This is a genomic window from Mesorhizobium sp. LMG17149 (assembly GCF_024518695.1).
GTDB lineage: Bacteria > Pseudomonadota > Alphaproteobacteria > Rhizobiales > Rhizobiaceae > Mesorhizobium.
This window is the reverse complement of sequence record NZ_JANIFL010000002.1, coordinates 391,303-505,272: the sequence shown is the minus strand read 5'-3', so window position 1 is coordinate 505,272 and position 113,970 is coordinate 391,303. Positions and strand designations below refer to the sequence as shown.

The 113,970-nt window shown below is 61.4% G+C and carries 107 protein-coding genes, 1 tRNA gene, 2 pseudogenes and 1 riboswitch (2 of these 111 cut by a window edge); of the genes and pseudogenes, 68 read left to right on the top strand and 42 right to left on the bottom strand.

What is annotated here, in order from left to right; translation table 11 throughout:
• Positions 1-44, top strand: partial view of an enoyl-ACP reductase FabI gene (fabI, locus tag NP945_RS05705; protein WP_128288839.1) — the 3' portion only. The gene continues 775 nt to the left of window position 1, outside the view; the window shows 44 of its 819 coding nt (coding positions 776-819); its start codon lies off the left edge, out of view; its stop codon occupies positions 42-44.
• A 46-nt stretch (positions 45-90) separates the two neighbouring features.
• Positions 91-678, top strand: a complete 588-nt coding sequence (locus NP945_RS05700) for a histidine phosphatase family protein (RefSeq protein WP_127268176.1) — start codon at positions 91-93, stop codon at positions 676-678.
• A gap of 167 nt (positions 679-845) precedes the next feature.
• On the opposite strand, the gene NP945_RS05695 is transcribed toward NP945_RS05700, so the two are convergent.
• Positions 846-1,106 (bottom strand): DUF1344 domain-containing protein, encoded by a 261-nt coding sequence (locus NP945_RS05695; protein WP_027035965.1) that lies wholly within the window; start codon positions 1,104-1,106, stop codon positions 846-848.
• Between the two features lie 178 nt (positions 1,107-1,284).
• Here NP945_RS05695 and aroC point away from each other — a divergent pair, with 178 nt between their 5' ends.
• Complete coding sequence (gene aroC, locus NP945_RS05690) at positions 1,285-2,391, top strand: chorismate synthase (RefSeq protein ID WP_256745788.1); 1,107 nt, start codon at positions 1,285-1,287, stop codon at positions 2,389-2,391.
• 133 nt (positions 2,392-2,524) lie between these two features.
• Positions 2,525-3,625 carry a 3,4-dihydroxy-2-butanone-4-phosphate synthase gene (gene ribB / locus NP945_RS05685; protein WP_127268178.1) on the top strand — a complete coding sequence of 367 codons (1,101 nt, stop codon included), beginning with the start codon at positions 2,525-2,527 and terminating at the stop codon, positions 3,623-3,625.
• A 148-nt stretch (positions 3,626-3,773) separates the two neighbouring features.
• Here ribB and NP945_RS05680 read toward each other — a convergent pair whose 3' ends face one another.
• A complete protein-coding gene (locus NP945_RS05680; protein ID WP_256745787.1) occupies positions 3,774-4,997 on the bottom strand; it encodes an MFS transporter in 1,224 nt (407 codons plus the stop codon).
• Positions 4,998-5,118: 121 nt separating this feature from the next.
• Here NP945_RS05680 and NP945_RS05675 point away from each other — a divergent pair, with 121 nt between their 5' ends.
• Both NP945_RS05675 and NP945_RS05670 read left to right on the top strand, forming a co-directional pair.
• The gene (locus tag NP945_RS05675; protein ID WP_127268181.1) at positions 5,119-5,727 is read left to right on the top strand and encodes a TetR/AcrR family transcriptional regulator; all 609 of its coding nucleotides are present in this window, start codon (positions 5,119-5,121) and stop codon (positions 5,725-5,727) included.
• 287 nt (positions 5,728-6,014) lie between these two features.
• Positions 6,015-6,998, top strand: coding sequence for a hypothetical protein (locus tag NP945_RS05670; RefSeq protein WP_256745786.1), 984 nt, complete (start codon positions 6,015-6,017; stop codon positions 6,996-6,998).
• Positions 6,999-7,120: 122 nt separating this feature from the next.
• Here the strand turns inward: NP945_RS05670 and bluB are convergent.
• Positions 7,121-7,738 (bottom strand): annotated as a pseudogene (gene bluB, locus NP945_RS05665) (5,6-dimethylbenzimidazole synthase); the annotation flags it as partial.
• A gap of 59 nt (positions 7,739-7,797) precedes the next feature.
• Positions 7,798-7,978: riboswitch (cobalamin riboswitch) on the bottom strand.
• A gap of 121 nt (positions 7,979-8,099) precedes the next feature.
• Between bluB and NP945_RS05660 the strand changes: the two are divergent.
• The 6 genes from NP945_RS05660 to NP945_RS05635 all read left to right on the top strand — a co-directional run bounded on the left by NP945_RS05660 (position 8,100) and on the right by NP945_RS05635 (position 13,119).
• Positions 8,100-9,026: a histone deacetylase family protein gene (locus NP945_RS05660; RefSeq protein WP_127270331.1), complete on the top strand. Its 927-nt coding sequence runs from the start codon at positions 8,100-8,102 to the stop codon at positions 9,024-9,026.
• 3 nt (positions 9,027-9,029) lie between these two features.
• A complete protein-coding gene (locus tag NP945_RS05655) occupies positions 9,030-9,281 on the top strand; it encodes an exodeoxyribonuclease VII small subunit (RefSeq protein ID WP_027046614.1) in 252 nt (83 codons plus the stop codon).
• Positions 9,282-9,391: 110 nt separating this feature from the next.
• Positions 9,392-9,658 carry a DUF2277 domain-containing protein gene (locus NP945_RS05650; RefSeq protein ID WP_127268719.1) on the top strand — a complete coding sequence of 89 codons (267 nt, stop codon included), beginning with the start codon at positions 9,392-9,394 and terminating at the stop codon, positions 9,656-9,658.
• A 39-nt stretch (positions 9,659-9,697) separates the two neighbouring features.
• Positions 9,698-10,618 carry a pirin family protein gene (locus NP945_RS05645; protein ID WP_256745785.1) on the top strand — a complete coding sequence of 307 codons (921 nt, stop codon included), beginning with the start codon at positions 9,698-9,700 and terminating at the stop codon, positions 10,616-10,618.
• 129 nt (positions 10,619-10,747) lie between these two features.
• Complete coding sequence (gene dxs, locus NP945_RS05640) at positions 10,748-12,661, top strand: 1-deoxy-D-xylulose-5-phosphate synthase (RefSeq protein ID WP_256745784.1); 1,914 nt, start codon at positions 10,748-10,750, stop codon at positions 12,659-12,661.
• A gap of 164 nt (positions 12,662-12,825) precedes the next feature.
• Positions 12,826-13,119, top strand: a complete 294-nt coding sequence (locus tag NP945_RS05635; protein ID WP_127811006.1) for a hypothetical protein — start codon at positions 12,826-12,828, stop codon at positions 13,117-13,119.
• A gap of 88 nt (positions 13,120-13,207) precedes the next feature.
• On the opposite strand, the gene NP945_RS05630 is transcribed toward NP945_RS05635, so the two are convergent.
• On the bottom strand, positions 13,208-14,359 hold the full coding sequence (locus NP945_RS05630; RefSeq protein ID WP_127268716.1) for a GNAT family N-acetyltransferase: 1,152 nt from the start codon (positions 14,357-14,359) through the stop codon (positions 13,208-13,210).
• Positions 14,356-15,351 carry a sterol desaturase family protein gene (locus NP945_RS05625; protein WP_164748752.1) on the bottom strand — a complete coding sequence of 332 codons (996 nt, stop codon included), beginning with the start codon at positions 15,349-15,351 and terminating at the stop codon, positions 14,356-14,358. The genes NP945_RS05630 and NP945_RS05625 overlap by 4 nt, the downstream gene beginning before the upstream one ends.
• A gap of 324 nt (positions 15,352-15,675) precedes the next feature.
• Here NP945_RS05625 and NP945_RS05620 point away from each other — a divergent pair, with 324 nt between their 5' ends.
• The 4 genes from NP945_RS05620 (at position 15,676) to NP945_RS05605 (ending at position 18,625) form a co-directional block, all read left to right on the top strand.
• Positions 15,676-16,440, top strand: coding sequence for a TlyA family RNA methyltransferase (locus NP945_RS05620; protein ID WP_256745783.1), 765 nt, complete (start codon positions 15,676-15,678; stop codon positions 16,438-16,440).
• Positions 16,437-17,678, top strand: a complete 1,242-nt coding sequence (locus NP945_RS05615; protein ID WP_128362897.1) for a class I SAM-dependent RNA methyltransferase — start codon at positions 16,437-16,439, stop codon at positions 17,676-17,678. The genes NP945_RS05620 and NP945_RS05615 overlap by 4 nt, the downstream gene beginning before the upstream one ends.
• 76 nt (positions 17,679-17,754) lie before the next feature.
• Positions 17,755-18,126, top strand: a complete 372-nt coding sequence (locus NP945_RS05610) for an antitoxin Xre/MbcA/ParS toxin-binding domain-containing protein (protein ID WP_128362898.1) — start codon at positions 17,755-17,757, stop codon at positions 18,124-18,126.
• Positions 18,119-18,625 carry an RES family NAD+ phosphorylase gene (locus NP945_RS05605; RefSeq protein WP_127270325.1) on the top strand — a complete coding sequence of 169 codons (507 nt, stop codon included), beginning with the start codon at positions 18,119-18,121 and terminating at the stop codon, positions 18,623-18,625. Before NP945_RS05610 ends, NP945_RS05605 begins: the two co-directional genes overlap by 8 nt.
• Before the next feature lie 40 nt (positions 18,626-18,665).
• Here NP945_RS05605 and tldD read toward each other — a convergent pair whose 3' ends face one another.
• Together tldD and NP945_RS05595 are read right to left on the bottom strand one after the other, a co-directional pair.
• Positions 18,666-20,078: a metalloprotease TldD gene (gene tldD, locus NP945_RS05600; RefSeq protein WP_127380621.1), complete on the bottom strand. Its 1,413-nt coding sequence runs from the start codon at positions 20,076-20,078 to the stop codon at positions 18,666-18,668.
• Between the two features lie 154 nt (positions 20,079-20,232).
• Positions 20,233-20,790 (bottom strand): invasion associated locus B family protein, encoded by a 558-nt coding sequence (locus NP945_RS05595; RefSeq protein ID WP_127380620.1) that lies wholly within the window; start codon positions 20,788-20,790, stop codon positions 20,233-20,235.
• Positions 20,791-21,166: 376 nt separating this feature from the next.
• Here NP945_RS05595 and coxB point away from each other — a divergent pair, with 376 nt between their 5' ends.
• The 12 genes from coxB to rnhA all read left to right on the top strand — a co-directional run bounded on the left by coxB (position 21,167) and on the right by rnhA (position 30,860).
• Complete coding sequence (gene coxB, locus NP945_RS05590) at positions 21,167-22,066, top strand: cytochrome c oxidase subunit II (protein WP_127327253.1); 900 nt, start codon at positions 21,167-21,169, stop codon at positions 22,064-22,066.
• Between the two features lie 38 nt (positions 22,067-22,104).
• The gene (gene ctaD / locus NP945_RS05585) at positions 22,105-23,757 is read left to right on the top strand and encodes a cytochrome c oxidase subunit I (protein ID WP_023808611.1); all 1,653 of its coding nucleotides are present in this window, start codon (positions 22,105-22,107) and stop codon (positions 23,755-23,757) included.
• Positions 23,758-23,832: 75 nt separating this feature from the next.
• Positions 23,833-24,777: a heme o synthase gene (locus NP945_RS05580; protein WP_256745782.1), complete on the top strand. Its 945-nt coding sequence runs from the start codon at positions 23,833-23,835 to the stop codon at positions 24,775-24,777.
• A gap of 2 nt (positions 24,778-24,779) precedes the next feature.
• Complete coding sequence (locus NP945_RS05575) at positions 24,780-24,938, top strand: hypothetical protein (RefSeq protein WP_013532777.1); 159 nt, start codon at positions 24,780-24,782, stop codon at positions 24,936-24,938.
• Entirely contained in the window at positions 24,938-25,570 is a 633-nt protein-coding gene (locus tag NP945_RS05570) for a cytochrome c oxidase assembly protein (protein WP_127395869.1), read from the top strand. The genes NP945_RS05575 and NP945_RS05570 overlap by 1 nt, the downstream gene beginning before the upstream one ends.
• A gap of 1 nt (position 25,571) precedes the next feature.
• On the top strand, positions 25,572-26,453 hold the full coding sequence (locus tag NP945_RS05565) for a cytochrome c oxidase subunit 3 (protein ID WP_127270321.1): 882 nt from the start codon (positions 25,572-25,574) through the stop codon (positions 26,451-26,453).
• A gap of 93 nt (positions 26,454-26,546) precedes the next feature.
• Positions 26,547-27,038 carry a murein L,D-transpeptidase family protein gene (locus NP945_RS05560; RefSeq protein WP_127320373.1) on the top strand — a complete coding sequence of 164 codons (492 nt, stop codon included), beginning with the start codon at positions 26,547-26,549 and terminating at the stop codon, positions 27,036-27,038.
• Positions 27,039-27,094: 56 nt separating this feature from the next.
• Positions 27,095-27,499 (top strand): DUF983 domain-containing protein, encoded by a 405-nt coding sequence (locus NP945_RS05555; RefSeq protein WP_127395867.1) that lies wholly within the window; start codon positions 27,095-27,097, stop codon positions 27,497-27,499.
• Positions 27,496-28,251 carry an SURF1 family protein gene (locus NP945_RS05550; protein ID WP_256745781.1) on the top strand — a complete coding sequence of 252 codons (756 nt, stop codon included), beginning with the start codon at positions 27,496-27,498 and terminating at the stop codon, positions 28,249-28,251. The genes NP945_RS05555 and NP945_RS05550 overlap by 4 nt, the downstream gene beginning before the upstream one ends.
• An 88-nt stretch (positions 28,252-28,339) precedes the next feature.
• Positions 28,340-29,350, top strand: a complete 1,011-nt coding sequence (gene ispH, locus NP945_RS05545) for a 4-hydroxy-3-methylbut-2-enyl diphosphate reductase (RefSeq protein ID WP_128308332.1) — start codon at positions 28,340-28,342, stop codon at positions 29,348-29,350.
• A 5-nt stretch (positions 29,351-29,355) separates the two neighbouring features.
• Positions 29,356-30,318, top strand: coding sequence for a homoserine kinase (locus tag NP945_RS05540; RefSeq protein ID WP_127270022.1), 963 nt, complete (start codon positions 29,356-29,358; stop codon positions 30,316-30,318).
• Positions 30,319-30,329: 11 nt separating this feature from the next.
• Positions 30,330-30,860: a ribonuclease HI gene (rnhA, locus tag NP945_RS05535; RefSeq protein WP_127270020.1), complete on the top strand. Its 531-nt coding sequence runs from the start codon at positions 30,330-30,332 to the stop codon at positions 30,858-30,860.
• 134 nt (positions 30,861-30,994) lie between these two features.
• Here the strand turns inward: rnhA and NP945_RS05530 are convergent, their stop codons facing one another.
• The 3 genes from NP945_RS05530 to NP945_RS05520 form a co-directional block, all read right to left on the bottom strand.
• Entirely contained in the window at positions 30,995-31,471 is a 477-nt protein-coding gene (locus tag NP945_RS05530; RefSeq protein WP_127270018.1) for a DUF2938 domain-containing protein, read from the bottom strand.
• 75 nt (positions 31,472-31,546) lie between these two features.
• The gene (locus NP945_RS05525) at positions 31,547-32,029 is read right to left on the bottom strand and encodes a peroxiredoxin (RefSeq protein ID WP_127327099.1); all 483 of its coding nucleotides are present in this window, start codon (positions 32,027-32,029) and stop codon (positions 31,547-31,549) included.
• An 85-nt stretch (positions 32,030-32,114) separates the two neighbouring features.
• On the bottom strand, positions 32,115-32,921 hold the full coding sequence (locus NP945_RS05520) for a protein-disulfide reductase DsbD domain-containing protein (protein ID WP_256745780.1): 807 nt from the start codon (positions 32,919-32,921) through the stop codon (positions 32,115-32,117).
• Between the two features lie 170 nt (positions 32,922-33,091).
• Between NP945_RS05520 and NP945_RS05515 the strand changes: the two genes are divergently transcribed.
• Entirely contained in the window at positions 33,092-33,700 is a 609-nt protein-coding gene (locus NP945_RS05515; protein ID WP_023808594.1) for a YqgE/AlgH family protein, read from the top strand.
• Between the two features lie 163 nt (positions 33,701-33,863).
• On the opposite strand, the gene NP945_RS05510 is transcribed toward NP945_RS05515, so the two are convergent.
• From NP945_RS05510 to thrC, 4 genes are read right to left on the bottom strand one after another with little or no spacing between them, the layout of a single operon-like run.
• On the bottom strand, positions 33,864-36,752 hold the full coding sequence (locus tag NP945_RS05510; protein ID WP_127270311.1) for an EAL domain-containing protein: 2,889 nt from the start codon (positions 36,750-36,752) through the stop codon (positions 33,864-33,866).
• Positions 36,753-36,755: 3 nt separating this feature from the next.
• A complete protein-coding gene (locus NP945_RS05505; RefSeq protein WP_127268573.1) occupies positions 36,756-37,352 on the bottom strand; it encodes a GNAT family N-acetyltransferase in 597 nt (198 codons plus the stop codon).
• A 15-nt stretch (positions 37,353-37,367) separates the two neighbouring features.
• Positions 37,368-38,660, bottom strand: a complete 1,293-nt coding sequence (locus NP945_RS05500) for a pitrilysin family protein (protein ID WP_127290840.1) — start codon at positions 38,658-38,660, stop codon at positions 37,368-37,370.
• A 14-nt stretch (positions 38,661-38,674) separates the two neighbouring features.
• Entirely contained in the window at positions 38,675-40,072 is a 1,398-nt protein-coding gene (gene thrC / locus NP945_RS05495) for a threonine synthase (protein WP_256745779.1), read from the bottom strand.
• 127 nt (positions 40,073-40,199) lie between these two features.
• Here thrC and NP945_RS05490 point away from each other — a divergent pair, with 127 nt between their 5' ends.
• Entirely contained in the window at positions 40,200-40,931 is a 732-nt protein-coding gene (locus NP945_RS05490; RefSeq protein ID WP_256745778.1) for a hypothetical protein, read from the top strand.
• Between the two features lie 42 nt (positions 40,932-40,973).
• Here NP945_RS05490 and NP945_RS05485 read toward each other — a convergent pair whose 3' ends face one another.
• Positions 40,974-41,660 (bottom strand): HAD family phosphatase, encoded by a 687-nt coding sequence (locus NP945_RS05485; protein ID WP_127268823.1) that lies wholly within the window; start codon positions 41,658-41,660, stop codon positions 40,974-40,976.
• 176 nt (positions 41,661-41,836) lie between these two features.
• Here NP945_RS05485 and NP945_RS05480 point away from each other — a divergent pair, with 176 nt between their 5' ends.
• Positions 41,837-42,970: a site-specific DNA-methyltransferase gene (locus tag NP945_RS05480; protein ID WP_256745777.1), complete on the top strand. Its 1,134-nt coding sequence runs from the start codon at positions 41,837-41,839 to the stop codon at positions 42,968-42,970.
• Between the two features lie 66 nt (positions 42,971-43,036).
• Here the strand turns inward: NP945_RS05480 and NP945_RS05475 are convergent, their stop codons facing one another.
• Together NP945_RS05475 and mutY are read right to left on the bottom strand one after the other, a co-directional pair.
• On the bottom strand, positions 43,037-43,648 hold the full coding sequence (locus tag NP945_RS05475) for an HAD family phosphatase (RefSeq protein WP_256745776.1): 612 nt from the start codon (positions 43,646-43,648) through the stop codon (positions 43,037-43,039).
• Positions 43,641-44,813, bottom strand: coding sequence for an A/G-specific adenine glycosylase (mutY, locus tag NP945_RS05470; protein ID WP_256745775.1), 1,173 nt, complete (start codon positions 44,811-44,813; stop codon positions 43,641-43,643). The genes NP945_RS05475 and mutY overlap by 8 nt, the downstream gene beginning before the upstream one ends.
• 53 nt (positions 44,814-44,866) lie before the next feature.
• Here mutY and NP945_RS05465 point away from each other — a divergent pair, with 53 nt between their 5' ends.
• The 3 genes from NP945_RS05465 to smc all read left to right on the top strand — a co-directional run bounded on the left by NP945_RS05465 (position 44,867) and on the right by smc (position 49,841).
• Positions 44,867-45,367, top strand: coding sequence for a DUF721 domain-containing protein (locus NP945_RS05465; RefSeq protein ID WP_127268827.1), 501 nt, complete (start codon positions 44,867-44,869; stop codon positions 45,365-45,367).
• Between the two features lie 163 nt (positions 45,368-45,530).
• Entirely contained in the window at positions 45,531-46,274 is a 744-nt protein-coding gene (locus tag NP945_RS05460; protein ID WP_127268828.1) for a DsbA family protein, read from the top strand.
• A 105-nt stretch (positions 46,275-46,379) separates the two neighbouring features.
• The gene (gene smc, locus NP945_RS05455) at positions 46,380-49,841 is read left to right on the top strand and encodes a chromosome segregation protein SMC (RefSeq protein ID WP_256745774.1); all 3,462 of its coding nucleotides are present in this window, start codon (positions 46,380-46,382) and stop codon (positions 49,839-49,841) included.
• Positions 49,842-50,103: 262 nt separating this feature from the next.
• Here smc and NP945_RS05450 read toward each other — a convergent pair whose 3' ends face one another.
• The 3 genes from NP945_RS05450 to NP945_RS05440 form a co-directional block, all read right to left on the bottom strand.
• Positions 50,104-50,319 (bottom strand): hypothetical protein, encoded by a 216-nt coding sequence (locus NP945_RS05450; RefSeq protein WP_127268451.1) that lies wholly within the window; start codon positions 50,317-50,319, stop codon positions 50,104-50,106.
• Between the two features lie 184 nt (positions 50,320-50,503).
• Positions 50,504-50,872, bottom strand: a complete 369-nt coding sequence (locus NP945_RS05445; protein ID WP_127810991.1) for a hypothetical protein — start codon at positions 50,870-50,872, stop codon at positions 50,504-50,506.
• A 575-nt stretch (positions 50,873-51,447) separates the two neighbouring features.
• Complete coding sequence (locus tag NP945_RS05440; protein WP_256745773.1) at positions 51,448-53,085, bottom strand: ABC transporter substrate-binding protein; 1,638 nt, start codon at positions 53,083-53,085, stop codon at positions 51,448-51,450.
• A 128-nt stretch (positions 53,086-53,213) separates the two neighbouring features.
• On the opposite strand from NP945_RS05440, the gene NP945_RS05435 reads away from it, so the two are divergent.
• On the top strand, positions 53,214-54,113 hold the full coding sequence (locus NP945_RS05435; RefSeq protein ID WP_127810990.1) for a LysR family transcriptional regulator: 900 nt from the start codon (positions 53,214-53,216) through the stop codon (positions 54,111-54,113).
• Between the two features lie 89 nt (positions 54,114-54,202).
• Here NP945_RS05435 and NP945_RS05430 read toward each other — a convergent pair whose 3' ends face one another.
• On the bottom strand, positions 54,203-55,075 hold the full coding sequence (locus tag NP945_RS05430) for a phytanoyl-CoA dioxygenase family protein (protein WP_256745772.1): 873 nt from the start codon (positions 55,073-55,075) through the stop codon (positions 54,203-54,205).
• A 168-nt stretch (positions 55,076-55,243) separates the two neighbouring features.
• Positions 55,244-57,334 (bottom strand): O-antigen ligase family protein, encoded by a 2,091-nt coding sequence (locus NP945_RS05425; protein ID WP_256745771.1) that lies wholly within the window; start codon positions 57,332-57,334, stop codon positions 55,244-55,246.
• Positions 57,335-57,625: 291 nt separating this feature from the next.
• On the opposite strand from NP945_RS05425, the gene NP945_RS05420 reads away from it, so the two are divergent.
• The 6 genes from NP945_RS05420 (at position 57,626) to NP945_RS05395 (ending at position 65,319) form a co-directional block, all read left to right on the top strand.
• Positions 57,626-60,061 (top strand): ATP-binding protein, encoded by a 2,436-nt coding sequence (locus tag NP945_RS05420; protein ID WP_256745770.1) that lies wholly within the window; start codon positions 57,626-57,628, stop codon positions 60,059-60,061.
• A 5-nt stretch (positions 60,062-60,066) separates the two neighbouring features.
• A complete protein-coding gene (locus tag NP945_RS05415; RefSeq protein ID WP_256745769.1) occupies positions 60,067-60,444 on the top strand; it encodes a response regulator in 378 nt (125 codons plus the stop codon).
• Positions 60,445-60,720: 276 nt separating this feature from the next.
• Positions 60,721-61,113 (top strand): response regulator transcription factor, encoded by a 393-nt coding sequence (locus tag NP945_RS05410; protein ID WP_127270163.1) that lies wholly within the window; start codon positions 60,721-60,723, stop codon positions 61,111-61,113.
• The gene (locus NP945_RS05405; protein WP_256745768.1) at positions 61,113-62,855 is read left to right on the top strand and encodes a YaiO family outer membrane beta-barrel protein; all 1,743 of its coding nucleotides are present in this window, start codon (positions 61,113-61,115) and stop codon (positions 62,853-62,855) included. The genes NP945_RS05410 and NP945_RS05405 overlap by 1 nt, the downstream gene beginning before the upstream one ends.
• A 2-nt stretch (positions 62,856-62,857) precedes the next feature.
• Positions 62,858-63,895 (top strand): HEAT repeat domain-containing protein, encoded by a 1,038-nt coding sequence (locus tag NP945_RS05400; RefSeq protein ID WP_256745767.1) that lies wholly within the window; start codon positions 62,858-62,860, stop codon positions 63,893-63,895.
• Entirely contained in the window at positions 63,895-65,319 is a 1,425-nt protein-coding gene (locus tag NP945_RS05395) for a glycosyltransferase family 2 protein (protein ID WP_256745766.1), read from the top strand. Before NP945_RS05400 ends, NP945_RS05395 begins: the two co-directional genes overlap by 1 nt.
• Positions 65,320-65,335: 16 nt before the next feature.
• On the opposite strand, the gene NP945_RS05390 is transcribed toward NP945_RS05395, so the two are convergent.
• The 3 genes from NP945_RS05390 to NP945_RS05380 all read right to left on the bottom strand — a co-directional run bounded on the left by NP945_RS05390 (position 65,336) and on the right by NP945_RS05380 (position 66,353).
• Positions 65,336-65,758: an Hpt domain-containing protein gene (locus NP945_RS05390; RefSeq protein WP_256745765.1), complete on the bottom strand. Its 423-nt coding sequence runs from the start codon at positions 65,756-65,758 to the stop codon at positions 65,336-65,338.
• Between the two features lie 47 nt (positions 65,759-65,805).
• Positions 65,806-65,880 (bottom strand) — tRNA-Gln (locus NP945_RS05385).
• A 128-nt stretch (positions 65,881-66,008) separates the two neighbouring features.
• Positions 66,009-66,353 (bottom strand): VOC family protein, encoded by a 345-nt coding sequence (locus tag NP945_RS05380; protein WP_127290804.1) that lies wholly within the window; start codon positions 66,351-66,353, stop codon positions 66,009-66,011.
• Positions 66,354-66,574: 221 nt separating this feature from the next.
• Between NP945_RS05380 and ppdK the strand changes: the two genes are divergently transcribed.
• From ppdK to NP945_RS05365, 3 genes are all read left to right on the top strand, one after another.
• Entirely contained in the window at positions 66,575-69,253 is a 2,679-nt protein-coding gene (gene ppdK / locus NP945_RS05375; protein WP_127270462.1) for a pyruvate, phosphate dikinase, read from the top strand.
• Positions 69,254-69,371: 118 nt separating this feature from the next.
• Entirely contained in the window at positions 69,372-70,475 is a 1,104-nt protein-coding gene (locus NP945_RS05370; protein WP_256745764.1) for a glycosyltransferase family 9 protein, read from the top strand.
• 168 nt (positions 70,476-70,643) lie between these two features.
• Entirely contained in the window at positions 70,644-71,384 is a 741-nt protein-coding gene (locus NP945_RS05365) for a polysaccharide deacetylase family protein (RefSeq protein ID WP_127327117.1), read from the top strand.
• A gap of 39 nt (positions 71,385-71,423) precedes the next feature.
• Here NP945_RS05365 and NP945_RS05360 read toward each other — a convergent pair whose 3' ends face one another.
• Both NP945_RS05360 and NP945_RS05355 read right to left on the bottom strand, forming a co-directional pair.
• Complete coding sequence (locus NP945_RS05360) at positions 71,424-71,813, bottom strand: DUF427 domain-containing protein (protein ID WP_127270456.1); 390 nt, start codon at positions 71,811-71,813, stop codon at positions 71,424-71,426.
• 140 nt (positions 71,814-71,953) lie between these two features.
• Positions 71,954-72,310, bottom strand: a complete 357-nt coding sequence (locus tag NP945_RS05355) for a hypothetical protein (protein WP_027035902.1) — start codon at positions 72,308-72,310, stop codon at positions 71,954-71,956.
• A gap of 183 nt (positions 72,311-72,493) precedes the next feature.
• Here NP945_RS05355 and NP945_RS05350 point away from each other — a divergent pair, with 183 nt between their 5' ends.
• Together NP945_RS05350 and NP945_RS05345 are read left to right on the top strand one after the other, a co-directional pair.
• Positions 72,494-74,122 (top strand): fatty-acid--CoA ligase, encoded by a 1,629-nt coding sequence (locus NP945_RS05350; RefSeq protein ID WP_256745763.1) that lies wholly within the window; start codon positions 72,494-72,496, stop codon positions 74,120-74,122.
• A gap of 80 nt (positions 74,123-74,202) precedes the next feature.
• Complete coding sequence (locus tag NP945_RS05345; protein WP_027035904.1) at positions 74,203-74,988, top strand: DUF1499 domain-containing protein; 786 nt, start codon at positions 74,203-74,205, stop codon at positions 74,986-74,988.
• 32 nt (positions 74,989-75,020) lie between these two features.
• Here NP945_RS05345 and NP945_RS05340 read toward each other — a convergent pair whose 3' ends face one another.
• Positions 75,021-75,929 carry an MBL fold metallo-hydrolase gene (locus tag NP945_RS05340; RefSeq protein WP_256745762.1) on the bottom strand — a complete coding sequence of 303 codons (909 nt, stop codon included), beginning with the start codon at positions 75,927-75,929 and terminating at the stop codon, positions 75,021-75,023.
• Between the two features lie 117 nt (positions 75,930-76,046).
• Here NP945_RS05340 and NP945_RS05335 point away from each other — a divergent pair, with 117 nt between their 5' ends.
• From NP945_RS05335 to NP945_RS05320, 4 genes are all read left to right on the top strand, one after another.
• Positions 76,047-76,637: a biotin transporter BioY gene (locus NP945_RS05335; RefSeq protein ID WP_256745761.1), complete on the top strand. Its 591-nt coding sequence runs from the start codon at positions 76,047-76,049 to the stop codon at positions 76,635-76,637.
• A 364-nt stretch (positions 76,638-77,001) separates the two neighbouring features.
• A complete protein-coding gene (locus NP945_RS05330; protein WP_256745760.1) occupies positions 77,002-78,192 on the top strand; it encodes a sugar transferase in 1,191 nt (396 codons plus the stop codon).
• A 129-nt stretch (positions 78,193-78,321) separates the two neighbouring features.
• Complete coding sequence (locus NP945_RS05325) at positions 78,322-79,596, top strand: nucleotide sugar dehydrogenase (protein ID WP_256745759.1); 1,275 nt, start codon at positions 78,322-78,324, stop codon at positions 79,594-79,596.
• Entirely contained in the window at positions 79,596-80,621 is a 1,026-nt protein-coding gene (locus NP945_RS05320) for an NAD-dependent epimerase (RefSeq protein WP_256745758.1), read from the top strand. The genes NP945_RS05325 and NP945_RS05320 overlap by 1 nt, the downstream gene beginning before the upstream one ends.
• Positions 80,622-80,928: 307 nt before the next feature.
• On the opposite strand, the gene NP945_RS05315 is transcribed toward NP945_RS05320, so the two are convergent.
• The gene (locus tag NP945_RS05315; RefSeq protein WP_256745757.1) at positions 80,929-81,171 is read right to left on the bottom strand and encodes a hypothetical protein; all 243 of its coding nucleotides are present in this window, start codon (positions 81,169-81,171) and stop codon (positions 80,929-80,931) included.
• Between the two features lie 2 nt (positions 81,172-81,173).
• A complete protein-coding gene (locus NP945_RS05310) occupies positions 81,174-81,359 on the bottom strand; it encodes a hypothetical protein (protein ID WP_256745756.1) in 186 nt (61 codons plus the stop codon).
• A 208-nt stretch (positions 81,360-81,567) separates the two neighbouring features.
• Between NP945_RS05310 and NP945_RS05305 the strand changes: the two genes are divergently transcribed.
• The 3 genes from NP945_RS05305 (at position 81,568) to NP945_RS05295 (ending at position 83,055) form a co-directional block, all read left to right on the top strand.
• Positions 81,568-81,867, top strand: coding sequence for a hypothetical protein (locus NP945_RS05305; RefSeq protein ID WP_256745755.1), 300 nt, complete (start codon positions 81,568-81,570; stop codon positions 81,865-81,867).
• Between the two features lie 2 nt (positions 81,868-81,869).
• A complete protein-coding gene (locus NP945_RS05300) occupies positions 81,870-82,562 on the top strand; it encodes an SOS response-associated peptidase (protein ID WP_256745854.1) in 693 nt (230 codons plus the stop codon).
• Positions 82,563-82,761: 199 nt separating this feature from the next.
• Complete coding sequence (locus tag NP945_RS05295) at positions 82,762-83,055, top strand: hypothetical protein (RefSeq protein ID WP_256745754.1); 294 nt, start codon at positions 82,762-82,764, stop codon at positions 83,053-83,055.
• A 234-nt stretch (positions 83,056-83,289) separates the two neighbouring features.
• Here the strand turns inward: NP945_RS05295 and NP945_RS05290 are convergent, their stop codons facing one another.
• The 3 genes and pseudogenes from NP945_RS05290 to NP945_RS05280 form a co-directional block, all read right to left on the bottom strand.
• Positions 83,290-84,153 (bottom strand): ATP-dependent DNA ligase, encoded by an 864-nt coding sequence (locus tag NP945_RS05290; protein WP_256745753.1) that lies wholly within the window; start codon positions 84,151-84,153, stop codon positions 83,290-83,292.
• Positions 84,154-84,245: 92 nt separating this feature from the next.
• On the bottom strand, positions 84,246-84,458 hold the full coding sequence (locus NP945_RS05285; protein ID WP_256745859.1) for a hypothetical protein: 213 nt from the start codon (positions 84,456-84,458) through the stop codon (positions 84,246-84,248).
• A gap of 37 nt (positions 84,459-84,495) precedes the next feature.
• A pseudogene (locus NP945_RS05280) lies at positions 84,496-84,615 on the bottom strand (KTSC domain-containing protein); the annotation flags it as partial.
• 352 nt (positions 84,616-84,967) lie between these two features.
• Between NP945_RS05280 and NP945_RS05275 the strand changes: the two are divergent.
• From NP945_RS05275 to NP945_RS05225, 11 genes are all read left to right on the top strand, one after another.
• Positions 84,968-86,083 carry a Fic family protein gene (locus tag NP945_RS05275; RefSeq protein WP_256745752.1) on the top strand — a complete coding sequence of 372 codons (1,116 nt, stop codon included), beginning with the start codon at positions 84,968-84,970 and terminating at the stop codon, positions 86,081-86,083.
• 122 nt (positions 86,084-86,205) lie between these two features.
• A complete protein-coding gene (locus NP945_RS05270; protein WP_256745751.1) occupies positions 86,206-87,054 on the top strand; it encodes a hypothetical protein in 849 nt (282 codons plus the stop codon).
• The gene (locus tag NP945_RS05265) at positions 87,051-88,382 is read left to right on the top strand and encodes an O-antigen ligase (protein WP_256745750.1); all 1,332 of its coding nucleotides are present in this window, start codon (positions 87,051-87,053) and stop codon (positions 88,380-88,382) included. Before NP945_RS05270 ends, NP945_RS05265 begins: the two co-directional genes overlap by 4 nt.
• A 144-nt stretch (positions 88,383-88,526) precedes the next feature.
• A complete protein-coding gene (rfbA, locus tag NP945_RS05260) occupies positions 88,527-89,408 on the top strand; it encodes a glucose-1-phosphate thymidylyltransferase RfbA (protein WP_127272412.1) in 882 nt (293 codons plus the stop codon).
• Entirely contained in the window at positions 89,409-89,963 is a 555-nt protein-coding gene (rfbC, locus tag NP945_RS05255; protein WP_127272014.1) for a dTDP-4-dehydrorhamnose 3,5-epimerase, read from the top strand.
• Positions 89,964-89,985: 22 nt separating this feature from the next.
• Entirely contained in the window at positions 89,986-91,056 is a 1,071-nt protein-coding gene (gene rfbB / locus NP945_RS05250; protein WP_127295707.1) for a dTDP-glucose 4,6-dehydratase, read from the top strand.
• Complete coding sequence (gene rfbD, locus NP945_RS05245; protein ID WP_256745749.1) at positions 91,053-91,955, top strand: dTDP-4-dehydrorhamnose reductase; 903 nt, start codon at positions 91,053-91,055, stop codon at positions 91,953-91,955. The genes rfbB and rfbD overlap by 4 nt, the downstream gene beginning before the upstream one ends.
• Positions 91,952-97,474, top strand: coding sequence for a glycoside hydrolase family 99-like domain-containing protein (locus NP945_RS05240; protein ID WP_256745748.1), 5,523 nt, complete (start codon positions 91,952-91,954; stop codon positions 97,472-97,474). Before rfbD ends, NP945_RS05240 begins: the two co-directional genes overlap by 4 nt.
• Before the next feature lie 54 nt (positions 97,475-97,528).
• Positions 97,529-98,641 carry a polysaccharide pyruvyl transferase family protein gene (locus NP945_RS05235; protein ID WP_164748974.1) on the top strand — a complete coding sequence of 371 codons (1,113 nt, stop codon included), beginning with the start codon at positions 97,529-97,531 and terminating at the stop codon, positions 98,639-98,641.
• A gap of 73 nt (positions 98,642-98,714) precedes the next feature.
• Entirely contained in the window at positions 98,715-99,446 is a 732-nt protein-coding gene (locus NP945_RS05230) for a class I SAM-dependent methyltransferase (protein WP_127271277.1), read from the top strand.
• 34 nt (positions 99,447-99,480) lie between these two features.
• Positions 99,481-100,239, top strand: coding sequence for a trans-aconitate 2-methyltransferase (locus NP945_RS05225; protein ID WP_127271275.1), 759 nt, complete (start codon positions 99,481-99,483; stop codon positions 100,237-100,239).
• A 170-nt stretch (positions 100,240-100,409) separates the two neighbouring features.
• Here NP945_RS05225 and NP945_RS05220 read toward each other — a convergent pair whose 3' ends face one another.
• The 7 genes from NP945_RS05220 to NP945_RS05190 all read right to left on the bottom strand — a co-directional run bounded on the left by NP945_RS05220 (position 100,410) and on the right by NP945_RS05190 (position 107,060).
• Positions 100,410-101,939 carry a glucosyltransferase domain-containing protein gene (locus NP945_RS05220; RefSeq protein WP_256745747.1) on the bottom strand — a complete coding sequence of 510 codons (1,530 nt, stop codon included), beginning with the start codon at positions 101,937-101,939 and terminating at the stop codon, positions 100,410-100,412.
• On the bottom strand, positions 101,915-102,295 hold the full coding sequence (locus tag NP945_RS05215; RefSeq protein ID WP_164748973.1) for a GtrA family protein: 381 nt from the start codon (positions 102,293-102,295) through the stop codon (positions 101,915-101,917). Before NP945_RS05215 ends, NP945_RS05220 begins: the two co-directional genes overlap by 25 nt.
• Positions 102,285-103,235, bottom strand: a complete 951-nt coding sequence (locus NP945_RS05210) for a WxcM-like domain-containing protein (protein WP_127270265.1) — start codon at positions 103,233-103,235, stop codon at positions 102,285-102,287. Before NP945_RS05210 ends, NP945_RS05215 begins: the two co-directional genes overlap by 11 nt.
• Positions 103,232-104,170, bottom strand: coding sequence for a glycosyltransferase family 2 protein (locus tag NP945_RS05205; RefSeq protein WP_206517162.1), 939 nt, complete (start codon positions 104,168-104,170; stop codon positions 103,232-103,234). Before NP945_RS05205 ends, NP945_RS05210 begins: the two co-directional genes overlap by 4 nt.
• The gene (locus NP945_RS05200) at positions 104,167-105,267 is read right to left on the bottom strand and encodes a DegT/DnrJ/EryC1/StrS aminotransferase family protein (protein ID WP_256745746.1); all 1,101 of its coding nucleotides are present in this window, start codon (positions 105,265-105,267) and stop codon (positions 104,167-104,169) included. The genes NP945_RS05205 and NP945_RS05200 overlap by 4 nt, the downstream gene beginning before the upstream one ends.
• 157 nt (positions 105,268-105,424) lie before the next feature.
• Complete coding sequence (locus NP945_RS05195; RefSeq protein ID WP_256745745.1) at positions 105,425-106,165, bottom strand: ABC transporter ATP-binding protein; 741 nt, start codon at positions 106,163-106,165, stop codon at positions 105,425-105,427.
• Between the two features lie 7 nt (positions 106,166-106,172).
• A complete protein-coding gene (locus tag NP945_RS05190; RefSeq protein ID WP_236382859.1) occupies positions 106,173-107,060 on the bottom strand; it encodes an ABC transporter permease in 888 nt (295 codons plus the stop codon).
• Between the two features lie 319 nt (positions 107,061-107,379).
• Between NP945_RS05190 and NP945_RS05185 the strand changes: the two genes are divergently transcribed.
• The 3 genes from NP945_RS05185 (at position 107,380) to NP945_RS05175 (ending at position 110,990) form a co-directional block, all read left to right on the top strand.
• Positions 107,380-109,356 carry a nucleoside-diphosphate sugar epimerase/dehydratase gene (locus NP945_RS05185; protein WP_256745744.1) on the top strand — a complete coding sequence of 659 codons (1,977 nt, stop codon included), beginning with the start codon at positions 107,380-107,382 and terminating at the stop codon, positions 109,354-109,356.
• Between the two features lie 33 nt (positions 109,357-109,389).
• Positions 109,390-110,325: a glycosyltransferase family 2 protein gene (locus NP945_RS05180; RefSeq protein WP_256745743.1), complete on the top strand. Its 936-nt coding sequence runs from the start codon at positions 109,390-109,392 to the stop codon at positions 110,323-110,325.
• A 122-nt stretch (positions 110,326-110,447) separates the two neighbouring features.
• The gene (locus tag NP945_RS05175; RefSeq protein ID WP_256745742.1) at positions 110,448-110,990 is read left to right on the top strand and encodes a sugar transferase; all 543 of its coding nucleotides are present in this window, start codon (positions 110,448-110,450) and stop codon (positions 110,988-110,990) included.
• Between the two features lie 51 nt (positions 110,991-111,041).
• Here NP945_RS05175 and NP945_RS05170 read toward each other — a convergent pair whose 3' ends face one another.
• A complete protein-coding gene (locus NP945_RS05170; protein ID WP_256745741.1) occupies positions 111,042-111,977 on the bottom strand; it encodes an NAD-dependent epimerase/dehydratase family protein in 936 nt (311 codons plus the stop codon).
• Positions 111,974-113,299, bottom strand: coding sequence for an O-antigen ligase (locus NP945_RS05165; RefSeq protein ID WP_256745853.1), 1,326 nt, complete (start codon positions 113,297-113,299; stop codon positions 111,974-111,976). Before NP945_RS05165 ends, NP945_RS05170 begins: the two co-directional genes overlap by 4 nt.
• Positions 113,300-113,788: 489 nt before the next feature.
• On the opposite strand from NP945_RS05165, the gene cysD reads away from it, so the two are divergent.
• Positions 113,789-113,970, top strand: the 5' portion of a protein-coding gene (gene cysD, locus NP945_RS05160; protein ID WP_027035869.1) for a sulfate adenylyltransferase subunit CysD. The gene runs 724 nt beyond the window's last position; only the first 182 of its 906 coding nucleotides appear in the window; it begins with the start codon at positions 113,789-113,791; its stop codon lies beyond the right edge, outside the window.

Sequence of the window (113,970 nt, the reverse complement as noted above, 5' to 3'; positions counted from 1 at the left end):
TGAAGGCGGTCGACGCGCCTGATATTTCGACGGTCAAGGACTAACGCCCGGCCAACCGTCGTCCGTCCCGATCCCGCACCGGAAGACCTGATGTACCCGCTGGTTTATATCGCGCGCCACGGCCAGACCGCGTGGAACGCCGAAATGCGACTTCAGGGGCAGGCCGATACCGATCTCAACGCTCTTGGCCGCGAACAGGCGACCGGCAACGGGCTTCGGCTAGCCGCGTTGGTCCCAAATCCCTGGGAATTCGATTTCCTCGCCAGTCCGATGAAACGGACGCGCGAAACGATGCAGCGTATTCGCGCCGCGATGAAGCTCGATCCGGATGCCTATCGAACCGATCCGCGCCTCGTCGAAGTCAATTTCGGCGATTGGCAGGGATTTACCTTTCCCGAGCTCGAGACAGGATATCCCGGAGCGAGCATGACGCGTGCTCTGGACAAGTGGAACTTTCAGCCGCCCGGCGAAGGTGCGGAGAGCTATCAGATGCTGCTCGAACGGGTGAGGCCATGCTTCGACGCGATCGAACGCCAGACGATATGCGTGACCCATGGCGGCGTCATGCGCACCTTGTTTCGCTTCGTTCTGGGGCTGGCCGAGGACGAGGCCGCGAACCTGGAAATACCGCAGGATCGCCTGCTCAAGCTCGAAGGCAAGAGTCTGGAGTGGCTTTAATGCATGTCGCCCAAAAGTGGCCCCGGTTTTGGGAGAACGACATGCATAAAACAAAGACCTAAAGCGGGTCGCCTGAATCCGTTCAGACGCGACACGCTTTAGGCCATTGGCAGGCGGCTCGGCGAAAGCTGAACCGCAAACACAGCATTCAATTGAGGTTGGAAGCTCTAGTTGGCAGAGCTGTCCGGCAGTTCCATGTCGGTGACGATGTTTTCGCCATTGGTCACATCGTAGGCGATGACGATGTCCATGCCCGGCTTCAGCGCGTCGAGATCGGTCTCGGCGTTCAGCTTGTAGGACTTGCCGTCATCCAGCGTCAGCGTCGCCGTATCCTTGTCGATCTTCTTGATCAGGCCTTCGGTCTGGCCGGCGAAAGCGGCGGTGGAAAGCAGCAGCGTGGCGGCAATGGCGCCAATCAGGGTACGCATGATCGTTCCTCTTTATCATTGCGCCGGCATGGCGGCGGGCGTTCAACGGCGGATGGAGCAGAGCAGAAACCAACCGAATGTGTCAAAACTAAATCCGCCAGATCACAGTTTGACCCCTGTGAAAAACGCCAATAGAACGCAATCTTCAGCCGGCTCCGATGCCGGGCAGGGTCATTTCATGTCTCACAACACGTTCGGCCACCTTTTCCGCGTCACCACCTGGGGCGAAAGCCATGGCCCGTCGCTCGGTTGCGTGGTCGACGGCTGTCCGCCCGGCATCCGCTTCACTCGAGCAGACATCCAGGCCGAACTCGACAAGCGCCGGCCGGGGCAATCACGTTTCGTGACGCAGCGTCGCGAACCAGACGAGGTCAAGATCCTGTCCGGCTTCATCTTCGACGAGGACGGCGAGACGATGATCACCACCGGCACGCCGGTGTCGATGCTGATCGAGAATGTCGACCAGCGTTCAAAGGATTATGGAGAGATCGCCCGCCAATACCGACCGGGCCATGCCGACTACACCTATGACGTCAAATACGGCGTGCGCGATTATCGCGGCGGCGGCCGCTCCTCGGCCCGCGAGACGGCAGCCAGGGTGGCGGCCGGTGCCTTGGCGCGCAAGGTGGTTCCGGGCGTGGTGGTGCGCGGCGCGCTGGTGTCGATGGGCGAAAAATCCATCGATCGCGCCAACTGGAACTGGAATTTCGTCGGCGATGCCGAAAATCCGTTCTTCACCCCCGATCCGGCCTCCGTACCCGTCTTCACCCAGTATCTCGACGGCATCCGCAAGGCGGGCTCCTCGGTCGGGGCGGTGATCGAAATCGTCGCCGACGGCGTTCCGCCAGGCCTCGGCGCGCCGATCTACGCCAAGCTCGATCAGGACATCGCCTCCGGCCTGATGTCGATCAACGCGGTCAAGGGCGTCGAGATCGGCAACGGCTTCGAGGCCGCCCGTATCACCGGCGAGCAGAATGCCGACGAGATGCGCATCGGCAATGACGGCAAGCCGGTGTTCCTGTCCAACAATGCGGGCGGCATCCTCGGCGGCATCTCGACCGGCCAGGCGATCGTCGCCCGTTTCGCCGTCAAGCCGACCTCGTCGATCCTGACGCCGCGAAAGTCGATCGACAAGGACGGCAGGGACGTCGAGATCATGACCAAGGGCCGCCACGATCCATGCGTCGGCATCCGCGCCGTGCCGATCGGCGAAGCAATGGTTGCCTGTGCTATCGCCGATCATTATCTGCGGCATCGGGGACAGACGGGAAAGGGAGGGGAATAGGGCAGTAAGGCAGTAGGGCAGTAAGGCAGTAGGGCAGTATGTTAAGTAGCTCGCCGAAACAGCCAAATTTTTCCTTTTCCCTACTGCCGTACTGCCCTATTCCCCTACTGCCCTGCGAACGAAGCGAGTACCCATGCCTTACGACCAGAAAAAAATCGTCGAAGCCCTGCGTGCTTTCGAACGCGGCGAGATCGTCGTCGTCATGGATGATGACGGGCGCGAGAACGAGGGCGACCTGATCGTTGCCGCCGTCCACTGCACGCCCGAAAAGATGGCGTTCATCGTGCGCCACACCTCCGGCATCGTCTGCACGCCGATGCCGCGCGAGGAAGCCAAACGGCTGAACCTTGCGCCCATGGTCGCCGACAACGATTCCGCCCACACCACCGCTTTCACCGTCAGCGTCGATTTCAAGCATGGCACCACGACGGGCATCTCGGCCGAAGATCGCACTTTGACCGTTCGCAATCTTGCCAACGGCAATGTCGGCGGCTCGGATTTCGTCCGCCCCGGCCACATCTTCCCACTGATCGCGCGCGAAGGCGGCGTGCTGATGCGCTCCGGCCATACCGAAGCAGCGGTCGATCTGTGCAAGCTCGCCGGCCTGCCGCCGGTCGGCGTCATTTCCGAGCTGGTCAATGATGACGGCACCGTCAAGCGCGGCCCGCAGGTGCAGGCTTTCGCCGAGGAGCATGGGCTGAAGCAGGTTTCGGTTGCCGACCTCATCGCCTACCGGCAACGTAAGGAAACTCTGGTCGAACGCGTCGCTTGCTCGGAAATCGACACGCTCGGCGGCAAGGCCCAGGTCTTCACCTACACGCTGCCGTGGGACTCCATGCACCACGTCGCCATCGTCTTCGGCGACATTCGTGACGGCGAGGAGGTCCCGGTGCGCCTGCATTCGGAGGATGTGGTGACCGATGTGTTCGGCACCAGCCACCGGCTCGACGCCATCATGAAGGCAATGGGCGAGCGCAGGCGCGGTGTCATCGTCTATCTCAGAGAAGGCTCCGTCGGCGTTGCGCATCAGGAGCGCAAACGACCGGCAAGCGGCGACCGCGAGGATCACGAAGAGGCCCGCCGCCGCGAAAACGAGTGGCGCGAGATCGGGCTCGGCGCGCAGATCCTCAAGGATCTCGGCATCTCCTCGATCAACCTGATCGCCTCGCGCGAACGCCACTATGTCGGCCTCGAAGGTTTTGGCATCCACATCGCCAAGACCGAGATCCTCTAGGATATATCGATATTCAGGTGAGGCCGGCCTGCAAATGACGGCTTTCTGCGCTTCCGGTGCTCACGGACCGGAAAGTCCGCTGCGCTCCGGTTCTCGAAATCCATCATTTTCGACTCGGCCTGACCTGAATCTCAACATATCCTGGCGGTCACTCGGCCGGAACGGCGGCTGCTTCGCATCCGTCCATCTCGCACTCAGTCGTGGCAAGGCTGCGTTGGCCGAGCAGCACCGTGGCCAGTGCGATCGTGCCTGAAGCCACCGACACCCAGAACCCGCTCTGGGCGCCGAACGCATCCACCATCGCGCCGGCCGCGAACGAGCCCAGCGCCATGCCGATGCCGATGCCGGTCATGACCCAGGTGATGCCTTCGGTCAGCATCGCTTCCGGCACATGCCGCTCGATCAGGCCGAACGCGGTGATGAAGGTCGGCGAGATCGCCACACCGCTGATGAACACGGTCAGCGCCAGCAGTGGCACGGTGTCGGCGGTGAGCGGCAACAGCGTGCCGAGCGCGACGAGGGCGACTGCGATGGCCAGCTGGCGTTGCAGCGGCGCCTTCAGGCTGAGCGCGCCGACGACGATGCCGAGTACGAACGATCCCAGCGCATAAACGCCGATGACGAGGCTGGCGGCGCCCGGCTGGCCAAGCTCCTTGGTGATCGCCACGGTGGTCACTTCCGTCGTCGCGAAGGTTGCACCGATGAAGATCAGGGCGAGGGTGATGATCTGAACCGGCCGCAGGCGGATCGCCGAGCCGCTTGAGTTATGGTCGACCGGCCGCACCCGGGGCTCGGTCGAGCGTTGCAGGATGAAGGCCGCTGATCCGAATGCGAGAAATAATGTGCTCACCAGAACGCCGGCTTCCGGGAATAGGGCGGCACTCAGGCCGACCGATAGCGATGCCCCGGCGATATAGACCAGTTCATCGGCCACGGACTCGAAGGCGAATGCGGTGTTCATCTGCGGCCGCCCCCGGAAAATCTCCGTCCAGCGCGCGCGCACCATCGCAGGTATGCTTGGCATGGCGGCGGCCAGCAGTGCCGATACGAACAGCGTCCAAACCGGCCAGTCCTGGTTGGCCGCCGCTATCAGGACCGCGAAAGCCAGCACCGCGATGATGGTGGTGGGCACGACGATTCGTGTCTGGCCCAGGCGGTCCACCAGTCTCGATATCTGCGGCGCGACGAAGGCGTTGGCCAGCGCGTATGTCGCCGAGACGGCTCCGGCCAGCCAGTATTCGCCACGCGTCTGCGACAGCATCGCCACGATGCCGATGGGCGCCATGGCGATCGGCAGGCGCGCCATGAAGCCGGCGGCCGCAAAGCCCTTGGCTCCGGGGGCACGAAAGATTTCCGCGTAGGGATTTTGCATCGGTTGGTTCCTCGACAAAGGACGATTGGACAATTACATACGGAGCGTATGATCATTAAATAGACCATACGTCGCGTATGTCAATTGGCATACGTTGCGTATGTGAATAGGGCCAGAAGCCATGCACAGACCCCGCAAGGAGATGATCGCCGAGACGCGCGCCAAGCTGATCGCGGCGGCCCGTCATGCCTTCGGCACAACAGGCTATGCGGAAGCCTCGATGGATGATTTCACCGCTTCGGCCGGGCTGACGCGCGGCGCGCTCTATCATCATTTCGGCGACAAGAAGGGGCTGCTGCAGGCGGTCATAGCCCAGATTGACGGCGAGATGGCGGCGCGCATCAATGAGGTCGCGTCGAGAGCGCCGACCCGCTGGCAACATTTCGTCGACGAGTGCTCGACCTATATCGAGATGGCGCTGGAGCCGGAAATCCAGCGCATCATGTTCCGGGATGGCCCGGCCGTGCTGGGGGATCCAGCGCAATGGCCGAATTGCAGTGCGTGCATCGCTTCAATGACCGACCATCTGACCGCGCTGCAGGAGGAGGGGGTCGTTGTCTCCAGCCTCGACCCCGAGACGGCCTCGCGACTGATCAACGGAGCGAGCAGCCAGGCAGCGCAACGGATCGCCAATTCGAGCGACCCCGAAGCGACGTCGAAGAAGGTGGTGACGGCGTTCAAGCAACTGCTCGAAGGCCTGCTCAAGAAGCCGGACCCGCAGTCGAATTGAAGTTCCCACCGGAGCTTTCGTGCCGGCAGCTGTTCCCGATAGGAATTTTTTCTTGACTCGGTGACCTCAGCTAAGGTACATATTCGTCCATGGTGCTGATTTGCGCCAGTGACCCGCCGCACAGGCGGGTTTTTCGTTTGATGCTCCGTCAGCCTACGCGCCGGCGAAGGCTCCGAAGAAACCCGTTAGCCCGAATTCGTTGCCCTTTGGCGTCAGGGCCGGCAATTGACAATCGCCGGGTTGAGTCCATCCTCTTCCACCATCTCTGAGGCGGAGATTCGGGGCACATGTGGGATTTTGAGATCGGCCGGTCGGTGTCCATCATGATGCGGACCTGGCCGTTCATCGTCTTTCGCATGCTCGTCTATTTCGGCATCACGCTGGCCTACATTATGGCGACGGGCACCGGCGCCTCGGTCGGCTATGGCGTCGGCCATATCTCCACTGATCCCGACGGGCCCATGTCCTTTGCCCTGTGGGGCGGCGTGGTCGGGTTTGGCCTCGTCTCGATCGCTGTGTATTGGATCCGCGAATACATCCTCTATGTCGTCAAGGCCGGCCACATCGCCGTCATGGTTCATCTGATCGACGGCCGCGACATTCCCGGCGGTCAGGACCAGATCGCCTATGCCAGGGATATCGTGACCCAGCGTTTCGCCGAGGCCAACATCCTTTTCGTCGTCGACCAACTCGTCAAGGGCGCCATCCGCGCCATCACCGGCCTGCTCGGCGGCATCGCCGCCTTCCTGCCGATACCGGGCCTGAGCGGCCTGGTCTCCTTCATCAACACGGTGATCCGCCTGTCGCTGACCTATGTCGACGAGATCATCCTCGGCTACAACATCCGCATCAATTCAGCCTCGCCCTTCGAGACGGCGCGCCAGGGCGTCGTGCTCTATGCCCAGAACGGCAAGGTCATGGTCAAGAACGCCGTCTGGCTGGCGGTCATCATGTGGGGCGTGTCGTTCATCATCTTTCTAATGATGCTGGCGCCTGCCGGCGCGATTCTGTTCCTGATGCCTGGCCAGCTCGCCGGCTGGGCTTTTGTGCTCGCCATCGTCTTCGCCTGGGCATTCAAGGCGGCGTTCATTGAACCCTTCGCCATCGCCTGCCTGATGCAGGTCTATTTCAAGACCATCGCGGGCCAGGTGCCGGATCCGGCCTGGGACGCCCGGCTGGCCGAGGCGTCGTCGAAGTTCAGGGAGCTCAAGGACAAGGCGCTCGCCTCCTTCGGCGGTTCGCGCTGGGCTACGGCCGGCGCCACACCCTGATCGGCCGGGCGGGTGATGTCTGGTGAGGCAGAAACGGTGTTGAGGCGCGCCACGGTGGATTTGAGCTGTGTCTCGCCTTGCCCGGAAAAGGTCTCGCTCATGATCAGCTCCGGCAGCGGCAGCCGCCGTCCCCAGCCATGCGTTTCAAGGTCCGGTTTGGGAGCGAACTCGGAAACACGGCCCACGCAGAGATAGGCGATCGGCGTTACGTGGTCCGGAATGGCCAACAGCCGCTTTAGCGCCTGCGCTTCGATGATGCTCACCCAGCCTACACCGACGCCCTCGGCACGCGCGGCCAGCCAGAAATTCTGCACCGCGCAGACGGTGCTGTAGAGATCCATCTCCGGATTGTGCCAGCGTCCCAGCGGCGAACCCTTCGAGCGCTGCCTATCGCAGGTGATGCAGATGTTGAGCGCGCTTTCGCAGATGCCTTCCAGCTTGAGCTTGCGGTACAGCGCCTGTTTTTCCGCCTCGATCGCCGGCAGTTCTTGTTCGCGCGCGGCCAGGAACAGGTCGCGCACCTCCGCCCGTCGCTCGATGTCACGAATGACAATGAAATTCCATGGCTGCATGAAGCCGACCGATGGCGCGTGATGGGCAGCAAGCAGCAGCCGCGCCAGCACGTCGTCATCGATCGCGGTGGGCAGGAAATGGCTGCGCACGTCGCGCCGCGTGAACATGGCGCGATAGACCGCATCGCGCGCATCCTGGTCAAATCCATCGTCAATGGCAGCGGTCATGTGTTCCGGCATCGCTTGTCCCCTTGCGATTGCAATTGATATCATCCGCCTGACCATGCGGATGACGATGCCTGCCAGGCCGGTCTTCTGGCTTGGGATCAACCCGCGTCCGGTGCCTTCCCGTCATCGACAGTGGCATTTACCGGCGCGGTCCTCCTCACAGCGTTGGGCACGCCACGGAATTCAACCGTGTTCCCGATTCTCCCGCTTGCGGCGGGCACCAGGCAGTACCAAAAACCTTACGCCGAAGTGCTGAGGACGCCAATGCCTGCGGCGACGCGAATGGACGCAGTCGCGATTTTCCCCAGTCATCGGCCGCCCGTGCATGGCCTTTGTCGATCCGGGTCACTAGATTAGGACGATGACCACCCGTCTCTACACCCATCCGATCTTCCTCGAGCATCTCACGCCGCCCGGACATCCCGAGCGGCCCGACCGCTTGCGTGCCATCGAGCGCGTGCTCGATGAGGAAGCCTTTGCCGGGCTCGATCGTATCCAGGCGCCGGAAGGCGACGAGGCCACCATCCTCTACGCGCATCCCGCCGATTTCGTCGCCCGCGTGCGCGCCGCCATTCCCGACGAGGGGATTGCCCGCATCGATGCCGACACCACTGCCAGTCCGAAGAGCTGGCAAGCGGCGATCACCGCGATCGGCGCCGCCAACGCCGCCGTCGATGACGTCTTTTCGGGCCGCGCCGACAACGTCTTCGTCGCCGCCCGGCCGCCCGGCCATCATGCCGAAAAGACCACCGCCATGGGCTTCTGCCTGTTCAACACGGCGGCGATCGCGGCGCGCTATGCGCAGAAGAAACACGGTGTCGAGCGCGTTGCCATCGTCGACTGGGACGTGCATCACGGCAATGGCACGCAGGATATTTTCTGGGACGATCCGTCGGTGCTCTATTGCTCGACACACCAGATGCCGCTTTATCCCGGCACCGGAGCGAAGAACGAAACGGGCGCCGGCAACATCGTCAACGCGCCGCTGGCGCCGCAGACTGGCAGCGAGGTGTTTCGCGATGCCTTCCTGTCGCGCGTCCTGCCCGCGCTCGACAATTTCGCGCCCGACCTGATTATCATTTCGGCGGGGTTCGACGCGCACCACCGCGATCCGCTGGCCGAGATCAATCTGACCGAGGATGATTTCGATTGGGCGACCGGCCAGCTGATGCAGCGCGCGGCACGCCACAGCGGCAACCGGCTCGTCAGCCTGCTCGAGGGCGGCTACGATCTGCAGGGATTGGCATTTTCGGTCGCCGCCCATGTCGGGCGACTGATGAAAGGATGAATGATGGCTGGTGAGACCAACGAAGACGTCAAGGCGATGAGCTTCGAGCAGGCACTCGATGCGCTGGAGAAGATCGTCGATGATCTGGAGCGTGGCGACGTGCCGCTCGACCAGTCGATCAAGATCTATGAACGTGGCGAGGCGCTGAAGGCGCATTGCGACCGGCTGCTGAAGGCCGCCGAGGACAAGGTCGAGAAGATCAGGCTGTCGCGCGACGGCAAGCCGGTCGGAACGGAGCCGCTCGACGCGGATTGAGGCCCGGTCCGAACATAGGCTCGCCTCACCGGTTTTTGGACATGATCATGATCGAGGATATAACTCGTCCCGATTGAAACAGCTCAAGGACAAGAGGAGATACGGAAGCGATGTGCAGAAACATCAAGACCCTGTTCAATTTTGATCCGCCGGCAACCCCTGACGAGGTGCGCGACGCGGCTCTTCAGTTCGTCCGCAAGCTGAGCGGAACGACGCGGCCCTCGAAGCAGAACCAGCACGCCTTCGACCATGCCGTCGAAGCCATCGCGGCCTCGGCGCGCGAACTGCTCGATTCCCTGGAAACCCATCAGCATCCGCGTAATCGCGAAGAGGTGGCGGCCAAGCTGCGGGCAAAGGCGGCCATTCGCTTTGCCTGACGCGGCCAGGCGGCCTTCGACGGCCGACAAGGAGAGTCCATGAGCTTCTTCCCCGGGAAAGACCCTGAGGCAGGCGACGCCTTTGCCAGCGACCAGATCGAATTGATGGTCATTCCGAACGCCAAGGACATCGGTGGTTTTCAGGTGCGCCGTGCCCTGCCGACGGCAAAAAGGCGGCTGGTCGGGCCGTTCATCTTCTTCGACCGCATGGGTCCTGCCATCCTGCGGGCCGGCCAGGCGCTCGACGTCCGTCCGCATCCGCATATCGGCCTGTCGACGGTCACCTATCTGTTCGACGGCAAGATCCGGCATCGCGATTCACTCGGCACCGAAATGGTCATTCAGCCCGGCGACGTGAATTTGATGACCGCCGGCCGCGGCATCGTCCATTCGGAGCGTACGCCGGAGGAACTGCGTGGCGCGCCGATGTCGGTATCCGGCCTGCAGACATGGCTGGCGCTGCCGGACGACAAGGAAGAGGTGGCTCCTGTGTTCGAGAACACAGGAGCGCTCAGGCTTCCCGAGATCGATGCCGAAGGCGTCAACGGGCGCCTCATCATCGGCGATTTCCAGGGGTTGCGGTCGCCGGTCAGGGCCGACTCGGAGACGCTCTACGCCGACCTGCGCCTGGCGCCCGGCGCCAGCGTGAAAATCCCTGCCGACGCGGAAGAGCGCGCCATTTACACGCTGGAAGGCGAGGTCTCGATTTCGGGCGATGTGTTCCCAGCCGAACGGCTGCTGGTGTTCCGTCCCGGTGACGAGATCGTCGTGTCGTCGCTGACCGGCGCGCATTTCATGCTGTTCGGCGGCGCCTCTCTTGGTTCGAAGCGTTATATCTGGTGGAATTTCGTCTCCTCATCGAAGGAGCGCATCGAACAGGCCAAGCAAGAATGGAAGACGGGCCGCTTCGACATCGTTCCAGGAGACGAGGAAGAATTCATCCCGCTGCCGGAAAGCTGATGCCTGTCGCCCGAAAGTGGCAGAACGAAATGCATAGACAAAAGACTAGGGCCTGATCCGCGTCACTGACACGCATTTACTTTCGCCGGCCGGCGGCCTATTCGCCCATCAACCGAAAGCCCGAGCACAGTGAACGCAACGCCGCATACGCCGCTTCTCGACAAGGTCCGCATCCCGGCCGACCTGCGCACGCTTGCCGAAAGTGAACTGCCGCAATTGGCGTCCGAGCTTCGCGCCGAGCTGGTCGACGCTGTGTCCCGCACGGGTGGTCATCTGGGCGCCGGGCTTGGCGTGGTCGAGCTGACAGTGGCGCTGCACTATGTCTTCAACACCCCCGATGACAGGCTGATCTGGGATGTCGGCCACCAGGCCTATCCGCACAAGATCCTGACCGGCCGCCGCGACCGTATCCGCACGCTGCGCCAGGAAGGCGGTCTGTCCGGCTTCACCCGCCGCGCCGAGAGCGAGTACGATCCCTTCGGCGCCGCCCACTCCTCGACATCGATATCGGCCGGCCTCGGCATGGCCGCCGCCCGCGATCTCTCCGGCGGCCGCAACAACGTCATTGCCGTCATCGGCGACGGCGCCATGTCTGCCGGCATGGCCTATGAGGCGATGAACAATGCCGGTGCGCTCGATGCACGGCTGATCGTCATTCTCAACGACAACGACATGTCGATCGCGCCGCCGACCGGCGCGATGAGCGCCTATCTGGCGCGGCTGGCCTCCGGCAAGGCCTATATCGGCCTGCGCGATTTCGGCAAGAAACTGACGTCCTATCTCGGCAAGCGCGCGGATCGTGCGATCACAAGGGCGGTCGAGCATGCACGCGGCTATGTCACCGGCGGCACGCTGTTCGAGGAACTCGGCTTCTATCACATCGGCCCGATAGACGGCCACAATCTGGAGCACCTGATCCCGGTCCTGAAAAATGTCCGCGACAATGGCGAAGGCCCGGTGCTCATCCATGTCGTCACCCAGAAGGGCAAGGGCTATGCGCCGGCCGAAGCCGCCGCCGACAAATATCACGGCGTCAACAAGTTCGACGTCATCACCGGCGCGCAGGCCAAGGCGCCAGCCAACGCACCGGCCTACACCAAGGTGTTCGCCGAAAGCCTGGTCCAGGAGGGCCGCGAGGACGACCGCATCGTCGCCGTCACGGCCGCCATGCCGAGCGGCACCGGTCTCGACCTGTTCGGCGAAGCGTTCCCATCGCGCACCTTCGATGTCGGCATCGCCGAACAGCACGCGGTGACCTTCGCCGCCGGCCTTGCCACCGAAGGCTACAAGCCGTTCGCGGCCATCTATTCCACCTTCCTGCAGCGCGCCTACGACCAGGTCGTCCACGACGTCGCCATCCAGAAACTGCCGGTGCGGTTTCCCATCGACCGCGCCGGTTTCGTCGGCGCCGATGGCGCGACCCATTGCGGCGCCTTCGACACCACCTTCCTGGCGACACTGCCGGGTTTCGTCGTCATGGCGGCCGCCGACGAGGCGGAGCTGCGCCACATGGTGCGCACCGCGGCGAGCTATGATGAGGGTCCGATCGCCTTCCGCTATCCGCGCGGCAATGGCGTCGGCGTCGACATGCCGGAGCGCGGCTCGGTTCTCGAAATCGGCAAGGGCCGCATCGTCAAGGAGGGTACCAAGGTTGCATTGCTGTCTTTCGGCACGCGGTTGCAGGATTGCCTGATCGCCGCGGAGGAGCTAGGGGCTGCCGGGCTGTCCACCACGGTCGCCGACGCCCGTTTCGCCAAGCCGCTCGACCAGGATCTGATCCGGCGGCTGGCCCGCTCGCATGAGGTGCTGGTGACGGTGGAGGAGGGCGCCGTCGGCGGCTTCGCCAGCCACGTGCTGCAGTTCCTTGCCCATGAGGGCTTGCTGGAAAGCGGCCTGAAGGTGCGTCCGCTGGTGCTGCCCGACGCGTTCACCGACCACGCCAAGCCGGAAAAGATGTATGCCGATGCCGGGCTCGATGCCGCCGGCATCGTGCGCACCGTGTTCGTGGCACTCGGGCACACAGTCCACGCCCAGCGCGCCTGAATCCCAGCGCGCCTGAATCAAAGTCTCAAAGACTTGAATCAGTTTGCCGGCAAGCGATCTTAAGGCATTGTTTACGCTGCCGTTTGGCGCTTTGCTTACCGTGTCTCTTGGCCGTTTTTCAATGGCGCCCTGCTAGATCGTGATCAGGCAGGGAGACAACAACAATGAAAACGCTTCTGTGCGGCGCAGCACTTTGCGCCGTTATCATCGCGCCGGCCACAGCCGAAACGCGCTATGACCGCAGCCTCGAAAAGGCGGCGATGGGCATCATCGCCGGCAAGATGGGCGACATCCGCGGCGGCTTTTCCTTCAAGCAGGTGCCGCAATTGGTGGTTCTGCCGGCCCCTGTTCCCGCGCCTGCGGTTGCCATCGAGCCTGCACGCGAGCAAGCTTCGGGCGGCCGTGAGGATGGCTTGTCTCCAGCCGTCGAGCGCCCGGTTTCGCGAACCGTATTCTGAGCTGAAGACCAACAAGCCTTGATCGGGATTGCCCGATCGTTTCATCGCGCTTGCCGCTGTGCAGGCGATCTAAAAAGCGTCGGCGATGCTACTCCGCCGCAACCAGCTCCGCTTGCTGCGCCGATTTCTCGGGGCGCCAGGATTGCGCCGCGTGGCGAGCGCGGTCTGCCAGGGCGGCTAGGCGTCCGCGCAGGTTTCGTCCACCCACCACCGACGACAAGATCACCGAATGCGTCGCAAAGCGGCGCTTGAAATCCTCGCCGCCGCAGAGAAAATCGATCGTGGTCAAGCCCCGGTCAAACGACCACTGGATGTAATCCATCATCAAGACCATGCCCGGCGAGGCCCGTTCGAAGGCCGGATCATAGGTGGTGACGAAAGCCATCATCGTTCCATGCTGCTCGAAATTGATCGAGATGGCGATGATCTCGTCTTCGCGTTCGAGCACGAAGATGCGCAGCAATCCGAGCTTGGCCAGAACGGAGATCAGTGCCGCCAGCGCGGGGGAGCCTTCGTCGAAGAGGTCCGAAACGCGGCCGTGTTTTGCAAGCCACAACCGCTTCAGCGCGGCGACGCGCTCCAGCACCGGCTCGCGGGCTTCGTGTGCATCCATCAGGCGGAAACGCAGCGCGCCGCCTTCCTCCATGAATTTGTAGCCACGGCGATAGTTTTGCCGAGTTTTCTTCGACTGGCTTTCAAACCATTGTGCGCCGCGTTGCCCGGCGCCGGAAACTCGATAGCTGACCTCGCTGCGGTGGCTTGGCTGCAAGATATTGCTCTGGCCTGGGGCGGCGGGACCAAGCAGGGTCCGGAATCGGGCATCAGGCAACAGACGATTGAGGTAGGCAAGATCGAAGCCGCCATCGTCGAGGATATGTTGCCAGAGTTGCGGCAGGATCTGTGGCTCGGCATCGGGAGCAACCAGGACATCGCCATAGTCGCAGTGATCTTTCGCCGCCCATTCCAGCATACGGATGCCCGAGCGCCAGAAGGTCGCGAGCGCAATGACGGCCTCGAGACGCTCGCCGCTCCAGACCAGGCCGATCCTGAGACCGCGACGGTCCTGATGCGGTGTGGTGTGCCACCAGGCCGAGATCCAGTCGGGATGCTGGAAAACGAGGCCGCCGGCGCGTTGCCAGAGCGCTGCCCAGGCGGGCGCGATTTCTGCCAGTCGCGCTGGCGAGGTCGCAATTTCGATCCGGTGCGTTCGCGGCATCCGGAACACGGCGGGTCCGTTCATGGCTTCCCCCTTTGCGGCGATTGCTGTGGCTCGGGCTTGTCGGTGCGGAAATGTCTGGCGATCTGCCGCCACATCCGCTTCAGCGGCAGGACATAGAGGCCTGCGAGCGACTGGTAGTCGCGCACGTTGCGTTCGATCAAACCGAACTTGAAGTCCTCGTCGGGTCTCGGAACGCACAGGGTTCCGAAGAGCCGATCCCAGAACGAGAAGAGCAGCCCGAAGTTCTTGTCGTAGTGGCGCGGGTCGGTGCTGTGGTGCAGCTGATGCCAGTGCGGGCACAGGATCAGATTGTTCAACGGTCCAAACGAGATCTTGAAATGCGTGTGCCTGACGAAATCCATCATCAGGATGTTGCGTATGATGTAGACGTTGACGCCGAAGACCGTCAGCTCGACGAGGTTCAGCGACACCAGCGACCAGATGCCGAAGCAGATGCCGGGAATGACGCCGTCCCAGGCCCGGTTCATCAATTCGTCGAGCGGGTGGACGCGATCCTTGGTGATGCCGACCATCACCTCGGCCGAATGGTGAACCTTGTGCAGTTCCCACAGCACCGGGTAGCGGTGCTGGGCGACGTGATAGAGATAGTATGAAATGTCGTAGGCAAGCAGCATGGTGATGGTGAAGATCGTCACCGTCACCGGCCCTGCCGGTCCTTCGATCAGGGGCGGCTGGATCGCCAGCAGCGTGGAGAGCAACCAGTTCGTCGCATAGCCGACGGCGCTGACGAAGACGACGCCGGCGGGCAGCATGAGGAATGGCATCAGCGCCTTCCGCGTCACCCAGAACAAAAGGTCGGCTTTCGCCGAAGGGTGCGTGATGACCTCATGCGGGACTGCGAACTCGAAAAACTCTTTCCAGCTCTTTTTCTCGACCGTGCGCCAGTAGGCGACCAGGGCGCTGACCAAAGCAGTCAGCAACAGAAGTCCGGTCGCCAGCAGGCCGGCGCCGGAAATCCGGTCAAGAACCTTGTAGACGATATCGCTGGCCATTTCCAAGGTTGCCGCCTCTTCATCCGGCTTTTCCGGTCGTCGCGGTCATAACATTGAAGTCCTCAAGCAAATGCGATGAAAATTGGTTAAGAAATCATGAGGCTTTCTAGATTTTAGGCACTTATCGGCAGGCGACGAGACCTCATGCTTCGGCGGTCATCCGTCTCAACCGGCGCAACGATAGATATTCATAGGGTGGTCGGCGTGACGGAACGCCTCACCATCGCCGCAGTCCAATGTGCTGGGCGTGATGATGGGAACGTGAGACGAGATGCTTCCGGCCGGTGCTCTTGCCATCGTCATCGGCTTTCGCCATGAAGGCCAATGAATTCCCCTCTGCCAGCCAGCGCACGCCAGCGGCTCGACGACCTGCTCGTCCAGCGCGGGCTGTTTGCCAGCCGCTCACGTGCCCGCGACGCGGTCGACCGTGGCACGGTGACCGTCGACGGCGTCATTGCGCGCAAGCCCGGCCAGAGCGTTTTGCCGCAATGCCTTGTTGCCATCGATGATCCGGCGCAAGGCTATGTGTCGCGCGCGGCACTCAAGCTGATCGGTGGGCTCGATCATTTCGGCCTCGACCCTGCCGGCTCTGAAGCGCTCGACATCGGCGCCTCGACCGGCGGCTTCACCCAGGTGTTGCTCGAGCGCGGCGTGGCCCATGTCACCGCGGTCGATGTCGGTCATGGCCAGATGCATCCTGATATCGGCGGCGACCCGCGTGTGACGGTGATCGAAGGACTGAACGCCCGCGACCTCGCCGTTGCCGATCTCAGCGGGCGTATTCCGGATTTCATCGTGTCCGACGTCAGCTTCATCTCTCTGAAACTGGCGCTGCCGCCGGCGCTTGGTCTGGCGAAGGCTGGCGCCAAGGCCATGTTTCTGGTCAAGCCGCAATTCGAGGCGGGCCGTGATGCGATCGGCAAGGGTGGTCTGTTGAAAGACCCCTACGACGCCTCCCGTGTCGCCGGCCTGCTGCAGGATTGGCTGGACTCCGTTCCCGGTTGGCGCTCGCTGGGGCTGCATTTGTCGCCGATCGAGGGCGGCGACGGCAATCGCGAATTCCTGCTCGGTGGGATCAAGGACCGATGAGCGCGCGCTTCAGCATCAGGAAACTTGGCGCTCAGGGCGACGGTGTCGCCGAGACCGAGACAGGAGATCTGTTCATTCCCTTCACACTGCCCGGTGAAACGGTTACCGCCGCGCGCGAAAGGGATCGCGCCATGCTGATGGCGGTGCTGGAATCATCGCCGCTGCGCATTGATCCCGCCTGCCGCCATTTCACCGAATGCGGCGGTTGCGCGCTCCAGCATTTCGAAGCCGAAGCCTATCGCCAGTGGAAACGCGAAAAGGTGGCGCACATCCTGAAGGGCAAAGGCATCGATTACGAGATCGGTGACCTGGTCGCTTGCGCGCCGCAGACGCGCCGCCGTGTCGTGCTTGCCGCCCGGCGTACCGATACAGGCATGCTGCTCGGCTTCCATCGCCATCTGTCGCCGGAGATCATCGCCATATCGGAATGCCCGATCTCGCTGCCTGAGATCGTCGCTTCGCTCGATCGGTTGAAGGCGCTCGCCGAATTGGTCTGCGCAACAACCAAATCGTTCCGGCTGGCGGTCACCGTGACCGGTTCGGGTCTCGATGTCGCGGTTCACGAATCCGGCAAGCTGGGGGAGCATCAGCGCCGCATCGCTGCCAATTTCGTCATGGCGCAGGGCTTTGCCAGGCTGTCCATCGATGACGAAATCATCATCGAGCCGAAAAAGCCGGTGGTCATGTTCGGCAGCGTCGCTGTCGCCTTGCCCCCCGGCGCGTTCCTGCAGGCAACCGAGGCCGCCGAACAGGCGATGGCCGATATCGTCGGTGGGCATCTGAAGCGTGCCAAGAAGGTGGCGGATCTTTTCGCCGGCTGCGGCAGCTTTGCTCTGCGTCTGGCCGCGAAGTCGGAAGTCCATGCGGTGGAAGGCGATGCGGCAGCCCTTTCGGCCCTCGACCGTGGATCGCGTTTCGCCACTGGCTTGAAGCGGGTGACGGGTGAACGCCGCGACCTGTTCCGGCGGCCGCTGACATTCAAGGAATTGAATGCCTTCGATGGTGTGGTGTTCGACCCGCCGCGCGCCGGTGCCGAGGATCAGTCGAAGCAGATCGCCCGTTCGGATGTGCCGTACGTCGCCGCGGTGTCCTGCAATCCGGTGACGCTCGCGCGAGATTTGCGCATCCTGATCGACGGCGGCTACATCCTGAAAGGCGTGACGCCGATCGACCAGTTCCTGTGGTCGCCGCATGTCGAAGCGGTGGCGTTGCTGGAGAAGCCGAAGCGGAGGCGGTAGGTCGCTTGTGCTTGAGTTGCGCGTGAATTGGGCCTATTTTGATACCGTACGCATCAAAATATGCTAGGTAATCGTCATGAACTCCGCAGCCCTCGAAATTCCGGCGTCACGCTTTGGCGATGAACGGTCGCCTTACCTTTCGGCAAGGCGTGTCGCGGAACAGCTTGGTGTCAACCTGACCGAATTGGCCGGCCTGATCGGGGTCGCGCGCAACACGCTTGCCGCCAAGGCCGGCGCGCGCAAGGTCGACGCCGCCCTCAGCCCGATCGTCCGCATCCTGTCGATGGCCGGTGAAATGGCCGGCGGCGAGCAACGTGCGGCGATCTGGTTTAAGCACCAGCCGATCCCCGGCTGGGCGGGAAAGACCGCCTACGACCTGGTTCGCGAGGGCAAGACGGACAAGGTGCTGGCCTATCTGGAGGCCGTCCGCTCCGGCGTGTATGCCTGAGATCAGCCTGACCTTGTGGCGGGCCTTCGTACCGCGTTGGGCGCATCTGCCGCTTTCGGGCGAGGGCGCTGCCCACTTCGGCGGTCGCTGGAATCCAATTGGCGCTTCAACGATCTATGCGGCGCGCGAATTGTCCACCGCCTGGGCGGAGTACAATCAGGGCTTTGTCCAGCATCCGGCGTTAATTGCCCAACTAGAGCTCTCGGGCGCGCGCTTGGCCGATCTGACCGATGCCGCAATGCTGAGCGAATTGGCCATGACGGCGGGTATTCACCAATGCGAATGGCGAGACATGCTGGATCAGGGCCTTGTGCCCGAGACCCACAAGCTGCGGGATCGCCTGCTTGCCGATGGGGTGAACGGCGTGATCTATCCGTCCTTCATGTCGCCCGGCGGCACCTGCGTTGCGCTCTGGCGCTGGAACGAGGATGGCGCGCCGCGCCTGGAGGTCGTCGACCCCGACCGTCGTCTGCCGAAATCGCCGGCATCCTGGCTTTAGGGCAATTCAGATGGGCGAGTAAGCTCGTCTACTGTTCTTATCAAACCCGCGTGCCGCCCACCGTCATCTGGTTCATGCGCAGATGCGGCTGGCCGACGCCGACGGGCACGCCCTGTCCGGCCTTGCCGCACATGCCGATGCCGGTGTCGAGCTTCATGTCGTTGCCGATCATCGAGACGCGGTGCATGGCGTCCGGACCGTTGCCGATCAGCATCGCGCCCTTGATCGGCTGCGTCACCTTGCCGTTCTCGATCATGTAGGCCTCGGTGCAGCCGAACACGAATTTGCCCGAGGTGATATCGACCTGACCGCCGCCGAAGGAGACGGCATAGATGCCGTTCTTGACCGAGGCGATGATTTCGTCCGGCTCCATGTCGCCAGATGTCATATAGGTGTTGGTCATGCGCGGCATCGGCTGGTGGGCATAGCCTTCGCGGCGGCCGTTGCCGGTCGCCTTCATGCCCATCAGCCGGGCATTCTGGCGATCCTGCATGTAGCCGACCAGCTTGCCATCCTCGATCAGCACATTGCGGGCCGAAGGTGTGCCTTCATCGTCGACGGTCAGCGAGCCGCGCCGTTCGGGCATCGTGCCGTCGTCGACGACGGTGACCCCCTTGGCGGCGACCTGCTGGCCGAGCAGGCCGGCGAAGGCCGAGGTCTTCTTGCGGTTGAAATCGCCTTCCAGCCCATGGCCGACGGCCTCGTGCAGCATGACGCCCGGCCAGCCGCTGGACAAGACGATGTCGAAAGTGCCGGCCGGGGCCGGTATGGCCTCGAGATTGACCAGGGCTTGCCTGAGCGCCTCCTTGGCGGCGTGCTTCCAGCTGTCCTCGACCAGGAATTCGCCAAACGCCTTGCGGCCACCCATGCCGTAGGAGCCGCTCTCCTGGCGGTCGCCATCGCCGACCACAACGGAGACGTTGATGCGGACCAGCGGGCGGATGTCGCGCACCATTTGGCCATCGGCGCGCACGATCTCGACATGCTGCCAGGATGCGGCGAGCGATGCCGAAACCTGACGCACGCGCGGATCCTCGGCGCGCAGCCAGGCGTCGATTTCCTGCAAGAGCTTTGCCTTGGCCTCGAAGGAAGGCGAGGGGATCGGGTTCTCTTCGCCATAGAGATGGCGGTTGGTGCGGGCAGGTGCCGCGGCAAGCGTGCCGGAATAACCGCCCTTGACGGTTGACACCGCGTCGGCCGCGCGCAGCAGCGAGGCCTCGGACAGATCGCTGGAATGGGCATAGCCGCTGGCTTCGCCGGCAACCGCGCGCAGACCAAACCCTTGGTCGGTGTTGAAGTTGGCGGTCTTCAGGCGGCCATTGTCGAACATCAGCGCTTCGCTCTCGCTGTATTCGAGGAACAGCTCGCCGTCATCGGCGCCGTTGATGGTATCGGCGACGATCTGCTTGATGCGATCGTCTGAAATGTCGAATTGGCCGATCAGGCTGTTCATGGCGCGTCCGTTCACAGGAGGAATGGGTCTTTGCCACGATGTAGGCGCGAAGGCACGCCGAGACAATCGCTCTGCCGCATTGTAACGACAAAAGCGGTTTGCCAGCAGCCCGTCGAAGTCACTTCTGGTTGAAGCCGGTGATGTCGCCGGGCTTTCAGGGGAGGGCGGCGAAGCCGTCGGCAAAACCCTTGAGGTCGACCGGGATGCCGATACCTTCTTCCGGGGTCTGGAAAACGATGAAGGTGGCCGACGTGCCGGTCTTCAGCGTGTCGAGAAGCGGCTTTTCGAGGATCACCTCGGCATAGCAGCCGTCCTGGAAGCAGCGCACGAAATAGGCGCGGCCGATGTCCTTGCCGTCGACATTGAGGCCGAGCCCGTTGGGCAAAAGCACGCCGAGCGGCGCCAGCACGCGCAGGATCTCCGCCTTGTTGTCGGCGGTGCGCAGCACCACGACCGACAGTCCCATCTCCGGACGGTCCTCGGCGACGACGTTCTGCATCATCACGCATTGTTCCGAGGTGGCACCGGCCGGCGTGTCGCAGATGATCGACCATGCGCCATGCGTCGAACGCACGGTGCCGCTCGGCTGCGCGGCGTTGGCCGTGCCGGACAGCACGATCGCGGACAGGCCAATGCCAGACAGGGCGGCGAGAAAGATGACCTTCGCCCAGTTTCTCGAAAACCGAGAGTTTCTCGAAAGCCAGTAATTCATGACGGCTCCATTGCGAATCACGGCACTTTAAGCCGCGCCAAAGCCAAGTAAAGGACGAGACCGCACCAGGTCTGCCCCGAAAAAGCCAATTGGGCGCTTTTCCCTGCCAATTTCGCCCGAATTGCGACGTTCGGCACCTGCGGCCCGCGGGAATGCTGCTGCGGGCTCACTGTAGGCGATTGGGTGCTGCCGCGGCTGCCTCCAAAGGCACATCCGGGCTTGCGCGCAAAAATGCCGCACGGTTTCGTCCGCTCCTTTCTTGCGGAGGGAAAAAGAGTATGGTTTGAACCACCTTGAAACTGTCGGGATTCCCGTCCCGGCATTGTTCGTTATTCTCGTGGGTACCGCAGCGAGGAACTGGGAGACGATGAGGGCGATGAGAAATTTCCTGGCAAACGCCAAGGTTCCAGCAAGTGCCAAGTTTCTAAGTGCTTGTGCCGCTGTCACGTTTTTCGCCGGCGCATCCGCCCATGCCGACCAGCCCAAGAACTGGGAGACAACCTTCCAGGCGCCGGCGACCGACATGATGCGGCAGATCGAGTGGTTCGGGAACTACACGATGTGGTTCATCGTCCCGATCACCATCCTGGTGCTGCTGCTCCTCGCCTATTGCATCGTCAGATTCCGTGCGAGCGCGAACCCGGTTCCGTCCAAGACCAGCCACAACACGCTGATCGAGGTGATCTGGACTGTCGGTCCGGTCGTGATCCTGCTTTGCCTGGCAATTCCCTCGTTCCAGCTGCTGACCGCGCAATACACGCCGCCGGAAGAAGCGAAGCTGACCGTCAAGGCGACCGGTAACCAGTGGAACTGGGACTACGAGTACCAGACCGAAAACACGCTCTCCTTCAACTCCGCGATCCTCCAGGACACCGACCGCGCCGCCGCCGGCAAGGAGGACCGCAAGGTTTATCCACGCCTGCTCGCGGTCGACAATGAGCTGGTGGTGCCGGTCAACACCATGACCCGCGTGCTCGTCACCGCGACCGACGTGATCCACTCCTTTGCCATGCCGTCGTTCGGCATCAAGATCGATGCCATTCCGGGCCGCACCAATGAGACCTGGTTCAAGGCGGAGAAGGAAGGTATTTTTTACGGCCAGTGCTCGCAGCTCTGCGGCAAGGACCATGCCTTCATGCCGATCGCCATCCGCGTCGTCTCCGATGCGCAGTTCAAGACCTGGCTGGCGGCAGCCAAGACCGATCTGCCCGGCGCCAACAAGACGCTGATGGCCGAGGTCGACGGCCAGAACAAGGTAGCGGCCGCCGGCAACTGATGCCGCGGGTTAGCAAGATTTAGGGAACGGAGCGGAACATGGCAGACGCTGCAGCTCACGACGGGCACGACCACAAGCCTTATCACGGCTGGGTCCGCTGGGTTTATTCGACCAATCACAAGGACATCGGAACGCTCTACCTGATCTTCGCGATCATGGCCGGCATCATCGGCGGTGCCTTGTCGGTCGCCATCCGCATGGAGTTGCAGGAGCCTGGCATCCAGATATTCAGCGGCCTGGCGCAGATGGTCTATGGCATGAACGGTGACGCCGCGATCGACGGCGGCAAGAGCATGTACAATGCCTTCGCCACCGCGCACGCCCTGATCATGATCTTCTTCATGGTCATGCCGGCGCTGATCGGCGGTTTCGCCAACTGGATGGTTCCGATCATGATCGGCGCGCCCGACATGGCGTTCCCGCGCATGAACAACATCTCCTTCTGGCTGCTGCCGCCGGCCTTCATCCTGCTGCTCACCTCGATGTTCGTGCCGAGCGCGCCGGGCGCCTTTGGCGTCGGTGGCGGCTGGACGCTCTATCCGCCGCTTTCGACCTCGGGCCAGCCCGGGCCGGCCATGGATCTGGCGATCCTGTCGATCCACATTGCCGGTGCGTCGTCGATCCTCGGCGCCATCAACTTCATCACCACCATCTTCAACATGCGCGCGCCTGGCATGACGCTGCACAAGATGCCGCTGTTTGCCTGGTCGGTGCTGATCACCGCCTTCCTGCTCCTGCTGTCGTTGCCGGTCCTGGCCGGCGGCATCACCATGCTGCTCACCGACCGCAATTTCGGTACCACCTTCTTTGCGCCCGACGGCGGCGGCGACCCGATCCTGTTCCAGCACCTGTTCTGGTTCTTCGGTCACCCTGAAGTGTACATCCTGATCCTGCCGGGCTTCGGCATCATCAGTCACGTCATCTCGACCTTCTCGAGGAAGCCGGTGTTCGGCTATCTCGGCATGGCCTATGCCATGGTGGCGATCGGCGCCGTCGGCTTCATCGTGTGGGCGCACCACATGTACACGACCGGCCTGTCGCTCGACACGCAGCGCTATTTCGTCTTCGCCACCATGGTCATCGCGGTGCCGACAGGCGTGAAGATCTTCTCCTGGATCGCGACGATGTGGGGCGGGTCGATTTCGTTCAAGACGCCGATGCTGTGGGCGCTGGGCTTCATCTTCCTGTTCACCATCGGCGGCGTCACCGGCGTCCAGCTGGCCAATGCCGGCCTCGACCGCTCGTTGCATGACACCTATTTCGTCATTGCCCACTTCCACTACGTGCTGTCACTGGGCGCGGTGTTCGCCATCTTCGCCGGCTGGTACTACTGGTTCCCGAAGATGACCGGCTACATGTATTCGCCCGTCATCGCCAACACCCATTTCTGGGTCACCTTCGTCGGCGTGAACCTGATCTTCTTCCCGCAGCACTTCCTCGGTCTCGCCGGCATGCCGCGCCGCACCATCGACTACCCCGATGCGTTCGCCGGCTGGAATTATGTGTCGTCCATCGGCTCGTATATCTCGGCCATCGGCGTCCTGATCTTCCTCTATGGTGTGTTCGAGGCCTTCCAGAAGAAGCGGATCGCCGGCGCCAACCCATGGGGCGAGGGCGCAACGACGCTCGAATGGCAGCTGCCTTCGCCGCCGCCCTTCCACCAGTGGGAACAGCTGCCGAAAATCAAGTAAGGCGGCTGCCCGCTCGAATACGAAACCGCCGGTCCGCCGGCGGTTTTGGCCAACGGATGATGGACTTAAGTACGCATGGCCCTTGTCGACGACCCATTGATTGACGAAGCGGGCTTTCGCATGTCGGAAGCGACGGCGGGCGATTTCTTCGCGCTGCTGAAGCCGCGCGTCATGTCGCTGGTGGTGTTCACCGCCTTTGTTGGCCTTGTCGCCGCACCCGTGACCATCAACCCTCTGCTGGCGGTGATCGCCATCCTGGCTATTGCAATAGGTGCTGGTGCCTCCGGCGCGCTCAACATGTGGTACGATGCCGACATCGATGCCGTGATGACCAGGACCGCCAACCGCCCGGTCCCGGCCGGTCGCATCCAGCCGCACGAAGCGCTGACCTTCGGGCTGGTGCTGTCGGTGCTGTCGGTGATGACGCTCGGCGTGCTGGTCAACTGGCTGGCGGCGACGCTGCTCGCCTTCACCATCTTTTTCTACGCCGTCGTCTACACGATGTGGCTGAAGCGCTGGACGCCGCAGAACATCGTCATCGGCGGGGCCGCCGGTGCCATTCCGCCTGTGATCGGCTGGGCCGCGGTGACCGGGACAGTCAGCCTCGAAAGCATTGTCCTGTTCCTGATCATCTTCCTGTGGACGCCGCCGCATTTCTGGGCGCTGGCGCTGTTCAAGTCCGAGGACTATGCCAAGGCCGGCATTCCGATGATGCCCAACGTCGCCGGCCACGCTTCGACCCGCCGCCAGATCTTCGCCTATGCGCTGGTGCTGGCCCCGGTCGGCGTGCTGCCGTGGCTGCTTGGCTACACCACGCCGTTCTATGGCGTGGCCGCCCTGCTTCTGGGAGTCGGTTTTGTCTGTTACGCGTGGAAAGTGCTTGGCATGGCCGACGATGACCGCGTCATGAAACCGGCCAAGGCCCTGTTCGCCTATTCGCTGCTTTATCTCTTCGCCATCTTCGCTGCCTATCTGGCCGACAGCGTTGTCGAACGCGCGCTTGCCATGGGTGGAGCATGACCATGATCGAGGAAAAGCTCGAGACCGTCACGTTGACCGAGCGTCAGAAGAAGGCGCAGCGCAGCCGTTCTATCGCCATCGGTGTGGCGCTGGCGCTGCTGGTGGTCATTTTCTACATCGCGACGATCGTGAAGTTCGGCCACAATCTGGGCACGATGTGATGAGCGTCGAGACCTCCAAAAAAGCGGCTGGCAAGAACGGCAACGTCATCGTCGCGGCTGTCTGCCTCGCCTTTTTCACCGGCATGATCGGCATGGCCTATGCCGCGGTCCCGCTCTACAAGATGTTTTGCCAGGCGACCGGCTATGGCGGCACGACGCAACGTGCCGAGAAGCAGTATGCCGGCCGCGTGCTCGACCGCGAGATCACCGTCCGCTTCGATGCCAACATCGCTGGCGTGCCGTGGGAGTTCCAGCCGGTCCAGCGCTCGATGACGATGAAGATCGGCGAGACCGTGCAGGCGCACTATCAGGCGACCAACAAGTTCGATCGTCCCGTGACCGGCCGCGCCACCTTCAACGTGCAGCCTGAACTGGCGGGTCCCTATTTCAACAAGGTCGAGTGCTTCTGCTTCACCGACACGACGCTGAAGCCCGGCGAGACACTGGACATGCCGGTCCTGTTCTACGTGGACCCCGACATCGTCAATGTGCCGGAACTGAAGGACGTGAAGACGATCACGCTGTCCTATACGATGTTCCCGGTCGAGAAGGCCAAGCCGGTCGCCTCCTCGGAGCCGGCCAAGGGCAATAGCAAGACAATTTCGAATACCGAAGCAAATCTCGGGGGTTGATATGGCAGACGCGCACGCAAAACCACAGCATGACTATCATCTCGTTGACCCGAGCCCGTGGCCTTTCCTGGGATCGGTAGGCGCACTTGTCGCCGCCTTTGGCGGCGTCTGCCTGATGGAATACCTGAAGGGCGGCTCGTTCCCGATCTTCGGCTTCAACATCGCCAATCCATGGCTGTTCTTCATCGGTCTCGTGATCATCCTCTACACCATGTTCGCCTGGTGGTCGGACACGATCAAGGAGGCGCATGAGGGCCATCACACGCGTGTCGTGTCGCTGCATCTGCGCTACGGCATGATCATGTTCATCGCCTCGGAGGTGATGTTCTTCGTTGCCTGGTTCTGGGCCTATTTCGATGCCAGCCTGTTTCCGAGCGAAGTCCAGCAATATGCCCGCACCGCGTTTACCGGCGGTGTCTGGCCGCCGAAGGGCATGGAGGTTCTCGATCCCTTCCATTTGCCGCTCTACAACACCGTCATCCTGCTGCTGTCCGGCACCACGGTGACCTGGGCGCACCATTCGCTCATCCATGGCGATCGCAAGGGGCTGATCAACGGCCTGGTGCTGACTGTTGGCCTCGGCATGCTGTTCACCATGGTGCAGGCCTACGAGTACATGCATGCTCCGTTCGCCTTCAAGGATTCCATCTATGGCGCCACGTTCTTCATGGCGACCGGCTTCCACGGTTTCCACGTCATCATCGGCACCATCTTCCTGTTGGTCTGCCTGATCCGGGCGATGAAGGGTGATTTCACCCCCAAGCAACATTTCGGCTTCGAGGCGGCCGCCTGGTACTGGCACTTCGTCGACGTGGTCTGGCTGTTCCTGTTCGCCTCGATCTACGTCTGGGGATCGGTCGGCGCGGTGATCGAGGGCCACTGATCCTGGCCTGAGGAATTTCCGTTTGGGGAGGGGCGGCCGCGGCAATGTGGCCGCCTTCTTCTTTTTGGCGCAATGATCGCTGATCGATAGCCAATGCGGCTGACAATTTTCCGGGCCATTTGCGCATTGATGATCGCGGCACTCCCGGCCTTTGCCGGCGAGAAGGTGGATCTGGTGCGTGTCCACAAAGCCGAACGCCGGCTGGAACTCATCGGCGACGGCAAGATCCTGCGCAGCTACGGCATCGCACTCGGCGGCGATCCTGTCGGGCATAAGCACCAGGAGGGCGATCAACGCACGCCCGAGGGGAACTATGTCCTCGACTGGCGCAACCCGAACAGCATCGCGCACAGATCGATCCATATTTCGTACCCCAACACCGACGATCTGGCGGCCGCCAGGGCGCGCAATGTCGACGCGGGCGGCATGATCATGATCCACGGCCAGCCAAACGGTTATGGCTGGTGGGGCTGGCTGCTTCAATTGGTCGACTGGACCGACGGCTGCATTGCGGTTACGGACTCCGATATGGACGAAATCTGGGCGATGGTGGCCGATGGCACACCGATCGAGATCGAGCGGTAGGCAATGAGTGGCAAGATGAACTGGTTGCCGGTCGATCTGAAATCGAGCGGTAAGCAATGAGCGACGACTCTTCCAAGAGTGAAGATAGGGCGATCTGGCCGCCGATCGATCCGATCTCGGCCGGCCTGCATGGCCGTTGCCCGCGCTGCGGCGAGGGGCGGCTATTTTCCGGCTTCCTCACCGTCGGCAAGCGATGCGTCAATTGCGGCCTCGATTATTCCTACGCTGATGCCGGCGACGGGCCGGCGGTGTTCGTGATCCTGATCATCGGCTTTATCATCGTCGGCCTGGCGCTCTGGGTAGAAGTCACGCTCAGCCCGCCGCTCTGGCTGCATCTGCTGGTCTGGATTCCGCTGGCTGTTGTGCTGTGCTTGACGGCGCTGCGGCTGATCAAGGGCGTGCTGCTGACGCTGCAATACCGCAACCAAGCGGCCGAGGGCCGGCTGGATCGCGGCGAATGAGCGAGGCTTCCCTTAGAACTGACGGTCGTTCGCGGCCGCGTTCGGCATTGCTGCTCGGCCTTGGCCTTGTGCTGTTCCTGGCCCTGCTGGTGCTCGGCACTTGGCAGGTGCAGCGCCTGTATTGGAAGGAAGGCCTTCTGCAGACCATCGACCAGCGCACCCATTCGGCGCCCTTGCCGTTGGTTGCGGTCGAGAAAGAGTTCGCCGCCACCGGGGATGTCGATTATACGCCTGTCACCGTCACCGGCACGTTCCTGCATCAAGGCGAACGCCATTTTTACGCGACCTGGGAAGGTGATGCCGGCTTCAATGTCTACACGCCGCTGGCGCTCGACGACGGCCGCTTCGTCCTGATCAATCGCGGCTTCGTGCCTTACGATCTGAAGGATGCCGCCAAGCGCGCCAAGGGACAGGTGGCTGGCAGAGTGACGGTCACCGGGCTGGCCCGCAACCCGCTGCCGGGCAAGCCGTCGATGATGCTTCCCGACAACGACGTGGCGAAGAACATCTTCTACTGGAAGGACCGCGACGTGATGGCTGCAAGCGCCGGTCTGCCGGCGGGCGCCGCGCTGGTGCCGATCTTCATCGACGCAGACAAGACGCCAAACCCAGGCGGCTTGCCGGTTGGCGGCGTCACCATCATCGATCTCCCGAACAGCCATCTCCAATATGCGATGACTTGGTACGGGCTTGCCGCGGCGCTCGCAGCCGTGCTCATCCTGCGGCTTCGCCGTCCCGCGAAAGACGAATGAACGCGGCTGATGCCCCCTTTCAACCGATGCCCTTGACAGGGCAGGGGTGCGCACTTCATTTCGGCTTTGATCAACCGGCCCGGATTTAATGCTTCAGACAACCACCAAACCACCTCTGACGATCCGGCTCTGCCAGCCGCGCGGTTTCTGCGCCGGTGTCGACCGTGCCATTCAGATCGTCGTACTGGCGCTGAAGAAATATGGCGCGCCGGTCTATGTCCGCCATGAGATCGTGCACAACCGCTACGTCGTCGAGGGGCTGCAAAGCCTTGGCGCCGTCTTCATTGAGGAACTCTCCGAGATACCGGCCGAACATCGGCAGTCGCCCGTCGTGTTTTCGGCGCATGGCGTGCCGAAATCGGTGCCGGCGGATGCGAAGGCGCGCAATCTCTTCTATCTCGATGCCACCTGCCCGCTGGTGTCGAAGGTCCACAAGCAGGCGATGCGCCATCAGCGGCTCGGCCGCCATGTGCTGTTGATTGGTCACGCCGGTCATCCCGAAGTGATCGGCACCATGGGCCAACTGCCGGACGGAGCGGTGACGCTGATCGAAACCGAAACCGATGCCGCAAAGCTCTCGCCCGCCGATCCGCAGGCGCTCGGCTTCGTTACCCAGACCACATTGTCTGTCGAGGACACCGCCGGCATCATCCGCGCCTTGCAGGATCGCTTTCCGGCGCTGCAGGCACCAGCGGCGGAATCGATCTGCTATGCCACCACCAACCGCCAGGAAGCCGTCAAGGACACCGCGCCGGGCGCCGATCTCTATCTGATCGTCGGCGCGCCGAATTCCTCCAATTCGCGACGACTTGTCGAAGTCGCGGAGCGTGCAGGCGCCACCATGTCGCTTCTCGTGCAGCGCGCCGCCGAGATTCCGTGGAATGACATCGGCAACATCTCGACGCTTGGCCTGTCGGCCGGCGCGTCGGCGCCCGAAATCATCGTCGACGAGATCATCGACGCGTTCCGGCAACGCTTCGATGTCACGATCGATCTTGCCATCACGGCCACGGAAACCGAGGATTTTCCAGTCATGCGGGTCCTGCGCGATGTCGAACTGACGCGGGCCGACATGGCCTTCGTCAATGGAGCCGCGTAAGGCACATGGCGGTCTACACCGACGTTGCGGAAGGCGAACTCGGCGCATTCCTGAAGCACTATCCGGTCGGCGATCTCCTGTCCTACAAGGGCATCGCCGAAGGCACCGAGAACTCGAACTTTCTGCTGCACACCTCCAGCGGCTCCTACATCCTGACGCTCTATGAGAAGCGCGTCGAGAAGGCGGATTTGCCGTTTTTTCTGGGGCTGATGGGCCATCTCGCCAACAAGGGCGTGTCCTGCCCGCTGCCGGTGACCGCGCATGACGGCAGCGTCATCGGCACGCTCGCCGGCCGGCCGGCGGTCATCATCACCTTCCTGGAAGGGCTTTCGTTGCGGCGGCCCACAGCAACGCATTGTGCCGAGGTCGGCAAGGCATTGGCGCAGTTGCATCTGGCCGGTGCCGATTTTTCGATGACGCGTCCGAATGCCCTGGCCATCGACGGCTGGCGCAAGCTCTGGGATGCAGCGCGCGATCGCGCCGACGAGGTCGAGCCGGGCCTGGCGGCCGAGGTCGATGCCGACTTTGCCGATTTCGAGCGCAACTGGCCGAAGGACCTTCCCAAAGGCATCATCCACGCCGATCTTTTCCCGGACAACGTTTTCTTCCTCGGCGAAAAACTGTCCGGCCTGATCGATTTCTATTTCGCCTGCGACGACCTCTACGCCTATGATGTCGCCACCTGTCTCAACGCCTGGTGCTTCGAGAAGGATTTTTCCTTCAACCTCACCAAGGGCAAGGCGCTGCTCGCCGGCTACCAGAGCGTCCGGCCCCTGAGCGACCAGGAACAAGCTGCGCTGCCGGTGCTGGCGCGCGGTTCGGCGTTGCGCTTCATGCTGACCCGGCTGTACGACTGGCTGACCGTCCCCGATGGCGGGCTGGTGATGAAGCGCGATCCGACCGAATACATCAGAAGGATGCGGTTCCACCGGGCGATCAAATCTCCTTCGGAATATGGATTGGCCTGATATGGGGTATCATGAGCAAACTGGTTGAGATCTTCACCGACGGCGCCTGTTCGGGCAATCCCGGCCCTGGCGGCTGGGGCGCGATCCTGCGCTTCAACGGCACCACCAAGGAGCTTTCCGGCGGCGAAGCCGAGACGACCAACAACCGCATGGAACTGTTGGCCGCCATTTCGGCGCTGAACGCGCTGAAGGAGCCGTGCACGGTCGACCTTCACACCGACAGCAAGTATGTCATGGACGGTATTTCCAAGTGGATCCACGGCTGGAAGAAGAACGGCTGGAAGACCGCCGACAAGAAGCCTGTGAAGAACGGTGAACTTTGGCAGGCGCTCGACGAGGCCAACAAGCGCCACAAGGTCACCTGGAACTGGGTCAAGGGCCATGACGGTCATGTCGAGAACGAGCGCGCCGACGAGCTTGCGCGCGAAGGCATGGCGCCGTTCAAGAAAGGTCCGTTCAAGCCTGCAGCAGCGGCAAAGCCTGCTGCGCCGGCCAAACAACCGGCAATCGCGAAAGTGCGGCGCTCTACCCAGAGCTATTGAATTTCCGGAGCGGCGCGGCTCTCAGGTACGAAGAAGCGGATCAGCCGGCGGGGGTGGCAACTACTACGATATCGGCGCGCACCGCGTTATCTACTGCTGGCTGCCGATCGACTGGCCAGCGCAGTTGTAGACCCTTATCGGATCAGCAGCGCCGTGCCCCAAAGCCCAAGTGCGAACACGGTGTGCGACACCAGATTCAGCGCCCGGATCAGCATCGGGTTGGGCCGCTTCGAGGCCGCCCAGCCGGCGCCCATGCCGGGTGCCAGCAGGAACCAGCCGGCGCCGACGGTGACGATGCCGAGGATGAAGGCCGGCAGGAATGTCGGCGCGGCAAGCCAGCCCGCTCCGGCCAGCACCACCAGGATGATGCCGTAGACGATGCCGACAAAATAGTGAAAGGCCCAACCCAGCGCCTTTTCATGCACGTACGGTGCGGCACCGCCGATATCGTCGTGGAAGACCTTGTCACGGAGATGCCAGACCCAGCGACCGACCGGCCCCCAGTTCGGCCGTGGCTGGCCGAACGCCTTGTGCAGGAAGATGGCCCAGAGATCCATCAGGACGGTGGCGCCGATGCCGATCGCGATAGCGCGCCAGAACATGTCAAACATCGCTAGAATCCCCCCAAACGCAAGCCCTGGGCTACAAGCGCGATCGTCGTTCCACACCCGACGCCGCGCTGAACTTCAGAGCTGTCCCAGAATATGAGCCGCGCCGGACTCGTCGACACCAGGCTTGGTCTCGACATTGAGCGCGGTGACCTTGCCGTCGTCGACGATCATCGAAAACCGCTTCGAACGCAGCCCCATGCCGCTGGCGGAAAGGTCATTGTCGAGGCCTACCGCCTTGGCGAAATCGCCACTGCCATCGGCGAGGAACATGATCTTGCCCTCACCGCCGGTGAAGTGCGCCCAGGCGCCCATGACATGGACGTCGTTGACCGAAACGACGGCGATGGTGTCGACGCCGCGCGCCAGGATGGCATCGTGGTTCTCGAGATAACCCGGCAAATGGTTGTTGCTGCAGGTCGGTGTGAAGGCGCCGGGAACCCCAAACAGCACGACCTTCTTGCCCGGGAAGATCTCGGCCCCGGTGATCGGCTTGGCGCCATCGGCGGTCATCGTCTTGAAGGTCACGTCAGGCAGCTTGTCGCCAACGGAAATGGTCATGGATTCCTCGCTTGGGAAAATGGGGAAGGACGTGTCTTTGCCTAGCGAACCCGACGGCTTCCTGCAACCGTTGGGGTGGGCTGGATCAAGGGAAAGGCAGAACCCCTTCGACCGCGCCCGCCGAACTCGTCAGCGTATAGTGAAGCCCGCCATCGGTCGGCGTCGTCGAGGGGCGATCGAGGATCGGCACGGTGAAGATCAGCTTGCCGTCCTTTTCGTCGCGGGCAGGGGTGCCGAACATGTAGTCCCGCTCGCCGGCGACGAAGAAATCCGCCGCCTCCGGATCGCCGGGAAAGCTCGCCTCGACAATCAGCGTCTCGTGGTCGCCCGGCAGCACAGCGATGCCGAAATCAGACCTCGCGGGCGCTGGTAGCGCCGCGAAACTCGCCTTCACCAGCGCTGCGTCCTCGGCATTGTCCGGATCGGAGGCCGGGTCGACGGTCAGCCGCGTCTGCACCGGGATGCAGATCGTTTCGCAGATGCCGAGAAAGATGTCGGCATCGATCAACGCCGGCTGGTTCGGCGCCGCCAGCGTGAATGTCACCGGCAGAGAAACCGGATAGTTGTAGCCTGCCCATTTGCCATAGCCGTCGTCATGGCGCTGCGGCGCCGGAAACGATAGCGCTGCGTCGGCGATGTTGGTGCTGGCTGAAATGTCGAGTTGCGGTGGCACGCCCGCGTCGCCCGGATCGCGCCAATATGTCTTCCAGCCGGGCTTGAGCGCTATGTCGAGAACGCCCTGGATGCGGCCGGTGTCGTCGGCTTTGCCTGAGGTCACCAGCCGGACCTTGCCGCCTTCGCTGTTGTACCACGCCGATGAGGAGGCGGCGGCGGGAAGAGCGGTTGCCGATCCGATGGCGGCGCCGAGCAGCAGGATTTTCAAGCTTCGCATGGCGGTGATTTGATCGTCCGTTCGTGGCCGCGCAATGATTTCATGGCCTTGCCGGTATCATATTTGCGTGACTTCGAGGGAGAAGAATGTTCGAGCCGCCGCCACAGGCTTTGGTCGAATCCAGCACGGCGCATCTTTTCGGCGCTTTGGAAACGCGTTACGCTCCCTTCATGGACTTGTTGCGCCACAAGAAGACGGTCGCCAGTCGCGGCTTTCTCGACGATCAGTTCCTGATTGCCATGCCCGGCATGAAGGACGACCGTTTCACGCGCTCGGTCATCTATGTCTGCGCACATTCCGATGAAGGCGCCATGGGCCTGATCATCAACCAGACGCAGCAGATGCTGTTTCCGGACTTGCTCGTGCAACTGGGCATCATGAACGAGCAGGAGGCGATCCGATTGCCGGCTCAGGCCCGCGATTTCGTCGTGCGCAATGGCGGCCCCGTGGACCGCAGCCGGGGCTTCGTCCTGCATTCGGGAGACTATCGGGTGGAATCGTCGCTGACCGTTTCCGACGACATCTGCCTGACCGCGACCGTCGACATATTGCGCGCCATATCGTCCGGCCGCGGGCCTCGTCATGCGCTGATGGCGCTCGGCTATTCCGGCTGGGGCGCCGGCCAGCTGGAGACCGAGATCGCCGAAAATGGCTGGCTGACCTGTCCGGCCAATGCCGAGCTTCTGTTCGACACTGATATCGAGCGCAAATACGACCGGATCCTCGCCTCGATCGGTATCGACCTTGCGCATCTCAGCCTGGCGGCCGGACACGCCTAAACCCCATCAGCCTCATCGCGGAGCCCGTTTCGAAACTCGCTCTGGAGAGTCATATGGTGGTGTTTTCGAGAACCGGAGCGCAGCGGACATTCGGGTCCGTGAGCACCGGAAGCGCAGAAAACGCCGTCAGATGGCCGCCAGAGTAGAGTTTCCAAACGGGCTCTCACGCTTGCGTCAGCGGATACTGCTCTTTCAGCGTCTTCAGCACCTGGTCGCCCGGCATCGGGGCGCCGAACATGAAGCTCTGCACATATTCGCAGCCCATCTGACGCAATTCCAGCGCATCGCTCTCGTCCGAAATGCCTTCGGCGACGACGGACAGACCGAGCTCGTGCGCCATGTTGACCATTGATTTCAGCAGCACCGCGCGCTTGGGCGTGTTGTCGTCGACGAAGCTCTTGTCGATCTTGATGGTGTCGAAGGGGAAACGCGTCAGGTAGGCCAGTGAGGAGTAGCCGGTGCCGAAATCGTCCAGCGACAGGCCGATGCCGAGCTGCTTCAGCTTGGTCAGCACATGGGCGGTCTGCTCGGGATTGTCCATGACGAGCGATTCGGTGAGCTCCAGCCGGAAGCAGCGCGGCTTCAGATTGGCCCGCGCGATGACCGAGCGGACGTCGCTGACCAGGTCGCGGCGGATCAACTGGCGGCTGGACAAATTGACCGAGACCGACAGCGGCGCGTCACCGATCTGTTTTTGCCAGCTGGCGAGATCTTCCGCCGCCTGCTGCATGGCAAACAGGCCGAGCTGCACGATAAGACCGCAGCTTTCGGCGACCGGGATGAAATCCGCCGGCGGGATCATGCCGCGGCGCGGGTGGTCCCAGCGCAGCAGCGCCTCGAAGCCGGCGACACTGCCGTCCTCGAGCCGCACGATCGGCTGGTAGGCAAGCGTGAATTCGCGCCGCTCGATGGCGCGGCGCAGGTCGGATTCGAACTGCAGCCTGTCGGTGCCGACAGTGCGGAAAGCCGGACGGAACGGCTCGATCCTGTCGCCGCCGAAGCGCTTGGCCTGATGCATGGCAAGCTCGGCGTCCTTGACCATGTCCTCGGCCGACATCTGCGGCGAATTCCAGGTGATCAGTCCGATCGACGCGGTCAGCACGATCTCGCGCTTGGCGAAGGTGATGGGGTTGTTGATGGCATGCTTGATGGCGTCCGCGACGGCGGCGATGCGGGCCGGGTCCTGTTCGGACAGCAGCATCAGCGCGAACTGATCGCCGGCAAAACGCGACAGCGAATCCTTCGGCTTGAGCAGCCGGTGCAGGCGCCGCGCGATGGTCAAAAGGATGGTGTCGCCGGCAGAGATGCCGAGCCCGTCATTGACCTGCTTGAAACGGTCGATGTCGATGACGAAGACGGTTGGCCGCACCTTCTCTTCGGTGCGGGCGATCGAGATGATCGCTTCGAGCCGGTTCATCAACAGTTCGCGGTTCGGCAGGCCGGTCAGATTGTCGTGAACGGCGTCGTGCAGCAGCCGCTCTTCGGACTTCTTCTGCTCGGTGACGTCGACCATGGTGCCGACGCAGCGGATGACTTCGCCGTCCGAGCCGATGACCGGGCGTGCGCGCAGTGAAAACCAGTGATAGTGGCCGTCGGCGCCGCGCAGGCGGAAATTCTGCGACACCCGGCCGCGCCGGTGTTCGAGCACCACGTCGAGCGTCGTGCGGAACGTGTCGCGGTCGTCGGCATGCAGCACCGGCAGCCAGTTGCGGGCCGCGCCGCCAAGGCTGTTCGGTGCCAGGCCGAGCTGGATGCTGACATCGGGCTTGGTGACGACGCGGTCGCGCAGCACATCCCAGTCCCAGACCGTGTCGCCCGATCCGGCCACCGCCAGCGCCTGCCGCTCGAGGTCGGAGAACAGGCCCTGGTGCAGGGCGCCGCCGGCAAAGGCGTGCTGCATCACTGTGAAGCCGATCAGAAGGATGATCAGGATCAGCCCGCCGCCCAGGGCCGGCTGGGCAATGTCGTTGTCGAGCATGCCGGTGATCGCCATCCACGATCCGCATAGCCACAACAGCACCATGACCCAACTGGGCACCAGCATGATGGCACGGTCGTAGCCGCGTATGCCGAGGAAGATGATCAGGCCAAGCCCGGTCAGTGCGGTTGCGGCGAAGGACAGCCTGGCGATGCCGGCGGCAACCGCCGGATCGACGATCGCGACCCCGGCGATCAGCACCAGCCCGAGAATCCAGACCAGTGCGCCGTAGCTGAAATGGCCGTGCCATCGGTTGAGGTTGAGATAGGCGAACAGGAACACCACGAAGGTTCCAGCCAGCGCCACCTCCGTTCCCGCCCGCCACATCTGCTCATTGCCGGGCGAGATCTCGATGACCTTGTTGAGGAAGCCGAAATCGACACAGATATAGGCCAGTACCGCCCAGGCAAGTGCGGCGGTCGCGGGGAACATCGAGGTTCCCTTGACCACGAAAAGAATGGTGAGGAACAGCGCCAGCAAGCCTGCGATACCGATGACGATGCCGCGAAACAGCGTGTAGGAATTGACCGAGTCCTTGTAGGATTCCGGATCCCAGAGGTAGACCTGCGGCAGCTTCGGCGAGGCCAGTTCGGCGATGAAGGTGATCACCGTGCCGGGGTTCAGCGTCACCCGGAAAACGTCGGCATCGGGGCTGGTCTGGCGGTCGAGCGCGAAGCCTTCGCTGGGCGTGATGGCGGCGATGCGGGTCGAGCCGAGATCCGGCCAGAAGATGCCGGAATTCACCAGGCGGAAATGCGGTGCGACGATCAGCCGGTCGAGTTGCTGGTCGGTGGTGTTGGCGAGCGCGAAAACAGCCCAGTCGCCGGTCGAACGTGCATCATTGGCCTCGACCTCGATGCGCCGCACGATACCGTCCGGACCCGGCGCGGTCGACACCTGGAAATTCTCACCCTGGTTCCGGTAGATCTCGACGGCGCCGGAAAGGTCGAGCGCGACGTCGTCGCGGGCGATCTTGATCGGCTCCACGGCGAAGGCCGACGATGCCGCCCACAGCGTCAGGAGTGTCGCGAGGACAAAGGCGAACAGCGACCCGTTTCGCAGGAAATTCGTCAAAAATCAGTCCTTCGTTCCAACGCCCGGCGGATCGTCCGCGATCCGGGCGTAGAGGTAGTGGTCCTGCCAGATGCCGTTGATCCTGAGATAGGATCGCAGCAGTCCTTCGCGCCGAAATCCGGCTTTTTCAAGCACGCGGATCGACCTGATATTGTCGGGAATACAGGCCGCTTCGATCCGGTGCAACCTCAGCGTATCGAAGGCGAAGCGGGCCACCACCTTGACCGCGTCGGTCATCAGGCCGCGGCCGCCGAAGCGCTCGCCGATCCAGTAGCCGACATGGCCGCTTTGCGAGACGCCATGGCGTATGTTGCCGAGCGTGATGCCGCCAGCAAGCTTGCCGCTGCTCTTCTCGAAGATGAAGAAGGCGATCGCGGTTCCTTGCGCATAATCTTCGCGGTAGCGGCTGATGCGCAGCCGCCATGCGTTGCGGTCGAGTTCATCGGGAGTCCAGCGTGGCTCCCAGGGTTCGAGGAAGGCGCGGCTTTCGCCGCGCACCACCGCCCACTCACGGTAGTCGTTGGTGAACGGCACGCGCAGCGTGACGCGGTCGCCTTTCAGCGCCGGCAGGTCGCGGCGAAAGAAAGGGAGCGCGAACACGACGCTTCGAGGGGCTTAGACGGCGAGCTTACGGGCCGTGGTCTGCGTGCCTGCGAGCGATTCGAGGATCGCCTCGTATGGCGCCAGCGTACCCACAGGCCCGACAGCGGTAAGCGTCGGCTTGGTCGAGAACAATCGCGACGACAGGTCGGTCAGCCGCTCGACCGTCAGCGCCGACAGCCGTTCCATCAGTTCCTCCTTGGCGATCGGCCGGCCGAACAGAAGCAGCTGCCGTGCGATCTGCGAAGCGCGGCTGGCCGGGCTTTCGGCTGACATGATCAGTCCGGCGCGATATTGGGCGCGCGCCCGGTCGAGTTCTTCCTGCAGGATTTTCTCGCCGGCCTTCTGCAGTTCGTCGATGATGACAGGCACCAGTTCGGCGATGTCGCTTTGGCCGGTCGCGGCATGGACGCCGAAGACGCCGGTGTCGGAAAAGCCCCAATGGAAGGCATAGACCGAATAACACAGGCCGCGCTTCTCGCGGACCTCCTGGAACAGGCGCGACGACATGCCGCCGCCGAGGATCATCGACAGCACCTGCGAGGCATAGAAGTCGCGCACATGATAGGCCCGGCCTTCGAACCCCAGCACGATCTGCGCGTCCATCAGGTCGCGGTCCTCGCGAAAATCGCCGCCGACATATTGCGCATATTGCGGGATGGTGCTGTCGGCCTTGCTGCGGAAGCCGCCGAGTTGCTTTTCGACCTCGCGCACGAAATTGTCATGCTTGATGTCGCCGGCGGCGACAATCACCATGCGCTCGGCGCCATATTGCCGCTCGATGAAGTCGTGGAGTTGCTTGGAGGTGAAGGATTTGACCGTTTCGGGCGTGCCGAGAATGGAGCGTCCAATCGTCTGATGGCGATAGGCGGTTTCCGTGAAGCGGTCGAAGACGATATCGTCGGGGGTGTCGTGCGCGGCGCCGATCTCCTGCAGGATCACATGCTGTTCGCGCTCGAGTTCCTGCGGGTCGAATTCGGACTCCTGCAGGATGTCGGCAAGAATGTCGACGGCCAGCGGCACGTCGTCGGAGAGCACCCTGGCATAGTAGGAAGTGGTTTCGACGCTGGTGGCGGCGTTGATCTCGCCGCCAACGTCCTCGATCTCCGAGGCGATTTCGAAGGCGCTCCGCCTTTTCGTGCCCTTGAACGCCATGTGCTCGAGCAGATGGGCCATGCCATGCTCGTCCTCACGTTCATTGCGGGCACCCGACTTGACCCAGGCACCAAGGGCAACCGATTCGATGCTTTGAAGGGTTTCGGTGGCGACTGTCAGGCCGTTCGACAGACGGCTTACCTCAACACCCATATGGCTAGTACTCCTTAACGCGCCGCCCGCGCGCGGCGGCCGACATAATCTTCCACCATTTTCAGGTCGGAGGGAAGTACCGTGTATTTTTCCTCCGATGTCATCAACCCACCTAGCCACGCGGGCAGTGCGGGCGACACGCCGCTGGCGGCTTCGACGGCGGCCGGGAATTTTGCCGGGTGCGCGGTACCCAGAACCACCATCGGCACGGCGCCTGACGCCTTGCCCGCAGCGACATGCACAGCTGCCGCGGTGTGCGGATCGAGCAGATAGTTGCTGGCCGCGAGCGTCGAGCGGATGGTGGCGGCGACCTCGTCCATATCAGCCCGGCCGGCGTCGAATTCCGACCGCATCCCGGCGATTTGCTGGGGTTCGATGGTGAAAGCGCCGGACTGCTTCAGACCGTCCATGTAGCGCCGCACGGTCGCCGCGTCACGGCCGGAGGCCTCGAACAGCAGGCGTTCGAAATTGGACGACACCTGGATATCCATCGACGGCGACGTGGTCGCAAAGACGCCCTTGGTGCGGTATTCGCCGGTCGAAAAGGTGCGCGCCAGAATGTCGTTGTCGTTGGTGGCGATGACCAGCCGCTCGATCGGCAAGCCCATCTTCTTGGCGGCGTAGCCGGCGAAGATATCGCCGAAATTGCCGGTCGGCACGGTGAAGGAGACCGGCCTGTCCGGCGCGCCGAGCGACAGCGCCGAGGAGAAATAATAGACGATCTGGGCCATGATCCGGGCCCAGTTGATCGAATTGACGCCCGAAAGCGCAACCCGGTCGCGGAAGCCGTGATCGTTGAACATGTCCTTGAGCAGTCCCTGGCAATCGTCGAAATTGCCTTCGATCGCCAGCGCATGGACGTTTGCAGCCGTCGACGTCGTCATCTGCCGCTGCTGCACCGGCGAGACGCGGCCGTGCGGGAAAAGGATGAAGATGTCGGTCCGGCTGCGACCGGCAAAGGCATCGATGGCCGCCCCGCCGGTATCGCCCGAGGTGGCGCCGACGATGGTCGCGTGCTGGTCGCGTTCGGCAAGCACATGGTCCATCAGCCGGGCCAGAAGCTGCATTGCCACGTCCTTGAAGGCGAGCGTCGGCCCGTGGAAGAGTTCCAGGATGAAGGTGTTGGGGCCGGTCTGCACCAGCGGGCAGACGGCCTCGTGGCGGAAAGTGGCATAGGCTTCGCGCACCAGCCGCTCGAAAACGGAGGCCGGGATCTCGTCGCCAAGGAACGGCGACAGCACGCGGATGGCAAGGTCGGGATAGGCAAGGCCGCGCATGGCGCGGATCTCGGCGGCGGAAAACTGTGGCCACTCGCGCGGCACGTAGAGCCCGCCGTCGCGCGCCAGCCCGGCCAGCACGGCGTCGGAAAATCCGAGAACGGGGGCTTCCCCGCGGGTACTCACATAGTGCATGTCACAATTCCGTTACTGCTTGGCTTTCCGTCCACCGCAAGGTGGTTAATTTCTGCGCTGGCTCAGTCGCATTTTTGCCGCGCGGTTGATATACGTCACCAGCTTTGCGAGAGGGAAGTGCAGTTTCATGGCGTTTCGTACATTCAGTGGTCGCTTTTTGGCGGGTCTTGCGCTCACCGGCTTTATGCTTGCCGCCGCCGGCTGCCAATCGGGCGACAATGGCATCCTGAACCTCGGCATAGGCAAGAAGGAGGACCCGACGGCGCCACCGCCGCCCCAGGATCCCAAGATACTGGCCAGCCAGTTGCAGGCCTATTGCCCCCGGGTGACGGTGCGCGACGGTACGGCCTTCTTCAACACCTATTCCAGGGAAGCTCAGAAGCCCAAGCCCAGGATCAAGAAGACCGGCGACGCCGCGCAGGATGCCGCGGCCCAGGCCGACGCTGACGCCGCTGCTGCAACTCCGCCCGACGAATCGGCCAACATCATCTACCAGGCATCGGTCAGCGACGTGACGCGCGACTGCAGCCGTGCCAACGGCCAGTTGACGATGAAGATCGCGGTCGCCGGCAAGATTGTCCCCGGACCGAAGTTTTCTCCAGGCACGATCACCATGCCCATCCGCACGGCTGTGATGCATGGCACCGAGGTCCTCTACTCGCAGCTCCACCAGTATCAGGTCCAGGTCACCGATCCTTCGGTTGCCACGCAGTTCGTCTTCACCGATTCCAATGTCGTCGTGCCCGAGCCGACGGCGCAGGATTATCAGGCCTTTGCCGGCTATGACGAAACCGCGCATCAGGCAACGGCCGACAAGCCGAAGAAGACCCGCCGCAAGAGGGCTGCCGCGACGAACTAGGTCTCGGCAGTTGCATGAGGCGTGCGTCGCGGCGCACGCTTCTCAGGCGTCCGACCACTCCGACAGCGCCGCGATCACGCTTTTCAGCTCCGCCCAGCGGCGGATCACCGTCTCGGCGCCGGCCTCGGTGAGCGCGTCGGCATGGCCGGGATAGCTGTGGGCGGCTCCGGTGAAGCCGATCACCCGCATGCCCGCCGCCCTTGCGCCGTGGACGCCGTGCACGGAATCCTCGATGACGAAAGTGTTCGCCGGGTTGGCGTTGAGTTTCTCCGCCGCGAACAGGAACACGTCCGGCGCCGGTTTCGTTTTCCCGGTCGGTGTTTCCATCGCCGAAAAAATCCGGTCGGCGAAAAACGGCAAAAGATGCACCTTCTCCAGCATGAATTCGATCCGCTCGGAGCGTGAATTCGAGCAGACGCAGCGCGGCACGGTTACCGCGGCAACGGCCTCGCGCGCGCCATCGATGGCGCGGACGTCGCTGCGCAGTTTGCGGTCGACCAATTGTTCCTCCCTGTCGATCAGAGAGGCCTGGAAGGGAATGCGGGACTTTTCCTCGACCCGCAGCATGATGTCCTTGAAGGTCAGGCCGGCATAGCTCTCCGAAATCTCCTCAGCCGATATCTCGTATCCTGCCAAGGTCAAAAGCTCGGCGTCGACACGGGCGGCGATGATCTCGGAATCGACGAGCACGCCGTCGCAATCGAAGATGACAAGGTCTGGCTGGGGCATGGTGATCCGGACAATGGGAGGGCGAAGTGGCCTCGGAAGGCTCAGGCGGCGCGGCATACACCAACAGGGCCGCCTTCGCAAATTCGCCCCACCCGTCCCTTGGCCTTCACGGAATATTTACGCTGATCGGTAACCATAACCAGGAGTAAACAGTAACGCGTGCCCTGGGTGTCAGAATGTCTGCCGTGCGTCTTCTCGACGAGCTATCCCACGCCCCCCAGCAATCCGAATGGCTGGACACGATCCTCAAGGGCGACTGCGTCGCCGCGCTCGACCGGCTGCCCGAAAAATCGATCGACGTCATCTTCGCCGATCCGCCCTACAATCTGCAGCTCGATGGCGACCTGCACCGCCCCGACCAGTCGAAGGTCGACGCCGTCGACGACGAATGGGACCAGTTCGAGAGTTTCGAGGCCTATGACGCTTTCACGCGGGCCTGGCTGCTGGCGGCGCGCCGGGTGCTGAAACCCAACGGCACCATCTGGGTCATCGGCTCCTATCACAACATCTTCCGTGTCGGCGCCAAGATGCAGGATCTCGGCTTCTGGATCCTCAACGACGTGGTCTGGCGCAAGACCAACCCGATGCCGAATTTCCGTGGCCGCCGCTTCCAGAACGCGCATGAGACGATGATCTGGGCTACCCGCGACCAGAAGGGCAAGGGCTATACTTTCAACTACGAAGCCATGAAGGCGTCCAACGACGATATCCAGATGCGCTCCGACTGGCTGTTTCCGATCTGCACCGGCGGCGAGCGGCTGAAGAACGACAATGGCGACAAGCTGCACCCGACGCAGAAGCCGGAAGCGCTGCTTGCCCGCATCATGATGGCCTCGACCAAACCGGGCGACATCGTGCTCGATCCCTTTTTCGGCTCCGGCACCACGGGCGCGGTGGCCAAGCGTCTCGGCCGCCATTTCGTCGGCATCGAACGCGAGCAGGCCTATATCGACGCCGCCAACGAGCGCATCGACGCGGTGCGGCCGCTGGATGGTGCCGATCTCACCGTGCTCACCGGCAAGCGTGCCGAGCCGCGCGTTGCCTTCGTCAGCCTGATCGATAACGGGCTGATGATGCCGGGTGCGACGCTCTACGACGCCAAAAAGCGCTGGGCGGCCAGGGTGCGCGCCGACGGCACGGTGGCGATCGGCGACAGCGCCGGCTCGATCCACAAGATCGGCGCCGAAGTGCAGGGGCTGGACGCCTGCAACGGCTGGACCTTCTGGCATTATGAGCGCAGCGGCGGCCTGACCCCGATCGACGAGCTTCGCCGCATCGCGCGGCTCGGCATGGAGCGGGCAGGGGCCTGAACCCCTGCCAATTGCTTCGAATGCCGTTGATTCAAAGGCTCAACGGATCGCGCGAAGTGATTCAAATCAAGCCTTGATTCCGAGACGTTCGAGGTCTGCTTGAAGCGTCTCTGCATCGGTGAACAGCACCGATTGCCAGCCTGCCGCTTTGGCGCCGTCGACATTCTTCTGGCTGTCATCGATGAACAGCGTGGCCGCCGGTTCGAGGCCGAAGGCGGCGACGTGATGATCGTAGATGCCGCGATCCGGCTTGATCAGGCCGATTTCCCCCGAGATGGTGACGCCGCGCGGACGATTGAGAAAATCGAAGCGTTCGCGGGCCTCGGCCAGCGTGTCGCTGGCAAAATTGGTCAGCATGGTCACGTCGTGGCCGCTCTCGATCAGGCCGACCATGATGGCGACGCTATCGTCATAGGCATGCGGCACCATCTCGTGCCAGTGGCGGCGGAAACCGCGGATGTTTTCCGCGTGATCGGGGTGGTCCGCGATCAGCAGCGCCTCGGCCTCTTCCCAGGTCCGGCCGCGATCCTGCTCGATGTTCCAGTCATGCGTGCAGACATTGTCGAAAAACCACTTTCTCTCTTCGGCATCCGGAATGAGGCGGCTGAACGGAATGTTGGGATCGTAGTGGATCAGCACGCGGCCGATGTCGAAAACGATGTGGCGTATTTCAGTCATGGGGCCTCTTTGCACTGTGTGGCGACGGCTTTTTCGTCGCGCCGGGTATCGCAGCCTCGATTGCCTTTTTCATGACAGTCGGCAGCGCCTCGCCGGAAATCTCGTGGGCGAGCGACCAGAAATGCCCGTCTGGCGCATCACCTTTGATGTGAGCGTGAAAGACTTCAAGTTGGAGAGCGAAATGCGTGAAGACATGCGCAATGCGGCCCGCATGCCGCCAGTCGGCGGGAAACGGCGCGGCCGCTTCCGTGGTTGCCCCATCGATCCGCGCGGTCCAACCCGTCGTCGGCACCTCGGTCATGCCGCCGAGCAAACCCTTCTCCGCCCGTTTGCGCAGAAGGATGGCGCCGTCGGCCCGCACGGCGACAAAGGCCGCGCCGTGCCGCTGCGGCTTGTCGGCCTTGGGCAGGCGCACCGGGAAGTGCTCGGGATCGCCTGAAACGACCGCGCTGCAGTCTTCGCGCAGCGGGCACAGCATGCAGCGCGGCCGGCGTGGCGTGCAGATGGTGGCGCCGAGATCCATCATCGCCTGGGCGAAGTCGCCAGGCCTTGTCCCGGGCACCATGCGCTCGACATGGGCACGGATTTCGGGCTTGGCTTCGCTCAGCGGGGTTGCGATCGAAAACAGCCGGGAGATGACGCGTTCGACATTGCCGTCGACAACGGCGGCGGGACGGTCGAAGGCAATCGCCGTGATGGCCGCCGACGTATAGGCGCCGATGCCTGGCAGTTCTCTCAAAGCCGTTTCCGTGTCGGGAAACCGGCCGCCACGCGCGGCCACAAGATCGGCACACGCCTTGAGATTGCGGGCGCGGGAGTAGTAGCCGAGCCCGGCCCAGGCCTTCATCACGTCCTCCGCAGGCGCCGCGGCCAGCGCCTCGACATCGGGCCATTTCTCGACGAAAATCCGGAAATAGGCCTTCACCGCTTCGACGGTGGTCTGCTGCAGCATGACCTCGGAGAGCCAGATACGGTAGGGATCAGGCCGCACGCCGCGCGCATGCTCACGAGGCGTGATGCGCCACGGCAATTCACGGTGATGTACGTCGTACCAGCCTAGCAGGCGGGACGCGATATGCCCGGATGCAGCTCTGCTGCTATCCCCGGATGTGGCTTTGCCACTATCCCAGGATACGGTCTTGCGGGTCTGGTCTGCTGGTGCCATTGATCTGTATCGGCCTGGCCGGTATCTGCTGGGGTCTTGGCTGGAGGACGTACATGGCAGGCAGAACGCCCTACGGCAATCCCGTCCCGGTCAGCGATCTCGCGACCAGGATCCTCGATCCGGTGCTCCGCAAACGGGCTGGCATTTCGATCGGCCTCGTCCAGTCATGGGACGAGATCGCCGGCCCGCGGCTGGCCAGCCATTCGCGCCCCGAAAAAATCCAGTGGCCGCGCCGTATGCATGAGGACGATCCGTTCGAGCCGGCCGTGCTGGTCATTGCCTGCGAAGGCATGGCGGCACTTCATCTGCAGCACGAGACGGGCGAGATCATCAACCGGGTCAACGCCTTCCTCGGCTTCACCGCCATCAATCGCATCAGGATCCTGCAGAAGCCGGTGACAACCGACAAAGGAAGGCGCAAACCGGCCCTGAGGCCGCTGACGGCGGCTGAGAAGACTAAATTGTCGGGAACTGTCGGCCTGGTCGATAATGATGAACTGCGCGCCTCGTTGGAGAAACTTGGCGCGACCATTATTGGGGAGAGAAAGTCATAGGCGTCTTGAAGAAAGTCATGGATTCGTCGTCAATATCTCGCATTCGTGATCGCCCTTGTCAGGTTTCGCGATTGGATTGGGGATCGAGATGCCTTAATTCGCGCCAACTCTCGCCTTTTCGTGTCTTTGCATTGCAAAATCCAACCCTTGTCAGGTGATTCGTATGAACCGTCCCCCGTTTGGCCAAAGCTTGTCTCGCAGAAACGTCCTGTCTTCGCTGGCCGCCATTCCGGCGGTGGCCCTGCTCGCCGCCTGCAGCGACTCTGGCGAGGAGGCGAAGGCCGCGGATGTGAAGCCTGCGGCCCCGGCCGCCCCCGCGACGCCGGCCACGCCGGCCGCCGCCACCGCGCCGGAAGCCCAGGGCACCGTGGACATGGCGGAACTGATGAAGCCGGGTGCGCTGCCCGACAAACAGCTTGGCAAGGACGACGCCAAGGTCACCATCGTCGAATACGCCTCGATGACCTGCCCGCACTGCGCGCATTTCGCCGAGACCACCTTTCCGGACCTGAAGACCAAGTACATCGACACCGGCAAGGCGCGCTACATCCTGCGCGAATTCCCGTTCGATCCGAGTGCCGAAGCCGGTTTTATGCTGGCGCGCTGCGCCAAGGACAACTACTACCCTATGGTCGACGTCCTGTTTAGGCAGCAGGCGAACTGGGCTGGCGTTCAGAACACCAAGGATGCACTGCTGCAAATCTCGAAGCTCGCCGGTTTTACACAGGAGTCCTTCGAGGCCTGCTTGACGGACCAGAAACTTCTGGACGATGTGAGATCGGTCCAGAAGCGTGGCGCCAATGAATTCAAGGTCGACTCGACACCGACCTTCTTCATCAACGGTAAGACCTACAAGGGGGCGATGTCGATTGAGGAAATGTCGGCCATCATCGACCCTCTGCTCTGACGTCCAGTCAGCCCTGAGGCGGCGGCGCTTCGGCGTGCGCGGCTTCCGGTCGTGCCGCGAATTCTCATCGCAAAACCACGGTAATCCGCTTAGTGGGCGGCGCGAATGAAGTTTTCGCGCCTTCGCCTCCTCGGTTTCAAGTCCTTCGTCGAGCCCGGCGAGTTCGTCATCGAACGCGGACTGACCGGCATTGTCGGGCCGAATGGCTGCGGCAAGTCGAACCTTGTCGAGGCGCTGCGCTGGGTGATGGGCGAAAGCTCCTACAAGAACATGCGCGCGTCCGGCATGGACGACGTCATCTTTTCCGGCTCGGGCACGCGCCCGGCACGCAACACCGCCGAAGTCACGCTTTTCCTCGACAACAGTGACCGCTCGGCGCCCGCTGCGTTCAACGATGCCGACGAACTGCAGGTGTCGCGCCGCATCGAGCGCGAGGCCGGCTCGCTTTACCGTATCAACGGCAAGGAGGCGCGCGCCAAGGACGTGCAGCTTCTGTTCGCCGACCAGTCGACCGGCGCGCGTTCGCCGTCGATGGTCGGTCAGGGCCGCATCGGCGAACTGATCCAGGCCAAGCCGCAGGCACGCCGCGCGCTGCTCGAAGAGGCAGCAGGCATTTCCGGCCTGCACACCCGCCGCCACGAGGCAGAACTGCGGCTGAAGGCGGCCGAGCAGAACCTCGAACGACTGGACGACGTCGTCGGCGAGCTGGAAAGCCAGATCGAAAGCCTGAAGCGCCAGGCGCGCCAGGCCTCCCGCTTCAAGAACCTGTCGGCCGATATCCGCAAGGCCGAAGCGACGCTCCTGCATCTGCGCTGGACGCTGGCCAAGACCCAGGAAGGCGAGGCGCGTTCGGCGCTGGCGGTTGCGACAGCCCTTGTCGGCGACCGCGCCACGGCCCAGATGGCTGCCGCCAGGGAGCAAGGTATCGGCGCTCACCGGTTGCCGGATTTGCGCGACGCGGAAGCCGCCGCCGCCGCTGCCTTCCAGCGCTTGTCGATCGCCAAGTCGCAGATCGAGGAGGAAGCCGGCCGTATCCGCGCCCGCCAGAGCGAACTCGAGCGCCGGCTACAGCAGCTCGAAGGCGATATCGCACGTGAAGAGCGCATGGTCCGCGACAATGCGGACATTCTCGAGCGCCTTCGCACCGAAGAGGCAGCACTCAATTCGGAAAATGCCGGCGCCGCCGAACGCGAAGCCACCACCCGTGCGGCGTTCGAACAGGCGGCGTCGACGCTTTCACAAAGCGAAGCCAAGCTCGCCGCGCTGACAGCCGAACGGGCCGAAGCAGCCGCCTCGCGCAACCAGATCGAACGGACGCTGCGCGACACCGCCGAGCGCCGCGACCGTTTCGCGCGCCAGCTTGCCGATGTCGACCGAGAATTGTCGGAGATACTCTCCAAGGTCGCTGGCCTGCCCGATCCGGCCGAGAAGCGGGTGCTGGTCGAACAGGCCATGGCGCTGCTGGAGGAGGCCGAGGCTGCCGTGTCCGAGGCAGAGCAGTCGGTCATCGATGCCCGCGCTACCGAAAGCGCTGCCCGGCCACCGCTTCAGGATGCCAGGGCCGAGCTGGCGCGGATCGAAACCGAAGCGCGCACGCTGGCCAAAATCCTGAATGCAGCCAGCGGCGATCTCTTCCCGGCCGTGCTGGAGCAGATCAGCGTCGATCGCGGTTTCGAAACGGCGCTGGGTGCGGCCCTTGGCGAAGACCTCGACGTGCCGCTTGACCGCAGCGCGCCGGTGCATTGGGGCGAAAGCGCGATCCAGCCCGGCGACGCGGCTCTGCCGGAAGGCGTCAAAAGCCTGGCCAGCGTGGTCCACGCGCCGGCACAGCTCGCCCGCCGCCTGGCGCAGATCGGTATCGTCGATGCCGCCGGTGACGGCCGCCGGTTGCAGTCGCTGCTTGCTCCCGGCCAGCGGCTGGTCAGCCGTGAAGGCGCGCTCTGGCGTTGGGATGGCTTCACCGCCAGCGCCGATGCGCCGACCGCCGCAGCACAACGGCTGGCGCAGAAGAACCGGCTGGCTGAGCTCGATGCCGAGGCGATACAGGCGACGCTCGTCCTGCGCCAGGCCGAGGAGGCGCTGGGAGAGGCTGAACAGGCGCTCCGCCTGGCGAGCGAGGCCGAGCGCAACACGCGCCAGGCCGGTCGTGACGCTCAGCATCGGCTGGACGCTGCCCGCAATGCGTTGGCCGAGGCCGAGAGGGCCGGCGGCGAATTGCAGAGCCGGCGCGCCGCACTCGATGAAGCGCGCGCCCGCATCGTCGACAGCCATGAGGAGATTTCGGCCGCCTTCGCTGAGGCGGAAATGCTGCTGCAGGACGCGCCCGATCTTGGCGATCTGCAATTGCAGTTCGAACAGTCCTCGGCCAATGTCGCCCGCGACCGCGCCGCGCTTGCCGATGCGCGCGCGGTGCATGAGGGGCTGCGGCGCGAAGCCGAGGCGCGCGCGCGCCGGCTCGATGCCATTGGCGCCGAGCGCAGCAATTGGCTGGAGCGGGCCGAAAACGCCTCGACGCAGATCGCTTCGCTCGGCGAACGCAAGGCCGAGGCCGAGGCCGAACGCGAGCGGCTGGCCGATGCTCCCGATGAAATCGACGCCAAGCGGCGTGCCTTGCTGTCGCAGCTCACCGAGGCCGAGAGCTTGCGCAAGGCGGCGGCCGACCGTCTGCAGGAAGCGGAGAACCGGCAATCCGAACTGGACAAGGCCGCCACCGGCGCCATCCAGTTCCTGGCCGAGGCGCGCGAGACCCGCGTTCGCGCCGAGGAGCGGCTGACGGCGGCCGACGAGCGCCGGCTGGAGGTCGAGGCGCGCATACAGGAAACGCTGAACACGCCGCCGCATCTGGTCATCCGCCACACCGGTCTGGAGGCCGACAGCCCGATGCCTGAGATGGCCGAGATCGAGCGTCAACTCGACAGGCTGAAGATCGAGCGCGAACGGCTCGGCGCCGTCAATCTGCGCGCCGAGGAGGAGCAGAAGGAGCTATCCGACCGGCTGGAGGCGATCGTCTCCGAGCGCGAGGACATCATCGAGGCGATCCGCAAGCTCAGGCAGGCGATCCAGAGCCTCAACCGCGAGGGCCGTGAGCGGTTGCTGGCCGCCTTCGAGGTCGTCAACGGCCATTTCCAGCGGCTGTTCTCGCATCTGTTCGGCGGCGGCACGGCGGAATTGCAGCTGATCGAATCCGACGATCCGCTCGAGGCTGGCCTCGAAATTCTGGCCCGCCCGCCCGGCAAGAAGCCGCAGACCATGACGCTGCTGTCCGGCGGCGAGCAGGCGTTGACGGCGATGTCGCTGATCTTCGCGGTGTTCCTGACCAACCCGGCGCCGATCTGCGTGCTCGACGAAGTCGACGCGCCGCTCGACGACCACAATGTCGAACGCTTCTGCAATCTCATGGACGAGATGGCGGCCACCACCGAGACGCGTTTCGTCATCATCACCCACAATCCCATCACCATGGCGCGCATGAACCGGCTGTTCGGCGTGACCATGGCCGAGCAGGGCGTCAGCCAACTGGTGTCGGTGGACCTGCAGGCGGCCGAGGCGATGCGCGAGGCAAGCTGATCCAGATTGCGCTGCCTGCGAAGGGGCCGCTCCGGAGCAATTCAGGAAAAGTGTGCAAGCGGTTTTCGCCCGGCAAAAAATGTCAGGGCCGCGGACTGTGCCTGTGCGAATGATGCTTGGCCGAGGACCAGACGAAATAGAGCGATCCCAGTTTTAGCACAGGCACCCTGCGATCCCGCTCGCGATCACGCAGTTCGCGGTAGGTCTTCACCTTCAGTGTGCCCCCCGGCAATCTGATTCGCAAAGCCATGATGCATAGAGCTTACGTGCTTTCTCCAGTCGATGGAATGTTCATTTCAAGTTCATCGTCAGTATTCGAGCTCTTGGAGGGTCGATCGGGAATTGTACTGGGCCACCAGATGACGAAATATTTGCCAAACTGCCAGACCGGGACTTCGCCCTTGTGCTCCCGTCGCCGCAACTCATGACGTTGCTTGACCTTCAACACGCCACCCGGAAGCCTGATCTTGATCGTCATCGTCCCTCAATACTGATGGCGCGCTTCCTGGGTGCCGCGCCCGAAGCTTCATCTGTCCGGCCAAGGTAGAAAAAACCGCCCACTCTCGGATCGGACCGTTGCAATCCGATTTCGCCGAGTCAATGGAGCCGGGGGCGAACTCCTCTGGCTATCGGCCCCGTGCACAAAGGGCTTGAGAACAGGCTCAACCTCTGCGCCGCAAGATCCAGTTCACACAGATCACGGCCACGAGGCCACACGCGATGCCGACGCAATCGGCAACCCAGTCGGACACGTCCAGATCACGTCGTATCAGCGCCGTGCCCTGGAGGACCTCGATCGCCGCTCCAACAACTGCAAGGAAGACGATCAGCCTGACCTTGCGATCAGGCCAGCCGAGCCCTCCAAGGAAAGTCATGACGGCAAAGGCGCTGGCGTGATTCAGCTTGTCGTAATGGAAACCGATATCGATCCCGTACTCCTCGAGTCCGGGTATAGGCACCAGTGCAAGGACAAGAACAGCGACAAGCGTGCTGAAAAAAGCAATCCGTTCGGCGGCTGGATGAAGTCTCATTCTGCTCCAATCTGTGCCTGCCCGCCGCGAAGGTCGAATCCGGCTCGGGATCTGCGCCGGGCTCCTGCAGGGGCGCCCGGTGCATGGGGCAGGACGGTGCCGCCGCGCCACGATCGCATCGGATGTTTCGAAAAGCAACGGAACCATCCCTGACCATTATCGGGGGAGGATATTTCACCTGGCCCGATCTAGCCGTCGCAAGCCACACCTTGCGTGTTGCCAACCAAGAGCGCGAATTCTCCCGGTTTTCGGGAAGGTCGTTGCCCGGGAAAGCGGGTTTCACTTCCATCATTCAAAAGTAAGCTCCAGCCATGAACCGGAGCTTGATGATGACAGAGGCGGAAACCAGAATGTTTCACACGCTTGATGTGCCAGCCGGTCCGGTGCGCTGGCCCGGGATTCCGGCCGACCTGCCAAGGTATGGCGCGTGTGGCCGCACCTGCGCATCATGCCCGATGCGAAGCCCGCACTGCTCCTCGAACGCCCTTGATGCCGACGCTTCGGCGCAACTTTCCCGGTGAGCAGGCGATGGGCGGCGCCGGAAAATGCGCCGCCTGTCGGAGGATTGCCCGCGATCAGGCCGCGAGCCAGGCCCGGGTGAAGTCCTGCTCATAGGCCTGATGCATCTGGTAACCCATCAAGGCAGGTTTCATATGGCAGAACAGCTTTCGCCAGTAGGGCTGAACGATGATGCCGGAATCCTGCAGCATGACCTGCAGTTCCTTCATCACCGCACGGCGCTGCTCCGGATCGGCGATGGCGTTGGCCTTGTGGACCTTGGCATCGAAGTCGGGATCGGCGAACCCTGTCTCGTTCCATGCCGAACCGGTCTGGTAGGCAAGCGCATAGGTCTGGATGCCGAGGGGTCGGGCGTTCCAATTGGTGGTCGCGAAGGGATACTTCGTCCAGTCGTTCCAGAATGCCGATTCCGGGATGACAGTGCGTTTCACCTTGAAGCCCGCGTCGCGCATCTGCTGGGCGACGGCATCGGAGCTTTCCTTGCGGTAATCGGCTTCGACCGAGATCAGATCAAACTCGAAATCGAGCTGGCCGGCTTCCTCGAGCAATGCCCTGGCCCGGACCGGATCACGTTTGATCGGCGGCAAGTCGGCGTGTTCGGGATGCATCGGTCCGACATGATCGTTCTGCGCGACGATACCCATGCCGTCGGCGCCCAGTTGCAGCACCGCTTCGTTGTCGACAGCAAGCTGTATGGCGTTGCGCACGCGCTTGTCGTCATAGGGTTTGGCGTTGACGTTGCAGCGCGAGACCAGGGTGGCGGCAGTGACGATCTCGCTTTTCTTCAGGCCCAGCCTGTCGAGCATGGCGACGTCATAGGACTGCGTCTGCCCATTCAGGTCGATCTCACCGGATTCGAAGGCGGAGACGGTGGCGGCCGAGTCGGTGCCGTAGTCAGTCCAGTCGATGCCGTCGAGGAACACCTCGCCGCCCCACCACGACCCGTCCGGCCGCTTGCGCACCGAGGCAGCAACGCCGACATCGAGTTTTTTAAGTTCGAACGGGCCCGTGCAAACGGGATTGGCCGACAGTGGCGCCGCCTTCGGATTGAAGGTGTGGTGGACGATCAATGCCGGATAGTCGGTCATCGCCGGGATGATGGTGATGTCGGGCTGAGACAGTTTCAGGACCACGGTGTGGCCGTCGCGAACCTCGATGGCACCAGTGCGCGCCACCTTGGTATCGGGATCGATAAGCGCGGTCATGCGCCCGGCCATCGAGTTGCCGGCGGCATCCTTCTCGCACCAGCGCGTGATGTTGAAGGCAACATCGGTGGCGGTGAAATCGTCGCCGTTCGACCATTTCACGCCCGGACGCACCTTGAGCACATATTCCGTCGCGTCCGCATTGATCTCCCAGCTCTGCAGCAGCACCGGCTCGAAGGTGAAATCCGGCTTCCAGCGCACCAGCGGTTCGAGAAACTGCATGGCGATGTTGCCCATCTGCGAAACCTTGAACTTGCGCGGGTCTTCCAACTCCATCACCTGCATGGCAACACGCACCACGCCGCCCTTCCTGGGTTGGACGGCTTCCTCGGCCCGCGCCGGGACCGGCTGACCGATGAGCCCATAGGCAATCGCCGTGCTGGCGCCGAAGGCGCTGGCCAGCGCCAGAAACTCGCGGCGGCCAAGCGCGCCGCTCTTCGCGCCTTTCGCAAATGTGCCGATCGCGGGATGAAGAGGTCTGGATGTCATATCGGTTCTCCCATTGTTGATTTTACGCCCAAATTCGGTGGAATGCCCTTGCCGCGTCGTTGCTGGGCGCTGTTTTCTACAGGACGCGGCCGATGGCGGCGGGGCCGCGACGGCGAGGGGAAAGCAAGATGAATCTTCTGACGGCGATGCGGGTGTTCGATCGGGTCTGCCTGCTGGGCAGCCTGTCGGCGGCGGCGCGCGATCTCAACATGTCGACGACGGCCGTCAGCCGTACCATCAAGGAACTGGAAGACGACCTCGGCGTCCGGCTCATCAATCGCACCACAAGGCGTCTCAGCCTCACCGAGGCGGGCCGCGACTATGCTCCGCGTGCGCGCAGCCTGCTCGACGACATTTCCGAACTGCAGGATTCGACGCGCGGCCTGCACAAGGAGACGCGCGGCCTGATCCGGGTTTCCTGCTCCAATGTTCTGGGCCACACGCGCATAACCAAGCTGGTGCCGAAATTCCTCGAAGAAAACCCGCTCACCACGATCGAGTTCGACCTCACCGCGCGTTATGTCGTCGGCATTGTCGAGGAAGGCTACGATGTGGCCATCCGCTTCGGCGGTCAGGCGGATTCCGCCCTGATTGCGCGCCGGCTTGGTGAAGTCCGCAACTATGTCTGCGCCACGCCCGATTATTGGGATGCAAACGGCCGTCCGGTCCACCCGGATGAGCTGGCAAGCCATTCCTGCGTGCTGAGCAATTTCGCCAAGCGCCTTGGCACGTGGCCATTCATCGGACCCGACGGCCCTTTCGATGCGGCTATCGGGGGGCGTATCTCGACCAACAGCGTCGAGGCCGCCTACCAGATGACCACCGCCGGTTTCGGCATCGGCAACCTGCCCAGCCTGCTGGTCGACGCTGCGATCAGGGACGGCCGGCTGGAAGTGCAACTGGATGAGTTTCGCCCCGGCTCCAGCCCGATCTACGCGCTCTATCCGCACCGCACCTATATTGCGGCCAAGGTGCGCGCGTTCGTCGATTTCCTGATCCGCGAACTGTCGGCCGACTTCACCGCCTGAAATGCTGCCCGATTGTCCATGGCCAACGCCGCCAGGGGCCTGGCGCGAACGCCAGGCCCCCTCTGCCCCCGTCGCCCGACGCGGCAGCGTCATTTCCACCAGGCGGTGGTGTCGTACATCGGTCCCGGCTCCTCGAAGAGCTTTTCGTATTTGCACAGTGCCGGCGTCTTGCCGAGCGGCACCGAAACGCCGTCCCTGAACGCCCATTCGCCACGTTGCGTCGTATCGGCCCGCACATAGCTGGACAGCGCAAAGGCCCGGTCGTGCCGCGATTTGTTGGGCGAGGAGCCGTGCACGGTAAGCAGCCCCCACAAAGCAAGGTCGCCCGGCTCCAGCACCAGCGGAACGATGGTCGCCGGGTCGATGCCGACCTTGCGCAACTCTTCTTCGGCGGTCAGGCCCTTCATCAGCTCGCCGGTTCCCTCGTCCGACAGGCCGAGATAGCCGAGCTTGTGGCTGCTGGGCACGACCTGAAGGCAGCCATTGTCCAGCGTCGCCCGATCGACCGCGAGGCCTGTTGTCACGGTGGCGTCGGCGACATTGTCGAAGGCGGCCTGGTTACGGAAGCGCAGATCCTGGTGGAAGCGATAACCCGTGACATTGGCGCCGGGCGGCTTCCAGTGCAGCTGTTGGGCGATCTGCCTTATGTCACGGCCGATCAGGCCCTCGAGCAGCTTCAGATAGTCGGGATTGCGGCGGAATTCTTCAAAATAGGAATTGATCCAGGAAAACCAGTAAGCCTGCAGCACATAGCGTTGGCCAAAGTCCGATTCAGGCAGGATCTGGAAATTCAGGTTGCCGTGCCGGAAGGTGGCGTGATGCTTGAGGCCTTCGGCATAGACCGCATCGGTTTCCTTCTTCAGCCGGATCATCTCGTCGCCGTCGACGAATTGTCGAACGACCGCGTATCCTTCCTCGCGGTACTGCTCCACCGCCTCGCGTGCCTGCCTGTCCGTCAGCATGTCCGTGACAACCCCTGTCTGTGATCCGTGTCGATCGTAACGAAGGGGTTGCCGGCGATAAGCCATGGATTTTGGCATCGACTTTCCCGATTATCGGGAAATTGAGCGGGGCGTCAAAGGTGCATCGGTCGCAACCGGCTGGTCAGATACGTGCTGTGCCGGCAGGCCCTAAAAATAGGTCCGCGGCGCGACAAGGTTCTTCTGCTGGCGAACATAAAAACAGTAGAAGCCGAACGCCGCGGCAAACCACATGAAGGCCTCACCCATGGCCAGCCGGTTGTTGGAATTGGTAAGGATGGTTAGGGCGAAGAAGACCAGTGTGGAGATGTAGCAGGACCATGCGGCCGGAGCGACAAGCTTGGCTCGCATGGCCAGCAGAACCTGCCTGGCCGACCAGGTGTAGAGAAAGGCAAAGAACGCCAGTCCGACCACACCATAGCGCACGGCAATCTCAAGATAACCATTGTGGAAGACGTTGAAGATCATGGGATGATAGGTTCGGTTCTGCCATTCGGTCAGCCAGCTGGAACTGGCTCCGAAGATCGGGTGGCGCTTCCAGATATTGATCGCATCCGCCCACAGCATCAGCCTCTCCTTGGCTGCAAGCGGAACCGCGTCGCTCGCGATGGCGCGGTCGAAGGCGGGGAGGACCCCATGCCTGAACACATCCGGAACCAAGGTTTTGACGAATGCCATGGTATCGTCGGCGGTGGACGAGAAGATGTTGTGTGCCGCGACAATGCCGGCCGCCACGATCACCAGCACGCCACCCGAAACCAACAGTTCGCGGCGATGGCCTCTCGCCAGGGTCATGACCGCCAACAAGAGCAGAGCGAGCGCAAGCGCAAGCCACACTCCCTTTGAGCGCATCTCGATGATGTTGACGAGGGCAAGCAGCAGGACGGCTGTCGACAGGGCCCAATGCAGGTTCTTGGTTGCTTTCCCGAGGTCCGTTCTCTGGGCCGAGTAGGCCATGAATTGCAGCGTGCAGAGGAAGATGAAACCGGCCGCCACCGACGCGTGGATGGGATTGTTGAAAAGCCACGGGGCCGGTTGGATGCCTTGAAACATGTCCGAATAGAAGGTGTCCGCCGCCAGGAAGACGAGACTGAGGATCATGAACCAGAGCACGAGCCGTGCGGGTTGCCTGACAAACAGCAGAAACGCGAAGCCGGTCGTCGCGTAAAACAGCGGAAACATGTAAATGCCTTCGGCGCCACCCAACTGGTGGGTGCCGAAATAGACGATCGCCAGTCGGATGAAGACGTAGAGCGACCAGCCCAGACACAGGAAGCCGACCCAACCGATCAGCGGTTTGCTGTAGGTCCACAAATCCACTCTGAACCAGCGGATGACCGCGACCAGGGCCAGCGCCAGGCCCGCATAGCGGTAGGTGTCGGCCTCGCGCCACACCGCGGAGACCAAAGCGAGAATGGCGAGTGCCGCAAGCAACAGAAGCAAGGTGTGGCGCGGCGCGTTGTCCTTGGCATCATCCAGGGCATCTCGCGGCAGAGGGGGCGGCAGCAGGACGTGATGCAGGCGGCGCAGCTCGTCGCTGGCCCGCAACACCCCGGCACGTAGCCGGCTCGGCCCGCCCAGCCTTGCGGATTTGTAGCTTCCCGAGGGACCGGCTATGCCCGAAATCCCACTGCTGGCGGCGAAGCCAAGCACGTTTTGGCGGACCGAATAGACTTTCAGGCCGGTATCCCAAAAGCGCTCGAGTGCGACGTCCCATGGCATTTTCATAACGGCGAGCGCCGACAACAGACCCTGCGCGCCCTCTCGCGTCACCAGATAGGCGGCGGCCGAGCCTTGCGGGCCATGCAGCGCACGACCGATCTCGTCGCCTTCAACCGTTTCGACGGCGCGCATGAAGAAGCTCATGCGATGGTTGGTCAGCTTGATGACGTCGAAATCCGGCACCGCCGCGATGATGGCCTCGATGCGCCGCATGGTGTTTTCGCTGAAGAGGACATCGTCCTCGATAATCAGGCCATGGGCGCTGCCACCGGCCAGGAACGTTTCCAGCGCCCGGATATGGCTGCGGTAACAGGCATATTCGCCCGAAAGGATGTCGCGCCCGCTCAGCTTGCGCGCGGCTGGAAGATCGATCTCCGTCAGGTCTTTTTCAGCGAGAGCCCGACCGTCGACGGCGGCAATGCGCTGCAAGGTCAGGCCGGCCGCCTCGGCGCTGGCGCACAATTCGCTCCAGCGACCGGTCTCGCGATCGAGGTTGATGGCGAAGATAGGAAGGTTCATTGAAGTTCCATGTTGAGCCGCCACCCACCTGGTCGACCTATGTATGGAAAGAAGGAGATGTTCAAGGCGACACTTTACAGATCATGTGCAAGACCCGAATTTGCCGCGATGCCTCTTGCTCATCTGCGCTTACGACACCGTCGAATCATGAGCTGATCGGCTTCATGGAAGATCGCAAAGGTACTCTCGGGTCCCATGTGCCCAAAAGGGAATAGAACGGCATGGCCGGGCAGCTTCTTTAGACCTCGGATAGGTTTTGTCGGTATTTATCGGAAAAAAGGAGCCGAAGTCATGACCGACATCTGGCACTCACTCCTCGCCAACCTTGCCCTGGTCTCCATCCTCGTGGTCGCCTGGGACCTTGTGGCGGATTTCACCGGGCGTCTCTCGCGGCGGATGCAGTCGCTGCTTCTCGGCGTGGTCATGTGCGTGGGCGCGATCATTTCCATGGCGACGGCCCTGTCCGTCTCCGGCTTCGTCGTCGATCTGCGCGCCGCCTTCATTGCTGCTGCCGCGTTCTTTGGCGGATGGCCGGCAATGCTCATCGCCACGTTCGGCTCCATTGTTTATCGCATCCATCTCGGCGGACAGGGTGCGGGTGCTGGTGTCATGGGTATCCTCATCACCGCAATCGTCGGCATTGCGTGGCACCACATCGTCGCGGCCCGATCGCGCACCATGTACGACATATTCGGTCTTGGCGTAACGGTCGCTCTCGCCGGGCTGATCACGCTCCTGGTCATCCCGGCGCAAGCCGTCACGGGCCTTGTGCAGCAGAGCACGTTCCCGTCCCTCGTGTTCCGCTTTCTCAGCACAATCATCATCGGCGTCCTGCTCGACCGGCAGCAGCGCAGGCGGGAGCTCTTGATGTCCAACATGACCTACCGGGCCATGGTTCGCGAACTGCCGGATTGCCTGAACATAAAAGATGTCGACGGCCGCTTCATCGCCGCCAACCCCGCCACCGCCGAAATGGTTCGCGCTGCTTCGGTCGACGATCTGATCGGCAAGACGGATTTCGATTTCTACCCCAGGGAGGTGGCCGAACGCTTCCGGCAGGATGAGATGGGCGCGCTGGAGGCCGGGCAGACGTTGCGGATCGACCAGCCCGCGCTTTTCCCGGATGGCCGGCAAGGTTGGCTCTACACGCTCAAGGCCCCTTTCCGCGACGAGGCCGGGAAGATCGTCGGCGTCATCACCTACAATCGCGACATCACCGAGCAGAAGCGCACCGCGCAGCTCAAGAATGATTTCATTTCCACGGTCAGCCACGAATTGCGCACCCCGCTGACCTCCATCCGCGGCTCGCTTGGGCTGATTGCGGCCGGTGTGGCCGGCGAACTGCCGCCCAAGGCCGCCAATCTCGTCAACATCGCGCACACCAATAGCGAAAGGCTGGTTCTTCTCATCAACGACATTCTGGATATGGAGAAGATCGAATCGGGCGTGATCACCTTCAAGATCAAGCAGATGCCTGTCCGTCAGGTCCTGGAGCAGGCCATTGCCGCCAGCTCCAACTACATGGCTGACAGCCGGATCAGGATCGTTCTGATCGACGATGCGCCGCGCGCCGAGGCCAACATCGATCCGGATCGCCTCCATCAGGTGATGGCGAACCTCCTGTCGAATGCGATCAAGTTCTCGCATGCCGACGGTACTGTCACAGTGAAATTCCAGCGTCATGACCACGACATGCTGCGGATTTCCGTGATGGACCAGGGCGCTGGCATCCCGGAGGCTTTCCGCAGCCGTATATTCGGAAAGTTCGAGCAGGCCGACGCCTCCAGCACCCGTAAGATAGGCGGCACCGGCCTAGGCTTGAGCATCGTCAAGGCCATTACCGAAAAACTGGGCGGAGCCGTTTCCTTCGAAACCGAGGAAGGCAAGGGAACCTCGTTCCACGTGGACCTTGCAGAAGTACGCAGGCACCACCCAAGGCCGTATCCGCCACCGCACCTGACGCGGAAGCCCGATGGGCGCCTACGGGTTCTGATCTGTGAAGACGAGACCGACGTCGCCGCAGTGATTGCGGCACTCTTGGATGCGGAAGGCTTTTCCAGCGACGTCGCACCCGATATCGCCACCGCAAAGGCGCTTCTGCGGTCCCGCGAATACGTGGCCTTGACCCTCGACATCAAGCTGGCGGGGGAATCCGGCATCAAACTCTTCCACGACATTAGGGCATCGCCGGTGAATTCCGACATTTCGGTCATCGTCATCTCCGCCGTTGCCGATGAGGCCAGGCGCTCGCTCAACGGCAGCGCCGTCGGTATCGTCGACTGGCTGGAGAAGCCGGTGGATTCAAAGCGGCTTCACGCCGCCCTTGCCAAGATCCTTGCTGGCAGGACCGAGCAGAGGCCGAAGATTCTCCATGTCGAGGACGATGAGGGCGTGCTTGCGGTGATGTCGGAGGGGCTGGGTTCGGGTGTCTCGATTACTTCGGCGAAGACGCTCAAGGACGCCCGGGAGGCGATCGCGCAGCATCTCTTCGACCTGGTTATCCTGGATATTGCACTCCCCGATGGCTCGGGGTTGGACCTGCTGGTCGATCTGCCGCTCGAGACCGGGGTCATCGTGTTTTCGGCGGCGGAGCTCGACCAGAAACTCGGTGATCGGGTTCAGGCCATCATGACCAAGACCAGGGCGTCGGAAATCGATGTGGCAAAGCTGGTCAGGAGCATGTTGGTTTCGCCCCGCACTCAACCTGCCGCGCACGCCGAGGAGTGACGCTCATGCCCGCAAGGATTCTCTATGTGGATGACGAGGACGATATCCGCGAAATCGCCCAGATGTCGCTGGAGCTCGAGCCGGAATTCGAGGTGCGGTCCTGCCCGTCCGGCATGCAGGCGCTGACTGATGCCGCCGAATGGCGGCCCGACCTCATTCTGCTCGACGTAATGATGCCGGACATGGATGGGCCGGAGACGCTGAGGCGCTTGGCCCAGTCTGGGCCGACGGCTTGGATACCCGTGGTGTTCATCACCGCGCGCACCCAGACGCATGAAGTCGAACGCTATCTGGCGATGGGGGCGGTAGGGGTGATCGCCAAACCATTCGACCCGCTTGCGCTTGCCGGTGAAGTCAAAAGATTGCTTCTATCGCGCGCCTGATCCGACGTTTGGCGTGGGCACCGAGCGCAGTCTGGCTGCAGACTGTGCGACGCCGTTCACGGCTCCTATACCATGTCGCCTTATTCATCTACTGATTGTGCCGAGGTGCAGGCGTAGCGAATCAGGTTGTCTATAATCGCGCAGCATCGGCGGAGCTCGGCGAGAGATTGAGAAGAATGTCTCTGTCTGCATGAACCGCGTTGGCGGATGTCGGTTCATGGATCAATCACTCCGGGGGGCAAGCGGCAAAACGAGGCGCGAACCGGAGCAAGGCTGATGAACGGAGCGAAGGCAAGAGTTCTGATTTGCGATGACGATCCCCTCTTGCTCGAACTGATGGAATTCAGGCTCAGGGCAAAGGGATACGAGGTCATCAAGGCCATAGACGGGGCGGAAGCGCTCTTGAAGGCGGAGCATGAGGCGCCGGACATCATCGTGCTCGATGCGATGATGCCCAAGGCCGACGGCCTGGAGGTTCTTGCCCGGATCAAGAGCGACCCGGCTTTGTCGGAAATCCCGGTTGTCATGCTGACCGCCCGCAAGGGCGAAAGGGACATCGTCTCGGCCCTTGAGAAGGGGGCCGACGACTACCTTGTGAAACCCTTCATTCCCGAGGAGCTCCTGGCCCGGCTTGCGCGCCTGCTGGCGCGCAAGAGCGGGAAACGCTGATGTGGCGCGGCCGGCGCGCCGTCATTGCGGCATGCGTTTTCCTGGCGGTTGAAACGGCGCCTGCCGCCGCGCTGGCCCAGGCGGTCGACGAACTGTACGCCTCCGGCGTCAAGGCCAGGCAAGCCCAGCATTTCGACGAATCGGCGAAGCTGCTGCGGCGTGCGCTGGCGCTCAAGCCCGACAATGCCGATGCCCTGGTGCAACTTGGCTTCGCCGAGCTTGGCCGCAACAATCTGCCGGCGGCGCGTGAAGCCTTTTCCAGGGCGCTTGCGCTTGCGCCGACCTATCTGGATGCCAGCTTCGGCATCGCTCAGGTCGAGTTCCGCTCCGGCAATCTGGACGCCGCTCTGCAACTGGCAGAAGAGGTGTCGCGTGCCGAGCGGGGCAATGCCGACGCGGCGACGCTTGTCGCCAACATCCGCAAGGCCCAGCAGGCCGACAGCAGCAAGCAGAAGCCTGCGACCGCGAGGAAGAAGCTGCGCCCGCCGCGGCCGGATCCTGTCGCCGGCCTGATGGAGAAGGGCCAGAGATTGCGGGCGGCGGGACAATTGCCCGAGGCGGAGAACGCCTATCGCCGCGCGCTCGGGCTGGCGCCTAAAAACACCGACATCCTGGTCGCCATGGGTCTCGTGGCGGGCTCCCAACAGAAATTCGACGAGGCCGGGCATTTCTTCGACCAGGCGCTGGCCATCAAGCCCGGCCTTCTCGACGCCCGCCTCGGCAAGGTCCGGCTGGCGATCTGGCAGGGCGACGTGCCGCGCGCCCGCGCGATGATCGATGATGTGCTTGGCACCGCGCCAGGCAACGCCGAGGCGATCGCCCTCGACGCACGGATTTCTTTGCTCGAGCGGGATTACACGCGGGCCGAGCAGTCGTTTCAGCGGGTGCTGGCGATTGATCCGCGCAATGCCGAAGCGCTGGTGGGAATCGGCGATGTGCGCCGCGCCCGTGGCGACGACGACGCCGCGCGCGATGCCTACCGGCAGGCGCTTGCCCTCGAACCCGGCTCGCGCGACATCGAGCAGAGACTAGCTGCGTCACCGCCGCGCAAATGGCGGCTCGATATCGGTAGCGAAGTGAGCGACCTCACCGATGGACTTGGTGATTGGACAGACAGTTCGACCGGCCTTGCCTATCGGCCCACCCCGCAGACGACCATTTCGGGCCGCACCCGGATGGCGACTCGCTACGGCCGCACCGATGTTCAGATCGACGGCCGCATCGACCAGGCCTTTTCTCCCACGGTTTCGGCCTATGTGCTGGCAGCGGCGACGCCGGATGCCGACTTCCTGGCACGATATTCGGTCGGGGCCGGCGCTTCGTGGCGGATCATGGCGCCCGCGAAAGCGCTCGGTCCGTTCTCGCTCAACATCGATGCTCGCTATGACAATTTCGCCACCGCCGAGGTCACCACAATCTCGCCTTGGGTGCAGGTCTATGTCCTGGACGGCCGGCTGGGGCTTTCGGCACGTTGGGTCCACGCAGCCGACGACATCGGCACGCGCGCCGATGGTTATGTCCTGCGAGCCGATGTTGCAGTTGTCCCGAGCGTCAATGTGTTTGGTGGTTATGGGGATGCACCCGAGATCTCCGACGGCACGCTGGTGCCGACGCGTACCATCTTTGCCGGCATCTCCTGGGACGTCACCGATCCGCTGACGCTGCGCGGCAGCCTCGCCCATGAGCAGCGCCCGACATTCGACCGAACCACATTCGGGCTCGGCCTAACCGCGCGGTTCTGATCATGTTGTACATCTGGCACCTATCCATCCTGCTCAGTGCCCTTTCCCTGGCGATCATGCTTCTGCTGATCGTGCGTCGGGTATTGCAGGAGCGCCGGGGGACGGCGGGCGCCGATCAGCGGCGCCTTCTTCTGACGGCGCTGATCGCCTTCACCGAAAATCGGGATCGCGAGGCATTGAAGACGGCGCTGCTTGCGGTACCGGCGAGGGTGGCGATCGATGCCGGCTTCGAGTTTATTTCGCTGTTGCGCGGCGAGGAGCACGACGAGCTCCTTTCAGCCTTCAATGAATGTGGCCTGCCGACCCTTGTCGGCACCCAGCTTGAAAAAGGCAACGGCGCCGAACGCATCCACGCGGCCGAGATGCTGGCGGCGCTGCGTTCGGAAAACGCGGTGGCAAGCCTGCTTTCGGCGCTCGACCGCGACGGATCACGTGAGGTCAGGATCGCCGTCGCGATCGCGCTGTGCGATCTCGGCGCCTTGCCGCCGCTGGTCGTAACGCTGCGCAAGATCGGCGTGGCGGGGCAGCGCTCGCGACGCCTGATCGAGCTTTTCAGGCGCTTTCCGCCAAAGCGGTTCGACGAGCTCAGGGATTACGCCGGACGTCAGGACGCGGTGCCTTTCATCAGGGCGGCCGCAATCGATGCGCTTGCCCGCAACGGCGGGTTCCGGTTTGGTGAGTTCTTTGCCCGCGCGGCCGGCGATCCGTCGCCGGAGGTTACCGCAGCCGCATTGCGGGCACTCGGCCTGACCGGACATGCCAATGCGCCGGCCATCCTGATCAAGGCGATGGAAAATGGCGGCTGGGATGTACGCGCCGACGCTGCCGACGCGGCGGGCCGCCTCGGCCTGTCTGAACTCGCCGCGCCCCTCGCGCAGCTTATGGACGACGAGGCATGGACTGTGCGCTACGCCGCTGCCAACGCGCTCCGCTCGTTCGGCCAGAAGGGAGAGCAGGTGCTGCGCGAGATCGCCGCCAGCGACGTCTCGCGCAGGCAGCGCACGGCCTCGCTGATCCTCGCCGAGGGGCCAGCCACCTGATGTTCGACTGGAGCCAAGAGATCGTTCTGGGGGCCTCCATCCTGTCCTGGTTCATCATCGGGGCGGGGCTGGCGCAGACGGCGATCTACCTGCTGCAGCTCATCATCGCCGCCTACGCCCTGTCCAAGCGCCCGCCGGTCGCGCGTTCGGCTCTGCTGTGGCACCGCTATGGCGACGTAGCGCCGCCGATCGCGCTGCTGGTGCCCGCCTACAATGAGGAAGTGAACGTGGTCGAGAGCGTGCACTCGATGCTGGCGCTCGAATATCCGAATTTCGAAGTCATCGTCATCAACGACGGCTCGAAGGATCAGACTCTGCAGCGCCTTATCGAAGGCTTCAAGCTGGTGAAATTCCACCGGCCTTATGAGGAGGCCCTGACGCACAAGCCGATCCGCGGCCTCTATTCCTCGCCGATGACCGAACGGCTGTTCGTGGTCGACAAGGAAAATGGCGGCAAGGCCGATGCCCAGAATGCCGGCATCAATGTCTGCCGCGCGCCGCTCTTTTGTGTGATCGACGGCGACTCCATCCTCGAGCCCGATGCACTGATGCGCGCGGCCCAGCCCTTCATCGACGATCCCGAGCGCACCATCGCCGTCGGCGGCACGATCCGCATCGCCAACGGATCGAGGATCGAAGCGGGCAGGGTGCGCGAGATCCGCCTACCCAGCCGGTTGCTGGCACTGTTCCAAGTGGTCGAATATCTGCGGGCCTTCCTTATGGCACGGCTGGCCTGGAGCCGCATCAACACGTTGATGCTGGTGTCCGGCGCCTTCGGCGTGTTCCGCCGCGCCGAAGTGGTGGCGGTTGGCGGCTTCACCAAGGGATCGATGGGCGAGGACATGGACCTTGTGATCAAGCTGCATCGCCACATGATGGACACCAAACGCAAATACCGCATCCAGTTCATTCCGGAGCCGGTGTGCTGGACAGAAGCACCCGAGTCACTGCGCGTTCTGGCCAGGCAACGCACGCGCTGGCAGCGCGGTGCGCTCGAGTGCTTCTTCCGCTACCGCTCCATGCTCTTCAACCCCCGCTATGGGCGGGTCGGCTTCCTCGGATTTGGTCACATACTGATTGTCGATGTGCTTGGGCCCATATCGGAGGTGCTGGGCTATGTGCTGATCCCGGCCTTTTGGCTACTCGGCATCCTCTCGACCGAATATCTCTTGGCATTCACGTCGCTGGTTTTCACCTACGGCGTTTGCGTGAGCGTGTGTTCGCTGGTTCTCGAAGAAGCCGAGCTTCAGCGTTTTCCGCGCGCGCGGGACCTTGCCGTACTCACGGCCGTGGCGGTGATCGAGAATTTCGGCTACCGCCAGCTCAACAATTTCTGGCGCGTGAAGGGCTGGTGGCAGTATCTGCGCGCCGACCATAGCTGGGGCGAGATGACCAGGACCGGCCTGACTGGACCGAAGAAGTGAGCCTCTTCGGCTGACGTCACTTCAGCGTCCGCTCGATCTCCGCAATAAGCGCATCGAGCGCAATATGTGCGACATCCGACCGCTCGATCAGCAACGTCTCAAGCTCGGACGCTCGCACGCTGATATCCGGAAAGCCGAACGTTCCGGCCCCACCCGCCAGCGAGTGAGCGATCCCGATCAGCGTATCGCCGGAACTGCTGCCGGGCACAGCCCTCCTCTCACGGGCGGCCTTCAACTCCACGAGCCGATCCGCACACCGGGCAAGGAAACGTTGCTGCAAGGAAGCGAAGGGATCGTTTGAGATAGGCCGATGCTCCGTTGCGGGACGTCGAGGGTCATTCAAGCAGAAAGCGGCGCGGGTTGGAATGGACTGCTTGGTCGAGCACGCCCCCCTGTCGGAGGAGAACGGCACCAGGCTGGTCTGCAACGACACTGGCATGCCTGGGCTGTGGACAAGCGCGCTGCCATCACCAGAAAAAAAGTGATTGGCTGGGGCGCCAGGATTCGAACCTGGGAATGTCGGTACCAAAAACCGATGCCTTACCACTTGGCGACGCCCCAATTGCCGTCAGAGTCGCTTGTGCGGCGCGTTATTAGCAGAGCAGCCAAAAAGCACAATCCTTATGAGTGACGGTTGGAACGCTCGAATTGGGCAGGCAACGCAGCGCTGGCAAATGATATGCAGCGGGCTATTCGGACCACACCGCCATCTCGTTTCCGGCTGGATCGACGAAGTGGAAGCGCCGGCCGCCGGGGAACGGGAAGATCGGTTTGACGATCGTGCCGCCGGCGCTTTCGACAGCGTCGAGGGTTTGCTCCAGATCCCTGCTGTAGAGCACGGGCAGCGGCTTTGATGGCGCTTCCGCGGCATCTGCCTGGAAGCCTCCGTCCAGGCCTTCGGCAAAGGCCGAATAGGTCGGCCCATAATCGGTGAACGACCAGGCAAAGGCGGTACTGTAGAAAGCCTTCAGCCGGTCCAGCGTTCCACCGGTCGCGGGCATTTCCAGATAGTCGAGTTTTCCGGGCAGTTTCATGGCGCACCTGTTTGTTCACTGTATGTTCTACTCCAGAATTCCTGACTTGGCAAGTCTTTTTGCCGCATGCTGGGGCACGGCTTTGCTTAATCGATTGTAGTGGCCGGGCGGCTTTGCCGATGTCTTGCCTTTCGCACTGCAGCATCATATCGCTCCAAGGACGGACCGGCGGAACTTTCCGTTTCGCCAATCTTTCCAGTCTCCTGCAACCGGAGCGATGCATGACCAAATGGGTTTTCACCTTTGGCGATGGTGCGGCGGAAGGCCGTGCCAGCGACAGGAATCTCCTGGGTGGCAAGGGCGCCAACCTGGCCGAGATGTGCAGCCTGGGGCTGCCGGTGCCGCCGGGCTTCACCATCACCACGGAGGTCTGCAACGCCTACTACGCCAACGGCCGTATTTATCCGGCCGGGTTGGAAGCCGATGTCGCGGTCGCGCTCGATCACATCGGCCGGCTGACCGGCCGTCGGTTCGGCGACCCGTCGAAACTGCTGCTGGTGTCGGTGCGTTCGGGCGCTCGCGCCTCGATGCCCGGCATGATGGACACCGTGCTCAATCTCGGCCTGAACGACGAGACGGTCGAGGCGCTGGCCGCCGATTCCGGCGACGCGCGCTTTGCCTATGACAGCTACCGCCGCTTCATCCAGATGTATTCCGACGTCGTCATGGGCCTCGACCATGAGGTGTTCGAGGAAATCCTGGAGGATCAGAAAGGCGGGCTCGGGCACGAGCTCGACACCGAACTCACGGCGCTCGAATGGCAAGGCGTCATCGCGCTCTACAAGGCCAAGGTCGAGGAAGAGCTCGGCAGGCCCTTTCCGCAGGATCCGCATGAGCAGCTCTGGGGCGCGATATCAGCCGTGTTCTCGAGCTGGATGAACAACCGCGCCATCACCTATCGCCGGCTGCACGACATTCCCGAAAGCTGGGGCACGGCGGTCAACGTCCAGGCCATGGTGTTCGGCAATATGGGCGAAACCTCGGCCACCGGCGTTGCCTTCACGCGCAACCCTTCGACCGGCGAAAAGATGCTTTATGGCGAGTTCCTGGTGAACGCGCAGGGCGAGGACGTCGTCGCCGGCATCCGCACGCCGCAGAACATCACCGAAGCGGCACGTATCGCAGCTGGCTCGGACAGGCCGTCGCTGCAGAAGCTGATGCCTGACGCGTTCCAGTCCTTTGTCACCATCTCCGACAGTCTGGAGAAGCACTACCGCGACATGCAGGATCTCGAATTCACCATCGAGCGCGGCAAATTGTGGATGCTGCAGACCCGCTCCGGCAAGCGCACCGCCAAGGCGGCGCTGAAAATCGCCGTCGAGATGGCGCAGGACAGGCTGATCACCAAAGAGGAAGCCGTCGCCCGTATCGACCCGGCCTCGCTCGACCAGTTGCTGCATCCGACCATCGACCCCAAGGCCGCGCGCGATGTCATCGGCATCGGACTGCCGGCGTCGCCCGGTGCCGCTACCGGCGAGATCGTCTTTTCCTCCGGCGACGCCGAGGAATTGAAGACGCAAGGGCGCAAGGCGATCCTGGTGCGCATCGAAACCAGTCCCGAAGACATCCACGGCATGCATGCGGCGGAAGGCATCCTGACCACGCGTGGCGGCATGACCAGCCACGCCGCGGTGGTGGCACGCGGCATGGGCAAGCCTTGCGTCTCGGGGGCCGGCTCGCTGCGTGTCGACTACAAGGCCGGCACGCTGATGGCGATGGGCTCGACCTTCCGCAAGGGCGACATCGTCACCATCGATGGCGGCAATGGCCAGGTGCTGAAGGGCGCCGTGCCGATGCTGCAGCCCGAACTTTCCGGCGATTTCGCCGCCATCATGGAGTGGGCGGACGCGGTCCGCCGCATGAAAGTGCGCACCAATGCCGAAACGCCGCTCGACGCGCGCATGGCGCGCTCCTTCGGCGCCGAAGGCATCGGCCTTTGTCGCACCGAGCACATGTTCTTCGATGGAGACCGCATCGTTGCCATGCGCGAGATGATCCTGGCAGACACCGAAAAGGACCGGCGCGCTGCACTTGCCAAGCTTCTGCCCATGCAGCGCTCGGACTTCCTGGAACTGTTCGAGATCATGGCCGGCCTGCCGGTGACGATCCGCCTGCTCGATCCGCCGTTGCACGAATTCCTGCCGAAGACCGAGGAGGAGGTGGCCGAGGTCGCCGCCGCCATGAAGGTGTCGCCGGACAAGCTCAGGCAGCGCACCGAGGCGCTGCACGAGTTCAATCCGATGCTCGGCCATCGCGGCTGCCGCCTGGCTGTCTCCTATCCCGAGATCGCCGAGATGCAGGCGCGCGCCATTTTCGAGGCGGCGGTGGAGGCCGGCAGGAAGGCCGGCGCCCTGGTGGTCCCCGAGATCATGGTGCCGCTCGTCGGCCTGGTGAAGGAACTCGATTACGTCAAGGCGCGCATCGATGCGGTTGCCAAGAGCGTCATGGAGGAAACCGGCGTCAAGATCGATTACCTCACGGGAACCATGATCGAGCTCCCCCGCGCCGCGATCCGTGCCCATGTCATTGCAGAGTCGGCCGAATTCTTCTCCTTCGGCACCAACGACCTGACCCAGACGACCTTCGGCATCTCGCGCGACGATGCGGCCTCGTTCCTGGAAACCTACCGCCAGAAGGGCATTATCGATCAGGACCCGTTCGTCTCGCTCGACATCGACGGCGTCGGCGAACTGGTGCGCATGGCCGCGCAAAAGGGCAGGGCGACGCGGCCAGACATCAAGCTCGGCATCTGCGGCGAACATGGCGGCGATCCGGCCTCGATCCGCTTTTGCGAAGAGGTCGGCCTCGACTACGTGTCCTGTTCGCCCTATCGCGTACCGATCGCCAGGCTGGCGGCCGCGCAGGCTGCGGTGCTGGTTGCGAAGGCAGGCCGCCGATAGGATCCATCCAGCTTACCGTTTTGTAAGGCAATTCACGCGAACGTGCTGGCGGCGTCGCGCAATCTCGACATTGTTCCTGCCCAATTTGCGGCTATCCGCAAATTGCTCCCGGAAACAGATGCTGCAGATTTCTCCCGCGCCGTTCCACTCGATCCTGGTCGTCCAAACCAAGTTCATAGGCGATCTCGTCCTCGCCTCGGCGCTCGCCAAGAACCTGCGGCTCGCATTCCCCGGCGCCAGCATCGTCTTTCTGTGCGAGGCTCGCTTCGAGAGCTTCGTGATCGCCCATGATATAGCTTCCGAGGTGGTCACATTCAGGCGCGACCGCATGCGCGGCACGTCCTTGGAGCGCGGGAAAGAGCTTTACGCCATGGTGCGGGCGTTGCGCCGCTTCCGTTTCGACCTGACCATCGACCTGACCGACTCGAAGACGTCGCGCATCGTCACCGGGCTCGTCAACGCCAAGACCCGTGTCGGTTACAGTCCTTCCGAAAGACCCTTGCGTATGTTGGAGCGGCAACCCGCCAACGTTTTTGCCAAGCCCTACGGCTTTGATGGCCAGCATTTCCTGTACCGCTACCTCTCGCCGCTCGAAGCGCTCGGCATCGAACTTCGCACGGTGATTCCAAACCTTGAGCCGCTGCCAATGGAGACGGCGAAAGCATTGGCGCTGCTGGGTAAGCACCATCTGCGGCCAAACGCCTTCATCGCCGTGCATGCGGGGGCAAGCTTCGAGGGGCGACGTTGGCAGCCGGAGCGGTTTGCAGCAGTGATCGTCGAGATCGCCGGCGAGACTGGTCTGGACGTCGTCCTGGTGGGTGGCCCGGACGAGCGCGAGATCGCCGAACGCATCGTCGCCAGGACCGCGCCGTCGGTCGTCAGTCTCGTCGGTGACCTGTCGCTTGAAAGCCTGCTGGCGGTGCTGAAACAGGCCCGGCTGTTTCTCGGCAATGAGAGCGGCCCGATGCACATGGCCGCGGCCACTGGGACCCCGGTTGTCGGGCTGTTCGGTCTGACGGAGCCGTCGCGCTGGGGTCCCGTCGGCGTGCCGAGCATCTCGCTCCAGCCGCCGATGCCTTGCGCCTGCATGGCCGAGGACCTTTGCCGCGCGCCGGATCCCAGCAAGGCATGCTGCGTCTGGGGCCTCGAGGTCAAGCCTGTGGTCGATGCGGTGCGCGAGGTTCTTTCGCGCACCGAAATGAAACTGGAACACGCCATCTGAGATCATGCGCCGCATGCACGACCGATCTCGACGCGGTGGAATGACCTGTCGCCCACAGGAACGGTCACATTGTCGCGGAGCGCTTTTCTGCTATGCGCCATCCCGATTTCCGCCTTCATGCGGGTCGTTGGGATGCCTGCTTGAAATGACGGGTCCGGAATCGGTTTGATGCGCCTGCTGCAAAAAAATCTCTGCATGATCGCCCTGTCGTGGGCGATGGCATCCGCCAGCCATGCCGCGCCCCTCGTCGAGCCGACGCTGCACATCAAGTCGCAGGCGAGCGGAGCCGGCCGTGTGGCGCTTACGCTCGACGCGTGCGGTGGGCAGACCGACAACCGGATCCTTTCGGCGCTGGTGGACAACAAGATCCCCGCCACCATTTTCGTGACCGGCATCTGGCTGAAGCGAAACGCCGCCGCCGTCGAGATCATGCGGGCGCATCCCGATCTGTTCGAGCTGGAAAACCATGGCGGCCACCACATCCCGGCGGTCGACACGCCGCGGAAAATCTACGGCATCCGCAGCGCCGGCAGCCCGGATGCGGTGCTGGCCGAGGTCGAATCGGGAGCTGCCGCTCTTACCGGGACCGGCGAGCCGGCGCCGAAATGGTTTCGTGGCGCAACCGCGGAATACAGCCCGTCGGCAATCGCCATGATCCGCAAGCTTGGCTTCAAGGTCGCGGGGTTCTCGATAAATGGCGACGGCGGCTCTTTGCTTGGCGCCAAGGAGACCGCCCGGCGCATCGCGGCGGCCAAGGATGGCGACGTCATCATCTCGCACATCAACCAGCCGACCCATGCGGCCGGCGAAGGCGTGGTGCAGGGGCTGCTGGCGCTCAAGGCCAAGGGCTTGACCTTTGTGCGGCTCGACGATGCCGAGGGCATCGGCAATAACGGTACGACGGAGTGAGTGGCCAGCCGAGCATATCTCGATGCCTTCGGCGTTGGCTCAGTCCGGTTTGGCTTCGATCGTGACCTTGCTGGCGTAGAATGCGCCGTGGTTGCGGATTTCAGCCATCTCGTCGAAAGGCCGCTCGTAGGCCCACATGGCGTTCTGGCCGGTCTCGCCGGCAGGCAGCACGCTCCAATAGCTTGCATCGCCCTTGTAGGGGCAATGGGTCGAGTGGTCGGTGCGGCCGAGCTTGCCGAAATCGATGTCGGCGAACGGAATGTAGAAGGCCGCCGGATAGGGGGCCTCGGTCAGCACCTTGGCCTTCGTTGTTGAAGCGATGACCACGTCTCCGACACGCACGGTAACGGTGCCGGCATAGGGCTCGACAGTGATGATTTTGTCCGGGTTGCGTTGGAAACCGGGTGCGGGGTTGGCGATCTGATCCATGCGGGGGGCTCTCCTTGCGTCGACTTTAAGTGTGTCGCGCAAGCGCATTGCGCAAGCCGCTATCGCCATCCAACACGCAAAACTTGCCTAGCCGACGCCGATAAATCGCCCCTTGGAATCCTCGGGATTGTCGTCAGCGGTCAGGCAGCGGCCTTGAACACGTCCATGAGACCGGCATAGGCGGCAGCGATCCCGGCGACCGGGTTGCTGCTTCTCAAGACAGTCTCGACCTTCAGGGAACCGCCGCCGGTCGGCAAGGTGAGCAGCAGGAACTGGCGGTTTCCGCCATCGCCAACTGACGCGGCTGCGACGTGCTGGTCCTCGCCCTGATTCTGGACGCACATCTTGAACAGCAGCGTGCCGCCGACCGCTTCCAGCGCGCCGCCGACAACTTCAACAAATTCGTCTTCGGAAACAGTCTTTGTGTCCGGCACCACATCGGCCAGACTTTCGGCAAGCGTACTCTCGAGAGCCTTGTCGTCGAGCTGCGCGTCCATGCGAACCTCTTTCAGTCGCCAATCGCACCCCTTTGCCCGTTAACGAAACTTAACGCCGACGATGGCCGGATTGTGGCGGTTTTCCACCAATGCGGCGCTGGGTGGTGCTGACGGCTGGACAATCCGCCGGTTCGCTCCACAATAGCCCGAAAAGCACAACGCAAAAGCGTGAGGGAGGACCGAATGCTGGGACTGATGCAGGAATGGCCACTGCTTTGCCATAAGCTCATCGACAATGCCGAGCGGCAGCATGGCGTGCGCGAGATCGTGACGCGCTCGATCGAGGGGCCGATCGTGCGCACCACTTACGCCGACATCCATCGCCGTGCCCTGAAGGTCGCCCAGCGGCTCGAGCGCGACGGCTATGGGCTGGGCGACCGCATCGCCACGCTGGCCTGGAACACCGCACGCCATATCGAGGCCTGGTACGGCATCATGGGCATCGGCGCCATCTACCACACGCTCAATCCGCGGCTGTTTCCCGAGCAGATCGTCTGGATCATGAACCATGCCGAGGACAAGGCAGTCTTCGTCGACCTGACCTTCGTGCCGCTGCTCGAGAAAATCGCCGGCGCCGTAAAATCGCTGAAACAGGTGATCGTGCTGACCGACAGGGCGCATATGCCGCCGACGACATTGCCCAACGCGGTCGCCTATGAAGATTGGCTTGACGAAGCGGATGGCGACTTCGCCTGGAAGACCTTCGACGAAAGCACCGCCGCCGGCATGTGTTACACGTCCGGGACCACGGGCGATCCCAAGGGCGTCGTCTACAGCCATCGTTCGAACGTGCTGCACGCCATGATCGCTGCCATGCCCGACGCCATGGGGCTGTCGTCGCGCGATACGATCCTGCCTGTCGTGCCGATGTTTCACGCCAATGCCTGGGGCCTTGGCCAGAGCGGGCCGATGATCGGTGCCAAGCTGGTCATGCCCGGCTGCAAGATGGATGGCGCGTCGATCTATGAGCTGCTCGACACCGAGAAGGTGACCTTCAGCGCCGCCGTGCCGACCGTCTGGATGATGCTGCTGCAGCATCTGGAGGAGACCGGCAAGAAGCTTCCCTATCTCAACAAGGTCGTCATCGGCGGCTCGTCGTGCCCGCGCGCGATCATGACCAAGTTTCAGCAGAACTACGATGTCCAGGTTATCCACGCCTGGGGCATGACCGAAATGTCGCCGCTCGGCACGCTGTGTACCCTGAAGCCGGACCATGCCGGTCTTGAGGGCGAAGCCCGGCTCGACGTCCAGCAGAAACAGGGCTACCCGCCCTTCGGCGTCGAAATGAAGGTGACCGACGACGACAACAACGAGCAGCCCTGGGACGGCAAGACTTTTGGCCGCCTGAAAGTGCGTGGGCCGGCCGTTGCCCGTGCCTATTATGGCGACGCCGGCGTGGAGCAGTTCGATGAGGATGGCTGGTTCGACACTGGCGACGTCGCCCACATCGACGCCGGCGGCTACATGCAGATCACCGATCGCGCCAAGGACGTCATCAAATCCGGCGGCGAATGGATTTCGACCATCGACCTCGAGAACCTGGCTGTCGGCCATCCCGATGTCGCCGAGGCGGCAGCCATCGGCGTTCAGCATTCGAAATGGGGCGAACGGCCGCTGCTGGTCGTCGTCCGCAAACCGGGCAAGGAACCGACCAAGGCTGACATTCTCGGGTTCATGGACGGCAAGGTGGCCAAATGGTGGATGCCGGACGATGTCGCTTTCGTCGGCGAAATTCCGCACACCGCAACCGGCAAGATCCAGAAGATCACCTTGCGCCAGCAATTCAAGGACTATCGCCTGCCGACCGATTGACGCGATGGTGCATGTTTCGGCTTCATGCCATCGCAAAAAGGCACTAAGTCTCCGTTCGGGTTGGGGCAGCACGGAAAACGATGGTTAGCATTCCTGAACGGCAAACGTCGAAGGCGGCCGGCTGGTCGCGGCGCACGGCCGCTTTTTCGTTGGTGCTGCTGCTGACGGTCTTTGTGGGCCATCGCTTCGATCTCGTCGAAACACCTGTCTTTCTGTGGGTGCTCGGCATTGTCGCGCTGCTGGCGGCGATGGCGCTGTTGTTTGCCGGGTTTGCCTTTTCGCGGCTGTGGAATTTCGGCGACCGCGGCGGCCGCGACCTGACGGTCGGCGCGCTGCTGGCACTGCTGGTGCTCGCACCCTACGGCGTCGCCGCCTACTGGGCGACGATCTATCCGCCGCTCAGGGATATCTCGACGGATTTCGACGAACCACCGGCGCTCGACGTGAGCGACCGCACGAAGGATATGAACGTGCTTGCGCCGTCGACGCCTGGCGAACAGCGGCTGCAGGCCGATAGCTATCCGCTGGTCAGCGCACGCAGCTACGACCTGCCGTTCGAGACTGTCGTCAATGCCGTCGAAACCGTACTCGACCGGCGCGACTGGGAGCTGTCGGAGCCCTATCCCGATCTCGCCGGGCAAAGCGAGGTGACCATCACCGCCGTCGCCAAGGGCTTCGTGATCGGCCTTCCCGCCGATGTGGCGATCCGCGTGACGGACGATGGCGACACGGTCATCGTCGATATGCGGTCGGCATCCCGCTACGGCCGCTACGACCTTGGCGACAATGCCGCGCGCATCACCGAATTCCTGGCGGAGCTCGACCAGGAAGTCGCCGGTCAGGTCGGCGCCGCGCCAGCCGAATAAGGCTTCGGCACTTGGCAGCGGTCCAGGTTGGCCTATCCGGCCGGCGTGAAAATGCCGTCGATGGCCGGTGCGGCATCGGTCACAACCAGACCGCGCGCCGTCAGATCCTCGAGATGGGCAAGCACCGACAATCCGGCGGCGCCATGCAGCCGCGGGTCGGTGTCCCTGTAGATCGCCTTGACCATGTCCACGATCGTCCGGTCCCCCTCTTTGACCCGCTCCAGAATGGCGCGCTCGCGCATCTTGCGATGCGTCTTCAACCCGCGCATGAAAGCGCGCGGTGCTGTCACCGGCCCGCCATGTCCTGGCAACAGCAAGCGGTCCCCGCGTTCGATCAAGCGGTCCAGCGAGGCCATGTAGTCGGCCATCGCCCCGTCCGGCGGGGCGACGATGGAGGTTGCCCAGGCCATGACATGATCGGCCGAAAACAGGATGCCGGTTCCCTGCAGCGCGAACGCCGCATGATTGGCGGTGTGGCCCGGGGTCAGAACCGTCCTGATCGACCAGCCGTCGCCGTCGACCACCTCGCCGTCGGGCAGGGCGACATCAGGGACGAAAGCCGTGTCGGCACTGGCATCGAGCGCATTGGTCTCGCCGATATGCAGGGCTCTTGCCGGCCGGTGCGGCCCTTCTGCCAGCACGAGGGCGCCGGTGCGCTCTTTCAGCCGGGCCGCCAGCGGGGAGTGGTCGCGATGCGTGTGGCTGACGAAGATATGGCTAACCGGCCGGCCTGCGATCACCTCGATCAGGGTCCGCAGATGCGCCTCGTCCTCCGGCCCCGGATCGATCACCGCCAGCGTATCGCGGCCAACGACGTAGCTGTTGGTGCCGTGAAAGGTGAAGGGGCTTGGATTGCGGGCCGTGATGCGCTGGACATCGGGCGCGACGTTCACCCCATGGCCATAGAAGGGGTCGAAGCCGGTGTCGAATTTCAGTGCCATGCATCGGTGCCTTGTTTCGGGAAACGGCAAAACCGATTGCCGCACAACACGCAAGCCAATATAGGAGGATGTGAGGCCGCGAACATCGGAGTGCGGCAATCGGATTGGGGAAATACCATGGCAATTGTAACTACGATGCGTCCGCTTGTTTCTCTGGCTCTGCCGCAAAACGGCGCGGCGCGGCTGGCAACGCAGCTTTTCCTGGCCATCGCCGGAACGCTTGTGCTGACACTGTCGGCCAAGACCAAGGTAATGCTCGGGCCGGTCGACATTTCGATGCAGACGCTGGCCGTGCTGCTGATCGCCGCCGCCTTCGGCATGCGTCTCGGCGTCGCCACCCTGCTGCTCTACATGGCCGAGGGCGCCATGGGCTTCCCCGTCTTCCAGAGCACGCCTGAAAAGGGTCTCGGCATTGCCTACATGCTCGGCTCGACCGGCGGCTATCTCGCCGGCTTCGTGGTCATGGCGGCAATTGTCGGCTGGGCGGCGGATCGCGGCTGGGACCGCCATCCGATCAAGCTTTTCAACGCCATGCTGGTTGGCGAAGTCGTCATGATGGCAATGGGCTTTGCCTGGCTGGCGCTGCTCATCGGTCCGGAAAAGTCGTGGCAGTTCGGCATCGTGCCGTTCATCGTCGGCGACCTGATCAAGGTGGCGCTCGCGGCAAGCCTGGTGCCGGCCGTCTGGACGCTGCTGAAGCGCGGCTGAAGCGCGCGATCGAAGAAACGGCCAGGGGCAATCAAGCCACGGGCCGGAGCGGCGTCACTGACGGATTTCCGGTCTGATGTCCGCCAACCTCGATAGATTGTCGGTTATATCGCCCTAACGCTGCGACATCTTCAGTAATGATCATTAAGCCGCTTTATTAGCCCAGGCTTTTCAATTTCCCGAACTGTTGATCTGAGAAATAGATGCTTGCTGGCGCGGCCGCGCTGTCGTAGCTCTTGGTCTTCGACTGTATCGAATCGCCGGGGGGCGAGACGTCCGATTCGTTGTTGTGAACGATCAGGTCAGATGCACTATCGCGCTGGTCTGTCGCCGATACGGCAGCTTCGGGGAAGGGGGGAAGACGTTGAATGTCGCAGCGTCGACTATTGTCGGAAGCCGGCACTTCCTGTTCAGGATTCGGTTTCAACTGCTTGGCGGACTGACATTCGCGATTTTTGCGCCGGCGATCATCCGGATTGTCTTCAATCCTGAATTCATCTATTCGGCCAATCTTCAGGTAACAGTAGCCGCTGCGGTCATCGCGCACCTTGTGGGCTTCTTGTCTTATCGCCGCATCGGAAATTTCCCGGGCGTGGCCGCGGCAAGTTACATCTTGCCGACATTTGCCCTGTCCTACGGGGCTGTTTTCCTGACCATCTTCTTTTTTCGGTTCGAGTACAGCCGGTTTCAGGCTGCCGCCAGTTTCACGCAGTCCACGCTCTGGTACTTCGGCCTGAGCCTGTTGACGCGGCGTCTCGATCCGTACCGGCTCGTGGTGATTCCCGGCGGAGATGTCGAGCGCCTCAAGACGTTACCGGGTGTGCATTGGTTTTGGATCAAGTCGACCAGTACGATAATCGAAAGAGCCAGCGGCGTGGTCGTTGATCTGCGTGCCGATCTTGGCGCGGAATGGGAACGATACATCGCGGATCGGGCCCTTTCGGGAACGCCCGTATACCACGTCAAGCAGGTCAGAGAGTCGCTGACCGGTCGGGTCGAGATCGAGCACCTGTCGGAAAACACGCTTGGTTCGCTCAATCCGAACCAGGCCTATCTCAAGATCAAGCAGGCGGTCGACTGGGTCTCGGCACTTGTCTTGATCATCGTTCTTTCCCCCGTTCTGGCGTTGATAGCGCTGCTGATCCGGCTGGATTCCGATGGTCCTGCGCTGTTTCGCCAGCAACGCATGGGCTACCGGGGCAAGATCTGCACGGTCTACAAGTTTCGCTCGATGCGCCAGCACTCTGGCGCCGGCAGCGACAAGGAAAGGGCGATCACCAGGCACGACGATGACCGCATCACCAGAGTCGGGCGTTTCCTGCGAAAATCCAGGATCGACGAACTGCCGCAGGTCATCAACATCCTGCGTGGCGAAATGAGTTGGATCGGGCCGCGGCCGGAAGCTGTCGTGCTGTCGCAGTGGTACGAGGCTGAGCTGCCATTCTACCGCTACAGGCATATCGTCAGGCCGGGCATAAGTGGGTGGGCACAAGTAAATCAGGGGCATGTGGCTGCCGTCGATGACGTTATGGAAAAATTGCACTATGATTTCTAATACATAAAGAACTTTTCGCCTTGGCTGGACGTTTTGATAACTCTCAAGACGCTGAAAACGATGCTTACCGGCTTGGGGCGCGATAACCAATGCGAAGCATGGCTCTGGAATAGCAAGCGCAGGAAGCAGATGGATCTCGCCTCCAGGAAAATAGCGATCATCGGGCTTGGCTATGTCGGCCTGCCGCTGGCGGTCGCCTTCGGCGCCGGCAGGGATGTCGTCGGTTTCGACATCGACCAGTCGAGGGTGGACGCGCTGAGGCGTGGCGACGACCATACGCTGGAAGCCAGCAGCGATGAGATCGCTGCTGCGTCGCGGCTGACATTCACCACCGACAAGGCCGATCTGCGCGATTGCGGGATTTTCATCGTCACGGTTCCGACGCCGATCGACAGGGCCAACCGTCCGGATCTGAAACCGCTGATCATGGCATCGACTTTGGTCGGTGAGGTCATCTCGCCAGGCGCGGTGGTGATCTTCGAATCGACGGTCTATCCCGGCTGCACGGAAGAGGTGTGCGCGCCGCTGATCGAGAAACATTCGGGCCTGCGCTACAATGAGGGGTTCTTCCTCGGCTACAGTCCCGAGCGCATCAATCCGGGCGACCGCGAGCATCGGTTGCAAACGATCGTCAAGGTCACCAGCGGCTCGACGCCGGAAGCGGCCGAAGGTATCGATGCGCTCTATGCCTCGATCGTGCCGGCAGGCACACACCGTACCTCGAGCATTGCGGTCGCCGAAGCGGCCAAGGTCATCGAGAACACTCAGCGCGACCTCAATATCGCGCTGATGAACGAGCTGTCGCTTATCTTCGGCAAGCTCGGCATCGACACGTCCGAAGTGCTGGAAGCCGCCGGCACCAAATGGAATTTCCTGCGCTTCACGCCTGGTCTCGTCGGCGGCCACTGCATCGGCGTCGATCCCTACTATCTCACCCACAAGGCCCAGGAGCTCGGCTATCATCCGGAGGTGATTCTTGCCGGCCGCCGTATCAATGACGGCATGGGTCGGCACGCGGCGGATCAGACGGCCCGCCTGATGATGCGCAAGGGAATACCTGTCGTTGGCAGCCGGATTCTGGTGATGGGCGCGGCCTTCAAGGAAAATTGTCCGGACCTGAGGAATTCCAAGGTCGCCGATATCGTTGCCCAACTGAAGGAATACAACGCCGGCATCGACATATGGGACCCCTGGGTCGACGCGCAGGAATGCGCGCGTGCCTTCGGCATAGCCAGCATGAAGGACATTCCCGACATGCGTTATGACGGCGTTATCGTGGCCGTCGGCCACAGGCAGTTCCGCGCGTTGGGCGTCGACGGCCTGATGGCGCTTTGCAAGGCCCCGGGCGTCATCTACGACATCAAGGGTCTGTTCCCCAGGCATGTCACGGATGGGCGTTTCTGATGAAGGTTCTGGTCACCGGCGCGGCCGGCTTCATAGGGTATCACGTAGCGAAGCGGCTGCTGGAGCGCGGTGACGAGGTCGTCGGCATCGACAACGTCAACGACTATTACGATCCGGAGATCAAGGAGGCGAGGCTGCGGCTTCTGGACGAGGCGAGCCGCAAGACCAATGCCGGCTATCATTTCATCCGCGGCAATCTCGCCGACAAGAGCGTGGTCGACGCCTGCTTTGCCGACCATGCATTCGACCGGGTGATCCATCTCGCCGCCCAGGCCGGGGTTCGCTACAGCCTGGAAAACCCGCATGCCTATGTCGAAAGCAACATCATCGCCTACACCAACATGCTGGAGGCCTGCCGCAACAGCGCCGTCGCGCACCTGACCTATGCCAGTACATCCAGTGTCTACGGTGCCAACACCGACATGCCGTTTTCCGAGCATCGTCCGGCCGACCATCCGCTGCAGTTCTACGCCGCGACCAAGCGCGCCAACGAGCTGATGGCGCACAGCTACAGCCATCTGTTCCGATTGCCGACGACCGGTCTTCGCTTCTTCACGGTGTATGGTCCCTGGGGGCGCCCGGACATGGCGCTGTTCCTGTTCACCAAAAACATCCTTGCCGGTGAGCCGATCAAGCTGTTCAACAACGGCAACCACACGCGCGACTTCACCTATGTCGATGACATCGCCGAAGGCGTGATCCGCGCCAGCGACAGCCCGGCCACGGGCAATGCCGCCTGGGACTCCAGCCGTCCGGATCCGGCCACAAGCAGCGCCCCCTGGCGCATCTTCAACATCGGCAACAACAACCCGGTGAAGCTGACTGCCTATGTCGAGGCGCTGGAAAACGCGCTGGGCCGCAAAGCCATCGTCGAACTCTTGCCGCTGCAGCCCGGCGACGTGCCCGATACCTTCGCCGACACCTCGGCACTGGAGCAGGCGGTCGGCTACCGCCCGACGACGACAGTGACCGAGGGCATCGGGCGGTTCGTCGAGTGGTACAAGGCGTATTTCGGGCGGGGATAAGGCTCGGTATTCCCGGACGCCTCATCGTTCCGTTATTCCGGCGATCCGCAATTCCCGCCAAGCCAAGGTGGGCTGACGTGGCGACGCATGTCACGCGTTGGACTTTCAGAGCGACAAGGTGACGGATGCGAAGCCCCACGGCTTCTGTCAGTTGGGCAAAAGCTTCGACGTAAGGCCGAGCCGCCCTCTCAGGCTGGTAGATTGCCGCCGCCCCATTTTCGAACGGACGGGCTCTCGCCCACCCCATATCTTTCAAAGCAATTAGATGCCAACTTTTTTGCCCGGTTATGGGCAAGCCGTCGCCAATCTACTCAGCCCTACGAGGCAGCACCGGTCCAGTAGCGTTCCACCGGATGAACTCGACTTCCTTCCCGGTGACTTCCCGCACCGTCTTCAACAGCACCTCATGCAAGACTCGCGTCTGCCTGTAGTGGTCGCAATGAGGAGATATGAACGGCTTGACGATGCTTAGGTGCAGCGCTTCCGCCGCTAACAGAAAGCGCTCGATTTCAGCCTGTGAAAATTGCTTTGACGGTTTTGATCTAGCCATGGCTATCCCCTAAACCGCTCGGTGTGCCAGTGGATCTTGCCGTCGATCTTCATGGGCTTGTGGATCACCAGGCGCTTCGGCAAATGCTCCGGATGCACCTCCACCAGCGTGATCTTGATCTGCGGCTTGCAGCGACTGCAATCAAACTTCAGCGTCTGCGGATCGACGCCACCGCCGTAGACCATCATCAAGTCAGCCGATCGGCAGTAGCGGACATTGCCGCAACTGCATTCTGCTTTCACAAGCATATTGTGCCGGGTTGCCTTGCCCAGCGTGTCGATCGGTTCGTGTGCCATCCCTTTAAAAGAGGAACATATTCCTCTAAGGTCAAGAGGCTCTTGACTCAGTCGTTCTCATTTTGTTCACTGACGATAATATAGCCACAGGAGGCGAACAATGCAGCTTCGCTTGGAGATCAAAGGCGCTTCACTTGAGGAGCAGGAGCGCGGCGTCGAGGCGGCAAAGGCCGTCTTCGCTGCGGCCGGCATCTCGGCCCAGCAAGCCGCAGGTGGATTGTTTGCCTTGGAAGGCTGGGACGACGCCAGCTTTGCTGCCGATGAAGAGCCCACAGCGGAAGAGGACGATGCCGCAAGTGTTTGGATGGCGGCCAACAAGGCCGCTATAGCTGCGTGTTGCGCCAATTGGCCTCCTGATGCCGTGCCGGACAATTATCTCCTGCTTGAACTGGTCGATTGAACATGTGCGGCCGCTTCACCCGATACCTCACTTGGTCCGAGATCCACCGGCTCTATCGGCTGACGGCGCCGGCGGAGACCGGCCGCAATGACGCCCCTCGCTACAACATCGCGCCGACAGAGGAAGTCCCGTTCGTCACTGCCGGCGAAGACGGCAATCACAAACTCCGTGAGGGCCGTTGGTGGCTCGTACCGTTCTGGGCAAAGGAGATGCCCAAGGCGGCAATGTTCAACGCCAGGATCGAAGGCGTCGATACGGCCCCGGCCTTCCGTGACGCGTTCAAGTCGAAGCGATGTCTGATCCCGGCCGACGGCTTCTACGAATGGACCATCTCGCCGGCCGACGCCAAGAAGGACCCTTGGCACATCTATCTGCCCGGCCACGCGCCGTTCTCATTCGCAGGGCTCTGGGCCTACAACTCCAACCTCGACATCACAAGTTGCACCATCATCACCGAGCCCGCCGGCGACCCGATGAAGAACCTGCACGATCGGCAGCCGGTCATCCTCGACCATGCCTACTATGATGCGTGGCTGGACCCGGCTACGCCCAAAGACTATCTGAAAGACATTCTCAGCCACGACATCGACGGCCAGTTGCAGTTCAATCGCGTCGGCCGCGACGTCAACGCGACACTGATCAACAAGCAGCCCAACGACCATCCTGCCTTGGTCGGGCCGATCAATCCCCTATGAGCGATGAACCAGCCAGACTTGCCGAAGGCATGGTAGCTCCGTTGCGCGAAAGCCAGCGAATTCAGAACCACACTTGCGAGCACGTTGGATGTGGCATGCGCGCGCCGTTCGGCTTCGCACGACCGAAGGGGCCATCACTTTGGTTCTGTCGCGGGCATCGCGCCGACGGCGATCAATATCTCTTGGGAGGAAGGCGCCAATGACCCGCTCGACCTTCGCCGATGAATTGCAGCAGGCTTCCGACCGCATCGCAGACGTTCCTCGCGCTGATCTCCAAATCATGCTTCGGCGCGCCGCGCTGATAATTCGCAACACCGGCGGCATCGATCTCGATCCTGGCGTTCAGGATACGCTCTCTGACATCGCAGTGGAAATGGGGCTGGCGAAATCGGATCTGATCAAGACCATCATTGGCGATTGGCTCGTTGCCAATGCCTATCTCCCGGTGCCGCGTCTGTTCGATGAGGAAAGCGAGACCGAGGGCTCTGCCTAATTCCCTGCATCCGACCATTGAGAGTTGTCTACCCAGAATGGCCGGCACGGATTACGAATTTGGGGTGACAGGACCGCGCCGGCCAGTGCCGGGCACAAGGGGTGGGCCTAATGACCAGCCCTGTCACGCTAGCAGCATGATGGGAATCCATCAATTAAGCCTGATGGGCTAGAACGTGAATGCGCCGGTTCTCAGGCGCGGCAGCGGGCCGCACTCCAGGGTTTTGCCTCGGCATTATTCCTCCTCCCGGTAATCGAGCAGCTTCGCATGGCGTAGTCTTTCCTCGCCCTTCAGGAATCTGACGCGGCCGACGAGACCAGGCTTCAGCCATTCGGCCTTTTCTTTCTTTAGACCGATCGGCACTGGTCCCCCGACCTTCCCTTGCACGCGATCCCATAGTCGCTGACGCTTGTCGGCTTTAAAGGCAACGAAAGCGCCGCCGGCATAGCGGCCCTTGTCGGCCATCAGCACCATTGCGGGCTTTCCCGCCTCGCGCTGCACGCCAATGATGTCCATTTCCTTTTCGGCATAGCACTTGATCTTGCGCCAGTTCATCGTGGGCCCGCTGCGGTAGACGCTGTCCTTACGCTTTGAGACCATGCCCTCCAGCCCTGCCCTGTCGACTAGGTGATAAACCGCGTCGCCAGTGCCGGGCATGGCTTTGCTGACCTGAATGCGGCCAACGGCTGGAATTAGTTCCTGCAGGATTTCACGGCGATCTTCCACCGGCATGTTGCGCAAATCATGCCCGTTCAGGTGCAGGAGATCGAACGCCACCAAATACAGATCGCGCGATGGCTTACGGCTTGTGACGGCTGATTGCAGGGCGTGGAAGTCGGACAGGCCGGCCTCGTTGACCGTGATTGTCTCGCCATCGATGATGAAACTTTCCGCCTCAATCCCCTCCGCCTCTCCGGCAAGTTCGATATAGCGACCGGTCCAGTCGTAACCGTTCTTGGTGCACAGCCGTATCCCGTTTTCATCCTTGATAATCTGGGTGCGATACCCGTCGAATTTGATCTCATGGAGCCATGCGTCGCCTTGCGGTGGCGTGTCGACCAGCTCGGGCTCCATGGGCTTGATGAACTTCAGAGGCATGCGCTGACTCGCATAGTGCGATTCAATTAGCGCGCGCTAAAATGGTTCCGGAACATTTTAGACGAATTGAATGTTTGATAGCCATGACGAAGCTATCGGACCTTGGCCCACCGATCCTCGGCGAACTGCACGGCGGCGAGCCTGCCGACGAGCGCGAAAACTTCATGACCTGTCCGGTGTGTGGCCAGCAGCTCGACATGCGCGACTTCCGCCAGGTCGCTTGGCACGATCAGCCCCAACATGAGCCGCTGGCGTTGGAGCTTGTGCCACGGGACGGAACGCGAAATGGTTACGGATGCGATCATTGAAATACCGGCCCTTGGCAAAGGCAGTTTTGAAATCGGCGTAGGTCTCCGGCGGCACGTCCAGAAAGTCGTACTGCCTGCCGCTCGCTACAAACCACACCGATAGAATCCTAGTGTCCGGATTGTATTCGAATCTGCGTATCGAGGTTGACGGCATGGTGCACCAGATGCTGCTAGTGAGGGTAACCCGATATGGCCCGCCCACTGAGGAAGCAAGGAGCGGGCCGACCACAGAACGCTGACGGCATTCCAACTTGCTCCATCGTTTTCGGTTCCGGACAACAAAAAAGCCCGGCACCTTTCGGGAGCGGCGATGTCTGGATGGCGCTCGGGTTATCAACCTGCTGACGAATACTATTCGCAAGGATCGAACCGCGCTTTTGCCTGGCTCCGGCACAGTGGGTCTTATTCTCAAGCTGGCCGGCTGCCCGCATTTGGGTATTTATGGGTCCTTTATTGGGTCTGCCGGTTCTTGAATTTTTCGGGTATTTTTGGGTACATTTGTGGGTATGACCCTGAAGATCGACTCTCTGCAAATCACCACCGAGATCCTTGCTCTGGTCTCGGAGATCGACGAATTCAAAGGGGCTTGGCGAGCGCTGGGCGCGCTCGCTCCGGAGCGCCTATCGGCTCTGCGCCGCGTTGCGACCATCGAGAGCATTGGCTCTTCTACCCGTATCGAAGGAAGCAGGCTTACTGACGGCGACGTGGAGCGGCTGCTCGCCGACCTCGACATCAAATTCTTTGAGTCCCGAGACGAGCAGGAAGTCGCCGGATATGCGCAGATCCTGGAAATGATCTTCGCGCATTTCGATGCGATTGATCTGACCGAAAACCACCTGACACAGCTACACCGTGACCTGCTGGCGTTCAGCAACAAGGATGAACGCCACCGCGGTGCATATAAGACGCTCGCCAACAATGTCAGTGCGTTCGATGCCGACGGAAAAGAGATCGGCGTCATCTTCGAAACGGCGACGCCTTTCGATACGCCGAAGCGGATGAAAGAGCTTGTCGATTGGACACGCGACACACTCAACGAGCAAAGCCTGCACCCTCTGCTCGTCGTCGCAATCTTCACGGTGGTGTTTCTGGAGATACACCCATTCCAGGACGGGAATGGACGGCTGTCGCGCGTTCTGACGACGCTCCTGCTGATGCGCAGCGGATATGCGTATGTGCCTTACTCTTCCCTCGAAAGCGTGATTGAGAACAGCAAGGAAGGCTACTATCTGGCGCTACGCCAGACTCAAAAGACGATCCGCAGCCCGAACCCCAATTGGCAGCCATGGGCTGTGTATTTCCTGCGCGCTCTGCAGCAGCAAAAGCGGAGGTTGGAGAAAAAAATCGAGCGAGAACGCCTTGTGCTTGGCACGTTGCCCGAACTCTCTCTGCAAATCGTTGGGGCCATCAATGAGCGTGGGCGCATAACCATCAGCGAGATCGTCAACCTGACAGGTGCAAACCGAAACACCGTCAAAAAACACTTGGCCATTCTGGTCGAAGCGAACCATCTGGCCCAACATGGAACCGGCAAGGGAACGTGGTACGGCCAAAAATACGCGGTAAAGGCTCCAAGTCTGGAGCATATTAATTTGCTGCGCTGCCGACGCTCTACAGCCTGATAGGCGAGATTGAGTATCGACAAGGCGAGAAAGACGAGGCTTTTGAACTCTTCGACCAGGCTCGAAAGCTGTCCAAGACTGAAATCCATTCGCTTCAGAGATCGATCGATCGCTCGATCGAGATGGGCGACCTGTCAAAGGCCGTCGCCGAGATCGACACGTTGCTGCGCCGGTGGCCGGACACATTTCCAGTCATTGCGGCGGGCTTGCCGGCTATTCTTGCAAACCCGGACGGATATCAGGCTGTCCTGGCAGCCTTAAGGATCGAGGCACCGTGGAGGTCCAATCTTTTCTCCGCCCTTGGTAAGGATCCGCGGGGCCTGCGCGTCGCAAATCAACTGTTGCTGGACCTTACCGGATCGAGCTCACAACCGACGTCGAAGGAATTGTCTGCCGTAATCAACGGGTACATCCGGCAGAAGGAATACGAGGCGGCCTATCGGCTGTTCCTGTTCAGTATGACCGATCAGGAGCGGACACTGGCCGGATACATCTTCAACGGCGGCTTTGAACAGATCCTCAGCGACAAGCCATTCGACTGGCAGGTTCGCGACCGCTCCGGTCTGGAAATTACCTTTGCCGGGGCGCGCGACGTCGGCGAAAGCGATAGCGGAGCGACTGTCCGGTTTCTGAATACGCCGGTGAAGAACGCCGCGCTCCAGCAATATGTCGAACTGCCTCCCGGCTCCTACAGGATTTCCCTGATCGCCTCCGCGAGAAACCTGAAGCTGCCCAAGCAGTTGTTCTGGTCCATCAGATGCGCGGATCCGGCGGGAGAAATAGCTCGGTTCAACATTCCGGAGGGCACATTCAATCGGCGGCAGTTGAGTCTGGATTTCGCGATCGGACCAGGCGCGTGTCCCATGCAAGTGTTGCGGCTGGAAACAGCTGCCATCGCTGAGAGCTGGCGATTTCGATACGTTGGCACGTTGGTCATGCACAAATTGAGCATCGAAAGAGTTTCATCTTGAGAGAGCGGTCAGCCCGGTCCACGGAATGGGAAAAATATCTGGTTGGGTCGGTTCTTTTCCTGTCAGTGCTGATTGGCGGCGGCACCGCGAGCGGTCTCTACACCGAGGCGGTGATCGAGGTGGCGGCGATTGTCGCGGCCGCGGCCATCTTTTCAAGGCCGTCTGAGCACGGCATCCCTCGCTCGGCCCTGTGGTTGCTTGCTCTGGGCCTTGCCGTGTTCTGTTTCCAAATCGTGCCGTTGCCCGCCGCCCTGTTGAGCGGATTGCGGCCTGAGGTTTTACTTGCAAATCCATGGCTGAGCGGTGAAACCGGGCTGCGTTTCGTCAGTGTCGGCGTGGGACGCACGATCGAGTGTCTGTTGTACTTCGTGGCGATGGCTGCATTCTTTCTGAGCGTCACCCGCTTGCGCCCAGATCAGGTCTACGGCCTCCTGCCCTTCTTTTTGATGGGTGTCATCTGTAACGGATTGGCTGCGGCGATCCAGTATTCGCTCTCCGATACGGTTGCCATACAGGGTTTGCTGCCGTTCACGATCAATGCGGGACTGTTTGCCAACCAGAACCATTTTTCAGCTTTGCTCTTCGTCTCCATCCCCTTCGTCGTCTACTACGGCCTGTTTCGCGGGCACCTTCTGTCCGGGTCGCTCGGTTTGATAACGCTGCTGCTGCTGCTTCTGGCCGCCGGTTCGCGCGCCGGTATTCTGATAGGGCTGGCGATCACCATAATATCGGTCGTCTTTCTGTCCGCGCGCTCGAGGCTGGGCGGGTATGGAATACCCGCTGTCTTCATCGGACTTTCGCTCTACACGATCGGGGCGTGGACGAAGATCGATGCGGAAGTGGTTGACCCGGCCTTTGGACGGGCCGAATTTGCCCGCACCACGATCGCGGGAATTGAAGAGAACTGGGCGACGGGCGTCGGCTTTGGGAGTTTTCCGAAAGTCTACCAGATTTACGAAAAGGGAGAGATGATCTTCAAGCCCTACGTCAATCACGCCCACAATGATTATCTGGAATTGGCACTTGAAGGTGGCGCGCCTGTTGTCTTTCTGGTCGCGGCCTACTCGATATTGCTTTTTGCGTTTTCCCTGGCGGCACGGCGAGATCCGCTGCAGAAAATGGCGTTTCTCTCAGTATCGTTTCTGCTCGTTCATTCCCTGGTCGATTATCCCATGCGAACGGCGGCGCTTGCGATGACTTTCGCCTATATGAATGGCATCATCTTTCACAAGGGATTCGCTGGGCGGTTAAGCCAGAGAGACGAGTCGACCGAGGCCCATGATGACAATCTGCTTGTTCCCGTCAGGCCGGCTCTGGCAAGACGATAGCAATGCGTCGCCTGGAATTGGCGATGGATTGGCGCTGGATCGTGACCCAGACGTTTGCCGAACGCCGAGATTGACAAGCCATTGCATGGAACCTAAGCACGGTCGGCTGGGGCCGGGGGGTTCAGGCATGTCAAGGAGAGCTTCTTGAAAGGAATTATCCTTGCTGGAGGCAGTGGAACGCGTCTTTATCCGCTAACATTAGCAGTCTCTAAGCAAATTCTGCCGATATACGACAAGCCGATGATCTATTATCCGCTGAGCGTTCTGATGCTCGCGGGTATCCGTGAAATTCTGATCATTTCGACGCCGCGTGACCTGCCCGTCTTTCGCGATCTGCTTGGCGATGGATCGGAGTTCGGCCTCGACCTGTCCTATGCCGAGCAACCGCAGCCCAACGGGCTGGCGGAGGCCTTCATCATCGGCCGCAATTTCATCGGCAAGGACAACGTGTCGATGATCCTCGGCGACAACATCTATTTCGGCGACGGGCTGTCGCAGCTTTGCCGCGACGCTGCCTCGCGCGAAAAGGGCGCTTCGGTGTTCGCCTATCATGTCGAGGATCCCCAGCGTTATGGCGTGGTTTCCTTCGACAAGGCCACGGGAACGGCGCTGACGATCGAGGAAAAGCCGCAGGTGCCGAAATCCAACTGGGCGGTCACCGGTCTTTACTTCTATGACAACGACGTCGTCGACATCGCCCCTGCCATCCGTCCCTCGGCGCGTGGCGAACTCGAGATCACGGCGGTCAACAACGTCTACCTCGAGCGCGGCCAGTTGCATGTGCATCGGTTGGGGCGCGGTTATGCCTGGCTCGACACCGGCACGCATGACAGCCTGCATGAGGCCTCATCATTCGTGCGCACCATCGAGCACCGTCAGGGCATCAAGGTCGCTTGTCCCGAAGAGATCGCCTTTGAACAGGGTTGGCTGACAGTGGACCAGGTTCTGCGTCGCGCCGATCACCTGGGCAAGAATGAATATGCCGCCTATCTGCGCCGGCGTGTCGTCGACCTGTCGGAGGGCTAGGTGTTGGAGGTCAGGCCCCTTGGCATCGATGGCGTGCTGGAAATCGTGCCGAAGCGACATGGCGACGCGCGCGGCTTCTTCGTGGAAACCTACAATGCCGAGCGCTTTTCGCAGGCCGGCATAGACCTGGCTTTCGTGCAGGACAATCATTCCTATTCCGCCGCGGCGGGCGTCTTGCGAGGGCTTCACTATCAGCTTGCGCCGCGCGCCCAGGACAAGCTGCTGCGCGTCATCCGGGGCAGCATTCTCGATGTCGCGGTCGACATTCGCCGCGGTTCGAAAACCTTCGGAAAATGGGTCGCTCTCGAAGTGTCGGCCGAAAAGGGCAACCAGATTCTGGTGCCGAAAGGCTTCGCGCACGGTTTCGTGACGCTCGTGCCCGACACCGAGGTTCTGTATAAGGTGACCGACACCTATTCGCAGGCGCATGATCGGTCGGTCCGTTTCGACGATCCCGCCATCGGCATCGAATGGCCGTCATTGGCCGGCGGGTTCCAGCTCTCGGACAAGGACCTCAAGGCGCCGCTGCTGGCCGCCGCCGAGGTGTTCGCCTGATGGGTTGCGTGAGGACAGCGGCATGAATTTTCTGGTGACGGGCGGTGCTGGCTTTATCGGTTCGGCGGTGTGCCGGCATCTATGCGCCAACCCGGCCTATCGGGTGACCAATCTCGACAAGCTAACCTATGCGGGAAACCTGGCCTCGCTGCGGCCGATCGAGAACGCACACAATTATCGCTTCGCGCAGGCCGACATCTGCGACGAAAAGGCTGTGCTCGACATCCTCCGGCGCGACGATATCGACATCGTCATGAACCTTGCCGCCGAGAGCCATGTCGACCGCTCGATCGATGGGCCGGGCACCTTTATCGAGACCAACATCGTCGGCACCTACAAGATGCTCAATGCCGCGCTGGAGTACTGGCGCGGCCTGCCCGAAGACCGGAAGAGCCATTTCCGCTTCCATCATGTCTCGACCGATGAGGTGTTCGGCGATCTTCCTTTCGACGGCGGCATGTTCGTCGAGGAAACGCCCTACGCGCCATCCTCGCCCTATTCCGCTTCGAAGGCGGCCTCGGACCATCTCGTGCGGGCCTGGCACGAAACCTATGGCCTGCCGGTCGTGCTTTCCAATTGCTCGAACAATTACGGACCCTATCACTTTCCCGAAAAGCTGATCCCGCTGGTCATCCTCAATGCGCTCGATGAAAAGCCGCTGCCGGTCTATGGCGCCGGCGCCAATGTGCGCGACTGGCTGTTCGTCGAGGATCACGCGCGCGCGCTGGAACTTGTCGCGACCAGGGGACTGCCGGGCGAAAGCTACAATGTCGGCGGCAATTCCGAGCGGACCAACCTTGGCGTCGTCGAGACGATCTGCGATCTCCTCGACAGCAGGCGGCCGCGGGCAGGGGGCAAGAGTTATCGCGACCTGATTTCCTTCGTCACCGACCGCCCCGGTCACGATCGCCGCTATGCCATCGACGCCTCGAAGATAGGCCGGGACCTGGGCTGGGCGCCCAATGAGAATTTCGACAGCGGCCTCGCCAAGACCGTCGACTGGTTTCTCGACAACAAATGGTGGTGGGGACCGATCCGCGAGCAGCGCTATGCCGGTGAACGGCTGGGCGAAGCACGCAAGGGGGCGGCGTGAGGCTGGTTGTCACCGGACGCGACGGACAGGTCGCGGCGAGCCTTCTGGAGGCCGGCCAAGCGGTCGCCGGCGTTGAGGTCATCGCCATTGGCCGTCCGCAACTCGACCTCGCAAGACCCGACACGGTGATCGAAGCCATCGCGGCCGCGAAGCCTGATATCGTCGTGTCGGCCGCCGCCTACACGGCGGTGGATCAGGCCGAGGACGAGCCCGATCTGGCATTCGCGGTGAACGCCGCCGGCGCCGGCAAGGTGGCGCAAGCAGCAAGCCGCCTGGGCGTTCCCGTCATCCATCTTTCGACCGACTATGTCTTCGACGGCACCAAGGACGCCGCCTATGTCGAGACCGACGCCACCGCACCGCGCAGCGTCTATGGCGCCTCCAAGCTTGCCGGCGAGCAGGCGGTTGCATCAGCCAATCCGCACCACCTGATCCTGCGCACGGCATGGGTCTACAGCCCGTTCGGCAAGAATTTCGTGAAAACCATGCTGCGGCTGGCCGCCGACCGCGACGAGATCGCGGTGGTGGCCGATCAGTGGGGAAATCCGACATCTGCACTTGATGTCGCCGACGCAATCCTGCATGCGGCGGCACGGCTGCACGAGGGCGCCGCCGCATCCGGCATCTATCATCTGGCCGGAACCGGCGAGGCCAACTGGAGCGGCTTTGCCCGCCATATCCTCGACACAAGCCGCGTGTTGGGTGGTCCCTGGGCGCGGGTACGGGACATTGCTACGATGGACTACCCAACCAAGGCGCGCCGCCCCGCCAATTCCCGGCTATCGAGCGCGAAATTCGCGGCGGCGTTCGGCTGGAATGCACCGGACTGGCGGCAATCGACGGAAGCGGTGGTGCGCCGGCTGCTAGCCGGTGAGCCGAAACAGGCATTGACGGCATGAACAAGCACCCTTCAGCGGAAAACACGCGCGATGCCGCGCCCGTCGACGAGCCGAAGGCACGCAAGGCAAAGCCGAAAGCAGCCAAACGCACCTGCATCATGGTGCTCGGCATGCATCGCTCGGGCACCAGCGCGCTGACGAGGGCGATCAATCTGCTTGGCGCGGAACTGCCTAAGAACATGCTGGGCGCCAATCTATCCAATCCAACGGGTCACTGGGAGCCGGAGCGTCTCATTGCGCTGCACGACCAGATGCTGGCCGAAGCAGGAAGCAGCTGGGATGATTGGCGATCCTTCGATCCCAACGATCTCGGCGCGCAGCGTCTGCGCTTCTACAAAGCAGAGATCGCGCGGCTTATCGACGAGGAATACGGCAGCGCGCCGTTTTTTGTGCTCAAGGAGCCGCGTATCTCACGTTTCGTGCCGCTTTATGCGGAGATCTTGAGGCGCATGCGCATCGATGTTCGGTATGTGCTGATAGACCGCAATCCGTTGGCTGTGATCGCTTCCCTGGCGAACCGAAACGGTTTCACGATGGGCTTCAGTTCGCTTCTTTGGCTTCGCCACGAATTGGAAGCCGAGCGCGCAACTAGGGGTCGGTCACGCATCTTGTTGTCTTACGAGAGTCTGCTTGATGACTGGCGACAGGGTATCGACGGGATCACTGCTACTCTCAGCCTAGACTGGCCGGTACCCGACGTGAAATGGCAGTCCCTGCTGTCTGAGCATTTCGCTACCGACAATCAGCACTTTGCCGCCAGCACTGAGTTGCTCGACGCAGACCCGCGCATCATTGACTGGGTCAAAGACGCTTATACCGCACTGATAGCGCTCAGGTTCGATGATACTGATGCAGTTGCAATAGAAATTCTTGATCGGATCAGAGCAGAGTTCGAATCTGTTTCACGAACTTTTGGCGACGCTTTTTTCCTTGAAATTGATTGCCGTCTCCGCGTGTTTCATCGGCAGAAGTTGGAACAGCAGCAATTAGCCAAACAGCGCGATGCGCGGCCCGCAAAGCAGGAACCATTCGTTTCACTTCGTGACCTGTATGACGCGCATCGCGGCAAAGTGTCGGATAAATGGTCGATCTATCTCAGCACCTATGACCATATTTTTTCAGAGTATCGAGACAGGCCGGTTCGAATTCTGGAAATCGGAGTTCAGAACGGCGGCTCCCTGGAGATATGGCAGAAATATTTCCCCAATGCTGAAATAATCGTTGGCTGTGACGTCAATCTGGCTTGCGGAAATCTCGTTTTCGACAGCCGGATGATAAAGATCTCCGTAGGTGACGCCAATACTGATGAAACGGAGCGCGACATCATCTCGATGTCGGAAAAATATGATATTATAATTGATGACGGATCGCACCTATCCTCGGATATAATACGCTCGTTCGCGCGATATTTCCCCCACCTTTCCGAAGGGGGCATGTACATCGCCGAAGATCTGCATTGCAGTTACTGGCAGGAGTTCGAGGGCGGTCTCTACGATCCGCTTTCCTCAATCTCGTTTTTCAAACGCCTGCTTGATGTAGTCAACCATGAGCATTGGGGACTGGATCGTCGTCGGGTCGATGCCTTGGCCACTTTCGCCGACAGGCACAAAGTCACATTCGATGAGGCTTCTCTCGCGTCGGTTCATTCCGTCGAGTTCTTGAACTCGCTTTGCATCGTAACGAAGCTGCCTATTCCGGAAAACGTCCTCGGCGCGCGCAACGTGCACGGGCAGGTCGCGCTCGCCGACGGGAGCGTGGTTCCTCTCGACGACACGAAGAGCAAGGCGATCGATCAAACCGGAAATCCATGGTCGTTGAAGTCAACAACCATGGAGGAGGAGATCGAAACCAACAGGAAGTTGTTGGGACATCACGGGGCACGCATCGAGGCTTTCTCCAGCGAGATAGCTGATATGCGTGAACAGATCCGGACCCACAAAGACGAGATCTCAGGCACAAGGGCACAAGTCAGCGCGAGAGACGAAGAGATCGCTCGAGAACGGGCACAGATCATTGCGAGAGACAAAGAGATCGAACTCTTGCAAGAAAATTTGTCGATGGCGCACAGGGCGACGAGTGCGCTGCTTGCGGATCGCGACGAGGCGCGATCCGAGGAAATCCGGTTGCATGAGGTTCTCGATGCCGTTTATGCCAGCACATCCTGGCGAGTGACCAAGCCTCTGCGGGGGATTGGGAGCCGCGTCCGCGCTATCGGCGATGTTCGCATAAGGGTCCGCCGCTTGGCGATTCGGGGTGCCTACGGTTGTTGGCACAATGTGCCGCTCTCCACCGACCTCAAGCGAAAATTGAAGAGAGCGGCGTTTTCGACCTTTCCTTCGCTGTTTGGCGTTACGAATGCCTACCGCGCCTGGAGAAGCATGGAGGCACCCCAAGCGCCTGTGGGCAGCAACGAGATGGTCTTGCGCGGGGCGCTGGTCAGTTCCGGCCCGATCTTCTCGCCCGAACCAGTCTATGTGCCGCTTCTCGATGCGCCGCCGTTGCTCCAGAAGCCGGTGCGCGTCATCGCGTTCTACCTGCCGCAATTCCACCCGATCCCCGAAAACGATGAATGGTGGGGACAGGACTTCACCGAATGGTCTAATGTCCGGCCCGCTGAGCCGCAATTTATCGGTCACCACCAGCCGCACGTGCCGGATACGCTCGGCTACTACGACTTGCGCGATACTGCTGTGCAGCATCGCCAGATCGAACTGGCAAGGCTCTATGGAGTGGAAGGCTTCTGCTTCTATTTTTATTGGTTCGGCGGCAAGAGGCTCCTGGAAAAGCCGCTCGAAAACTGGCTCGAGGATAAGCGCCTCGACATGCCATTCTGCGTCTGCTGGGCCAACGAGAATTGGTCGCGCCGCTGGGACGGAATGGACCAGGAGATCCTGATCGCTCAGGATCACTCCCCCCAGGATGATCTCGCGTTCATCGCCGAGGTCGCGCCCTATCTTCGTGACCCTCGCTACATCCGCATCAATGGCAAGCCGCTGTTGCTCGTCTATCGGCCAAGCCTGCTCCCGGCGGCGGCTGAGACAGCGCGGCGCTGGCGGACTTGGTGCCGGGAGAACGGCATCGGCGAGATTTTCCTGGCCTACACCCAGTCCTTCGAATCTGTGCCCCCCCATCGCTACGGGTTCGATGCCGCCGTGGAATTTCCGCCAAACAATTCCGCGCCGCCAAATGTCACGCATACAGTGACGCCGCTGCATGAGGATTTTGCCACGACCGTCTATGACTGGTCGGTATTCCCACAACGCAGCGAAACCTACTCATCCCGCAAATACAAGCTCTTCCGTTCGGTTTGCCCGGGCTGGGACAATACCGCACGCCGCAAGCGCGGCGGCACGGTGTTCATCAACAACACCCCCGAGCTGTATCGCAGATGGCTGGACAATGCCATTGAGGACACCTTGGCCCATATTAGCGAGCCATCCGAGCGGGTGGTTTTCGTCAATGCCTGGAACGAGTGGGCGGAAGGCGCTCACCTGGAGCCCGATAGCGTTAACGGCCACGCCTATCTGCAAGCGACCCGCGACGCTTTGGAGGCGGCGAAGGGGAAGTCCAAGGCCAGGATTGCAATCGTTTCCCACGACGCCCACCCGCATGGGGCGCAATTGCTGGCTCTCAATCTGGCCAAGGGATTCAAGCAGCTTGGTTTTGAGCCCGATCTCATCGTGCTGGGCGACGGTCCGCTGCTCGGCCGTTTCGCCCACGCCGCGACCGTGCACAGGATCGACTTGCCTGAACAAGGCGATGCCGATGTGTTGAAACGTCTGGCCACCATTAGAAACAACGGTGCCGAGGTCGCCGTCGTGAATACCACCGTATCCGGAAAGCTCATCCCGCTGCTGAAGCAGGCAGGGTTCCGCACCGTTTGCCTCGTCCATGAACTGCCCGGAATATTGGCGTCCTACGGTCTTGCTGACGCAGCCGCAGCCATTGTTGAGAACGCTGAAACGGTCGTTTTCCCAGCCGAGATCGTCAAAGCCGGATTCGAAGAGTTTGTTGGCCAACCGGTCAGCCAGTCGGTAGTCAGGCCGCAAGGACTCTATCTGCGTACGCCCTACCTCGCCGAGGATCGCCAGCAGGTCCGCGAGGCGGTCCGCGCACGATTAGGGCTTTCGCCAAATGCAAGCATCATCCTGTGCGCGGGCTATGCCGACCATCGCAAGGGCCTCGATCTTTTCGTTGATGCTTGCGTCAAGGTTATCGCATCCAGGCCGGATGCGGTTGCAGTCTGGGTCGGTCATGTCGATACCGTCTTTCACGCCAAGCAAATGCGACGGGTGAAGGAAGCGGGACTGGAGAGCCGCTTCGTCTTTGTCGGATTGGTGGAAAATCCGCAGGAATACTATTTCGCCGCAGATATCTATGCCTTGACCTCGCGTGAGGATCCGTTCCCCTCGGTGGTGCTCGAGGCGCTGGATGCCACAGTGCCGGTCGTTGCCTTTGAGGGCGCTGGTGGCTTCCAGGATCTGCTGAAGCGGGATTGCGGTATCCTCGTGCAGGCATTCGACACCGATGCGATGGCCGAGGTCATTGGCAATCTGCTCGACAATCCAAGTGAAGCCCGGCGTCTCGCCAGCGTTGGCCGCGATATCGTCCGCCAGGAGTTCAGCTTCAGCCATTACCTGCATGATCTGCTGATTTACGCCGAAAAGCCATTGCCGCGGGTGTCGGTCATCGTGCCTAACTACAACTACGCCCGATACCTGGGCGCACGTCTAGGCTCCATTGTCGATCAGACGATAAAGCCCTACGAGTTGATCGTGCTTGACGATGCTTCGACCGATGATAGCGTCGAAGTCATCGAGAAATTTCTGGCCGGTTGCGACATTCCATACCGGCTGGTGGCCAATGCGCAGAATTCAGGATCGGTATTCCGCCAATGGATGCGGGGGGTCGAAATGGCGCGCGGCGATTATGTCTGGATCGCCGAAGCCGACGACCTCGCCGATCCCGATTTTCTGGCCGAGCTTCTGCCCGCCTTCGAACGCGAGGAGGTGGTGATGAGCTATTGCCAGTCGCGACAGATGGACGGCGCCGGCCGGGTCTTGTCCGAACACTATCTCGACTATGTGTCGGACATCGACCGGTCTCGCTGGACGAAACCCTACGTCGTGGACGGCCGCCGGGAAATCGCCGAGGCACTTTACCTCAAGAACACCATTCCGAACGTCAGCGGCGTCTTGTTTCGAAGGGAGGCGCTCAGCAATGCGATGGCCAAACACAGCGAAGAGATCATGTCGTTGCGCAACGCCGGGGATTGGGTGACATATTTGCGTCTGCTCGAAAATGGTTCGATCGCTTTTTCCCCGCGTTCGCTCAATTCACACCGCCGGCATCAGTCGAGCGTAACCATAGGAAATTTCGATCTCAGGCACCTACAGGAGATCAGGCAGGTACAGGCCGATACAATCCGCAGCCACGATCTTGGACCTGCCGCGCTCGAACGAGCGAGCATCTACAGCCATGAAATCAGTGAACGATTTGGTATTCCAATTCAAGAATGACGACGCTGGTGACTGTGGGGAGTTAGATGTCTACAGAGCGTCGAGGAGATTTTAGTGAGAGTTCTTTTTCTGGGAGCGCCAATAGCTCCGCATCCTGATCCGCAGATTGCTTTTGAAAAGAAATTCGAAATCATTGGATATAACACCGGAAATCTTCTGATAGGGCAGTCTCTGTTCGAGGAAATTCGCTTTGAAGAGTTCGGTCAGGGGTTGGACTATTCCCCGCAAGAAGCAAACGAACGTTTCGACATCATTGCTATCGCCGCAGCAAATTTCATTTTCAAAAATTTTGATTTGTCCTACTTGGCTGACTTTATCGAGCCGACCAAGCTGCCATGCTTGGTTGCCGGCCTCGGGGCGCAAGCTTCTATCATCGGTGAAAAAGTCACAGATATCCCAGAGGGCAGTAAACGCTTCCTTCGTATCATATCGGAACGCAGCAAGACCGTGGGCGTGCGTGGCCATTTTACGGCTGAAGTCATGAATGACTTTGGGATAACGAACGTCAGAGAGGTTGGATGCCCAAGTTTGTTTCGCAAATTGCGTCCGGACTTGAAGATAAAGAGGCCAGGAAGAGACGCCGAGCTGAGGGTTGCAGTGAACGGATCACGCAACGTATTTCTTCATTCGGCCAATCCCGAAGCTGCCCGGCGCGTTGAAGCTGATCTTTTGAAATTATCCGCTCACAAAAAATATCCATATGTTCTTCAGAACGAAGAACCGGAAATGAAAATGCTACTTTCCAGAGATGGGAGAGAAGACGATTTTGGGGTCGCCCAGGCAGTGCTCGGGCAGATGAACATGGAAATGGATCCGTCGCTCTATGTAAAGCATGTCAAAGAGAACGCAAAAATGTTCTTTGATTTGGCAGAGTGGGATGCGTACATCTCGAAATTCGACTATTCGATAGGAACGCGCTTCCATGGAAATCTGATTGCATTAACCAACGGTGTTCCTGCAACCATAATTTCCCACGATTCGAGGACGACGGAAATGGCGGAACTTATGAGCATCCCGCATATCCCGGTCGATAAAGTGGGACAATTGAACGTCAACGAGCTTGTGCAGGCTGGCAACTATGATGAGTTTCAGCGCAAGTACACTGTACTATATGATCGTTTTGCCCAATTCCTTTCGGAGAATGGGGTTGCCCACCGGCTAGAATAGCACCGTGGAGCTGAACTCGGACCGAAGCAGCATTCTGTTACGGCTTCATTTTTGAAAATCCTGATGGTGCTCCATGAATTCTGATTCCTATCCAGTTTACCGCCGGGCAGGTTACTGCCCAATCTGTGAAGCCAATGTCGAGTTTTCCGCCCACTATGATTGGTATCGTGATCATCTGCTCTGCTCCAGATGTGGATCGATCCCGCGTGAGCGCGCTTTGGCTCTTACGCTCACGCGACATGTCTCTCGTTGGCGCAACCTTGTTATTCATGAATCGTCTCCCACTCCCCGCGGAATTTCTCCGAAGTTGAAGCGGGAATGTGCCGGTTATGTTGAATCGCAGTACTTTCCCGGAGAGCGTTTGGGCTCGTCCGTCAAGGGCTTCCGAAACGAGAACCTGGAGGCGCAGACATTTGGTGATGCGACTTTCGATGTCGTCGTTACACTTGATGTCATGGAGCATGTGAATATGCCGGAGCGGGTGACAAAGGAGATTGTCCGCACCCTGAAACCAGGCGGCGCTTATCTGTTCACCGTTCCCACCTACAAGGGCAAGATCGACAGTGAGCGCCGTGCGCTCTACAGGCCGGACGGAACGATCCAGCACACCGGCGAGCCGGAATATCATGGCAATCCTGTTAGCGATGCTGGTTCGCTGGTAACATTTCACTACGGCTATGACCTGCCGGAACTGATCCACCGATGGTCAGGAATGGATGTCGAGGTATGCCGTTTTCATGATCACTGGCACGGCATAATAGGCGAATTTACAGAAGTATATTTGGCACGGAAGCACGCCCGCTAACCAGGCCGAGGCTTTCGTCAGGAGCGAACGTAGTATGCAGATCGATAAGTTGGCAGCGATGTGGCAGGGCTATAGGCAGCGGGGCGTCATCCCAACGATCCACCTTGACGACGGGATGTTCAAAGGCAATCCCTTTCTTGATGACTACGACATTGTTGGCGAAAGCGTGTTGAAGGTGATCGTATCGATCTTGGCAATCGCCCGGAAAGAAGCCATTTACAATATTATGGATTTTGGATGCGGCCATGGGCGTGGCGCTCGCTACATCCGGTCACTGTTCCCTGCCGCCAAGATAACCTTCTGCGATATCGATCCGAGCTGCGTCGAATTTTGCGCCCACGAGTTCGGGGGAGATGCGGTGCTTTCGTCTGAGCATCCCTCTGACATTAAAATCCCAGGCGGCATGGATCTAATCTGGGTTGGCTCTGTCTTCACCCATGTCGATTACGAGAGAATGCAAATTCTTTTCGATAAGCTTTTTGCGGCATTGGGGCGCGGGGGGATACTGATCGCAACCTTCCGGGGGCACAACACGTACGAGATCACAAAGAACGACCCGATCCAAGCTGCTGCCCAAGCACAAATGCTGAAGGACTACGAGCAGACAGGGACTGGCTATTGGCCATACCCAAATGCCGCAGGCCAAGTTGGCATGAGCGATTGGGGACTTTCGCTTGCATCGATCGAGCGAGTTGTGGCGCTAGGCAAACGGCACGCCAATGCTCGCTTGGTCGGCTATAGCGAATCCGGATGGGCGAACGTCCACGATGTTGGCGCTTGGACGAAACGCTGAACCACCGTGTATTCGACATGGCGGTCGAGAAGTCGGTTATTCTGGTCCTCAAACTGGTGGATCAAAAGGTATCCCGTTTCCGACTGAGCGAATCTGCCAAGCACGCTGCCTCTACAGAAGCGGGTCCGTCTCCTTCCCTCGGACCAATCCAAAGATTTCGATTAAATCCCTTATCGATTGGTAACTTTTGCAAGGGCTTGCTGATTTGCGTAGCTGGGCATCTCACCGAGCCTTATCAGCGCAATGTCGCCCTGGATTTCCACACTACCGGGGGCTGGCCATACCGGCATCGCCGAAAGACGAACAATCGTCTGGTCAACCTGATCTGGGGTAGCACCGTTCAAATTGGAGTAGCCGAGCAATTTCATGTAATAAGCGATGCGCCAACCGTTGCCACCGTCCCATTCGAAGAACGAGTGGCCGACTGTCGAGCCGGGCTGCTTGGGATAGTTGGTCACAAATGGCTGGGCGCCAAACACGCTCAGAGCATAGCTGCGCTTTACATCAAAACCGCGCGCGGCCGACAGCCTGTCGAAGATGGCGCCCGCCATGAGTGTATCATGCTTGTCGACCAGATAGTTAGACGCCTGACGATAGTTCTGGGCCACCAGAATTTGGAAAATTGCCACGGCCATCAAGATGGTTGAGGCTACGCGGGTTCTCGATTCTCTGCTCGTCACCGCGACATAGGCAAACATCCAAACTGCAATCGGAACCCCGACGAGGCTCCTGACAGGCATGCTGCCCGCAGCGAGGAGGTGAAAGCCGAAGGGAATAAGCAATGAAGCGAAGGCAATTGCCGTCAACAGCAATTTCGAGCGGGGCAATTCCTTCAATAGCGCCCAACCGCCAAGGATCAACAAGAGCGGAATTGCCCACAACGCGACGTCATATGTGCGCCGGTCCAGACCATAGATCCCGCCTATCGCTCCAAGCACACGCCCAATAACTGTGGCCGGATGTTGAAGCAAAAAGCCAGGCTGGGAAAGCGAGTCGAAATACTCGTTTCTAGCGGGGGTGAACGATCTGAAAATGGCATCACCGACGACATAGAACAATATGGCACCAGCCAGCAGAATACCGGTCCGAAGCAGGTCTTTTGGCAGCGATTCGCTCCTTCCTGCCCGTGCTTGCAGAATTGAGATCGCGATGCCCAGGACCAGAATTGCCGGTGCGAAACTCTGGTAGATCGAGATGGCGAAGGCGCCGACTCCCACAGCTCCGAGAAAGCGAGGGCTGAGTGGGGAAACCTCCTCCTTGCGGATCAGCCAAAGCGCTAGAGCGGTCGCGAACAGGCCGACGCCGATAGCGGCAATGTTTGAATAAAATTCGACGATAAAAAACCAGGTCGGGAAAGCACAGAAAATCGCAAAACATGCGTACTCAGCGATGGAGAGCTCTTGCTTGTTAATGACATCCATGACGAGGAGGTAGGCGGCCACGCAACAGGCGCCAAAGACAGCTGGAGCCAAGAAAGGCATTACCGGATGAGGAATAAGGAACCTCTCGATCAGATATGCCCCCCAGCGTCCTTGAATGATCCAGACGGATGCGTCCGTTCTGAAGGCTGTTACTTCCTCATCCACTGACAGCGGAAAGGAAGCCAGCTCGGAAAAATACATCGCGGCGAAAATCGCAAAGAGATTAATGGCTGGTCGTATTGTGCTCGGTCGCGTCAGCATGATCTGCGGAGTATCCATCGAGAAATCACGAAGTTGAGGATGGTCGTGATGGCAAGGGTGACAAAGAAGGCTGCTGCAGCATTTTGCAGAACGCTTTCAAGCGTTTTGAGGGCTGCTAGGCCGAGCACGAACACGACCGCAATCGACGCCCCGATTGCCAGTCGATCGGCGATGCCCGTGCGGCCGCCGGGAAAGACGCGATCGGGATAGAACACCATTACGAACACAAGTCCTGTCAGCCAAGCGAGCGCGTAAGACAAACTTGAGGGCAGGACGACAAGGCCGGCAAAATAGACAAGGCTGGTCAGGGCGGTATTTAGTCCGCCGGCGACAAGAAACCGGACGGCGTCTCCGCCAATGCGATCAGCGGTCATCCTGCCTGACCGTATCCAGGAAATCCGCATAGTCCCTGATGTAATCGCCAGCATCATAGTTGTGCGAAGCCATGACCAGCAATGCTGTATCGGGTTGGAATTTATACTGAATTCCCCAAATGCCGGGCGGAATGTAGAGGCCGATCGAGGGTTCGGTCAACGAAACCTCTTTTCTCTCATGGCCGTCGTCAACGACAACGGACAGGCGGCCATGGGCCGCGATCAGGAATTGATGGCACTCGCGATGCGCATGCTCACCCCTGACCTTGTCGGAGGGAACGCCATAAACCAGAAAGGACCGGGCCGGCTTAAACGGTAGGTTTGCACCGAATTCGAGCGGGGCGAGTTCGCCTCGCAGATCGCTAAAATGCGGCAGCCGCCAGAGCTCGGTACCACCGACCCCAAGCGACATTTTCTCGCCCACTGCGCCGGGGAAGGTTTGCGTCAAGGCTGGCACGATCTTCGGGCCGGTCTGGTAGCCGATGATGACTGCGGGATTTCCGACCACGACGGCATTGGCAGGGACGCTCTTGGTCACCACGGCGCCGGCGCCGACCATCGCCTGGCGGCCGACGACAATGCCCGGCAGGATTGTGGCATTGGCGCCGATGGAAGCGCCGTCCTCGATCGTGGTCAGCAGAAACGCCTCGGGATATCCCTTGGAGCGTGGGAAGCGATCATTGGTGAAGGTCGCATTCGGGCCGACAAACACACGATTGCCCAGGCGCACCCCGTCCCACAGTTGGACGCCGCTCTTGACAGTCACGTCATCGCCGACGATCACGTCGTTCTCGATGAAGACGTGATCGCAGATGTTGCAGTTCGAGCCGAGCACGGCCCCAGGCAGCACGTGAGCGAAGGCCCAAATACGCGTTCCGTCGCCGACATGGGAGCTTTCGCAGATACCCCGTTCGTGCACGAAAAATGGCTTGGCGTTCATTTCGCAGTTCCGTCAACGACGCGGCTGATGATCCGAAGTGGGCGCGATTTGGTGTTTTCAACTGCCCGCCAGAGATAGCAACCAAGAATCCCTTGGACTAGAAGACTGGCCGAACCGAAGCCCGTGATCAGCAGCACCAGTGTCGTATAGCCAGCGGGGTCTATATTGCCAAGTAGCCGTGCAATCACGGTAACGACTGCAAATAGGAGACTTAGCGCACAGCCGGCAAATCCTACCCAGAGGGTGAGCATTATCGGAAAATCAGAGAACGAGAAAATGCTGTCCATCATGTATCGGAACCGCCGTGCCATGCCCCAGGCGCTTGTTCCGTGCTTTCGTTCGCGCCGCCGATAAGGCACGAATTCCCGCCTGAAGCCGACCCAGAAAAGTTGTATGACAAGCGAGCTGTTCGGCTCCTCGATCGAGAGGATCGCTTCCAGAACCTGACGGTTGCAGGCGAAGATATCCACTCCGCCACTCGGCATGCTGGGCAGGACGAGCCTGCGGTAGGCCGACCAGAAAGCCCTCGACAGAAATTTGGTCAAGGGCGGATCGCTACGCCCGGTTCGCTGCCCAAACACGACGTCAGCCTCGTCCTTTTCCAGCTTCGAAAAGAATTCGACGATCAGTTCAGGCGGCTCCTGCAGGTCGGCGGCCATCGCAGCGACCTGGTCACCCGAAGCGTGTTCGAGCCCGGTTCGAATAGCAGTGAACGAACCAAAGTTCCGGCTATGGAAGATGATCTTGTAATCATAGCCCGAGCCTTTCAATTCCTTGATCAGCAGCGGGCCGGATTCGTCCGGCGACCCGTCGACGACGAAGACGAACTCGATGTCGCTATGATATCTGGAGTGGAAATCGGCGACTGCGCCCAGGAGGGAAGGGATGTTCGCCTGATTTCGATAGATCGGGAAAACGATCGAGCGTGTTGTCACATTGTCTCCCATTCGCGGAGGGCCAGGCAAACCCGCTCTACCTCGTCGTCCCTCATATCGGGATAGCAGGGGACCGAACAGAGACGGCTGACGCTGGCCCTCGATACGGTGAGATTTTCGCTCCCCATCATCGGTAAGTCCGCCCAGCCGACCTGGTCGCAATCCAGCACAGGGTAGTGTATGTCAGTGTCGATGCCGCGCTCTTTCATGAACGCCCTGAAGGCATCCCGGTCGTCGCAAAGCGCGACCGCGAGGTGCGCGACAGCGCCTTCGCCACCTTCCAGGAACTGGAATCGACGCCCGGCAACCGACTTGTACTGGTCTAGGATGCCACGCCGCTGCTGGTTGCGTCTATCCACATCGCCCAGCAAAACGTCCAGTATCGCGGCTTGAACTTCATCCATGCGGGAGTTGCGGCCGTTGGGCACGCCGACATGATATTTTGAACTCCAGCCATATTGTTGCAGTTGCCGTACATGCGCGGCGGTTGCCGTGTCGGAGGTAAGAACAGCGCCGCCGTCCCCCATGGCTCCGAGATTTTTGGTTGGGTAAAAGCTGAACGTGGAGATATCCCCCAGCGAGCCTGCAACGTCGCTTCCGATTCTCGCCCCGTGCGCCTGTGCGCAATCTTCCACGATTGGAATGTGCGAGAGGCCAGCCTGCTCAAGTCCGTCCCGGATGGCGCGGACATCAACGACGCCACCATAGAGGTGGGTGGCGACGATCGCAGCGGTGGCTGCGCTGGCTGCTTTCAGTACCGATTGAAGGGCTATGAGTTGGCTGGCTGGTTCGATATCGACATAGTGCGGAACGAGATCATTCTGCCAGCAGGCACAACTGGCATAGCCCCCCGCATTGGCGGCGACGATCACCTCGCGCCCGTCGTAGCGCTTGGTCACTGCGGCCAATGCAAGTTCGAGCGCATCCGTCCCATTGGCCACGAGAACGCATTCCGAAACACCTATGAATCTGGAAAAATTTGCCGCAAACCTTTTGCCGATTGCGCCATTGAGCCACCATCCCGAACGTAGCGTGTTCACTACCTCACTCTCGATTTCGACCTGGTAGCGCTGATACAGGCGCTTCAGATCATTCATCGGAACAGATTCTTGTCTCGTCATCGGTAACTCAACGGCTCGAGCGCAATTCATTTTAGTAACGTCCGCAGGGCGCAACGTTGGCATACTCAACTACAGCAGGTGCGACGAATTGGGAATCTGAACTGCGAGCAAATAGTATCCGGGAAGAGTACCTTTAAGACTTAGCTCGCGTTCCAGCCCTCTTTGCAGGTTTCGTCGTGAAGGCTTCGACCCTTCCGTTCTTAAGCGTCATTCTTTTCGTACATACGCTTTCGAGCAGGCTCTCATTGTGGGTCGCCAGGACGATGATGCCTGCCTTCTCTGCCAGTTCATCCATGCGTCGTTTGGCTTTTTCCTGAAACGCGGCGTCGCCGGCGCCGATCCACTCGTCCATCAGCAGAATTTCGGGGTCAAGCGCTGTAGCCGCAGAGAAAGCAAGACGAGCGGCCATACCCTGGCTATAGGTTTTGAAAGGGACATCGATAAAGTCGCCAAGTTCGCTGAAGGCGATGATCTCCGGCATTTTTTCTTGGATCTCGGCCTCGGTCCACCCGCTGATCAAACCCCTCAGAACAATGTTTCGCCGCCCCGTCGCTTCGGGGCGAAATCCTATGTTGATGTTGAACAAAGCGTCGACTTTGCCTTCGATGGCTACTATGCCGGCCGATGGCTGATAGATGCCGTACAACACCTTGAGCAGTGTCGTCTTGCCGGCCCCGTTTGGGCCGACCAAGCCTAACCGATCGCCTGCTTTGAGTTCAAAGCTGACATCTTCCAGCGCCTGCACGACCTGCTTGCCGCCGGAACGTCCGATTTTGCCTCCAAGACCACCCAGGCGCCGGTCAGGCGCCGTAAGCGTCAACTTGTCGTAGAGGCGGTAGGCGAGGCTGACATTGTCCAGCTTGATGGAAATCATTTTGAGCTCAGATCAGGAAAACGACGCGCTTGCGATATCCGCCCAGCAGCAGCAACGCAACCGCCCAGAAAGCCAAAGAGATGTAGGCGGTCACAGCAAAGGCATGCATTGGGAAGTCGCCGCTCGCGATTGGCGCGCGCACCACTTCCAGAAAATATGTGAACGGATTCCAATGATAGGCATAGTTCTGTATACCGCCTTGCCCATGATAGGCCCAGAAGACTGGCGTAAGAAACGTACCGACCCGCATGATGTTGCCGACGATGAACTGGGCATCGGGAAAGAATGCACCCAGGAATGCGAAAACCGTTACGATTGCAGGGGTCGCGAGCACAATCAGCAATAACCCCGGGACAGACAATAGCCACTCAGCGCTGATTCCCAAGCCGCTCAGCAGCAGGATGACGATGCAACCCGCCACCGAATAGCTCGCTCGGATGACACATTGCACCGTCAGCCGCATCACATACACGAAGAGTGGCAGCCTCGTGCCTTGAATGAAACTGGCTTCGCGGGAGAACAGGGGCACGCTCAGGCTGATCATCTCCATGAGGTAGAACCAGACAACCAGGCCGATCGAAGCATAGGCCGTGTATCCGGCCGAATCCGTGTCTTTGGTCTTGAAAACGAAGATGAAAGTGCCAATGAATGCCAGATAATTGACCAGCATCCAAAGCGGGCCGAGCGTCGTGCGTCTGTGCTGGTCGCCGATGTCCTCGTGGGCAAGCGCGATCCAGACCCGGTGTAATCTCATGGCCTTTGAGATGTCGTCAAAAGCGCCGTTTAGTGCCGCAATCATAGCTGGGAGTATCGCAATCCGTTGTTCTGGCGCATTATTCTTCGCTGGCCATAGCGAACCACCAAGCCCGTCTCTAATAGCCATTTCGATGGGCATATGGCAACGCATTGCGTCGTAACGCGGTGGGGAGCAGAGTCAACTGCGGCAAAACTGAGCGCATGCTGATGCTGCGTGGCTTATCTATTAGCGTTTGATAATGTTGACTTTACGGCAATCGCCCGAGCATGATCCATGTTCTCCACTGGAAGCCTCTTGTCCGAAAAAACCTCTAGCTATGCCCTCGCCCCCGAAGTATGCGATACAGGACGGCGGGGGCCGGGGATAGCACTTGAGCAAGGTGATTGGTCGCGAAGTAACTTCGTGTTCGCACCTCGCTGGTGTTGATGCCCTTGAGCCTGGAGTCTAGTGCCGTCCAATGAATTCCCACCTAGAAGCTGTGTTCGGGCTCAGGCCACAGATGCGGCGCGCCTTCATCATGGTCCAGGACGTGGTCATGGTCCTGGTCGCCGTGGCGCTCAGCCTTATCCTTTCGCGGTCGAATCTTTCGTTCGAAGCGTTCTCCAACGAGGGTCTGGCGACATGGGCGGGCATCGTCGTCATCAGCCATTTGCTGTTTCGCTACAGTGGCCTCTACACCACCGTGTGGCGCTTCGCCTCGACGCCGGACTTTTTCAACATCCTGAAGAGCTGTGCGATTTTGACGTTCACTCTTTACATGGCATCGCTGCTGCTGCGTTTTTACCGGCCGGTGGCGGGGCTCAACGAGCGTCAGTTCATCGTCTTCTTCCTCGTCTCCTTCACCATCATCTCTGCACCCCGGCTGTTCTACCGCTTCCTGCGTGACGGCGCGAGCTGGGGCATTCTTGGCCGCAAGTCCGATGATACTGAGCCCAAGCGCGCGCTGTTCGTTGGCCGGCTCGGCGAGGCCGACCTGATCATTCGCTTCACGCGCACGGCGCAACCGGCGGACTATTCCATCGCGGGCATCATGGCGACCGAGCGCGGCGCCCCGTTGGGCACGCGGATTCAAGGTGTTCCCGTGGTGGCGACCCTGCCGCGCCTGATCGATGTCATGGAAGACTATGCGACCGGCACCAAAAGCCTGGACTTGCTGATTTTCGGCAGCGGCGCCGAGCACGAAATCGAGGACTATTCGGAACTCGTGCGCATTGCCCGGCACGGCGACATAAATGTGGTGCAGTTCTCAGGCCTTTCGGAGTTGGAACAGCACGGAAAGCTGGTTCTCGACACCGTCGAGATGGAAACGATCCTGCGCCGTCCGGCGGTCGCGTCCGACATCCAGCGCATCGGCGCCTTTGTCAGCGGCAAACGCGTTCTGGTGACCGGCGGCGCCGGTTCTATCGGCCAGACGCTGGTCAAGCGGTCGCTGGAACTGGGAGCCGAGGCGGTGCTGGTCGCCGACAACTCCGAGTTCGGCATTTTCCAGTTGAGCCAGTATGTTGACGAGAAGGACCATGACCGCCTCAAGGTCCGCATCGTCGATGTCGCGGACCGGCGCCAGATAATGCGTGTCGTCACCGAATTCCGGCCGGACATCATCTTTCACGCCGCGGCGCTCAAGCATGTTCCGCTGCTCGAGGAGAACTGGGATTCGGCCATCCAGACCAACATTTTTGGAACGCTCGTCTGCGCCGAGGTTGCCGCCAAGTGCGGGGTTGCGCAATTTGTCCTGATATCGAGCGACAAGGCGGTGGATCCCTCATCGGTGCTTGGCATGACGAAGCGGGCCGCCGAACAGATCATCAGCGCCTTGCATGGCGAGACGGGCGGGCGTGACCCGGCCACCAAGTTCATTGCAGTGCGGTTCGGCAATGTCTTCGGCAGCAATGGTTCGGTGGCGACCATATTCCAGGCGCAAATCGAGGCTGGGGGGCCCGTCACCATCACCGACCGGCGCATGACGCGCTATTTCATGACCGTGGCCGAAGCCGTCGATCTCGTCATCATGTCGGCGGCCGATGCCGCGTCGCGGCAGAGCGGAGACGATTATGCCGTCTATATGCTCGACATGGGCAAGCCGGTGCCGATTCTTGAAGTGGCCGAAACGATGATCCGCTTGTCCGGAAAGAGCCCATACAAGGACATCGCGATCCGGTTCACCGGCATCAGGCCGGGCGAAAAACTTCACGAAACGCTGCATGGCGAAGACGAGGAACTCGTCGAACTAGGCATCTCGAAGGTTTTCGGCCTCAGCACGGACGTCGTGGAATGGTCGGATGTCCAGGTCGCGCTCTCGGCCCTGCAGCAGTCGGCGAAAAACCAGGACAAGGCTGCCGCGCTCGCCGCATTGGCAGGTCTCGACCGCGCCAAGAAGGCCAGGGCAAGTGCGAGGCAAGACGCGATCCCGAAAACGGCGGGGCAGGCGAGCTAGGCCCGGTTCAGAATTCAGAAAGCGATCTTGCTCGTGAGCAAAGATGATCTGCGCATCGCGGTCCTGATGGGCACGAAAGACGGCGCTACCTTCATCGAGGAGCAGCTGCAATCCCTGTTTGCGCAGTCGCACCCGCTGGTCGACCTGTGGATTTCAGACGATGGCTCCACCGATGGCACGACCGCCATCATCGAGACATGGAAATCCCGCTGGCGGCCCAAGGGTCGGATGACGCTGGTGGAGGGGCCGCGGCAAGGCTTCGCCGCCAATTTCCGCTCCATGATCGTCGATCGACGCATCGAGGCGGACTGCTATGCCTTCTGCGACCAGGACGATATCTGGGAGCCCGACAGGCTGGAGAGCGCTATCAGCTGGATGCGGACCCAGGATGCGAAAACCCCGCTGATGTTTTGTTCGCGAACCGCAACCATGACGGAAACAGGAAGCCTTGTCGGCCATTCGCCGCTGTTTGCCCGGCCGCCATCCTTTCGCAATGCGCTTGTGCAAAGCATCGCCGGCGGCAACACAGTCCTGCTCAACGCCGCGGCACGCGACCTGCTGGCCAGGGCCTCCACGCGGAGCGGGTTCGTCAGCCACGACTGGTGGGCCTATCTCATCGTGACCGCCGCCGGCGGCATCGTCCGCTACGATCCGCGGCCGCTGGTGCGCTACCGGCAGCACGCGGCGAACCTGGTCGGCGCCAACGTGTCCTGGAAAGCAAGGTTCTCTCGGCTTGGCCGCCTGTTCAAGGGGGAATTCGCCGGCTGGACGGACCTCAACCTCGACGGTCTCGCCGTCAATCGCGATCTCCTGACCGAGGACGCGACGGCGTGCCTCGACCTTTTCATCCGCGGGCGCAACGGTGGCCTTTCCCGCCGCTTGGCAGGCTTGCGCCAAAGCGGCGTCTATCGGCAGACCGTTTCCGGAAACATTGGGCTCTATCTCGCCTTCATCCTGGGGCGCATCTGAACATTGCGACGGCTGCGTGGCGCGCTTGGTCAAGAGATCGGCTCATGCTACTTCGGCCGGATTGACGGCATCTGCCTGCGGCGTTGCCTCGGGACTTCGGCAGGGAGCACTATCGGCCGTTCATGAAGGCAGCCAAGAAAATCTTCGATGTTGCCGGTGCGGCTCTGCTGCTGGTGGCCACATCTCCTGTCTTGGCGCTCACCGTCCTTGCCGTTCGGGCATCGTCGCCGGGCCCGGCTATTTTTTCGCAGGTGCGGGTCGGCCGTGACGGTCGGCTTTTTCGCTGCCACAAGTTGCGCACGATGTATGTCGGGACGCCGTCACTGCCCTCGCATGAGGCGCCGGTGGATTCCGTGACATCGGTCGGGAAGGTCTTGCGGAAGTTCAAGCTCGACGAGCTGCCACAATTCTGGAACGTCCTGAAGGGCGAAATGAGCCTGGTCGGGCCGCGCCCCTGCCTGCCGACCCAAACGGAATTGATCGAGTGTCGCAGGCGGCTGGGGGTTTTGGCGGCGCTGCCGGGCATAACCGGCCTGGCCCAGATCAGGGGCATCGACATGTCGAACCCGGAGCTTTTGGCCGAAACGGATGCTGCCTACCTCCGCACTGCGTCGTTCTGGCTCGATTTTCGGATCCTGTTTGGAACGCTCTACCGCAGACCATGATCCCAAAAAGTGGAAGCCGGTTTTTGGAAAAGACTACGGTCAGCAAGAAAGTCAGGATCTACCGAGCCGCGCCAGCTCGGCCAGCCGCTCGAGCGTGCCGGCTTCAGGCATCCACCCCTGCGATACCAGCAGAGCGGGGTCGCATATCTGTGTCGCGGTCAGGCTGTCCCAGAACGCCCGCCTGCCGAGCGCGGCCACGACCGGCCGCATCAGGCCGGCCGGCACAGCCATCAGGCGCACAGGCCGCCCCAAACCTCTGCGAAAGGCGGCGATGATGGCCTCGGCGGCGACCGGCGGCACATCGGCGCCGACGTAGATCGGGCGAAGCGGTCCGGAATGGCTGAGCAGGTGCGACACTGCTCGCACCGCGGCCTCGGAAGACATCAGCGAGCGGATTCCGGTCAAGGCACCCGTCGGCAGCGGCAGCGGCGTATCGGCAAGGCGCATCAGCGTTGCCAGATTTCCCCTCATGCCGCTTCCATAAACCGGAGGCAGGCGCAACACGGCGGCGTCGGAGCGCCCGTGTAACGCGTAGGCGTCCAAAACCTTGATCTCGCCTTCGCGCTTGGAGCGTCCATAGGCGCATTGTGGGGCAGGAAGCGTGTCCTCGTCGATCGTTGCGCTGACATGCGCGCCGATCACCGCTCGGATCGAGGAGAGATGGATGAAGCGTCCACTGGCCTGTGCCGCCGCGGCATGCGCCAGCCGCGCGCTCAATTCCACATTGGCCGCCTGGTAATCGGCTTCGGTTGCATTTCCCTGATCATTGTTGAGGCCGGCGCAATGGACGACGTTCGTCATATGACGGGTCAGTTCCAGGAAGGCGGCGGCCGGCGCATCGAAGCCGGGCATCGGCACAGTCTCGTTCTCCGAACCAAGCCTCTCGGGATGGCGGGAGGCGAGGCGAAGCTCGGCACCGGCTTCGCGAAGGTGGCGCACGACAAGACGCCCGATGAAACCTGTCGCGCCCGTGACCAGAACCTTCATGGCCTTGCCCGAAACAGCTCTTTGCTGACTGATGGAAGTGCTCGCTCTTCCATCACTGGTGCAAGTACCTGCTCTTCCAACAAAGGAACATGGCGGCCGGAGGCGAGATATGTTCCGCTCACCAGGAAGACCATCAGCACCGAGTCCAGAATGTCGTGGCCGATCAGGATGCCTGTCATTCCGGCCGTCAGATAGGTGATCACCACGACGACAATCATGGTCGCGCCGAACCGCTCGCTCGGATCGTTGCTGTTTCGCAAGACCCGGGCGGCATTTCCAGCGGCAACGATAAAGATCGCCGCCAGCGTCACGGCGCCCAGAATTCCCGCTTGCACCAAGGCGGTCAGGAAGCCGTTGTGAAAATGGTTGAAGCCTGTGTCCATCGCGAACTGCTCATGAAAGCCCTGCTTGATCAGATGCTGGGTTGCACCCACACCGTGCCCGAACAGTGGCATGTCATGGAATGCTTTGAGGCCGATCTCCCAAAGCGCAACACGTATTCCCAACGAGGTGCCGTAATTACCGCTGGCTCCAAGCGCGCCCCAATCGGAACGCAAAAAGTCGACCCGCCCGGATATCGCCTGGAAGCTGGAAGCGGCGATCACGACGCCGACCGCCGCCAGCAGCAGCAGCAGGCGAATGGCATTCCTGCCTCTGAGCCTGTGCCGGTTGATCAGCATGACGGCGATGCCGGCGATCAGCAGTGCCAGCCAGACGATACGCGAGCCGGAATAGATGACGGCGATCGTCCCGGCCAGTGCCGCGTAGAAGAGTGGGGTCCGGGCTTGCTCAACACCGGACAAGGCGCCAGCCACACACATCACCACGGCAAGGCAGACGACGGTTGCGAAGACGATCGGATTTCCGGCTCCACCCTCGGCCCTGACGCCAATCCAATATTGCTGGATGACGGCCATGAGCAGCGCGGCAAAACAGGCGGCCATGCTGGAAAGCACGATGATGCGGGTAAGCGTGGTTTTCTGCGTGATGCTCCAGGTCGAATAGGACACGGGAAAAAACAGGAAGGTGACGAGCGGGATAAGATGTGGCGCATCCCGGGCGAGCGAATTGTTGACGATGGACGCCAGGAGATTGGAGGCGCAGTAGGCATAGATCGCGACCGTCATCCAGATCATGGGCCGGTCGGCGTTGAAGCGCCTTTTCCTCAAAGCAATCAGCAGGACTGACGAAAGGCCTCCGCCATTGAATACAAAGCTGACCACCGATCCCAGAACCGGTGGAAAAAAGAAGCAAAGGATGGAGAAGTAGTTGTTGATCCGCGAAGGCGTGAATTGCTGTCTCAGGGATGAAAGCCGGGTCAATTTTCGGGCTCGCTGTCTTCGGCAAGTTTCATGCGGCGGATCTTGTTTGGCGAAGTTGAATGCGCTCGCCTCGAAATTGCCCCATGCCTCATGATGCACTTGCCCGCTTCCCGAGGCTGGTATAGCGGCTGCCCCCCATTTTCGATAGTGTATAGGGCAGATTGCCACCGAAAATCGGCGGCAGGCGCGGGCCGACCAGAGGAAGTCCCTTGAAAGCCGCAACTGGTCCATTCAAGCAATATTTTCCCCGGGTTTTCTGGGCCGTTGAGCTTGCGGGCAGGAATTTCCGGGTTTGCCGGCATCTGTGGAAAATTCATTCTCGAACCATGTGCGGCCGGGCCAGTCTTGCATTGTTCTTGACAATGGCGATCTGCTAGAACGCCGGCACGAGAAAGATTGTCCACAAACAAGGCTCGAACCGGGCGCGAAGAGCTCGATGATTTGAGGCAAGGTCTTCTGTTGGAAGATACGAAAGAACGCCCACGGCCCATGACAACAGCGCTTACGCATCTTCAGCGGCTTGAAGCCGAGTCCATCCATATATTCCGTGAGGTTGCGGCCGCTTTTGCCAAGCCGGTCATGCTCTATTCGGTCGGCAAGGATTCATCCGTGTTGATGCATCTGGCGATGAAGGCGTTTTATCCCGCCAAGCCGCCGTTCCCCTTTCTTCA

Excerpts from the sequence above, each read along its gene's own strand:
- NP945_RS05405 (WP_256745768.1), top strand. The coding sequence starts at position 61,113 with ATGTGGCGCGGCCGGCGCGCCGTCATTGCGGCATGCGTTTTCCTGGCG.
- NP945_RS05570 (WP_127395869.1), top strand. The coding sequence starts at position 24,938 with ATGAGCGTCGAGACCTCCAAAAAAGCGGCTGGCAAGAACGGCAACGTC.
- NP945_RS05365 (WP_127327117.1), top strand. The coding sequence starts at position 70,644 with ATGCGCCTGCTGCAAAAAAATCTCTGCATGATCGCCCTGTCGTGGGCG.
- ispH (WP_128308332.1), top strand. The coding sequence starts at position 28,340 with ATGCTTCAGACAACCACCAAACCACCTCTGACGATCCGGCTCTGCCAG.
- NP945_RS05675 (WP_127268181.1), top strand. The coding sequence starts at position 5,119 with ATGCACAGACCCCGCAAGGAGATGATCGCCGAGACGCGCGCCAAGCTG.
- NP945_RS05540 (WP_127270022.1), top strand. The coding sequence starts at position 29,356 with ATGGCGGTCTACACCGACGTTGCGGAAGGCGAACTCGGCGCATTCCTG.
- smc (WP_256745774.1), top strand. The coding sequence starts at position 46,380 with ATGAAGTTTTCGCGCCTTCGCCTCCTCGGTTTCAAGTCCTTCGTCGAG.
- NP945_RS05175 (WP_256745742.1), top strand. The coding sequence starts at position 110,448 with ATGAAGGCAGCCAAGAAAATCTTCGATGTTGCCGGTGCGGCTCTGCTG.
- rfbB (WP_127295707.1), top strand. The coding sequence starts at position 89,986 with ATGAATTTTCTGGTGACGGGCGGTGCTGGCTTTATCGGTTCGGCGGTG.
- NP945_RS05475 (WP_256745776.1), bottom strand. The coding sequence starts at position 43,648 with ATGACTGAAATACGCCACATCGTTTTCGACATCGGCCGCGTGCTGATC.
- NP945_RS05565 (WP_127270321.1), top strand. The coding sequence starts at position 25,572 with ATGGCAGACGCGCACGCAAAACCACAGCATGACTATCATCTCGTTGAC.
- NP945_RS05230 (WP_127271277.1), top strand. The coding sequence starts at position 98,715 with ATGAATTCTGATTCCTATCCAGTTTACCGCCGGGCAGGTTACTGCCCA.
- NP945_RS05210 (WP_127270265.1), bottom strand. The coding sequence starts at position 103,235 with ATGAACGCCAAGCCATTTTTCGTGCACGAACGGGGTATCTGCGAAAGC.
- NP945_RS05515 (WP_023808594.1), top strand. The coding sequence starts at position 33,092 with ATGGACTTGTTGCGCCACAAGAAGACGGTCGCCAGTCGCGGCTTTCTC.
- NP945_RS05610 (WP_128362898.1), top strand. The coding sequence starts at position 17,755 with ATGAACTCCGCAGCCCTCGAAATTCCGGCGTCACGCTTTGGCGATGAA.
- NP945_RS05430 (WP_256745772.1), bottom strand. The coding sequence starts at position 55,075 with ATGCTGACGGACAGGCAGGCACGCGAGGCGGTGGAGCAGTACCGCGAG.
- NP945_RS05370 (WP_256745764.1), top strand. The coding sequence starts at position 69,372 with ATGCTGCAGATTTCTCCCGCGCCGTTCCACTCGATCCTGGTCGTCCAA.
- NP945_RS05695 (WP_027035965.1), bottom strand. The coding sequence starts at position 1,106 with ATGCGTACCCTGATTGGCGCCATTGCCGCCACGCTGCTGCTTTCCACC.
- NP945_RS05275 (WP_256745752.1), top strand. The coding sequence starts at position 84,968 with ATGACCCTGAAGATCGACTCTCTGCAAATCACCACCGAGATCCTTGCT.
- NP945_RS05530 (WP_127270018.1), bottom strand. The coding sequence starts at position 31,471 with ATGTTTGACATGTTCTGGCGCGCTATCGCGATCGGCATCGGCGCCACC.
- NP945_RS05680 (WP_256745787.1), bottom strand. The coding sequence starts at position 4,997 with ATGCAAAATCCCTACGCGGAAATCTTTCGTGCCCCCGGAGCCAAGGGC.
- ctaD (WP_023808611.1), top strand. The coding sequence starts at position 22,105 with ATGGCAGACGCTGCAGCTCACGACGGGCACGACCACAAGCCTTATCAC.
- NP945_RS05485 (WP_127268823.1), bottom strand. The coding sequence starts at position 41,660 with ATGCCCCAGCCAGACCTTGTCATCTTCGATTGCGACGGCGTGCTCGTC.
- NP945_RS05625 (WP_164748752.1), bottom strand. The coding sequence starts at position 15,351 with ATGGCCAGCGATATCGTCTACAAGGTTCTTGACCGGATTTCCGGCGCC.
- NP945_RS05380 (WP_127290804.1), bottom strand. The coding sequence starts at position 66,353 with ATGAAACTGCCCGGAAAACTCGACTATCTGGAAATGCCCGCGACCGGT.
- thrC (WP_256745779.1), bottom strand. The coding sequence starts at position 40,072 with ATGCACTATGTGAGTACCCGCGGGGAAGCCCCCGTTCTCGGATTTTCC.
- NP945_RS05285 (WP_256745859.1), bottom strand. The coding sequence starts at position 84,458 with ATGATCGCATCCGTAACCATTTCGCGTTCCGTCCCGTGGCACAAGCTC.
- NP945_RS05240 (WP_256745748.1), top strand. The coding sequence starts at position 91,952 with ATGAACAAGCACCCTTCAGCGGAAAACACGCGCGATGCCGCGCCCGTC.
- NP945_RS05295 (WP_256745754.1), top strand. The coding sequence starts at position 82,762 with ATGACCCGCTCGACCTTCGCCGATGAATTGCAGCAGGCTTCCGACCGC.
- NP945_RS05605 (WP_127270325.1), top strand. The coding sequence starts at position 18,119 with ATGCCTGAGATCAGCCTGACCTTGTGGCGGGCCTTCGTACCGCGTTGG.
- NP945_RS05460 (WP_127268828.1), top strand. The coding sequence starts at position 45,531 with ATGAACCGTCCCCCGTTTGGCCAAAGCTTGTCTCGCAGAAACGTCCTG.
- NP945_RS05290 (WP_256745753.1), bottom strand. The coding sequence starts at position 84,153 with ATGCCTCTGAAGTTCATCAAGCCCATGGAGCCCGAGCTGGTCGACACG.
- NP945_RS05445 (WP_127810991.1), bottom strand. The coding sequence starts at position 50,872 with ATGAGACTTCATCCAGCCGCCGAACGGATTGCTTTTTTCAGCACGCTT.
- NP945_RS05575 (WP_013532777.1), top strand. The coding sequence starts at position 24,780 with ATGATCGAGGAAAAGCTCGAGACCGTCACGTTGACCGAGCGTCAGAAG.
- NP945_RS05325 (WP_256745759.1), top strand. The coding sequence starts at position 78,322 with ATGGATCTCGCCTCCAGGAAAATAGCGATCATCGGGCTTGGCTATGTC.
- NP945_RS05615 (WP_128362897.1), top strand. The coding sequence starts at position 16,437 with ATGAGCGCGCGCTTCAGCATCAGGAAACTTGGCGCTCAGGGCGACGGT.
- NP945_RS05645 (WP_256745785.1), top strand. The coding sequence starts at position 9,698 with ATGAGCTTCTTCCCCGGGAAAGACCCTGAGGCAGGCGACGCCTTTGCC.
- NP945_RS05270 (WP_256745751.1), top strand. The coding sequence starts at position 86,206 with ATGGGCGACCTGTCAAAGGCCGTCGCCGAGATCGACACGTTGCTGCGC.
- coxB (WP_127327253.1), top strand. The coding sequence starts at position 21,167 with ATGAGAAATTTCCTGGCAAACGCCAAGGTTCCAGCAAGTGCCAAGTTT.
- NP945_RS05525 (WP_127327099.1), bottom strand. The coding sequence starts at position 32,029 with ATGACCATTTCCGTTGGCGACAAGCTGCCTGACGTGACCTTCAAGACG.
- NP945_RS05435 (WP_127810990.1), top strand. The coding sequence starts at position 53,214 with ATGAATCTTCTGACGGCGATGCGGGTGTTCGATCGGGTCTGCCTGCTG.
- NP945_RS05420 (WP_256745770.1), top strand. The coding sequence starts at position 57,626 with ATGACCGACATCTGGCACTCACTCCTCGCCAACCTTGCCCTGGTCTCC.
- NP945_RS05660 (WP_127270331.1), top strand. The coding sequence starts at position 8,100 with ATGACCACCCGTCTCTACACCCATCCGATCTTCCTCGAGCATCTCACG.
- NP945_RS05200 (WP_256745746.1), bottom strand. The coding sequence starts at position 105,267 with ATGAATGATCTGAAGCGCCTGTATCAGCGCTACCAGGTCGAAATCGAG.
- NP945_RS05345 (WP_027035904.1), top strand. The coding sequence starts at position 74,203 with ATGGTTAGCATTCCTGAACGGCAAACGTCGAAGGCGGCCGGCTGGTCG.
- NP945_RS05560 (WP_127320373.1), top strand. The coding sequence starts at position 26,547 with ATGCGGCTGACAATTTTCCGGGCCATTTGCGCATTGATGATCGCGGCA.
- NP945_RS05215 (WP_164748973.1), bottom strand. The coding sequence starts at position 102,295 with ATGACCGCTGATCGCATTGGCGGAGACGCCGTCCGGTTTCTTGTCGCC.
- NP945_RS05415 (WP_256745769.1), top strand. The coding sequence starts at position 60,067 with ATGCCCGCAAGGATTCTCTATGTGGATGACGAGGACGATATCCGCGAA.
- NP945_RS05400 (WP_256745767.1), top strand. The coding sequence starts at position 62,858 with ATGTTGTACATCTGGCACCTATCCATCCTGCTCAGTGCCCTTTCCCTG.
- NP945_RS05355 (WP_027035902.1), bottom strand. The coding sequence starts at position 72,310 with ATGGACGCGCAGCTCGACGACAAGGCTCTCGAGAGTACGCTTGCCGAA.
- NP945_RS05425 (WP_256745771.1), bottom strand. The coding sequence starts at position 57,334 with ATGAACCTTCCTATCTTCGCCATCAACCTCGATCGCGAGACCGGTCGC.
- NP945_RS05655 (WP_027046614.1), top strand. The coding sequence starts at position 9,030 with ATGGCTGGTGAGACCAACGAAGACGTCAAGGCGATGAGCTTCGAGCAG.
- NP945_RS05340 (WP_256745762.1), bottom strand. The coding sequence starts at position 75,929 with ATGGCACTGAAATTCGACACCGGCTTCGACCCCTTCTATGGCCATGGG.
- NP945_RS05390 (WP_256745765.1), bottom strand. The coding sequence starts at position 65,758 with ATGCCAGTGTCGTTGCAGACCAGCCTGGTGCCGTTCTCCTCCGACAGG.
- NP945_RS05630 (WP_127268716.1), bottom strand. The coding sequence starts at position 14,359 with ATGAACGGACCCGCCGTGTTCCGGATGCCGCGAACGCACCGGATCGAA.
- NP945_RS05520 (WP_256745780.1), bottom strand. The coding sequence starts at position 32,921 with ATGCGAAGCTTGAAAATCCTGCTGCTCGGCGCCGCCATCGGATCGGCA.
- NP945_RS05440 (WP_256745773.1), bottom strand. The coding sequence starts at position 53,085 with ATGACATCCAGACCTCTTCATCCCGCGATCGGCACATTTGCGAAAGGC.
- NP945_RS05450 (WP_127268451.1), bottom strand. The coding sequence starts at position 50,319 with ATGACGATCAAGATCAGGCTTCCGGGTGGCGTGTTGAAGGTCAAGCAA.
- NP945_RS05550 (WP_256745781.1), top strand. The coding sequence starts at position 27,496 with ATGAGCGAGGCTTCCCTTAGAACTGACGGTCGTTCGCGGCCGCGTTCG.
- NP945_RS05360 (WP_127270456.1), bottom strand. The coding sequence starts at position 71,813 with ATGGATCAGATCGCCAACCCCGCACCCGGTTTCCAACGCAACCCGGAC.
- NP945_RS05185 (WP_256745744.1), top strand. The coding sequence starts at position 107,380 with ATGAATTCCCACCTAGAAGCTGTGTTCGGGCTCAGGCCACAGATGCGG.
- NP945_RS05500 (WP_127290840.1), bottom strand. The coding sequence starts at position 38,660 with ATGGGTGTTGAGGTAAGCCGTCTGTCGAACGGCCTGACAGTCGCCACC.
- NP945_RS05555 (WP_127395867.1), top strand. The coding sequence starts at position 27,095 with ATGAGCGACGACTCTTCCAAGAGTGAAGATAGGGCGATCTGGCCGCCG.
- NP945_RS05350 (WP_256745763.1), top strand. The coding sequence starts at position 72,494 with ATGCTGGGACTGATGCAGGAATGGCCACTGCTTTGCCATAAGCTCATC.
- NP945_RS05595 (WP_127380620.1), bottom strand. The coding sequence starts at position 20,790 with ATGAATTACTGGCTTTCGAGAAACTCTCGGTTTTCGAGAAACTGGGCG.
- NP945_RS05635 (WP_127811006.1), top strand. The coding sequence starts at position 12,826 with ATGAAAACGCTTCTGTGCGGCGCAGCACTTTGCGCCGTTATCATCGCG.
- ppdK (WP_127270462.1), top strand. The coding sequence starts at position 66,575 with ATGACCAAATGGGTTTTCACCTTTGGCGATGGTGCGGCGGAAGGCCGT.
- NP945_RS05620 (WP_256745783.1), top strand. The coding sequence starts at position 15,676 with ATGAATTCCCCTCTGCCAGCCAGCGCACGCCAGCGGCTCGACGACCTG.
- aroC (WP_256745788.1), top strand. The coding sequence starts at position 1,285 with ATGTCTCACAACACGTTCGGCCACCTTTTCCGCGTCACCACCTGGGGC.
- NP945_RS05335 (WP_256745761.1), top strand. The coding sequence starts at position 76,047 with ATGGCAATTGTAACTACGATGCGTCCGCTTGTTTCTCTGGCTCTGCCG.
- NP945_RS05580 (WP_256745782.1), top strand. The coding sequence starts at position 23,833 with ATGGCCCTTGTCGACGACCCATTGATTGACGAAGCGGGCTTTCGCATG.
- NP945_RS05670 (WP_256745786.1), top strand. The coding sequence starts at position 6,015 with ATGTGGGATTTTGAGATCGGCCGGTCGGTGTCCATCATGATGCGGACC.
- NP945_RS05315 (WP_256745757.1), bottom strand. The coding sequence starts at position 81,171 with ATGGCTAGATCAAAACCGTCAAAGCAATTTTCACAGGCTGAAATCGAG.
- NP945_RS05225 (WP_127271275.1), top strand. The coding sequence starts at position 99,481 with ATGCAGATCGATAAGTTGGCAGCGATGTGGCAGGGCTATAGGCAGCGG.
- rnhA (WP_127270020.1), top strand. The coding sequence starts at position 30,330 with ATGAGCAAACTGGTTGAGATCTTCACCGACGGCGCCTGTTCGGGCAAT.
- tldD (WP_127380621.1), bottom strand. The coding sequence starts at position 20,078 with ATGAACAGCCTGATCGGCCAATTCGACATTTCAGACGATCGCATCAAG.
- NP945_RS05410 (WP_127270163.1), top strand. The coding sequence starts at position 60,721 with ATGAACGGAGCGAAGGCAAGAGTTCTGATTTGCGATGACGATCCCCTC.
- NP945_RS05305 (WP_256745755.1), top strand. The coding sequence starts at position 81,568 with ATGCAGCTTCGCTTGGAGATCAAAGGCGCTTCACTTGAGGAGCAGGAG.
- NP945_RS05170 (WP_256745741.1), bottom strand. The coding sequence starts at position 111,977 with ATGAAGGTTCTGGTCACGGGCGCGACAGGTTTCATCGGGCGTCTTGTC.
- NP945_RS05490 (WP_256745778.1), top strand. The coding sequence starts at position 40,200 with ATGGCGTTTCGTACATTCAGTGGTCGCTTTTTGGCGGGTCTTGCGCTC.
- mutY (WP_256745775.1), bottom strand. The coding sequence starts at position 44,813 with ATGGCACCAGCAGACCAGACCCGCAAGACCGTATCCTGGGATAGTGGC.
- NP945_RS05310 (WP_256745756.1), bottom strand. The coding sequence starts at position 81,359 with ATGATGGTCTACGGCGGTGGCGTCGATCCGCAGACGCTGAAGTTTGAT.
- NP945_RS05395 (WP_256745766.1), top strand. The coding sequence starts at position 63,895 with ATGTTCGACTGGAGCCAAGAGATCGTTCTGGGGGCCTCCATCCTGTCC.
- NP945_RS05700 (WP_127268176.1), top strand. The coding sequence starts at position 91 with ATGTACCCGCTGGTTTATATCGCGCGCCACGGCCAGACCGCGTGGAAC.
- NP945_RS05320 (WP_256745758.1), top strand. The coding sequence starts at position 79,596 with ATGAAGGTTCTGGTCACCGGCGCGGCCGGCTTCATAGGGTATCACGTA.
- ribB (WP_127268178.1), top strand. The coding sequence starts at position 2,525 with ATGCCTTACGACCAGAAAAAAATCGTCGAAGCCCTGCGTGCTTTCGAA.
- NP945_RS05190 (WP_236382859.1), bottom strand. The coding sequence starts at position 107,060 with ATGCCCATCGAAATGGCTATTAGAGACGGGCTTGGTGGTTCGCTATGG.
- NP945_RS05220 (WP_256745747.1), bottom strand. The coding sequence starts at position 101,939 with ATGGATACTCCGCAGATCATGCTGACGCGACCGAGCACAATACGACCA.
- NP945_RS05300 (WP_256745854.1), top strand. The coding sequence starts at position 81,870 with ATGTGCGGCCGCTTCACCCGATACCTCACTTGGTCCGAGATCCACCGG.
- NP945_RS05480 (WP_256745777.1), top strand. The coding sequence starts at position 41,837 with ATGTCTGCCGTGCGTCTTCTCGACGAGCTATCCCACGCCCCCCAGCAA.
- NP945_RS05650 (WP_127268719.1), top strand. The coding sequence starts at position 9,392 with ATGTGCAGAAACATCAAGACCCTGTTCAATTTTGATCCGCCGGCAACC.
- NP945_RS05465 (WP_127268827.1), top strand. The coding sequence starts at position 44,867 with ATGGCAGGCAGAACGCCCTACGGCAATCCCGTCCCGGTCAGCGATCTC.
- NP945_RS05195 (WP_256745745.1), bottom strand. The coding sequence starts at position 106,165 with ATGATTTCCATCAAGCTGGACAATGTCAGCCTCGCCTACCGCCTCTAC.